At 42.9% G+C, this 115,343-nt stretch carries 104 protein-coding genes, 3 tRNA genes and 1 pseudogene (2 of these 108 only partly in view); 58 read left to right on the plus strand and 50 right to left on the minus strand.

The features are described 5' to 3' along the window. The 3 genes from LEP1GSC052_RS16510 to LEP1GSC052_RS16525 form a co-directional block, all read right to left on the minus strand. Positions 1-619, minus strand: the 5' portion of a protein-coding gene (locus LEP1GSC052_RS16510; protein WP_010573150.1) for a ParA family protein. Its footprint begins 143 nt before the window's first position; only the first 619 of its 762 coding nucleotides appear in the window; it begins with the start codon at positions 617-619; its stop codon lies beyond the left edge, outside the window. Continuing rightward, complete coding sequence (locus tag LEP1GSC052_RS16515) at positions 597-1,361, minus strand: RsmG family class I SAM-dependent methyltransferase (RefSeq protein ID WP_010573149.1); 765 nt, start codon at positions 1,359-1,361, stop codon at positions 597-599. The genes LEP1GSC052_RS16510 and LEP1GSC052_RS16515 overlap by 23 nt, the downstream gene beginning before the upstream one ends. 408 nt (positions 1,362-1,769) lie before the next feature. After that, positions 1,770-3,224, minus strand: a complete 1,455-nt coding sequence (locus tag LEP1GSC052_RS16525) for a M20/M25/M40 family metallo-hydrolase (RefSeq protein ID WP_010573147.1) — start codon at positions 3,222-3,224, stop codon at positions 1,770-1,772. A 153-nt stretch (positions 3,225-3,377) separates the two neighbouring features. Between LEP1GSC052_RS16525 and LEP1GSC052_RS16530 the strand changes: the two genes are divergently transcribed. Continuing rightward, positions 3,378-4,106, plus strand: coding sequence for a hypothetical protein (locus tag LEP1GSC052_RS16530; protein WP_010573146.1), 729 nt, complete (start codon positions 3,378-3,380; stop codon positions 4,104-4,106). 1,038 nt (positions 4,107-5,144) lie between these two features. On the opposite strand, the gene mnmG is transcribed toward LEP1GSC052_RS16530, so the two are convergent. After that, positions 5,145-7,052 carry a tRNA uridine-5-carboxymethylaminomethyl(34) synthesis enzyme MnmG gene (gene mnmG / locus LEP1GSC052_RS16550; RefSeq protein ID WP_010573142.1) on the minus strand — a complete coding sequence of 636 codons (1,908 nt, stop codon included), beginning with the start codon at positions 7,050-7,052 and terminating at the stop codon, positions 5,145-5,147. Positions 7,053-7,195: 143 nt separating this feature from the next. On the opposite strand from mnmG, the gene LEP1GSC052_RS16555 reads away from it, so the two are divergent. From LEP1GSC052_RS16555 to lenA, 10 genes and pseudogenes are all read left to right on the plus strand, one after another. Continuing rightward, positions 7,196-8,119: a branched-chain amino acid transaminase gene (locus tag LEP1GSC052_RS16555; protein WP_010573141.1), complete on the plus strand. Its 924-nt coding sequence runs from the start codon at positions 7,196-7,198 to the stop codon at positions 8,117-8,119. Positions 8,120-8,124: 5 nt separating this feature from the next. Then, positions 8,125-9,063 (plus strand): hypothetical protein, encoded by a 939-nt coding sequence (locus LEP1GSC052_RS16560; protein ID WP_010573140.1) that lies wholly within the window; start codon positions 8,125-8,127, stop codon positions 9,061-9,063. Positions 9,064-9,369: 306 nt separating this feature from the next. Next, positions 9,370-10,713 (plus strand): chromosomal replication initiator protein DnaA, encoded by a 1,344-nt coding sequence (dnaA, locus tag LEP1GSC052_RS16565; protein ID WP_205872852.1) that lies wholly within the window; start codon positions 9,370-9,372, stop codon positions 10,711-10,713. A 310-nt stretch (positions 10,714-11,023) separates the two neighbouring features. After that, positions 11,024-12,145 (plus strand): DNA polymerase III subunit beta, encoded by a 1,122-nt coding sequence (gene dnaN, locus LEP1GSC052_RS16570; RefSeq protein WP_010573138.1) that lies wholly within the window; start codon positions 11,024-11,026, stop codon positions 12,143-12,145. After that, on the plus strand, positions 12,145-13,242 hold the full coding sequence (gene recF / locus LEP1GSC052_RS16575) for a DNA replication/repair protein RecF (protein ID WP_020986778.1): 1,098 nt from the start codon (positions 12,145-12,147) through the stop codon (positions 13,240-13,242). The genes dnaN and recF overlap by 1 nt, the downstream gene beginning before the upstream one ends. After that, entirely contained in the window at positions 13,239-13,703 is a 465-nt protein-coding gene (locus LEP1GSC052_RS16580) for a DciA family protein (protein ID WP_020985819.1), read from the plus strand. The genes recF and LEP1GSC052_RS16580 overlap by 4 nt, the downstream gene beginning before the upstream one ends. A 65-nt stretch (positions 13,704-13,768) precedes the next feature. Continuing rightward, on the plus strand, positions 13,769-15,694 hold the full coding sequence (gyrB, locus tag LEP1GSC052_RS16585) for a DNA topoisomerase (ATP-hydrolyzing) subunit B (protein ID WP_020986389.1): 1,926 nt from the start codon (positions 13,769-13,771) through the stop codon (positions 15,692-15,694). Positions 15,695-15,712: 18 nt separating this feature from the next. Beyond that, positions 15,713-18,217, plus strand: coding sequence for a DNA gyrase subunit A (gene gyrA / locus LEP1GSC052_RS16590; RefSeq protein WP_010573136.1), 2,505 nt, complete (start codon positions 15,713-15,715; stop codon positions 18,215-18,217). A 3-nt stretch (positions 18,218-18,220) separates the two neighbouring features. Continuing rightward, complete coding sequence (dusB, locus tag LEP1GSC052_RS16595) at positions 18,221-19,177, plus strand: tRNA dihydrouridine synthase DusB (protein ID WP_010573135.1); 957 nt, start codon at positions 18,221-18,223, stop codon at positions 19,175-19,177. A 117-nt stretch (positions 19,178-19,294) separates the two neighbouring features. Then, a pseudogene (lenA, locus tag LEP1GSC052_RS16600) lies at positions 19,295-19,986 on the plus strand (lipoprotein LenA). A gap of 92 nt (positions 19,987-20,078) precedes the next feature. On the opposite strand, the gene LEP1GSC052_RS16605 reads toward lenA, so the two are convergent. Next, positions 20,079-20,642, minus strand: coding sequence for a lipoprotein LipL21 (locus tag LEP1GSC052_RS16605; protein ID WP_010573134.1), 564 nt, complete (start codon positions 20,640-20,642; stop codon positions 20,079-20,081). 138 nt (positions 20,643-20,780) lie between these two features. Here LEP1GSC052_RS16605 and LEP1GSC052_RS16610 point away from each other — a divergent pair, with 138 nt between their 5' ends. Then, the gene (locus tag LEP1GSC052_RS16610) at positions 20,781-22,337 is read left to right on the plus strand and encodes an LIC10012 family protein (RefSeq protein ID WP_020986119.1); all 1,557 of its coding nucleotides are present in this window, start codon (positions 20,781-20,783) and stop codon (positions 22,335-22,337) included. Positions 22,338-22,357: 20 nt separating this feature from the next. Next, entirely contained in the window at positions 22,358-23,269 is a 912-nt protein-coding gene (locus tag LEP1GSC052_RS16615; protein WP_010573132.1) for an AAA-type ATPase lid domain-containing protein, read from the plus strand. Here the strand turns inward: LEP1GSC052_RS16615 and holA are convergent. Next, entirely contained in the window at positions 23,211-24,299 is a 1,089-nt protein-coding gene (holA, locus tag LEP1GSC052_RS16620; protein ID WP_010573131.1) for a DNA polymerase III subunit delta, read from the minus strand. The genes LEP1GSC052_RS16615 and holA overlap by 59 nt on opposite strands. An 86-nt stretch (positions 24,300-24,385) precedes the next feature. On the opposite strand from holA, the gene LEP1GSC052_RS16625 reads away from it, so the two are divergent. Then, positions 24,386-24,601: a hypothetical protein gene (locus LEP1GSC052_RS16625; RefSeq protein ID WP_010573130.1), complete on the plus strand. Its 216-nt coding sequence runs from the start codon at positions 24,386-24,388 to the stop codon at positions 24,599-24,601. Here LEP1GSC052_RS16625 and LEP1GSC052_RS16630 read toward each other — a convergent pair. Further along, entirely contained in the window at positions 24,592-25,155 is a 564-nt protein-coding gene (locus tag LEP1GSC052_RS16630; RefSeq protein ID WP_020986073.1) for a nucleoside triphosphate pyrophosphatase, read from the minus strand. The genes LEP1GSC052_RS16625 and LEP1GSC052_RS16630 overlap by 10 nt on opposite strands. A gap of 60 nt (positions 25,156-25,215) precedes the next feature. Between LEP1GSC052_RS16630 and LEP1GSC052_RS16635 the strand changes: the two genes are divergently transcribed. From LEP1GSC052_RS16635 to LEP1GSC052_RS16660, 5 genes are all read left to right on the plus strand, one after another. Continuing rightward, positions 25,216-26,121 carry a hypothetical protein gene (locus LEP1GSC052_RS16635; RefSeq protein WP_020986799.1) on the plus strand — a complete coding sequence of 302 codons (906 nt, stop codon included), beginning with the start codon at positions 25,216-25,218 and terminating at the stop codon, positions 26,119-26,121. A gap of 14 nt (positions 26,122-26,135) precedes the next feature. Beyond that, positions 26,136-26,624 carry a hypothetical protein gene (locus tag LEP1GSC052_RS16640; protein ID WP_020986484.1) on the plus strand — a complete coding sequence of 163 codons (489 nt, stop codon included), beginning with the start codon at positions 26,136-26,138 and terminating at the stop codon, positions 26,622-26,624. 4 nt (positions 26,625-26,628) lie between these two features. After that, on the plus strand, positions 26,629-27,372 hold the full coding sequence (locus LEP1GSC052_RS16645; protein ID WP_010573126.1) for an SDR family NAD(P)-dependent oxidoreductase: 744 nt from the start codon (positions 26,629-26,631) through the stop codon (positions 27,370-27,372). Positions 27,373-27,390: 18 nt separating this feature from the next. Beyond that, entirely contained in the window at positions 27,391-27,999 is a 609-nt protein-coding gene (locus LEP1GSC052_RS16650; protein WP_010573125.1) for an L-threonylcarbamoyladenylate synthase, read from the plus strand. Positions 28,000-28,140: 141 nt separating this feature from the next. Then, positions 28,141-29,820: an FG-GAP and VCBS repeat-containing protein gene (locus tag LEP1GSC052_RS16660; protein ID WP_010573124.1), complete on the plus strand. Its 1,680-nt coding sequence runs from the start codon at positions 28,141-28,143 to the stop codon at positions 29,818-29,820. Here LEP1GSC052_RS16660 and LEP1GSC052_RS16665 read toward each other — a convergent pair whose 3' ends face one another. Next, positions 29,821-30,177: an arsenate reductase family protein gene (locus tag LEP1GSC052_RS16665; RefSeq protein ID WP_020985870.1), complete on the minus strand. Its 357-nt coding sequence runs from the start codon at positions 30,175-30,177 to the stop codon at positions 29,821-29,823. A 178-nt stretch (positions 30,178-30,355) separates the two neighbouring features. On the opposite strand from LEP1GSC052_RS16665, the gene fliG reads away from it, so the two are divergent. The 6 genes from fliG to LEP1GSC052_RS16695 all read left to right on the plus strand — a co-directional run bounded on the left by fliG (position 30,356) and on the right by LEP1GSC052_RS16695 (position 36,601). Beyond that, entirely contained in the window at positions 30,356-31,333 is a 978-nt protein-coding gene (fliG, locus tag LEP1GSC052_RS16670; protein WP_010573122.1) for a flagellar motor switch protein FliG, read from the plus strand. Positions 31,334-31,399: 66 nt separating this feature from the next. After that, positions 31,400-33,640 (plus strand): adenylate/guanylate cyclase domain-containing protein, encoded by a 2,241-nt coding sequence (locus tag LEP1GSC052_RS16675; RefSeq protein ID WP_020986320.1) that lies wholly within the window; start codon positions 31,400-31,402, stop codon positions 33,638-33,640. Between the two features lie 50 nt (positions 33,641-33,690). After that, positions 33,691-34,176 carry a hypothetical protein gene (locus LEP1GSC052_RS16680; protein ID WP_341476204.1) on the plus strand — a complete coding sequence of 162 codons (486 nt, stop codon included), beginning with the start codon at positions 33,691-33,693 and terminating at the stop codon, positions 34,174-34,176. Beyond that, positions 34,148-35,362 carry an LIC10025 family lipoprotein gene (locus tag LEP1GSC052_RS16685; protein ID WP_020985733.1) on the plus strand — a complete coding sequence of 405 codons (1,215 nt, stop codon included), beginning with the start codon at positions 34,148-34,150 and terminating at the stop codon, positions 35,360-35,362. Before LEP1GSC052_RS16680 ends, LEP1GSC052_RS16685 begins: the two co-directional genes overlap by 29 nt. Before the next feature lie 170 nt (positions 35,363-35,532). Further along, positions 35,533-36,237, plus strand: coding sequence for a urate hydroxylase PuuD (locus LEP1GSC052_RS16690; RefSeq protein WP_010573119.1), 705 nt, complete (start codon positions 35,533-35,535; stop codon positions 36,235-36,237). 4 nt (positions 36,238-36,241) lie between these two features. Then, the gene (locus LEP1GSC052_RS16695; protein ID WP_010573118.1) at positions 36,242-36,601 is read left to right on the plus strand and encodes a c-type cytochrome; all 360 of its coding nucleotides are present in this window, start codon (positions 36,242-36,244) and stop codon (positions 36,599-36,601) included. Positions 36,602-36,646: 45 nt separating this feature from the next. On the opposite strand, the gene LEP1GSC052_RS16700 is transcribed toward LEP1GSC052_RS16695, so the two are convergent. The 3 genes from LEP1GSC052_RS16700 to LEP1GSC052_RS16710 are packed head-to-tail and all read right to left on the minus strand — an operon-like array spanning position 36,647 to position 40,456. Then, on the minus strand, positions 36,647-37,495 hold the full coding sequence (locus LEP1GSC052_RS16700) for an inositol monophosphatase family protein (protein ID WP_010573117.1): 849 nt from the start codon (positions 37,493-37,495) through the stop codon (positions 36,647-36,649). 20 nt (positions 37,496-37,515) lie between these two features. Then, positions 37,516-38,433 (minus strand): LIC_10030 family protein, encoded by a 918-nt coding sequence (locus LEP1GSC052_RS16705; RefSeq protein WP_010573116.1) that lies wholly within the window; start codon positions 38,431-38,433, stop codon positions 37,516-37,518. 46 nt (positions 38,434-38,479) lie between these two features. Next, positions 38,480-40,456, minus strand: a complete 1,977-nt coding sequence (locus LEP1GSC052_RS16710) for a beta-galactosidase (RefSeq protein WP_010573115.1) — start codon at positions 40,454-40,456, stop codon at positions 38,480-38,482. Positions 40,457-40,649: 193 nt separating this feature from the next. Here LEP1GSC052_RS16710 and LEP1GSC052_RS16715 point away from each other — a divergent pair, with 193 nt between their 5' ends. The 7 genes from LEP1GSC052_RS16715 (at position 40,650) to LEP1GSC052_RS16745 (ending at position 48,811) form a co-directional block, all read left to right on the plus strand. Beyond that, positions 40,650-41,507 carry an Hsp33 family molecular chaperone HslO gene (locus tag LEP1GSC052_RS16715; RefSeq protein WP_010573114.1) on the plus strand — a complete coding sequence of 286 codons (858 nt, stop codon included), beginning with the start codon at positions 40,650-40,652 and terminating at the stop codon, positions 41,505-41,507. A gap of 7 nt (positions 41,508-41,514) precedes the next feature. Further along, positions 41,515-42,084, plus strand: a complete 570-nt coding sequence (tsaE, locus tag LEP1GSC052_RS16720) for a tRNA (adenosine(37)-N6)-threonylcarbamoyltransferase complex ATPase subunit type 1 TsaE (RefSeq protein ID WP_020986730.1) — start codon at positions 41,515-41,517, stop codon at positions 42,082-42,084. Further along, positions 42,081-42,761 (plus strand): tRNA (adenosine(37)-N6)-threonylcarbamoyltransferase complex dimerization subunit type 1 TsaB, encoded by a 681-nt coding sequence (gene tsaB / locus LEP1GSC052_RS16725; RefSeq protein WP_010573113.1) that lies wholly within the window; start codon positions 42,081-42,083, stop codon positions 42,759-42,761. The genes tsaE and tsaB overlap by 4 nt, the downstream gene beginning before the upstream one ends. Before the next feature lie 5 nt (positions 42,762-42,766). Then, positions 42,767-45,034 (plus strand): ribonuclease R family protein, encoded by a 2,268-nt coding sequence (locus LEP1GSC052_RS16730; RefSeq protein ID WP_010573112.1) that lies wholly within the window; start codon positions 42,767-42,769, stop codon positions 45,032-45,034. A gap of 86 nt (positions 45,035-45,120) precedes the next feature. After that, on the plus strand, positions 45,121-45,627 hold the full coding sequence (locus tag LEP1GSC052_RS16735) for a hypothetical protein (protein ID WP_010573111.1): 507 nt from the start codon (positions 45,121-45,123) through the stop codon (positions 45,625-45,627). Position 45,628: 1 nt separating this feature from the next. Next, positions 45,629-47,245, plus strand: a complete 1,617-nt coding sequence (locus LEP1GSC052_RS16740; RefSeq protein ID WP_010573110.1) for a GMC family oxidoreductase N-terminal domain-containing protein — start codon at positions 45,629-45,631, stop codon at positions 47,243-47,245. Between the two features lie 63 nt (positions 47,246-47,308). Beyond that, positions 47,309-48,811: a tetratricopeptide repeat protein gene (locus tag LEP1GSC052_RS16745; protein ID WP_010573109.1), complete on the plus strand. Its 1,503-nt coding sequence runs from the start codon at positions 47,309-47,311 to the stop codon at positions 48,809-48,811. A gap of 8 nt (positions 48,812-48,819) precedes the next feature. On the opposite strand, the gene LEP1GSC052_RS16750 is transcribed toward LEP1GSC052_RS16745, so the two are convergent. The 4 genes from LEP1GSC052_RS16750 to LEP1GSC052_RS16765 are packed head-to-tail and all read right to left on the minus strand — an operon-like array spanning position 48,820 to position 51,490. After that, positions 48,820-49,530, minus strand: coding sequence for a type I 3-dehydroquinate dehydratase (locus LEP1GSC052_RS16750; protein ID WP_010573108.1), 711 nt, complete (start codon positions 49,528-49,530; stop codon positions 48,820-48,822). A gap of 5 nt (positions 49,531-49,535) precedes the next feature. Next, a complete protein-coding gene (locus LEP1GSC052_RS16755) occupies positions 49,536-50,504 on the minus strand; it encodes a KpsF/GutQ family sugar-phosphate isomerase (RefSeq protein ID WP_010573107.1) in 969 nt (322 codons plus the stop codon). Further along, positions 50,488-51,027 (minus strand): UpxY family transcription antiterminator, encoded by a 540-nt coding sequence (locus LEP1GSC052_RS16760; protein WP_010573106.1) that lies wholly within the window; start codon positions 51,025-51,027, stop codon positions 50,488-50,490. Before LEP1GSC052_RS16760 ends, LEP1GSC052_RS16755 begins: the two co-directional genes overlap by 17 nt. Next, complete coding sequence (locus LEP1GSC052_RS16765; RefSeq protein WP_040913659.1) at positions 51,011-51,490, minus strand: LIC_10042 family TonB-like protein; 480 nt, start codon at positions 51,488-51,490, stop codon at positions 51,011-51,013. The genes LEP1GSC052_RS16760 and LEP1GSC052_RS16765 overlap by 17 nt, the downstream gene beginning before the upstream one ends. A gap of 441 nt (positions 51,491-51,931) precedes the next feature. On the opposite strand from LEP1GSC052_RS16765, the gene LEP1GSC052_RS16770 reads away from it, so the two are divergent. The 4 genes from LEP1GSC052_RS16770 (at position 51,932) to LEP1GSC052_RS16785 (ending at position 56,744) form a co-directional block, all read left to right on the plus strand. After that, positions 51,932-53,629, plus strand: a complete 1,698-nt coding sequence (locus tag LEP1GSC052_RS16770; protein WP_010573104.1) for a methyl-accepting chemotaxis protein — start codon at positions 51,932-51,934, stop codon at positions 53,627-53,629. 50 nt (positions 53,630-53,679) lie between these two features. Next, the gene (locus LEP1GSC052_RS16775; protein WP_010573103.1) at positions 53,680-54,558 is read left to right on the plus strand and encodes a M50 family metallopeptidase; all 879 of its coding nucleotides are present in this window, start codon (positions 53,680-53,682) and stop codon (positions 54,556-54,558) included. After that, positions 54,555-55,493, plus strand: coding sequence for a UDP-glucuronic acid decarboxylase family protein (locus LEP1GSC052_RS16780; protein WP_010573102.1), 939 nt, complete (start codon positions 54,555-54,557; stop codon positions 55,491-55,493). The genes LEP1GSC052_RS16775 and LEP1GSC052_RS16780 overlap by 4 nt, the downstream gene beginning before the upstream one ends. Positions 55,494-55,574: 81 nt before the next feature. Then, positions 55,575-56,744 (plus strand): Re/Si-specific NAD(P)(+) transhydrogenase subunit alpha, encoded by a 1,170-nt coding sequence (locus LEP1GSC052_RS16785; protein WP_010573101.1) that lies wholly within the window; start codon positions 55,575-55,577, stop codon positions 56,742-56,744. On the opposite strand, the gene LEP1GSC052_RS16790 is transcribed toward LEP1GSC052_RS16785, so the two are convergent. Genes LEP1GSC052_RS16790 through LEP1GSC052_RS16805 form a run of 4 tightly spaced genes read right to left on the minus strand, consistent with a single transcriptional unit; the run spans position 56,703 to position 61,783 of the window. Next, positions 56,703-57,239: a phosphatase PAP2 family protein gene (locus LEP1GSC052_RS16790; protein ID WP_010573100.1), complete on the minus strand. Its 537-nt coding sequence runs from the start codon at positions 57,237-57,239 to the stop codon at positions 56,703-56,705. The two genes, LEP1GSC052_RS16785 and LEP1GSC052_RS16790, sit on opposite strands and share 42 nt — an antisense overlap. Further along, positions 57,236-58,555: a histidine--tRNA ligase gene (gene hisS / locus LEP1GSC052_RS16795; RefSeq protein WP_040913113.1), complete on the minus strand. Its 1,320-nt coding sequence runs from the start codon at positions 58,553-58,555 to the stop codon at positions 57,236-57,238. Before hisS ends, LEP1GSC052_RS16790 begins: the two co-directional genes overlap by 4 nt. 6 nt (positions 58,556-58,561) lie before the next feature. Next, entirely contained in the window at positions 58,562-59,710 is a 1,149-nt protein-coding gene (locus tag LEP1GSC052_RS16800) for a DUF1577 domain-containing protein (protein ID WP_010573098.1), read from the minus strand. Positions 59,711-59,719: 9 nt separating this feature from the next. Beyond that, entirely contained in the window at positions 59,720-61,783 is a 2,064-nt protein-coding gene (locus LEP1GSC052_RS16805) for an OmpA family protein (RefSeq protein ID WP_010573097.1), read from the minus strand. 94 nt (positions 61,784-61,877) lie between these two features. Here LEP1GSC052_RS16805 and folP point away from each other — a divergent pair, with 94 nt between their 5' ends. Further along, positions 61,878-62,717: a dihydropteroate synthase gene (gene folP, locus LEP1GSC052_RS16810; protein ID WP_010573096.1), complete on the plus strand. Its 840-nt coding sequence runs from the start codon at positions 61,878-61,880 to the stop codon at positions 62,715-62,717. Between the two features lie 12 nt (positions 62,718-62,729). Here the strand turns inward: folP and LEP1GSC052_RS16815 are convergent, their stop codons facing one another. Beyond that, a complete protein-coding gene (locus LEP1GSC052_RS16815) occupies positions 62,730-63,764 on the minus strand; it encodes a tetratricopeptide repeat protein (protein WP_010573095.1) in 1,035 nt (344 codons plus the stop codon). Next, positions 63,757-64,665 carry a tetratricopeptide repeat protein gene (locus tag LEP1GSC052_RS16820; protein ID WP_020985714.1) on the minus strand — a complete coding sequence of 303 codons (909 nt, stop codon included), beginning with the start codon at positions 64,663-64,665 and terminating at the stop codon, positions 63,757-63,759. The genes LEP1GSC052_RS16815 and LEP1GSC052_RS16820 overlap by 8 nt, the downstream gene beginning before the upstream one ends. 106 nt (positions 64,666-64,771) lie before the next feature. Here LEP1GSC052_RS16820 and mpl36 point away from each other — a divergent pair, with 106 nt between their 5' ends. Next, positions 64,772-65,695, plus strand: a complete 924-nt coding sequence (gene mpl36 / locus LEP1GSC052_RS16825) for an RlpA family plasminogen-binding lipoprotein MPL36 (RefSeq protein WP_010573093.1) — start codon at positions 64,772-64,774, stop codon at positions 65,693-65,695. A gap of 60 nt (positions 65,696-65,755) precedes the next feature. Here the strand turns inward: mpl36 and LEP1GSC052_RS16830 are convergent, their stop codons facing one another. Then, positions 65,756-66,013, minus strand: coding sequence for a hypothetical protein (locus tag LEP1GSC052_RS16830; protein WP_010573092.1), 258 nt, complete (start codon positions 66,011-66,013; stop codon positions 65,756-65,758). A 118-nt stretch (positions 66,014-66,131) separates the two neighbouring features. Beyond that, positions 66,132-66,848 (minus strand): serine O-acetyltransferase, encoded by a 717-nt coding sequence (gene cysE, locus LEP1GSC052_RS16835; protein WP_010573091.1) that lies wholly within the window; start codon positions 66,846-66,848, stop codon positions 66,132-66,134. A 131-nt stretch (positions 66,849-66,979) separates the two neighbouring features. On the opposite strand from cysE, the gene LEP1GSC052_RS16840 reads away from it, so the two are divergent. Then, on the plus strand, positions 66,980-67,873 hold the full coding sequence (locus LEP1GSC052_RS16840) for a site-2 protease family protein (RefSeq protein ID WP_040913117.1): 894 nt from the start codon (positions 66,980-66,982) through the stop codon (positions 67,871-67,873). Beyond that, entirely contained in the window at positions 67,837-69,270 is a 1,434-nt protein-coding gene (locus LEP1GSC052_RS16845) for an NHL repeat-containing protein (protein WP_010573089.1), read from the plus strand. The genes LEP1GSC052_RS16840 and LEP1GSC052_RS16845 overlap by 37 nt, the downstream gene beginning before the upstream one ends. Positions 69,271-69,276: 6 nt before the next feature. Here the strand turns inward: LEP1GSC052_RS16845 and LEP1GSC052_RS16850 are convergent, their stop codons facing one another. Then, the gene (locus LEP1GSC052_RS16850; protein WP_020986810.1) at positions 69,277-70,626 is read right to left on the minus strand and encodes an MATE family efflux transporter; all 1,350 of its coding nucleotides are present in this window, start codon (positions 70,624-70,626) and stop codon (positions 69,277-69,279) included. After that, entirely contained in the window at positions 70,627-71,910 is a 1,284-nt protein-coding gene (locus tag LEP1GSC052_RS16855) for a dicarboxylate/amino acid:cation symporter (protein WP_010573088.1), read from the minus strand. 142 nt (positions 71,911-72,052) lie between these two features. On the opposite strand from LEP1GSC052_RS16855, the gene LEP1GSC052_RS16860 reads away from it, so the two are divergent. From LEP1GSC052_RS16860 to LEP1GSC052_RS16870, 3 genes are all read left to right on the plus strand, one after another. Continuing rightward, positions 72,053-75,235 carry a SpoIIE family protein phosphatase gene (locus tag LEP1GSC052_RS16860; RefSeq protein ID WP_010573087.1) on the plus strand — a complete coding sequence of 1,061 codons (3,183 nt, stop codon included), beginning with the start codon at positions 72,053-72,055 and terminating at the stop codon, positions 75,233-75,235. Then, on the plus strand, positions 75,228-76,112 hold the full coding sequence (locus LEP1GSC052_RS16865; protein ID WP_010573086.1) for a gluzincin family metallopeptidase: 885 nt from the start codon (positions 75,228-75,230) through the stop codon (positions 76,110-76,112). The genes LEP1GSC052_RS16860 and LEP1GSC052_RS16865 overlap by 8 nt, the downstream gene beginning before the upstream one ends. Positions 76,113-76,324: 212 nt before the next feature. Next, on the plus strand, positions 76,325-79,522 hold the full coding sequence (locus LEP1GSC052_RS16870; protein ID WP_010573085.1) for a SpoIIE family protein phosphatase: 3,198 nt from the start codon (positions 76,325-76,327) through the stop codon (positions 79,520-79,522). A gap of 106 nt (positions 79,523-79,628) precedes the next feature. Here LEP1GSC052_RS16870 and LEP1GSC052_RS16875 read toward each other — a convergent pair whose 3' ends face one another. The 3 genes from LEP1GSC052_RS16875 to LEP1GSC052_RS16885 all read right to left on the minus strand — a co-directional run bounded on the left by LEP1GSC052_RS16875 (position 79,629) and on the right by LEP1GSC052_RS16885 (position 81,480). Continuing rightward, positions 79,629-80,099 carry a DUF2147 domain-containing protein gene (locus LEP1GSC052_RS16875; protein WP_010573084.1) on the minus strand — a complete coding sequence of 157 codons (471 nt, stop codon included), beginning with the start codon at positions 80,097-80,099 and terminating at the stop codon, positions 79,629-79,631. Between the two features lie 76 nt (positions 80,100-80,175). Beyond that, entirely contained in the window at positions 80,176-80,697 is a 522-nt protein-coding gene (dcd, locus tag LEP1GSC052_RS16880) for a dCTP deaminase (protein ID WP_010573083.1), read from the minus strand. Further along, entirely contained in the window at positions 80,698-81,480 is a 783-nt protein-coding gene (locus tag LEP1GSC052_RS16885; protein WP_010573082.1) for an enoyl-CoA hydratase/isomerase family protein, read from the minus strand. Between the two features lie 98 nt (positions 81,481-81,578). Between LEP1GSC052_RS16885 and LEP1GSC052_RS16890 the strand changes: the two genes are divergently transcribed. Together LEP1GSC052_RS16890 and LEP1GSC052_RS16895 are read left to right on the plus strand one after the other, a co-directional pair. Continuing rightward, positions 81,579-82,307 carry an LIC10067 family putative lipoprotein gene (locus LEP1GSC052_RS16890; RefSeq protein ID WP_420812753.1) on the plus strand — a complete coding sequence of 243 codons (729 nt, stop codon included), beginning with the start codon at positions 81,579-81,581 and terminating at the stop codon, positions 82,305-82,307. Between the two features lie 116 nt (positions 82,308-82,423). Then, positions 82,424-82,633, plus strand: a complete 210-nt coding sequence (locus LEP1GSC052_RS16895; protein ID WP_010573080.1) for a hypothetical protein — start codon at positions 82,424-82,426, stop codon at positions 82,631-82,633. 87 nt (positions 82,634-82,720) lie between these two features. Here LEP1GSC052_RS16895 and LEP1GSC052_RS16900 read toward each other — a convergent pair whose 3' ends face one another. From LEP1GSC052_RS16900 to LEP1GSC052_RS16910, 3 genes are all read right to left on the minus strand, one after another. Continuing rightward, positions 82,721-83,089 carry a VOC family protein gene (locus LEP1GSC052_RS16900; RefSeq protein WP_010573079.1) on the minus strand — a complete coding sequence of 123 codons (369 nt, stop codon included), beginning with the start codon at positions 83,087-83,089 and terminating at the stop codon, positions 82,721-82,723. Between the two features lie 110 nt (positions 83,090-83,199). Beyond that, complete coding sequence (locus tag LEP1GSC052_RS16905) at positions 83,200-84,288, minus strand: hypothetical protein (protein ID WP_010573078.1); 1,089 nt, start codon at positions 84,286-84,288, stop codon at positions 83,200-83,202. Next, positions 84,285-85,925, minus strand: coding sequence for an FAD-dependent oxidoreductase (locus LEP1GSC052_RS16910; RefSeq protein WP_010573077.1), 1,641 nt, complete (start codon positions 85,923-85,925; stop codon positions 84,285-84,287). Before LEP1GSC052_RS16910 ends, LEP1GSC052_RS16905 begins: the two co-directional genes overlap by 4 nt. A gap of 94 nt (positions 85,926-86,019) precedes the next feature. Between LEP1GSC052_RS16910 and LEP1GSC052_RS16915 the strand changes: the two genes are divergently transcribed. Beyond that, positions 86,020-86,769 carry an HAD family hydrolase gene (locus LEP1GSC052_RS16915; protein ID WP_040913120.1) on the plus strand — a complete coding sequence of 250 codons (750 nt, stop codon included), beginning with the start codon at positions 86,020-86,022 and terminating at the stop codon, positions 86,767-86,769. Here the strand turns inward: LEP1GSC052_RS16915 and LEP1GSC052_RS16920 are convergent. Then, the gene (locus tag LEP1GSC052_RS16920; protein ID WP_040913121.1) at positions 86,758-87,609 is read right to left on the minus strand and encodes a class I SAM-dependent methyltransferase; all 852 of its coding nucleotides are present in this window, start codon (positions 87,607-87,609) and stop codon (positions 86,758-86,760) included. The genes LEP1GSC052_RS16915 and LEP1GSC052_RS16920 overlap by 12 nt on opposite strands. Before the next feature lie 147 nt (positions 87,610-87,756). Here LEP1GSC052_RS16920 and dapF point away from each other — a divergent pair, with 147 nt between their 5' ends. Beyond that, positions 87,757-88,602 (plus strand): diaminopimelate epimerase, encoded by an 846-nt coding sequence (dapF, locus tag LEP1GSC052_RS16925; RefSeq protein ID WP_040913661.1) that lies wholly within the window; start codon positions 87,757-87,759, stop codon positions 88,600-88,602. Positions 88,603-88,645: 43 nt separating this feature from the next. On the opposite strand, the gene LEP1GSC052_RS16930 is transcribed toward dapF, so the two are convergent. Beyond that, positions 88,646-89,350, minus strand: coding sequence for a lysophospholipid acyltransferase family protein (locus LEP1GSC052_RS16930; protein ID WP_010573073.1), 705 nt, complete (start codon positions 89,348-89,350; stop codon positions 88,646-88,648). A gap of 39 nt (positions 89,351-89,389) precedes the next feature. Beyond that, positions 89,390-89,680 carry a hypothetical protein gene (locus tag LEP1GSC052_RS16935; protein ID WP_010573072.1) on the minus strand — a complete coding sequence of 97 codons (291 nt, stop codon included), beginning with the start codon at positions 89,678-89,680 and terminating at the stop codon, positions 89,390-89,392. 539 nt (positions 89,681-90,219) lie between these two features. Here LEP1GSC052_RS16935 and LEP1GSC052_RS16940 point away from each other — a divergent pair. Continuing rightward, positions 90,220-90,567 (plus strand): slr1659 superfamily regulator, encoded by a 348-nt coding sequence (locus LEP1GSC052_RS16940; RefSeq protein ID WP_040913663.1) that lies wholly within the window; start codon positions 90,220-90,222, stop codon positions 90,565-90,567. On the opposite strand, the gene LEP1GSC052_RS16945 is transcribed toward LEP1GSC052_RS16940, so the two are convergent. The 7 genes from LEP1GSC052_RS16945 to LEP1GSC052_RS16975 all read right to left on the minus strand — a co-directional run bounded on the left by LEP1GSC052_RS16945 (position 90,548) and on the right by LEP1GSC052_RS16975 (position 93,323). Next, on the minus strand, positions 90,548-91,147 hold the full coding sequence (locus tag LEP1GSC052_RS16945; protein ID WP_010573069.1) for a slr1658 superfamily regulator: 600 nt from the start codon (positions 91,145-91,147) through the stop codon (positions 90,548-90,550). The two genes, LEP1GSC052_RS16940 and LEP1GSC052_RS16945, sit on opposite strands and share 20 nt — an antisense overlap. A gap of 111 nt (positions 91,148-91,258) precedes the next feature. Next, positions 91,259-91,759, minus strand: coding sequence for a WbuC family cupin fold metalloprotein (locus LEP1GSC052_RS16950; RefSeq protein ID WP_208855702.1), 501 nt, complete (start codon positions 91,757-91,759; stop codon positions 91,259-91,261). 448 nt (positions 91,760-92,207) lie between these two features. Beyond that, positions 92,208-92,284: transfer RNA gene (locus tag LEP1GSC052_RS16955), tRNA-Arg, on the minus strand. A gap of 3 nt (positions 92,285-92,287) precedes the next feature. Beyond that, positions 92,288-92,698, minus strand: a complete 411-nt coding sequence (locus LEP1GSC052_RS16960; protein WP_010573066.1) for a hypothetical protein — start codon at positions 92,696-92,698, stop codon at positions 92,288-92,290. Further along, a complete protein-coding gene (locus LEP1GSC052_RS16965) occupies positions 92,652-93,098 on the minus strand; it encodes a hypothetical protein (RefSeq protein ID WP_010573065.1) in 447 nt (148 codons plus the stop codon). Before LEP1GSC052_RS16965 ends, LEP1GSC052_RS16960 begins: the two co-directional genes overlap by 47 nt. A gap of 42 nt (positions 93,099-93,140) precedes the next feature. Continuing rightward, positions 93,141-93,227 (minus strand) — tRNA-Ser (locus tag LEP1GSC052_RS16970). Positions 93,228-93,239: 12 nt separating this feature from the next. After that, positions 93,240-93,323, minus strand: a tRNA-Ser gene (locus LEP1GSC052_RS16975). Positions 93,324-93,424: 101 nt separating this feature from the next. Between LEP1GSC052_RS16975 and LEP1GSC052_RS16980 the strand changes: the two genes are divergently transcribed. Continuing rightward, on the plus strand, positions 93,425-94,678 hold the full coding sequence (locus tag LEP1GSC052_RS16980; RefSeq protein ID WP_010573064.1) for a class I SAM-dependent RNA methyltransferase: 1,254 nt from the start codon (positions 93,425-93,427) through the stop codon (positions 94,676-94,678). Positions 94,679-94,785: 107 nt separating this feature from the next. Beyond that, complete coding sequence (locus LEP1GSC052_RS16985; protein ID WP_020985742.1) at positions 94,786-95,385, plus strand: hypothetical protein; 600 nt, start codon at positions 94,786-94,788, stop codon at positions 95,383-95,385. Between the two features lie 91 nt (positions 95,386-95,476). On the opposite strand, the gene LEP1GSC052_RS16990 is transcribed toward LEP1GSC052_RS16985, so the two are convergent. The 3 genes from LEP1GSC052_RS16990 to LEP1GSC052_RS17000 form a co-directional block, all read right to left on the minus strand. Then, a complete protein-coding gene (locus LEP1GSC052_RS16990; protein WP_020986336.1) occupies positions 95,477-96,292 on the minus strand; it encodes a helix-turn-helix domain-containing protein in 816 nt (271 codons plus the stop codon). After that, positions 96,289-96,903 carry a hemerythrin domain-containing protein gene (locus tag LEP1GSC052_RS16995; RefSeq protein WP_010573061.1) on the minus strand — a complete coding sequence of 205 codons (615 nt, stop codon included), beginning with the start codon at positions 96,901-96,903 and terminating at the stop codon, positions 96,289-96,291. Before LEP1GSC052_RS16995 ends, LEP1GSC052_RS16990 begins: the two co-directional genes overlap by 4 nt. A gap of 126 nt (positions 96,904-97,029) precedes the next feature. Continuing rightward, on the minus strand, positions 97,030-98,328 hold the full coding sequence (locus tag LEP1GSC052_RS17000) for a hypothetical protein (protein WP_010573060.1): 1,299 nt from the start codon (positions 98,326-98,328) through the stop codon (positions 97,030-97,032). Between the two features lie 420 nt (positions 98,329-98,748). Between LEP1GSC052_RS17000 and LEP1GSC052_RS17005 the strand changes: the two genes are divergently transcribed. From LEP1GSC052_RS17005 to LEP1GSC052_RS17025, 5 genes are all read left to right on the plus strand, one after another. Then, positions 98,749-100,020 carry a hypothetical protein gene (locus LEP1GSC052_RS17005; protein ID WP_010573059.1) on the plus strand — a complete coding sequence of 424 codons (1,272 nt, stop codon included), beginning with the start codon at positions 98,749-98,751 and terminating at the stop codon, positions 100,018-100,020. A gap of 93 nt (positions 100,021-100,113) precedes the next feature. Then, entirely contained in the window at positions 100,114-100,794 is a 681-nt protein-coding gene (locus LEP1GSC052_RS17010) for a hypothetical protein (protein WP_010573058.1), read from the plus strand. A gap of 122 nt (positions 100,795-100,916) precedes the next feature. Beyond that, positions 100,917-102,401, plus strand: coding sequence for a HEAT repeat domain-containing protein (locus LEP1GSC052_RS17015; RefSeq protein ID WP_040913669.1), 1,485 nt, complete (start codon positions 100,917-100,919; stop codon positions 102,399-102,401). Positions 102,402-102,409: 8 nt separating this feature from the next. Continuing rightward, positions 102,410-103,453: an LIC_10091 family lipoprotein gene (locus LEP1GSC052_RS17020; protein WP_010573056.1), complete on the plus strand. Its 1,044-nt coding sequence runs from the start codon at positions 102,410-102,412 to the stop codon at positions 103,451-103,453. Then, a complete protein-coding gene (locus LEP1GSC052_RS17025; protein WP_010573055.1) occupies positions 103,450-104,313 on the plus strand; it encodes an N-acyl homoserine lactonase family protein in 864 nt (287 codons plus the stop codon). The genes LEP1GSC052_RS17020 and LEP1GSC052_RS17025 overlap by 4 nt, the downstream gene beginning before the upstream one ends. An 81-nt stretch (positions 104,314-104,394) precedes the next feature. Here LEP1GSC052_RS17025 and LEP1GSC052_RS17030 read toward each other — a convergent pair whose 3' ends face one another. The 5 genes from LEP1GSC052_RS17030 to pabB all read right to left on the minus strand — a co-directional run bounded on the left by LEP1GSC052_RS17030 (position 104,395) and on the right by pabB (position 110,072). Continuing rightward, a complete protein-coding gene (locus LEP1GSC052_RS17030; RefSeq protein ID WP_010573054.1) occupies positions 104,395-106,446 on the minus strand; it encodes an AMP-dependent synthetase/ligase in 2,052 nt (683 codons plus the stop codon). Positions 106,447-106,625: 179 nt separating this feature from the next. Continuing rightward, a complete protein-coding gene (locus LEP1GSC052_RS17035) occupies positions 106,626-106,910 on the minus strand; it encodes a hypothetical protein (RefSeq protein WP_010573053.1) in 285 nt (94 codons plus the stop codon). Positions 106,911-106,986: 76 nt separating this feature from the next. Next, complete coding sequence (aat, locus tag LEP1GSC052_RS17040; protein WP_020985542.1) at positions 106,987-107,646, minus strand: leucyl/phenylalanyl-tRNA--protein transferase; 660 nt, start codon at positions 107,644-107,646, stop codon at positions 106,987-106,989. A 33-nt stretch (positions 107,647-107,679) separates the two neighbouring features. Further along, positions 107,680-108,246 (minus strand): RNA 2',3'-cyclic phosphodiesterase, encoded by a 567-nt coding sequence (thpR, locus tag LEP1GSC052_RS17045; RefSeq protein WP_010573051.1) that lies wholly within the window; start codon positions 108,244-108,246, stop codon positions 107,680-107,682. A gap of 35 nt (positions 108,247-108,281) precedes the next feature. After that, the gene (pabB, locus tag LEP1GSC052_RS17050) at positions 108,282-110,072 is read right to left on the minus strand and encodes an aminodeoxychorismate synthase component I (protein ID WP_040913122.1); all 1,791 of its coding nucleotides are present in this window, start codon (positions 110,070-110,072) and stop codon (positions 108,282-108,284) included. Between the two features lie 31 nt (positions 110,073-110,103). On the opposite strand from pabB, the gene LEP1GSC052_RS17055 reads away from it, so the two are divergent. From LEP1GSC052_RS17055 to LEP1GSC052_RS17065, 3 genes are all read left to right on the plus strand, one after another. Next, the gene (locus LEP1GSC052_RS17055) at positions 110,104-112,278 is read left to right on the plus strand and encodes an MASE1 domain-containing protein (protein WP_020986832.1); all 2,175 of its coding nucleotides are present in this window, start codon (positions 110,104-110,106) and stop codon (positions 112,276-112,278) included. A gap of 50 nt (positions 112,279-112,328) precedes the next feature. Then, positions 112,329-112,940, plus strand: coding sequence for a TetR/AcrR family transcriptional regulator (locus LEP1GSC052_RS17060; RefSeq protein ID WP_010573048.1), 612 nt, complete (start codon positions 112,329-112,331; stop codon positions 112,938-112,940). Positions 112,941-113,055: 115 nt separating this feature from the next. Further along, complete coding sequence (locus LEP1GSC052_RS17065; protein ID WP_010573047.1) at positions 113,056-113,973, plus strand: hypothetical protein; 918 nt, start codon at positions 113,056-113,058, stop codon at positions 113,971-113,973. Here the strand turns inward: LEP1GSC052_RS17065 and LEP1GSC052_RS17070 are convergent. Continuing rightward, positions 113,970-115,343, minus strand: partial view of an aminotransferase class I/II-fold pyridoxal phosphate-dependent enzyme gene (locus tag LEP1GSC052_RS17070; RefSeq protein WP_010573046.1) — the 3' portion only. 129 nt of this gene lie beyond the right edge of the window; 1,374 of the gene's 1,503 nt are visible here — the last part of the coding sequence; the start codon falls outside the window, past its right edge — the gene reads right to left on this strand; the stop codon is at positions 113,970-113,972. The genes LEP1GSC052_RS17065 and LEP1GSC052_RS17070 overlap by 4 nt on opposite strands.

Consider the following 115,343-nt stretch of genomic DNA (forward strand, 5'->3'; position numbering starts at 1 on the left):
TATCTTTGAAATAGGACTTAACGTCTTCCGCGACTTGGTTCGCAAGATTGGTTCTCTTATCGAACATCGTCAGAAGAACACCTTCGAGTTCCAAGGATGGATTGAGTTGGTTCTGCACGAGAGAAATGATTTTCATCAACTGGGTAAGACCTTCCAATGCAAAGTATTCCGTTTGAAGCGTGATCATCACGCTGTCGGCCGCACAAAGAGCATTGATGGTTAAGATTCCCAAAGAAGGAGGACAATCGATTAGAATATAATCATACTCGGTTCGAAGTTCCGCTACCGCGTTTTTCAATCTGTATTCTCTTTGATCCTCCGCGAGAAGGTCCGCCTCGGCGCCGCTCAAGTTGATGTTGGAAGGAATGATATGAAGATTGTTTACGTTCGTTCTTTGAATACATTCATTTGCCGAAGATTCACCTAACAGCAACTCATACGAAGTTTTTCCGAGCGTATTGATTTCGATCCCGAGACCGGAACCCGAGTTTCCCTGCGGATCCATATCAATGATCAAAACCTTTTTTCCGATCGAAGCAAGGTTGGCCGCGAGATTGATGGAGGTTGTCGTTTTTCCGACACCGCCCTTTTGATTGCTAATCGATACGATCTTTCCCATTTCCGCCCTTAGTCTCCTTGCTGATATCCTTCCAAGCTCTTGGATAACCATGCCTCGGGCTAGAAACCTTTTTCAAGAATTTAATATGTCGCATGCCTAAAAATTCAAGAGAAGGCAATTCTTCTGAAAATTCTAAACGGAAACCGGAATAAGAAAGAACTTTATCTTCCAGTTTTGCATCTATATCATGTTTTCCTAAAAATGGGACATAAGTCCCTCCAACTTTTATCAAGTTACAAACCGCTTCCGCGCTATATGGATAAGGGATAAACCCACGTGATACGACATAATTTAGAGATAACTTTGATTCTTCCGTTCGAATGAATTGAAATTTCACATCTGAAATTCGATTGGAACGAACGAATTCTTCCGTATGAGAAAGTTTTCTTTTTTGAGAATCGATTAATACGACAACCGGAGGATCTTTCAAACAACGAAAGAAAAAGCCCGGAATTCCCGGTCCGGTTCCTGCGTCTCCGAGTTGAATGCCCTTCCATGAACCGACTTTTTTGGTGATTCGATATACGTGGTAGATCGATTCCAAAACGTGACGGTCTAAAATTTCTTCCGAATCTCTTTTCGAAAAGAATCCACCGGCTTCGTTTTTGTCTCTGAGGAACAACGCGAATTTGCAAACCAGTTCCCAATCAAAGAAATAAATTATTTCATCGGATTCCTTCGGAAATCGTTCTTTCAATCTTTCCGTAATTGATTCGATCGAGAATTGTTCGGGATCTTGCATGTTGCTAAGGTAGAATTTTGTTTCATTTTGTCTTCACAGTTTCGAGTTCTTGGCTTTGGTTCCTTGAGATTTCGGAAATTTGTGGGAACTCATACTTGAGTTCAGGAATCGATTGAGGTTCGAGTGCCTTTACTGAACTCGAGGTGACGTAATCTGTAGGAACTCCTAAAAATCTTTTGTTAAACGATCGAACTTTGAAATGTAGGAACTCCCACCGGACACCGAAAACTGACTTGCGTTTCTTTTGCATGAATCTGTCGGTGCTGTACGTTGCGCGGCGGAAGAAGAAAAGATTTAGAAAGAAATAAGAAACAAATTTTAGAAAAGAATCAAAAACCGAAAACGAACTCATATCAAAATCGAAAAAAGTTCAGAGTGAAAATTCTCACCCTGAACTTTAAAAACAAATCAATCGGTAGCGTTGTTAAATTCGATCACGGCCTTGTGAAGAATTTCAATCCCCATCTTTAAGTGTTCGATTGTGGTGCTTTCATTTTTACCGTGAATCCCATCGATCTCTTCCGAGCTCATCAACGCCGGAATCAATCCGTAACACTTAAACCCCGCCACTCTTAAATAAGAAGAATCGGTCGTGCCCGGCGATAAGAACGGAGTAATCACCGCGCCCGGAACCACATGCTGAACGACTCCCGATAAGATTTTAAAATACTTCGAATCCACCGGTGACGTAGTTCCAGGTTCGAGATGTCTCGCGGTTACCTTAACTCGAAACTTCTCGCCAAGCTTCTTTACTTTTTCATAAATTTCATTCTCGTTGTATCCGGGAAGAATTCTTATATCAACACTTCCGTTGGCTTTCGAAGTGATCACATTAATACCAGCATAGTGCGTATCAACGCCCGTGATGCTTACCGAGTTGCTGGTCATCGCTCTTAGATGTTTGTTGGATCGGATCACTCCGTTTAAAATCGTTCCGAGTAAAGGATTACGAGAACGTTTCAACACGAATGAATTCGGAAAAGGACTTACTTCGCCCATCTGATAAAAGAAAGAAGCGGTTTCATCTTTTATGATCACGACTTCGTTCATCTTTTTGAGATCGGTTATAAAATCGATGAGGTTGAGAGCGGCGTATTGAATCGGAGGAGTACTACCATGACCGGAAATATCTTCGGCTTCCAAGTCCAACCACACGGCTCCTTTTTCCGCGTGTTGAATGTTGAAGATTTTACTTCCTTTAACGACAACGTCCTTTGTTCCGACGCCGCCTTCGTTGTGAACGAATTCATATCCGTTGAAAATATCTCTGTGTTTTGCGATTAAGAATCTCATTCCGAATTCGGAACGACTTTCTTCATCGGAGACTGCGAGATACATAAGATTCTTTTTAAGCTTCATTCCGGAATCATGAATCAGAAAGAACGCATAGAGTTGCATGATACCGAGTCCTTTCACGTCGACCGCGCCGCGTCCATAGATACGATCACCTTTTCTTACACCGGAGAAGGGGGGTTCGATCCACTCGCTTGCATCCGCTTCGACAACGTCGATGTGATTGGTAAGAATTAAACCGCCTTGAGAATCTTCTCCTTTGATCTCCGCCATGATACTTGCTCGATCCGGTTTTCCGGGAACGTCGAAGATCGTCGTTTTGATTCCGCGTTTATCGAAAAGACTCTTTAAAAATAACGCCGCTTGCTTTTCATTTCCACGAACGGTTTTAATTCTTAGATATGTTTGTAAATCCTTCGATGCTTCTTCGGCGAGTTTCCCATAATCTCGCTCTTCGAATTTCGATTGTGGCGTTAAGGATCGAATCCCTTTTTCTGTTATAAAAATCGTATATAGTAAAAACAAAACGAAGGCTCCTAAAAAGCCTAACGCGATCTTCTTCCAATTCATTTGTAATTCTCCTCGGTGCTGGAGAAAATAACGCGTCCCGCTTTCCTTTCAAGGCATTTACATCGGAGATTTCTTTTGTTTTTCATTCGTGTTTTTGATTTGCCGTTAACCTTTTGGATTGTTTTCCGATGATTGTAGGGTAGAGGTTATATTATGTTTCGAGTTTTGTTTCTCTTCTTACTCTTTCCCGGTCTTATTCTCGGCGTTACTCCCGGTAAATGGTCTCATATCGATAAGTATGTTTTCGGAAACAACACCAACGGTCCCGTAAAAGAAATCGTTAAGAACGCAAGCGGCCAAGTCGTTTATTCGGCGGCTTACGAATATGATTCTTCCGGTAAACTCATCAAAGAAACTTATCTGAATGCGGACGGGAATGCGGACGGTTCCACAGTTTTTCAATACAAGGATGGGAAGGTTGTTCGTGAAGAACTCTTTGATAAGGATAACGTTCTTCTCGAAACAAAAACCTTTCGTTACAATCCGAAAGGTCAGATCGATCTCGTTGAAGTTTTCGATCGCGAGAATAAACTCCTTTTAAAGTCGAACATCACTTCTTGGGACAAGGACTTCGTAAAATCGGGACAAACCAATTGGCCGGATTCGAAAGAAGTGGAAACCTTTACCTTGATTCAAGACGATAAAAACCCGAGAGCTTTGATTCAAAATATTTATAACGAAGAAAAGAAACAGATTGCTTCCACGAAGTTTGAGTATGACGAGAAGGGGAAGTTACTGACTCGGATCAATGTTCAAGGCGAACAAGAAAGAAAGAATCAACTCAGTTATGGCGCGAACAGTCAGCTCCAAAGCTTTACGTTTCACGTGAAACAAAACAACAAATGGGAACTCCAAAAGACACACGAGTTGATCTACAAATAATCTTAGAAATGAAAGCCGTCTTGTTTGAAGAGACGGCGCGTCTTCCAACTCCGCTTCAAACTTTAGTCCGACTTAGATTTCGCATCTCTAACGTTTCTACTTTTTTCTTTATCCTGCTCGTCTTCTAGTTTCCCTTTTCCGCTTTCGATCTTTCGTTTTCTTATGAAATGCTTTTTCATACTCTTTATCCGCTTTTTGAAACTTCGTAAGTGAACAAAGGAAAGTTGAAAGACAAAGGCCCATCGGAACATCGCTTTTCGGAAAAAATTCAGAACAATTGTCGCAGATTGTTTCAATCTTGAATCGATCGGTTGTATTTCAAAGCGAGAACTTTGAATACAGTTCCGTTGAAGTCGAACCTTAAGAATGGATTTTCAAAACCGAGTTTAAATTGAAAATAACTCTGATTAGAACTCAGCGTTGAATCAAAAGTCGCGATCAACTTGCTCACGAACATACGGTTCAAGACGAACAAAGATTCTTTGCTTCCATAATCACAAAAGTTTTTAAGCGACGCTCGATTCTTTTTAAACTTGGACGTTTCCAATTGCGAATGCCGGACCGACGTAAGATGTCTTCGGCAAATCTTCAAAGGATTTTCTTTCGTTAACGATCTGCCCAAGGAGAATCTATTAAAGTGTTTTCGAAGCTTTCTTTGCTCTTACATTGAATGCGAGTAACGAAGTTCGCGGCGAAGATTCGGATCAACTGGTAGTGGGTGCTCAATGATAATCAGAGATTTAAATCGAGGCACGAGTAAAAATAGAAGATCGGAATTTAAAAACTAAGGATGAGCATCAAATACCGAATACTTCTTCAAGGCGATTCGCTTCGAAAAACTTCCGATCTTAAAAACAAATCTCATTTTGAAAAATAAAAAGCCCGGAAGTTCCGGGCCTTTTAAAAACGTTTCATGTGAAACGCGGAGAAAACTTAGCTTTTTTGTAGGAGTTCCGACCGCAACTAACCGCAACCTTTAGTAAAAATCTCCAACTCGAGTGGGAGTTCCTACAACTCACTTTCAAAAAACAAAAAAGATCAGGACGCTTCCGCCTCTTGTTTTCTTTTTCCTTTGATATGATAAAGCAAAAGGTCGATGTCACTCGGATCCACTCCCGAGATTTGTCCCGCCTTCTCCAAAGTCATCGGTCTATGATTCTTTAACTTTTGAATCGCTTCTTTTTTTAATCCCGCAATCGTTTCGTAGTCAATGTCTTCCGGAATCGCAAGATCCAAATACTTACTTTTCCATTGAATCGTTTCTAGTTCTCTCTTGATGTAACCCTCATACTTGATTTCCATCTCGAGAATATTCTTCTCCGACTCGGACCAAAAGCTTACTTCGGGAATCATAAACTCCACATCGGAGATTTTGATCTCGGGACGTTTCAAAAAAGAATCCAACTTCATACCGAACTTGTAGTTCGTGATTCCTTTTTCATCCAAGAGCTTTTGAAATTCATCCGAAGGTTTCAACGGAATCTGATAAACTTTCTCGCGGACTCCATTGATTCTTTCGTATTTATCTTTCATTCGATCGTAACTTTCTTGATCCACAAGGCCGAGATCATAACCGTATTTCATCAGTCGATGATCCGCGTTGTCTTGTCTGAGAAGAAGTCTATGTTCCGCGCGAGAAGTAAACATTCTATACGGATCTTCCACTCCTTTGTGAACCAAGTCGTCGATCAAAACTCCGATATAAGATTCGCTTCTCTTGAACAACAACGGATCTAAATTCTTCAGAGAATGTAGAACGCTATAAGCGGCGACAAGACCTTGCGCCGCCGCCTCTTCATAGCCGGTCGTCCCGTTGATTTGTCCCGCGTGATACAGTCCTTTGATCTTTTTCGTTTCCAATGTCGGCTTCAACTCTGTGGGATCGACATAGTCATACTCGATTGCATAACCGGGGCGAACGATCTCCGCATTCTCAAGTCCTTTCAAAGAACGAACCAACTTCCATTGAACTTCTTCGGGAAGACTTGTCGAAACTCCGTTGAGATAGATCTCGGTTGTTTCATAACCTTCGGGTTCGAGAAAGACTTGGTGTCTTTCACGATCCGCAAAACGAACAACCTTATCTTCGATCGAAGGACAATAACGAGGACCTGTGCTTTGAATCTGTCCCGAATACATCGGAGATAAACTTAGATTTTCATGAATGAGTTTATGAGTTTCAGCGTTTGTGTAAGTGATGTAACAAGGAATTTGTCTGCGAGTGATCTTCTCCGTTGAAAAAGAAAAGGGAGAAGGATTCTCATCTCCGTCTTGAATCGCAAGCACACTTAAGTCGACCGAGTTCTTATGAATGCGCGGCGGAGTTCCCGTCTTCAATCTTCCCAACTTCAAATTGTATTTTGCCAAAGACTTGGAAAGACCTTTGACCGTTGGTTCGCACATTCTTCCGTTTTCATTTTGATACGTTCCGATATGAACGAGAGAAGATAAGAATGTTCCCGTAGTTAAGATGACGTGATTCGTATAAATTTCAAAACCGCGGCCGGTCTTTATGCCGATCATTTGATCGTTTTCGATGAGCAACTCTTCAACGGTGTCTTGTCGCATCGAAAGATTCTTTTCCGCTTCCAGAGTATGTTTTACTTTGAGTTGATATTCTTTCTTCTCGGCTTGCGCACGCGGAGCCCAAACGCTCGGACCTTTGGAAGTGTTGAGCATCTTGAATTGAATCCCGGTATTATCAATGACCTTACCCATGATACCGCCGAGTGCATCGACTTCTCGTACCATATGTCCCTTGGCGATCCCGCCGATCGCGGGATTACAAGACATCTGGCCGATCGTATCCAAGTTCATCGTGATCAAAAGAGTTTTCGCTCCACCCTTTGAAGCGATGTAAGCGGCTTCCGAACCCGCATGGCCTGCGCCGACTACGACACAATCAAAACGATTCGGGAAAAAAGATTGGTTCTTGGATTCGATCATCGAGATTCAACTTCCTGAAAATTAATTACAAATTTGAGAATGAGATGTTTCGCAAGGTTCGAGTCATACGATTGCAAGATGAATCGACAGCAGACCCGACATATTGATTCATGGAATTATATCACTTATCAGGTTCCTGTTCTATGGCAGAATCCATCAAGAAACTATCCTATTTTGAAGGAAAAATCCTTCCTGAATCCGAAGCAAAGATCAGTATTCAAACTCACGCACTTCAATACGGAACCACCGTCTTCGGTGGACTCCGCGGTTACTACGATAAAGACTCCGATAACATCTATCTCTTCCGAATCTTAGACCATTATCAAAGACTGATAAACTCGACTCGGATCATGCAGTTGAAGTTGGATAAGACAAAAGAAGAATTGAGAGACATAACCCTCGACTTAATTCGTCAATGCGGTTATAAAGAGAATATCTATCTTCGTCCTTTCGTTTATACATCGGCGCTACAACTTTCACCGCGCTTTCACGACGTTCCAACGGAACTCGCAATTTATATTCTTCAGTTGAACGACTACTTGGATACGAAGCGCGGATTGAAGACGATGGTTTCCAGTTGGAGAAGATTCGACGACGCGGTCATCCCGACCTTGTCCAAAGTTTCCGGCGGTTACGTGAACTCGGCTCTTGCAAAATCCGAAGCGCTTCAAAACGGATTCGATGAAGCGATCTTCTTAGACGCGAGAGGATTTGTAAGCGAAGGTTCGGCGGAGAATATATTCTTAGTTCGCGACGGAAAGATCATAACGCCGGGAATCAATTCTTCCCTGTTGGAAGGAATCACAAGAAGAAGCGTTCTTCAAATCGCAAGAGACAACGGAATCGAAGTGATCGAAAGAGATATTTCGAGAAGCGAACTCTATATCGCGGACGAGGTTTTCTTTTCGGGAACCGGAGTTCAAATCGCATGGGTTTCCGAGATCGATCATAGAAAAGTCGGCAACTCGGAGATGGGACCGATCACGAAAAAGATTCAAAGCCTCTTCTTCAACTTGGTGATAAACAAAGAAGAAAAATACAGACACTGGTTGACTCCGGTTTATTAAAAAGAATGAGTTCCACCGCGTTTCAACTCGACGATATCTTAGGACAAGAAGTAGCTCTTACTTTTTTAAAAAGATACGTGTTGAAACCGGAAACGATTCCTCCGCTTTTGATTCTTCACGGACCGGACGGAACAGGAAAAGAATCCGCATCGGAACGTTTTATTAAGAATGTATTATGCTTCGAAGGAACCTCTTGCGGAGTCTGCGCTTCCTGCAAAGCGTTCATGCACAACGCTCATCCGGATTACATTCGCTTTCCGGAAGAAAGCGGTAAGATCATTCCGATCGGAAGCGAAGACAATCCCGAAGAGTTTACGATTCGATGGTTGATTCGTTCCCGCTTAAACTATCGTCCTCATCTTTCCCGATTTCGTTTTATCGTTTTTCCGGACGCGTCTTTGATCGGTAACGAAGCCGAAACCGCCTTATTAAAATCTTTGGAAGAGGCTCCTCCGTTTTCAAGATTCATCTTTATCGTAAACAACTTGGATAAACTCAAAGAGACGATCGTCAGTAGAGCGATTTGTGTTCCTTTTCAATTCTTGAATCAGAACGATCTCAAAAAAATCAACTCAACTCTTGGAGTTACCACTCTTCCGTTTCAAGGCGGAAGTCTGACTTCTTCCGAATGTCCGCAGGAAGTAATCGATCTCGTTCAGGAAAAAATCAAGGATCGACTCGAAACACAACTCGATCTTTTAAAACTTGAGTCCTGGATTCTTTCTTACAAGGACGAACATCCCGAGTGGAAAGAGAATTTTTCTTACAAAGAATTCTTAGAACTTGTTAGTCTCGTGTTGATCTACGAATATACAAGAACCGGTTACGAAAATAACCTACAAAAGATAGAAGCGATCTTCCAATTTAAGGCCGAACTTCACAAAAGAATCATCGGAATCGATACCATCGCTCTTTCCAGATTGTTTTTCCGTCTTTCTCTTTGAGATATATTCCAAAAATCGAATATAGTTTCCGACAAAAACACACTAACAAACGTTAGTCGAAATGCAAAAATGGTCCGATTTCCGCTATTGCGACATAATTAATTATCCCAAACATAAACATCTTCTTTTTTTGGCGGAGAATTCGGATTCCGGAATTTTCATTTGAGTACAAGAGTTCTTCTAAAAATACTGTATTCTCATTCATAGGTCGTCGGAACTCCGAAGACAAAGTGAAAAATCGTATCATTCAATCGAATTGGAAAATTTTTTTCAGTTCGAACCCGTAAAAGCCTCTTTGTGTAAGAGATTTTTGTTTTATTATTTTTGGAGGAAGTGTTGAACCTAGTTTGGAATAAAATTTTGGAGGAAGTGTCTAAAAAAATATCTCCTCAATACTATGAACGGTTCATCGACACTCTGAAATTGGAGACTCTTAACTCCGAAAAATGTACGATCATCGCTCCATCGGCGACGATTAAAACGCACGTTGAAAGAAAATATCAAAGTATCATCGAAAACGCGATCTTAGAAGCCTGCGGCGATAAGATTCCCGTAGAAATTTTAATCGAATCTAAGGCGGCTTCTCCGCTTCAATCCATTCTTGAAAAGTCTTTCGATCAAAAAGATTTTCAATTCAATCCGGATTACACGTTTGAAACTTTTATCGTAGGCGATTGCAATCGTCTCGCATTCACCGCCGCCAAAGAATGTGTACGCAAACCCGCCGAAATCAATCCTTTGTATTTGTTCGGAAATGTCGGAGTCGGAAAGACCCACTTACTACACGCGATCGGTTCCGAACTTGTTAAGAAGGATCCTTGGAAAACGGTTTGTTACGTCGACATCTCTTCCTTTATGAATGAGTTTCGTTTCGCTCTTCAATCCCGAGAACTCATCGAAAGTTTTAAGATGAAGTATCAATCTTACAACTGTCTTCTTGTCGACGATATCCAACTTCTTTCCACAAACGCGGAAAAAACTCAGGACGAATTCTTCGCTTTATTCAATTTTCTTTTTGAAAGAAAAAGACAAATCGTAATCGCCTCGGATCGTCCGAGTTCCGAGCTTGCGATTCATGAAAGATTAAAATCCAGATTCGTAACCGGAGTTCAAGCGGACATCCAATATCCGGATCGCGAAATTCGAAAAGGAATCGTAAGTCATCATTCTAAGATTATGGATCTCGGTTTGAGCGAGGACATTCTCGATTTTTTAGCGGATCAAATCGAAGAAGATACGAGACTTCTGCTCGGAGCTTTGAACGACATTTATCTTTATAAAAAATCGTATTCTTTACTTTTCTTAAATCTGGAGAAGGTTAAGGAAATCGTAAAGAACCGTCTTTACAGAAAAAAGAACGTCGAGTTCTCGCACGATCGAATCATAGAATCCGTCGCGAAAGAATTTAATTTAAACGCGGCCGAGATCATGGGAAAGAGCAGAAAAAAAGAACTGATCGTTCCTCGTCATATTTGTTTTTACTTATTGCATAACGTTTTCAAAGTCAATAAGTCTCAAGTGGGAAGACTTTTTCAAACTCAACACACGACCGTGATTCACGGAGTTCGAAAGGCCGAGGAATTTCTTTCCAAGAACAAGGAAATGCGTTTCTTAGTGGAGCGAATCAGCTCCAAATATAAACTTCAGTAAGATTGAATTCTTTTTACAGATAAGATTCAGTTTTATTTACTGTAGATAAAGTGTTCATAAACTATCAAAGAATCGTTTGAAAAAATCAATAAACCTGTAAATAAGACATAATGCAAAATTACTGTCGCTTCGAGATCAAAAATTGACCAGGAATTATGTCGGAAAAGAAAATTCTCTTTTCAAAAAAAATGAGACATATTTCCGTATTCTATAGGAATAGAAATTTATGTACATATTTACAGGTACTACTCCTACTACTGTACAAGAATAAGAGATCTATTTAATTAAGAAAGAATCTAGGAGAGACAAGTTGAAAATCAAAGTCAATACATCGGAATTCTTAAAAGCAATTCATGCAGTGGAAGGTGTAATCTCCGCAAGAGAAATCAAATCCGTATTATCAAATCTTAAAATAGAAGCGGAAGGTAAGGAAGTTTTTCTTTCCGCAACCGATCTTGAAATTTCCATCAAAACTTCCGTGCCCGCGGATGTGATTCAACCCGGAAGCATTTCGTTACCCGCAAAACAACTTTCCAGTTTTTTCAAAACGATTCACTTCGAAGAGACGACTTTATCTTTGGAAGAATCAGACGGAGAATCTTCCATCGCTTATATCACCGACGCTTCCGGTAAGAACGATTACAAATCCAAGATCAGCGGAATGGACGCGGAAGAAATCAAAACGATTTCCAAAGTGAATTCTTCCCAAGTGTCTTCTTTTCCGAGCACTTTGATAAACGACATGATTCGTAAAACTTCTTACGCGATCGCTCACGAAGATCAGAGATTTATTTTCAACGGTCTTTATATGATTCCCGACGGAAACAAATTGATCTTTGTAGGAACGGACGGAAGAAGACTTTGTAAAATCGAAAGAAGTCTTCCTTCTCCTTTGCAATTTAAGGATTCCATCATCGTTCCCGCAAAAGCGATTCGCGAAATTTCTAAAATGATCGCGACTTCGGAAACCGGCAACATCGGTTTGATCGACAGTCAGATTTACGCTTCTGCGAATAACATAGAATTGTTATGTAAGTTGATCGAAGGAAATTTTCCTAATTACGAACAAGTGATTCCTAAAAGCACTAAATTCTCCACAAGCATTTCCAAAGAAGAATTTCAAGTTTCTCTCAGACAGGTTATGACCGCGGCGGAAGAACCGTCGAGACAAGTAAGACTTACGTTCAGCAAAAACAATCTGAATTTATTCGCACAAACTCTCGGAGCTTCGGAAGCGAGCATCAACAAACCGATCGAATATTCAGGAGACGAAATTACGATCGCGTTCAAGGGAGAATATCTCATGGATATTTTCAGATCCATCGATGACAACGAAGTAAAGATAGAATTTTCGGATTCCAGTTCTCCGGTTATATTTAAAGATCCTTCCGATCCGGAATTTATTTCCGTTATTATGCCGATGAAGCTCTGATGTTTTTAAAACAACTTACGATTCAGAACTTTAGAAGCCACGAAGAACTGAGCCTGGATTTCGATTCCAGGCTTATTTTTTTTGTAGGGGATAACGGAGAAGGTAAAACGAATCTTCTCGAAGCGATTTGTATGTTGTCTTGGTTGAAAAGTTTTCGAGAATCGGAAGACGCTAATCTGATCCGATGGGGTTCGGCGAATTATTTCCTAAGAGGAAGAATCAAGGAAAATCAAAAAGAATCCGTTTTGGAAATCGGCTTTATCGCAAAACCGACCGTGAAACGGAAATTGAAGTTCAATCAGGAAGAAGTAAAAAAAAGAACCGATCTGATCGGAAAGTTTATTACGGTTCTTTTGACTCCGATGGATTTAAAAATCATAGAAGGCGGTCCAGCGGAAAGAAGAAAGTTCGTGGACGCTTTTATCTCCTCCTTCGATCCGAATTACCTCGATTCTTTATTGGAATATAATAAAATTCTAAAACACAGAAACGCTCTTTTAAAATCGGGCAATCCGGATTCTTCCCATCTTTCCGTTTGGGACAAACGACTGATTGAAAAAGGGGTTTTGATTCTTCAAAAAAGAAAAGAAATCGTCGAAGAACTGAATTCTTTTTATCAAACCAATTTGGATAAACTCAGCGGCGGCAGAGACGGTCTCGAACTGATCTACAAACCGAACGTTCCCGATGAAAACGAATTCATGGATAAACTTACACGCAACTTAGGAAGGGATTTGAGACTCGGTTATACCTCGGTAGGAATTCATAGGGACGATTTGTTCATCGGTGCCGAAAATCGGGACATTACGGAATTCGGTTCTCAAGGTCAAAAAAGAAGTACGGTGATCGCCTTAAAAGCCGCGACTTTCAATTATTATAAGAATGTTTTGAATACCACGCCGGTTTTGTTAATCGACGACGTGATCCGTGAGTTGGACGTAAAACGCAGAGAATATTTCGTGGATCTTGTGATCAACGCGGGTCAGGCATTTTTTACCACAACCGACTTGGAAGGAATTCAGGATTATGTCGGTAAACTCGAGGATCAAAAACAAATCTTTTTAATCCGACAAGGAACCGTCCAATCCGTAGTATGAACGACGATTTGATTTCATCGAAAAAAATCGAAACTGCGGAGTTTCGTTCCGTTTTAAATCAAATGGGGATTACGGAAGAAAGTCTTCAAGAAAAAATTTCACTTCATACTTTGAGAAACCGTTGGAAAGAAATTGTAGGACCGGTGTTTGCAGGACATTCCGAAGTCAATTCGATTCAATTCGGTAAGTTGAGAATCGTCGTTTCCCACAACGCTTATAAACAAGAATTGCTTTTTTTACAAAATCGAATCTTAAGAGAGTCCGCTCGATTCTTGGGAAGAGGAACCGTTCGTTCCATTGAAATTTCCATCGGTAAACTAACTGCTTCTTATGCGCCGGCATCGCCCGAGACCAAGGAAAAAAAAGGCTTAGAAGGCAAAGAAGATTTAATCGCTATTCTTGAAAAAGAAACGGATCCCGAAGTTAAAAAACGTTACCTCGAGATTCTTCAATATCTTTAATCATTCGATGAATTTCCTTGCCTCCCTATGGTTTTCAGGAAAACTATTCCTGAGGTCCGAAAAAAATGAGCCAAGAAGAAGCAAGCTACAGCGCCGGTCAGATCAAGATTTTAGAGGGTCTGGAAGCTGTTAGAAAACGTCCGGGTATGTATATCGGAACTCAGGACGAGACCGGACTTCACAAAATGGTCTACGAAGTCGTGGACAACTCTGTCGACGAAGCGATGGCGGGCCATTGCACCGAAATTAAAATCAGCATTCTTCCGGATAACATCATCGAAGTAAGGGACAACGGCCGCGGGATTCCGGTCGACATTCATCCCGACAAAAAAATTTCCACGATTGAAGTCGTTATGACCATTCTCCACGCGGGTGGTAAGTTTGAAAACGACGCGTATAAGGTTTCGGGCGGTCTTCACGGGGTAGGGGTTTCGGTCGTAAACGCGCTTTCCGAATATCTCGAAGTGGAAGTTCATCAAAAAGGAAAATGTTATACTCAAAAATACGAGAAAGGTATTCCCGTTTCTCCAGTGGAACTTAAGGGAGAATCTTCGGAAAGAGGAACCACGGTTCGTTTTAAACCGGACGCTTCGATTTTTACCACGGTCGATTTTCAGTTCGACGTTCTTTCCGCGCGTTTCAGAGAATTAGCATTTTTGAATAAAGGTCTTATTCTCATCGTCGAAGATCGCAGACGCGGAAGCGAAGGGGAGAATCTACTTCGAAACGAATTTCAGTTTTCGGGCGGGATCGTTTCGTTCGTCGAGCATATCAACGAGAACAAACATCCGATGCACAAGGTGATTCACTTTGAGCGAAACAAAGACGATGTTTTGGCCGAAATTTCGATTCAATATTCCGAAACATATACGGAAAGCATATTCTGTTTTACGAATAATATCAACAACAACCTCGGTGGAACGCACTTGGAAGGTTTTCGCGCGGCGCTTACAAGAACGTTAAACGACTTTCTGAAAAAAGATACGGTTCTTGCAAAAAAACATCCGACCGGTCTTTCCGGAGAAGATGTTAAGGAAGGTTTGACCGCGGTCATTTCCATCAAAATTCCACAACCTCAGTTCAATTCTCAGACGAAAGAGAAATTGGTGAACGCGGAGATCAAAGGGATTATGCAAACCTTAACCTCCGAAGGTTTGAACTTGTTCTTCGAGGAAAATCCGAACATCACCAAAAAGATATTAGAAAAATGTATTCTTTCCGCAAAGGCGAGAGAAGCCGCTCGTAAGGCGCGCGATCTTACCCGAAGAAAAACGGTTTTGGAAGGCGGCGGTCTTCCCGGTAAACTTGCGGATTGTTCCGAAAAAGATCCCGCTCTTTCCGAACTTTATCTGGTAGAGGGTGATTCCGCGGGCGGTTCCGCGAAACAAGGAAGAGATCGAAACACTCAGGCCATTCTTCCTTTGAAAGGAAAAATTCTGAACGTGGAAAAAGCGAGATTGGATAAGATTCTTTCCAGCGAAGAAATTCGAGTTTTAGTTTCCGCGCTCGGAACCGGAATCGGCGAAGACGAATTCAACATCGATAAGATTCGTTATCATAAAATTATGATTATGACGGACGCGGATATCGACGGTTCTCACATTCGTACGTTGCTCCTTACATTCTTCTTTCGTTATATGCGTCCCGTGATTGAAAGAGGTTTTCTCTACGTCGCACAACCTCCTTTGTATCTGATCAAACACGGAAAGAATTCCACTTATGTTTACTCGGATAAGGAAAAGGAAGAATTACTAAAGACCGTAGGAACGGAAAAAGTAGTCATTCAACGATACAAGGGTCTTGGTGAAATGAACCCGGAACAACTCTGGGAAACCACGATGGATCCTTCGAACCGAGTCGTTTTAAAAGTTAAACTGGATGATTTCGTGGAAGCGGAAGAAACGTTTAACATTCTTATGGGCGACGAAGTTCAACCGAGAAAACAGTTCATTGAAGTGAACGCGGCTAAGGTAGCCAACCTGGATCTTTGATCCGAAGGGAATTCAGAAATGAGTCAAGAGATGGAAAACGAAACAAAAGTCCTTAGCTATAATATCTCGGGAAAACCGGATATTGCCGAAGCCCTAAAAAACGGTGTTCGAGTTATTCCCGTAGAAATTGAAGATCAGATGAAGGAAGCGTATTTAGGTTACGCGATGTCGGTGATCGTCGGTCGTGCCCTTCCTGATGTTAGAGACGGTTTAAAACCCGTTCACAGAAGAATTCTCCACGCGATGAACGAACGCGCTTGGAGAAGCGATCGCCCTTACGTTAAGTGCGCTAAGATCGTGGGGGAAGTGATCGGTAACTATCACCCTCACGGCGACGCTTCCGTTTACGAAGCTCTCGTAAGAATGGTGCAGGACTTTTCCCTTCGCGTTCCATTGATCGACGGACAAGGAAATTTCGGTTCCATCGACGGTGATAACCCGGCCGCGTATCGATACACGGAAGCGAGATTGGAAAAGGTCGCGGAAGAATTGTTACGCGACATCGAAAAGGAAACGGTCAGCTTTTCACCTAACTACGATGATACGAAACAACAACCCGACGTTCTTCCCGCTAATTTTCCGAACTTACTCGTAAACGGTTCTTCCGGGATCGCGGTGGGAATGGCGACAAACATTCCTCCGCATAACCTAAAGGAAACGATCGAGGCCGTGATCGCGGTCATTAAAAATCCTGAGATCACAATTCCCGAACTTTTAAAAATCGTTCCCGGCCCGGACTTCCCGACTTCGGGAATTATCATAGGCGGAGAAGGTTTAATCTCCGCTTATACGACCGGAAAAGGATCGATTCGAATTCGGTCCAAGGTCGACATCGAAGAAAAGAAAAACGGAAGAGAAGTGATCGTCGTTACGGAAATTCCGTATCAGGTGAATAAAAAAGTTCTTCTGGAAAAGATCGGAGATCTCGTTAACGAAAAACAAATCGAAGGAATTTCCGAAATTCTCGATCTCTCGGATCGAAAAGGAATTCGAGTTGAAATTCATATTAAAAAAGACGCAAACGCTCAGGTCATTCTAAACCAGCTTTATAAGATGACTCAGCTTCAGGTGAGTTACGGAATCACGATGCTCGCGATTCTCGATAACAAACCTAAGATTTTTAATATTAAAGAAATCTTAACCGCTTACGCCGCGCACCGAAGAGAAGTAATCGTAAGAAGAACTCAGTTCGATCTTGATAAGGCCGAAAAACGCGCGCATATCTTGGAAGGATTGAAGATCGCTCTTGAGAATATCGAAGAAGTGATCAAGGTCATCCGAGCTTCTAAAAATCCGCCGGAAGCGAAACAACAATTGATGATTCGATTCAGTCTTTCCGAAGTTCAATCGGACGCGATCTTGGAAATGAGATTGCAAAGACTTACTTCTCTCGAAGTTCAAAAGATCATCGACGAATTGGAAGAAGTAAGAGCTTTGATCGTGGACTTAAAGGATATTCTCGCGAAACCTTCCCGCGTGAACGAAATCGTCTGCACCGAACTTCAGGAAGTCGGCGATAAATACGGAAACAAAAGAAAAACCGAAATCTCCATCGAAAGTATAGAAAGTTCCTCGTTTAACGCGGAAGACTTAATCGCCGACGAGGAGATCGTAATTCAAATCACGTACGATCAGTTTATCAAACGTCTGCCGATCGACACTTTCAAAAGACAGAAACGCGGCGGAAAAGGAATTCAAGGTCTTTCTCAAAAACGCGACGACGTCATCAAGATCATGAAAGCCGCGATGACTCACGATAGCATCATGTTCTTTTCGAATATCGGAAAGGTTTATGTGATGAAGGCTTACGAGTTACCGATCGCTTCCAAAGAAGCTCGAGGAAAATCCCTCAAGGCGATCATCAATCTTAGAGAAGACGAATACATCTCTTCGGTTTTTGCATTCCGAGAAGAGGACATGGATAAAGATCTTCTTTTGGTAACGAGACGCGGTTTTATTAAACGAATTCAATTGAAGGAATTCGGAAACGTAAAAAAATCCGGAATCATCGCCATCGGTCTTAGAGAAGGCGACGATCTTATCAAAGTGGAAGCGATCAACGATAAGGACGAAGTCATCATCTTTTCCAGAAAAGGATTGGCGCTTCGTATCGAAGGAAATATTATCCGCGCTCAAGGAAGAACCGCAAGCGGCGTGACCGGAATGAGACTTGCCGAAGACGACGCGATCGTAGGTTTGAGTAAATTCAAAGAAGGCGAAGATATCTTCGTCGTTTCCGAAGAAGGTTACGGAAAACGTCTTGGCTTTGAAGAGTTTGCCGCAAAAGGAAGAGGCGGTAAAGGAATGGCGTATCTAAAGGTTACGGAAAAGAACGGATTCTCCGTTGGAACCGGCTCCGTAGGAAGCGAAGACGAAATCATTCTGATCACGCAACAGGGAATGACGATTCGTATCAATGCATTCGATATTTCTAAACTAGGAAGAACTGCGGTCGGAGTTCGTATCGTAGATCTAAAAGACAACGATAAGGTTCAGGACTTTACGGTTCTCGGCGAGAGCTGATCCATGATTCAAATCGGAAATGTTACGATCCCGGGGAGAATTTCTCTTTCTCCGATGGCGGGCATTTCCGATTCTCCCACTCGTAGAATTTGTAGAAAATTCGGAGCGGCCTTTTCTTATACGGAGTTCGTCAACACGGACGAACTCGTTCATCGCGCGCCAAAAGCTCTGAAGATGTTCCGCTTTCATCCGGAAGAACGCCCCATCACCTTTCAGATTTTCGGGAATCGATTGGAGATCATCGCCGAAGCCGCAGAAATCATTCAGGAATTAAAACCGGATATCATCGATTTGAATATGGGTTGTTCCACTCGTAAGGTTTCTTTGCGCGGAGCCGGCGCCGGACTTCTTCGTAGACCCGTGTTAGCCGGAAAGATTATCGAAGCGATGAAAAAACGAGTCAACGTTCCGGTCACTGCAAAGATTCGCATCGGATGGGATTCCACATCTCGCAATTATCTAGAAGTTTCGAAAATTTTGGAAGAATCGGGAGCCGATGCGCTTACCGTTCATGGTCGAACGAAAGAAATGGCTTACACCGGTTTGGCGGACTGGAACGCGATCGGCGAAATCAAAGCGCAAAGAAAAATTCCGATTTTCGGAAACGGAGACATCAAAAGTTTTCAAGAAGCGAATTCTAAAATTCAAGAATACGGTCTGGACGGTGTTTTGATCGGCCGAAGTGCGATTGGAAATCCTTGGATTTTTTCCGAAATCAAAAAGGAAGAATTATCCTGGTCCGATGTTTCTGAAGTAATACTCCAACATCTTCGTTGGATGATCGAGGACTTCGGGGAAGAATTCGGTCTTTTACTTTTCAGAAAGCATCTCGTGAAATATCTAAACGGTCTTGAATTCGATCCGGCTTGGAAATCCAAGTTACTCGAAATCAAAGAATGGAATCGATTTGAAGATCTTCTTTTGTCCGATCAAAGACGGAATGTTTTAGCCGTTCTCTAAACCCTCTCCATTATTTCTTGACTAAATCTTCCGTGCGCTTAAAAACTTCGACAAACGAACGGAGAACTCACGTAGGAAAGTATAAAGTTATTCTTAATTCTTTCCTTAGCTATTCTGATGATGGTCGGATGTAAAAAGTAAGAAAAAAGCCGGAAGCGCAAATCTTAGGAACTAGATTCGCAAACTTCGACCAATGGATTTATAAAGTCCCGGGTTCCGAAAAAAAAGAAGATCAAGTCAGTCTCGTGTACGGGATGGAAGAAGTAACTGGTTTGGAAACCGTAGACGCGGAAGTGACCACGAAAAAAGGAACTTCGACCGTTACTTTCATTAAGGTCAAAACCGTAGAAAACAAAGAAGGTTATGCGCCCGTAAAAAACTTTTCGGAAAACGTTTACTTTGTTTTGAACGATTCGGATGACGCATTCGTAAAACCTACGATTACCGCGAATACAAAGGGAAAGTTAAAAAGAGGAATGTATTGTTTAGAACAGGAAGTGATCGGAGAATTCTCCAAAGTCACTTGTTACGATTCGATTTTAACGGAAGATAAATTGAATAACTATTACGACGTTTGGATCAAAACGGTTTCCGCTTCCTTAAGCAAGGACGCTCTTTTGGGAGAAACCGTAAAACTTTTGAAAAAATCCAGCCAAGAACTTGCGAAGTATAATTCCGCTTCCGATGAAGAGAAAAATAAAATTCTTCAAGTGGCTACCGAATCTTTGAAAAAGGCCGCTTCAAAACAGGATGAATTTGCCGCAGATGTAAACACTCTCGCCGGAAAATTCGGAATCGTTCTTCAGTAAAAATTAAGAGATTCTTTTATCCGAATAAAAATAAAAAACCCCGCTGAAAAAGCGGGGTTTGCAAAACAGAAAGCTTTTTATAAGTTAAAAGCTTATTGTTTGTTGGAAACCTCTTGAGCTTTCGCTACGAGAGCATCCTTTCCACCAGGAAATTTAGCGTAAATAACACACTGACATTCTTCCCAGTTGTCTTTAGAAACATCTTTTGGATCGGAACCGGAACCGGTTGCTTTACACTCGTAAACCCCAACTCCTTTTACAACACCTTGAGATTGAGAAACGATTACGGATGCAGTTGCTTCACCGTCGGATACTCCGGAAGCCGCTTCTACAGTCTCACCAACCATTTTCTTCACAACATCGGACGCGCCTTGAAGTCTGGATGCTTCACGGCAGGTAGATTGCATCATAGCCTGGCTTTTTTTAGCTACAGCTTTTGCGGAAGCTCTGGAAGAAAACTTAATGTAGTACCAGTCTTTTGGACTAGTGTCTCTTGGTGTTTTTCCGTCGTTTCTTTGTTCAGGTGCGCCACCCCATCCTTCGAATGTCCATCCACCGTCACCTACAGTCGTTGCGTCTTTTTGTCCTGTGTCAGTGCTGGAGCAAGCCGCAAAAATCATTGTTGCTACAGATAGAGCGATAAGTCTATTGATCATTATTTTCTCCTTGATCTACTAAATGAAAAAAACTAATACTTTACTGAGTTTATGCAACTCATTTTTTAATGGGTTGCTTTGAATCCTAGATTTCCTCATATTAAAAGTAAAACCGATTTGCGTCGCACTAGGTTGTTCATGTTAAGAAATTTATTTTTTTTCCTCTGTTTGATGGCTCATCCAGTATCTTCCACGAGTATAATTTTCCTTCCGGGTAAGGTGGAAGGAAATCTTCCCGCTACTTTGGAAAGAATCGATGACAGATCGCAAGAAATTTCCAAATTTGGGGCTTTTTACGCCAACCTACTGTTAAGAGCAAAAGTAGATACCACGGAAAGAATTCGAGATAAAGAAATTTTTTATAAATTCAAAAGTTCCCGTTACGGAAAAGAAGACTTCGCAAGAATTTGCTCCGAGTTATCCGTAGATTTTTTAGTCCGCGATGAAATTGGTTTTCAAAACAACATTTCTTTGGATCGTGCTGTTTATAATTGTACGCAGAGACAATTGGACGAACTGCATCTTTCCGAAAAATCGGACCTTTTCTTTTTGATGCGATCTATGACGGAACGTTCGTTTCCTTGGATTCCTTCTAAACGAAAACAAAACACCACTGCAGTATCCAAAAAAACTGCAAGAGAATTGATCTTCGTAATCGATCTTTCTCCTTCTTTTCAAAGAGAAAGGGAAGAATGGGTTCAATTCGTAAAAAACGCTTCTTGGGATTCTATGACTGGGATTCGAATCGTTACGTTTTCCGAGGGAAAAGTTTCCGTTCTTCCCAAAGCAGGTTCTTTGGCGGAATTGAGAACGCAAATCGGAAGTTTAAAATCCTTCGGTAAATCCAATTTGGACGATTTATCCGAAGCATTGATCAGCACGAAAAGAACTTTGATGCAGTCCGGTGCGCGTTCTCAAAGTCTTCAAGACATAATCATTCTTACCAACGCAAAAGGAAAAATCCCGAATCCGACTTTGGCTTCCGCGGTTCAAGATTTTCAATCCTCCGGATATAAAATCCAAATGTTTACGGCTCCGTATTTTTCCTCGGCTCAAACTCAGTTTTATAAGGGAATTCTTCCCAAAGGAAATCTCTCTGAAATAACTTATTTCAGAAGAGTCAGCACGGCAAAGGATTCGAAAACTCTGTTGTTCCGAGGCAGACAGATTTATTTTACATATTCGGACGTTTCACCAAGTCAAATCCCGGTGGAATCCTCGCTCAATAAGGTTTCTTATTCGGGAAAATACTCGGAATCCGAATCGATCAATCCGCTCAATTTCACGGAAATTTATTCGGAACTGACGGGAGATAAGATTCTCACCTCGGATTCTTTACAGGATAATCTTTCTTTTTTGCTTTCCCAAATTCTTTTTAAGGATGAATTTAAGGCGGAAGGCGGGACGGAAGTTTTGATAAAATCCGGTGAAAAAGCGTTTTGGATTTCTTTACCGATCGGCGTCAAAACCCCGCAGGTCGACGAACAGATCGCCTATCAAACGACTTATGTTCCATCGGGAGGTTCCGTGGACGGTGTTTCGAACGTTGCAAATCTCACGGAATCGTATAAGGTTTCGCCTTCTCAGATTTTGGAATGTACTCCGATTCAGGTAAGAAATTATTTTCAAAATACGAATAAAAGTTCCTTTGATTGTATCGTCCGAGGTAAAGTTCTCCAGGTCAAAGGATTATAATCTTCGCAAAGGGATCCCATTTGAATGCCGAAGAACATATTTTCATAAGCAACGCCTCCAACTCGGTTAAGATTTTAAATCGATTGAAGTCGTTGTCTCAGAACAATCTGCCCGTTTTCGTTACGGGAGGACCGGGCACGGGAAAAACCTTCGTTATCAATCTCATCGCAAGTTTATCGGGGGAGAATCCTCGCGTTCTCGTTTTGGATTCGGATCATATCGAAAACGAAAAAACCTTGGAGTCCATTCTTTCCAAAGGTGAGAATACGTACTTCGTCTTTAAGGATTTTTCGAATTTCCCGAAGGAGATCCAAGCGTTTCTGCTGAAAAAAATCAGGGAAAACCAAAACGAATCAAATTCCGCGGCGTCGTCGCGTTTCATTTTTCTTTCCGGCAAAGAATGGAAACAAAAGCTCGAAGCCGGACAAATCTTAGAATCTCTTTATTTCGAAATCTCTAATTTTCGTTTGGATCTTCCCGATCTTCGGGAAAGAAAGGAAGACATTCCTCTTTTGATTAAACACTTTTTGGAAATACTTTCCGAAAAACACAAACGCAAAGAAATCCGATTGAGCGAAAAACTATATCAGCTTTTGCTAAATTACGATTTTCCCGGAAACGTAAGACAACTGAAGAATCTTTTGGAAAGTATGGTTTCTTTGTTTGCGGTTCGGATGCTCGACGTAAAACATTTGCCCCCGCAGATGTTCGAAACCTCGTATGTTTATTCGGAGTTTATAGAAGTCAAAACCGGAATTCCCTTAAAGGATTACGAACGGGAAATCATCAAAAAAAATCTGATCTTAGTGAACGGAAACCGCGAAAAGGCCGCGAAGATCCTCGGAATCTCCGAAAGAACGATTTACAGAAAGATTATAGAATTCGGTCTTTCCGGCGAAGCTGAAGGAAAAAATCCTCCATCCGGCGGTTGAAATAAAATTCCGATTCTTCCTTTTCCGAACCCGTTTTGATTCGGATGTTCATCTCTATTATAAAATCGTAAAGTTCTCCGATGATCTTATCGGAAAAAAAAGTGGATTCCTTTCTGAGTCGATTGCGCACGAAATTCTTTCTTGCGGGGCTGTAGGATTGGATGTCGAGATATTCGTAGAGTTCTTCGTCCGAAAGGGTCGCTTCGTATTTTCTCGAAATGATTTTGTATTTGCGGAGCTGATCGATTCTTTCCTTGAGAATGGTGAAAAACAAAAGCAAAGAATCCCTTCCGCTCTGAAACTTTCTAAATTCCTTAAAAAAACGGATTCGATCCGATTCCATAAAAAAATCGACCAAACCGGAAGAATTGAATTCTCCGCTGAACAAGAGAACGTCTTCTACGTCTTGTTTGCTGAAAGATTTTTTGACGAGATACAGTTTGAGTTTGGAAAGAGATTGAAGATATGCGCCCATCGAAGGAGGAATCTTATGAAGAAACTCGTCCATCGCGTCTTCGTCGAGTTGAACTCCGATTTCCTTACAAGCCTGTAAAAGACCGCCTCGGGTTTCGTTCGGATAAAAGTTTTTGGTTTTGATCAGATTGGCTTTTCCGCCGAAGATAGAAAGAACCTTGTTTGGAACTTCCCAATGATTGTAATGAACGAGAAGTTGAATCGAATCGGGAAAATTCGAAAATTGTTTTTGTAAGGATTCGTTGTTCTTTCCTTTTCCGCTCGAGATCGGTTTGAAAAATTCAAGACCGGATTTGATGATGAACAACTTTCGATTCGAGAACATATCCAAGTTGAACGCTTCGGATTGAAACCGTTCAAAGTCGCCCGGTTCCGAAACGAAGATTACGATTTCGAAAGGTTCTCCCGTTTTTCGAATCGCTTCCTTGTATTTTTCCGCGAGAATTTCGAACTCGTACGATTCTTTGGCCGCGACAAAAACGATCTGCGGTAATTCTTTCGCAAAGTCGGAAAGGAATTCTATGGAATTTTTATATTCTTTGGTTTTGGCGGCCATGATTGTTCGATCGAAAACGGTTTGAACCGGTTAAAAAACCGGAAGAATCGTTTAAGCTAAAGAATCGATTCTCCGAAGATTAGAATATGAATATCAGCTCCGGAGTCCAGAGGATTTCTTACCCAAACGAGGCTTTGACGTACGTAAGTCCGGCTCGTATGGGCGGAAAAATCCAGGCCGTGGAACCGATTCGTCGCGAAGATTTTAACCCCGATCGTAGCTTGGGCGGAAAAAGTCTTTCTTCTCCTCCGAAAGAATCGACGCCGACCACACGCGGAAGTCTGATCGATTTCTACGCGTGATTTCCTTTTAAATATTTTTTCCAAAGTCCGTGGTATTGAAAAAACATTCTCAATGGAAACCCGAGAATGTTCGTATAAGAACCGTCATACGATAACACCGGTCCTTCCTCGTCTTGAACTCCGTAACTTCCCGCTTTGTCAAAGGGAGAATATTTTTCAACGTATTGCCGAATTTGATCGCGGTTCCATTCCTGAAAACGAACTCGGGAAGAATCGAACGCAAACTGTTCGAGTCCTTGATCGTATATTCCTAATCCGGAATACACGATATGCGTTTTGCCGGATAATCTTCCCAACATTTCCATCGCTTCGGGAAAGTTTTCGGGTTTCTGGAGAATGGAATTTTCATAAACCACGATCGTATCGCAGGAAATCAGAAATTCTTCCTCGGATCTTGTGCCTAACTTGGCCAAGGTGATTCTTTTTAAATATTCAAGAGGACTTTCTCCGTGAAGGGAACTTTCGTCCACGTCCTCGGGCTCCACTCTAAAATCCAGATCCAGGGATTCTAAGATGTGCTTTCTCCGCGGAGATCTGGATCTGAGGACGATCATAGATCCACAGTTTGAGAAAAGCCTTGCTTTGCACCCGTTTTCCTGCCGATATTGGTAGGGATGAAAGAGAATCAGCGAACCTTGCGGAACAAAATCGAATTCGGAATTTTTGTCCTTTTTCTGATCGGAGACGTTTCGATTTTTTCTCAAACGGCTCCGAACGAATCCAAGGATTCGAAAGAAAAACAAAAGATTCAATCCGACCGGGAATTGATCGAAACCGGGAAGTTGGAATCGATTCGTAAAAAAGCCTATCTCGGGTTGAAAGGAATTCGCGTTTCGCTTTTAAACTTCGGTAAAAAACAGGATCTCGATAAACTCGCAAACGACTACGGACAAGCCGAAACTCTTTATCTCAAAGCGGAGTACGGAAACGCCACGACCGCGTTCGAAAATATTTTCAAAACGATCGTTCCCTTGGAAGAAACGATTCGCAAGGACTACGAGAATCGATCCGTTCAGCTCGGGCAGGAATTGGCGCCTCAGATCGTCTCGATCCGTTTGGACGAAAAAAATAAAAACCGTTCCATTCTTCCCGTATTAGAAAAATATTATACTCGTTTCGGTGAAACTTCCAAAACCGCGACCAAGGATTTGGAAAAAGGAGAACGAACATCCGCGCTTTATTATCAAAGACAATCCTTGCTCGCGTTGTATCAAGCGAAGATATTGCTGGGAAAGAGCGAGGATTCTTCGCTTTCTCTTTCCGATAAAATTTCCAAAAATAAAATCCTCGAAACCGATTATCTCAAACCGGAAGAATTGATTTATTGGGACGACGCCGAAGGAAGATTGAATTCTGAAGCGGAAGAAGAAAGAAAAAAGGATCGGGCAAAAACCTTAAAGTCCTACGAATGGAGATTGGGAATTTCCTCCGGTAAACTACAGAAAGAAAACGAACCGAAAGGACAGGAGCCGACTTCCGGTCCTTCCAATTCTCCGAGTTCGAATAAAACAAAACCGTAATATTGAATAAACGTATGATTCTTTTTCGTAACAGCAAACTTTGGATTTTGTTTTTGATTCTTTTCGTTTTCTCTTCTTGTAGAAGGGGAAGTTTCGATCGAGTCAAAGAATCCAGTTTTCAATATCTCTGCAAAGAATATCTTCTATTCTGCGACAAGATCGTCGCTAAAATCGATATGTTCGATTGCGATCCTTTGCACAATACGTATGAAAGCGACGGCGCGCATTATATCAATCGGGAAGTTCTCGTCGACGATCTGACCGTTGAAAAAGAGGAAAAGAGAACGGAAATCTTCGATCCGTACTCGGAAAAAAAACCTAAAAAAGAAAAAACAAAGGACACAAGTTCGGACTTCGGAAAAAACATTCGAATCGATTCCCGCAAACTGATTCGAACCTTCGATACGGAGCGCGGAAAAAAACCGGCCATAGGCAACGGCGGAGAATCCATCGGAGAGATCCGTCCTTGTTATCCGGTGAAACCACAATACAATCAGGAGTAATACATTGAGCGATTTATTTAACGTAAAAGGTAAAACCGTTTTGGTTACGGGTTCCACGCGCGGAATCGGAAGACATTTTGCGGAAGGTTTTAAAAACGCAGGTGCGATCGTTTACGGAACGGGCTCTTCCGAAGAATCGATCAAAAAATTCGAGGGCTCGAGAATCAAAGGTTTTGCCGCGGACATTCGTCAGCCGGACGTGATGGCTCCGATCATAGAATCCATCGTCAAAGAACACGGAAAATTGGATGTGCTCGTGAACAACGCAGGAATCGCTTCGAATAAACCGGCCGCATTTTTAAAAGAAGACGAAATCGAATCCATCATCCAGACGAATTTTACCGGTGTGTTTCGGGCTTGTGCGGCTTACTATAAGATTCATAAAAAGAAGGGCGGGAATATTATCAATATTGCATCTATTCTCGGGATGAGAGGAACCAAATTTGCATCGGTTTATTCGGGAACCAAAGGCGCGGTGATCAACATGACTCGAGCGCTCGCTGTGGAATGGATCGGCTCCGGTTATCGAGTGAACGCGATTTGTCCTGGCTTTATCGATACCGATATGACCGAAATGATTAAAGAAAAACCCGATGTTATGGAACAGATGCTAAACGCGATTCCTATGGGAAGATTGGGAAAACCGGAGGATTTAGTCGGTGCGGCGATTTTTTTTGCAAGCGACGCTTCCGCCTATGTCACCGGGCAAACGATCGTAGTCGACGGAGGAATCACCGCGGGACTCTAAAAAAGAGTCTAATCAATAATGATTCTTTCCTTACACCCGATGAATCCGGAAAAAAGAAAACTCCAACAGATTTCCGAAAAACTGTTGGAGGGGAAAGTCTATATATTTCCGACCGATACGGTTTACGCTTTGGTGGCGGATTCTCAATCGAAACCGGGTGTGGAAAAATTATACGAACTGAAGAATATTCCGAGGAACCAACCGCTTTCCTTGCTTTGTCCGAGTATCTCTGTCGCCTCCAATTACATCGAACATCTTCCGAACGACGCGTTTCGGTTGATGAAAAAAATAACACCCGGTCCTTTTACTTTCATTACGCGCGCGAACAAACATCTTCCCCGCGTTTCCTTTTCCAACCAAAAAGAAAAACAAATCGGAATCCGAATTCCCGACGCGGTTTACTTGCAGGAATTGATGAAGATTCATCCGAATCCTTTGACGTCGACCTCGGTTTTTGCAAATGACGAATTTATCATCGAAGTGGAATCCCTGGAAGAAATTTACGGAAAACGAGTAGAAGGTATCGTAGACGGCGGAATCGTAGAAGTCGAACTTTCCACGATTCTCGACGTTACCGAAGACAAGATGATCGTTGTCCGAGAAGGCAAAGGCGCCGAACTTTTATAAGTTCGATTCTCCAAAAAATATTAGGAAATTTATTTCAATCCGAAACTCTGCCTGAAAAAGAGTACTGAAATTAAGAACTGTTTCGTCTCTTTTTAATACGACATCGGTATTTAATTCCGTTTTCCAGGGGCGCGTTTTAGTATGAATCGTTTTCTTATTCTTCTTTGCGCTCTTCCATTTCTCAGTCATTGCGCCATTAAATCTATGGAGAACGCCTGCGATCTCTCCGGTTCTCTTTTTTACAAATCCGAGATCGTGAACTTTATTTTTACCGGCGGGCAAGCGAGCGTTTGCGGGCTCAGTTCCAGTTTACCGAAGGCGACCATTCTCAACATAAAAGACAAGGGACGTTTGAACTCGGGATTCTTAATCGGAGAAATGGATTCTTCCGTGGAAGGGGTTCAAGTGGCTTTGGACGACGGTCCGTTTTTGGATGCACAAAGTTCGGGAATCCAGTGGAAGTTTCAACTTCCCGCCGCCGGAGTTCCGTCGACCATTCCTTCTACGGGAGTTTGGAAAGAATGGAGTTTGCACACGATTTCGATTCGTACGAAATTGAGAGGTTCCTTCTCGTTTCCCTTAACGATCAAAATTCAAAAGGGTTTGAATAAAGATATAAACGGCGATGGTTATCCGGACGCGTTGATCGGTTCACAAGCCTCAAGTCGAGTAAGAGCCTACCTTTCTCTCGGAAAATCGAAAGCCTTGAATTCAGCTCCGGTTACACTGATAACCGGTGCGGGTGGTTTCGGTTATTCCGTTAAATTGGGAGACGTCGACGGAGACGGATATGCGGATGCGTTGGTCGGAAGTGCGACCAACACGTTTGCGGTTTATCTTGCAGATTCGAGTACGGGCGGACTTTTTACAACTGCGATCAGTTCGTTCTCCATCGGTACCGGCGGACTTTTGAATGTGGAAATGGGCGACATGAACGGCGACGGTTTTTCAGACGTTCTGATCGGCGCGACTTACGATTTAGGAAACGTAGGTCGTCTTTATTTATACAAGTCAAACGGAGTCGTTTCACAAGGTATCACTTTCAGTCAGCAGATTAGCAACCCCGGACTTGCGGGAAGTACGCAATTTTTCGGTTATGCGGTTGCGATGGGAGATGTGAACGGAGACGGTTTATCGGATGTCATTTCCGGCTCGGTCGGTTCGAGTCAGCTCGGAGCTACGTTCGTTTTTCTTGCACAAAGCGGAGGAACGTACGCCGCTTATTCACAAACGATTCCCGGTACTGTTTCCAACCAATGGTACGCAAATGCCGCGACTACGGTCGATATAAACCAGGACGGATTAGCGGACGCCGCGATCGGAGCTTATCAAGAAGCGGGCACGGGCCGAGTGTATTCTTATTTGTCCAATGGAAGTACTTTGATCGGCGCGATCAACAGTCCCGTTGTAGGATTGAGCGGATCGACGACCGGAACGACGGTAGCGGCCGGAGATTTGAACGGAGACGGTCTATCGGATCTTTTTGCGGGAGGTTACGCGTACACAGCGACTTATCCGAATCAAGGCGTCGTATTAACGTTCTTATCCGACGGTAACCCGAACGGTTTTCTAAATTCTTATCTCAATCTTTTGACTGAACCCGTCAGCATGGGCGAAATGGGAATGGGGCTCGCATCGGCCGACATCAACGGAGACGGCTTCAGCGACGTTTTGATCGGCGCCTCCAATTCCGTGGGCGGATCGAATTTGGGAACCGTTTATCTTTATATCTCCGATGGAGCGGGAGGTTACATCACCGCTCCGCAGATTTTCAACGATCCCGATGTGAACGGAGCTTTCGGAATTTCAGTCGACCTTTGATTATCGAATCTGTTTCTTCCATTCTTCTTCTTTAAAACCCACAAAACCGAAACCGTCTCCGAGAACGAAGGGACGTTTTACGAGATTTCCGTTTTTGGAAAGAAGTTCCAATTGTTCGTCGAGCGACATGGAACCGAGTTTGTCTTTAAGACCCAATTCTTTGTAATCGCCGCCGGAAGTGTTGAAGAGTTTTTTCGATTCGTTTCCGACATATTTGAGCATCGTTTTGAGTTCGGTTTTTTTAGGAGGAGTTTCGCGGATCGGAAGAACTTCCAATTCCACTTTTTTTCCGGAAAGGAATTTGAGCGCGTTCCTGCACGTAGAACAGTTTTTGTATTCGTAAACTTTTAGTTTCAAGATGATTCTCCCATTCCGAAACTCTTCGATTCCCTCGAACGGTCAAGTTTTCCGAAAATTCTTTTGAGAAAGGGAGAATCCGTTCTTTCCGTCCTACAAAATTCTTCCTTTTGGTTAAAAATCTTTTCGTTGAAATGCCTCGTTTTAACCGATAGGATTCTTACAGGTAGTCTCGGACGTGCTGAATAAAAAAACAAACCTAACCGGAAGACAGAAGGCGGCGATTTTTCTCATCGCCGTCGGAAGCGAAGTTTCTTCCGAAATTTTCAAGCACCTCCGGGAAGACGAGATCGAACAGATCACGTTCGAAATCGCGCGTCTTGATAAGATCACGCCCGAGGACAAAGAAAAAGTCTTAGTAGAATTCAACGAGCTGATGATGGCTCAGGAATTCATCTCCAACGGTGGTATCGACTTCGCGCGAGGACTTTTGGAGAAGGCCCTCGGAAATCAAAAGGCGATCGACATCATCAATCGACTTACTTCTTCTTTGCAAGTAAGACCGTTCGACTTTATTCGAAGAACGGATCCGCAGCACTTATTAAACTTTATCCAGAACGAACACCCTCAGACGATCGCTTTGATTCTTTCCAATTTACCGCATACGATTCAGGCGGAAGTCGCGAAACGAATCGCAACGATGGACCGGGTCAGTCCGGACGTACTTCGAGAAGTGGAACGGGTTCTTGAAAGAAAACTTTCCACTTTGGCGTCAGAAGATTATACTTCTGCCGGTGGTATCGATTCCGTGGTCGAGATTTTGAACTTGGTCGACCGGGGAACGGAAAAGACGATCATCGAAGCCTTGGAAGAAGAGGACCCCGAACTTGCGGAAGAAATCAAAAAGCGAATGTTCGTCTTCGAAGATATCGTCCTTTTGGACGACCGAGCGATTCAGAAAGTTATGCGCGAAGTGGATAACTCCGACCTCGCGAAAGCACTCAAGTCCGTCGATACCGAAGTTCAGGAAAAAATCTTTAAAAACATGTCGAAACGCGCGGCGAACCTTCTCCGAGAGGATATGGATTTTATGGGTCCGATCCGGATTAAGGACGTGGAAGACGCACAGCAGAAAATCGTTAACATCATTCGTAAACTCGAAGACGCCGGTGAAATCGTCGTTGCCCGCGCCGGTGAAGACGAACTCGTTATGTGATCTAAATTTCCGTTTTTGGAAAGAAATTTCTTTCGTTTTGAATCCTCCTCAATGGAATCTGTCGGCATGATCCGGGTCTTTAAACTTATTACGATCTCCTTTACCTTTTTGTCCCTTTTGTCTTGCGGATACGATTCGAATCTGGAGATCCTGGATCTTACGAACGCCGATTGGCAAGCGACCTTAGGCAATCACGTAAAAACTAAATTAGAAAAATCGAATTCTTCCGGTTCGTCCCAAATCAAAAAGAAGAACAAGGAAAAAGAATCGAACGAACCCGAGAATTGGAAAACGATTTCCAATTTCCCGGTCGGCTTCAATGCACTTTTTGAAATACCGGAACAATCTGGTTATCACGACGTAACGGTAAAGGCGGAGTTTTCCGTTTTTCCGGATTCGGCGTTCTTGCGTTTGCCGACCGCGATTTATCTTCCGGACGTCGGTGAGAATTGGCAACTTTACTTAAACGGAACTTTAATCCGCAACGAAAGATTTCCGCAAAATCCCGAAAGCACGGATTTAACTCCAGGGATTAGAAGATCCTTAAAATCAGTAACGCTACCGATTCCTTCCGGTGTTTTAAAGGAAGGAAAGAATACGATCTTTCTGTATATAATCGGAGAAGCGAATCTTACGCCGTACGTACAAAACGACCATTTCGGATTTTATCACGCGAGCGGTTATAGAATTTCCTCGTTTCAACAAATCTACGAATCCACATCCGAATACTTCGAGGTCTTTTTATACGGAATCTATTTCATATTCGGAATTTATCATATACTTTTCTACGTAACCCGAAGACAGGATCTGTATTATCTTTACTTCGGGATTTTTTCGTTCGTTTCTTCGGTTTATTTCTTTTTTTCGTCGAATCTGATTTTTCAGAAATTCGTGAATCAGAATTCCGAAATCGATAGTACGATCTTTTTCAGAGTGGAATACGCTTCGTTGATGTTGATTCTTCCTTCGTTCTTCTATTTTTTGAAGGAATATTTTTATCCAAAGGAAATGCTGAAAATCGTTCCGGCAGTTTTGGTAACCTTTTTAGTGGGTTTGTCTTTTCTCGTTCTTGTTTCTCCGTTCTCCTGGACTCACGTAGCGTTAAAGCTCTGCCAACTAACGATGATTTTCTTTTTGTTCTACATTCTGTTTTTTTCGATTCAAACGGTACGGAAAAGAAAAGCGGATTCGCATAAGATGTTGGCGGGTATCGCGGGTTGTATCGTATTTGCGGTTTGGGATTTACTCGATTCCATCTTTAAGATCATTGGACTTCATTATCCATTTTTCAAGATCGCCTACTCGTTGTTTATCGTTACGATCATCAGCATTCTCGTTTCCAGATACATTCAACTTTACAAGGACGCGCAACTCCTCAACAAGGAACTTTCCAATCAGAAGGACGCATTCTATCGATTCGTTCCCGCGGACTTCATTCGGATTTTGGATAAGGAATCTCCGGTTTCGATTTCGATCGGAGACAACAAAGAAAAGTCGATGACGGTTTTATTTTCCGATATCCGGAATTTTACGAGCATATCGGAAGCGATTCAACCGAGTCAAACGATCGCATTCTTAAATTCTTATCTTTCCGAAATGGAAGACCTCGTATATAGAACCGCTGGATTCGTGGACAAGTATGTGGGAGATGCTGTGCTCGCACTTTTTGCGGATTACAACGAAAGAGTGGAAAAGGAGAATTTCAATTCCGCTGACAACGCGGTCGAGTCGGCGATTCGAATGGTAAGCGCGGTTCAATCGGGAAGAATGCAGGAAAATTTTTCGATTCCTTCCCCTTGGAATAATTTGGAAATCGGAATCGGGATCAACACCGGTTCCTTGATTTTGGGAACGGTCGGAAGCGAAAGGAGAATCGACACGACCGTAATCGGAGACGCGGTCAATCTCGCCTCGAGGCTTCAATCCTTAACTTCGCTTTATCAAAGTAGAATATTAATTTCTCATCATACGTATCTTCAACTTCATCGAATGAGTGAAATCGGAATGAGAATGATCGACACGGTTTTCGTAAAGGGAAGAAATCAACCCGTGGACATTTACGAAGTGTTCGAATCCGATCCCGAGGATATAAAAGAATTCAAAATCAAAACCTCGGATCTTTTGGCGGAAGGAATTTCCGAATATAAATCGGGTAAGTTCGAAGACGCGTCCAAAATTTTTAAACAACTCTATCGCGAAGAATCCAGGGACAATCTTTCCAAGATTTATTTAAAACGATGCAAACTCTACGCGTCCAAACCGCCCGAAGATAACTGGGACGGAATTTTTCGTTTTCAAAACAAGTGATTGGACTATTAAAAAATCTCCATCAACGTTTTGCGGAAACGTTTTTAAAAATCGCTTTAATAATTTCGTTTTTAATCGGAAATGCTTCGATTTTTGCTACGGATCTTCCCGAGTTTCAACTCAAAGATCAAAGAGGAAAAATTCTCAGCTCAAAAACTCTAAAAGGAAAAACCGTTTTTCTTTTGGGATGTTCTTATCGGGACGTCGTTCTTTGCAGAAAACACGGACGCAAGATTTATTGGAGAATGCAGAATCTCATCGACGAGTCTAAAGATTTTGTGGAGTTTATCGCCTTTTTAGATCTCAGAAACGCGCCGGGAGAAGTCCAATCCTATATCGATGAAAATCGATCTAAAAATTACGAATCGATTTTTTTAGATACAAAAGGCGTTTTATCTACCGGAATTCGGTCGAATTTTTCTTGGTTAAGAATTTTTTCTGGGAACAAGAAATTACTTTTTGAATCTTATTATACGGAAGTGGACGATCGGACTGTAGACACTCTTTATGAAATCGTACGAAAACAAAGGAAATAAAAGCCGCGTTCTATTTTGCGTTTCGATTTGTTTTTTCCTTTTTCACTGCGTACAAAAAAAACCGCAACAAGCGGCCTATTGGAAAGAATATCTTTCCTATCAAAAAAACATAACCAACGAATATCCCGTCGGCGGCGTTCGAAACGCGTTATTCGGAAATCTTACCTCCGCCGACGAATCTCTTTTACAAGAGAAAGACGGGATTCTTTCGATCAATTTTTATCTTCAGAAAACGAATCACGGATTTCGAAACGTTCTTACCACCGAGAAAATTCCGGACAACGTTCCCTATCAAATTCATGCGGATTATTTTCCTTCGTTGTATAAGGATCAAAAAACGTATCGAATGAAACGGAAAACGATTTCGATTCTTCCCTATTACAGTTATCTCGATTTTTTTCAACACGTGGATCGACTTCAGAATTTTTTACGTTCGAGTTCGACCGATTCGAACAAGTTCGCTTCGGTCTCGAGCGCACATCGTTATCTATGTACCGTATCTCATTGCGATTCGGGGAGAATGGAAAATTCTTCCTGGCTTTTATACGAACTCGACGACTCGACGGAAGCGGCCTTTCCGCAGTTTTATAAACGGTTTCATAAACTCTTAAATCAAGTCGCGTATCGAATCACCGTTTTTAAGTCCGGAGAATTCTTAAACGGAATCGAACTTTATAACGATGGAACCAAGACGTATTTGAAGATGCCCCATGTTCCCGCGGGATATTGGAGCAAGCCGGAAACTTTACATGTTCGTGTTTCCGCCTTCGTCCAGGTTTACGGACTCAAAATTGATATTAGAAGTTTAGGATATAGATTGAGGTTTCATTCTTCCAAAAACTACGAAAAAGTTACGGGAGAATTTTCCAAACTTCCGGAAAAGAAAATCAGCGGACGTTTTCTTCAGATCTTTCCACCCGGAATGGTCAACTGGTTTATACCGGGCGACATGGACGAATATTTCGATCAGCTCTTTCTTCTTCTTGTGGAAGGAAGCGACGGGAACGGAGGAAACATATTCGAATCCGAGTCCTTCCGAAACGGGGACAAGATGAAGGTGATTCTAAAATCTCAAGCTGAAATTTTTAGAAATCGTTTTGCACCTTTCCGTTCTTCGAATGAAAAAGACGACGATCCTTCCTTCTGGGACTTTCTTCAGAAAATTCTAATGGAAGACCTTACTTAAAGTGCACTTGAAGTTTGTCCTCAAGAAGTGTATTTTATTTTCTCTTAAAAATTAGAATCTTTCTAAAGTGCTTGACTGAGAGTATAATTTCCAGGATTTATTTTTAGTTCTGGCGCTCGATATTTCTGGAGCGCACAAAATTATAATTCAATCGATGAATTGGAGGTATTATGGAAGGAATCGCTCTTTTTACAAGCCAAGGCTTGTATTTTATCTTTAAGTGGATCCATTTCCTCGCGGGAGTAGCTTGGATCGGACTTCTTTGGTACATTAACTTCGTACAAGGTTCTTTCTTCGCTGAAACCGACGCTGATACAAAGAAAAAAGCGACTCAGCAATTGGTTCCAAGAGTTCTTTGGTGGTTCCGTTGGGGCGCGATGTTTACATTCTTGAGCGGTTGGGCGATGATCGTCTACGCGATCGTAAACGGAACGACTCTCTCAACCGGTCAATGGCTCGCGGTGATTCTCGGCGGCGGCTTACTCGGATCTTTGATGTGGTTCAACGTATGGTTCGTGATTTGGCCCGCTCAAAAAGTTGTGATCGCGGCCGCTAAAGGCGAAACCGCGGAGAACCCCGCTCCCCGCGCCGCAAGAGGTCTTCTTGCTTCCAGAACGAACACGCTTCTTTCGATTCCTATGTTGTTCTTGATGGGGGCAGCAAGAAATCTTCCGATTTCTTTCGACGTAACAAGTGCGGAAGCACATACGTTCTTAGGCGTAATTCTTGCGATCATCGTTTTGGTTGAAACCAACGCGTTAACCGCAACACCTGAAAGCGCGACTTTCAAACCGATCAAAACCGTGAAAGGTGTGATTACATCCGGGTTTGTTCTTTCATTGATTATCTACATTCTTCTCGAGGTTCTGCTTTAAGTCGATGAGGATCATTGAAAATCGAGGCGGGTTCTCCCGCCTCTTACTCGTTTGTTTTTCCTTAATTCTCTGTTTTGCAAACTGCAAAGAAGAAGAGAATCTTTCACCCGAACAAAAGCTGATTTCCCAAGGAAAGGGTTTGTATGTTACGAACTGTTCCGCGTGTCATAACCAAAATCCCGCCGTTGACGGGGCGGTTGGTCCTGCGGTAAAGGGTTCTAACTTCGAGTTATTGAAGGCGAGAATCGTAAGCGGCACATATCCTCCGGGTTATACGCCGAAACGCACAAGCCAGATTATGACCAGACTTCCTTTGAACGATGATCAGATTCGCGGTATCGAAGCGTTTTTGAACGCTCCCTGATTCAAAAAAAGAATATTAGAAGTATTTAACGTATTTCTAATATTCTTAATTTCTTCCGATCGAATCCCGAACGTTTCTCATAATGTCTACGATCTGAGAATGAACTTTTCCGTTCGATACGACCACTTCCGAGTTTCCGGAAAGAAAACGTTTTCCGTTAAAGTCAGTTACTTTTCCGCCCGCTTCGGTGAGAATTACGGAACTCGCCGCGGTGTCCCAGAGTTTCACGCCCTTCTCCCAAATTCCGTCGAGTAAACCTTCCGCCACCCAACAAGTATCGAGAACGAAAGAGCCGGTTCTTCTCATAGATCGGCCGCAACTGATAAACGCGGTGATGTCGGAGATGACTTCGTTTAATATTTCTTTTCTGTTCGTTGGAAAACTCGGAACGAGCATCGCGCGTGCGAGAGATTCCGTGTTGGAAACATCGATTCTCAGTCCGTTTTTAAAAGCGCCTTGAGAAAGAATGGCGGAATATTTCGTGTTTAAACCTGGAACGAAAACGACTCCGGCTACCGGCGATTCCCTGTGTTCAAGTCCGATCGCGACGCAATAAAGTGGAATTCCTCGAACGAAGTTCATGGAACCGTCGATCGGATCCAAAACCCAACGAAAAGAATTATTTCCTTCGTGTCTATAGTTGTCTTCGGAAAGAATGGAATCGGATGGAAAATTTTGTCTGAGATATTCGACGATGAACTTTCCCATCATCTCGTCGGCCTTATGAATTTGATCCTTCTCTTCGGCTTCGGTGGAAAAGGCGAAAGATTTCAAATCTTTCTGAAGTTTCAAAGCGGACTCGATAAAAATACCGGAGACGGATTGAACGGATTTGATCCTGCGTTTGACTTCCTCTAAAGGAAAATCAATGGGAGGGGCAAGTGGTTGGTCCATGGGCTTCTCTTCAAAAAAGATTACTTTCGTTTTAGGATTTTCCAGAGCATATTACCGGAGGGAGTTACGTCCCTTTCCGTTCCGAAAGAACGAAGCCAGTCGTGCAAAGGTTCCTGTTTTATCGAATCTATAGTCATGCTTTCCGGCGACAATAAAAGATCAATCAAATGCCGGAAGCTCTCGAATTGCTCGAAAATTCTTTCTTGAGAACTTTCCAAAAATCGAGAGCTGATCGTATGAAGTTCCACGTCGATCGGTTCGAAAACCTTGCCCGGCTTCCAGATCTCTTTGTCTATGTTCAGCAAAGAATGAATCGTGGAGATCTGTTTGGAGTAATCCACGTCGTCGAAAAGCTCCGAGTATGTGTGTTGGATTTTGTTAAACGAAGGAACGGTGTCCACGTCGACCATGAATTCTGTCTCTTTATACTTTCGAGTCACGAAGTCTACTACGACTCCGTTCTTCTCTTCGAAGGATTCCAAGGGAAGAATTCTCGCCGAAAAATAAATTCTTTTCGTTCGAACCGAAGCGGTTTTTCCCTGCATCGGTTGTTTGACGATCATTGGAGTCGGCGCACCGCCCAGATACGAAAGAATAAAACTTACGACAAAAACGAATTTCTTTTCCTCGTCGTGTTCGCCGTTTTTGGAAGGAAGTTCCTTCACTAAAAAAAGTTGGTTGGAATTCTTTTTGGGTTTTGCGATGGGAAGAACGTGACATCCGCCGATCAACTCGGGAATCAATTGTTCCGCTTGTAGTAAAAATTCTTTGGCGGCTGAAAAGTCCACTCCGTAAACCGAAGTCGAAGGAAGAATAAAACTGTCTTCGAACTGAAGAAACGGAGTATGAAGATTGTCCACGAAAATATCGTGAGAACGGTTTTGTCCCGATGCGGATAAAAGAATCCGATTCAATTCTTCGATTTGATTCAATTCCAAGGGGTTGTTACCGTTTCATTTTGTTAAGCGACATGAAGACGCAGAGTCATTTTTTCTTGGGGAGAATTCTCACTTCGTACGGATCCAGCATTTTAAGGCCAGCTAAAGTTTTTTTACCGGAATGATTGATAAAAATTTCATAGTTTTGTTTCCGCCCAGTTCTATAAATTTTTTCCACATTCGGTCCGTAAAAAGTGAAAGGGATCTTTGCTTCCTTTAGAATACGACGATAAAGAAGTACGAAACTCAATGGTTCTAAGGAAGCCCCGACGTAAATTACTCTTCCTTTCTTATAAGTATTTGCGGTGATCACGGGAGCACCTTTGTAGAATTTCTTACCGTCGGTATAACGAGCCCAGACTTCGGCCGTTGTGGGTTCTAAAATTTCGCAAATCTTGGAACAGGTCCCCGGAAAAAAACGAAATCGAAATTTCACCTTTTGATTTCCTACGGCTTCGAATTTACGGACTTTGACTCCGGCCATTTCGGCGAACGGACCCGGAATCTGAGAATCATACATCCAACCGTTCAAATCTTTGGCGCCGGTTCTAAAACCCAGTATCAAGGTTCCTCCTTCTCTTACGAATTCTTCCAAACGTTCGAACACGGAGTCCGTAACCATCGTATACATAGGGAGTATTATAATTTTATAATCTTTGAAATCTATTTTGGAAGCGGGACGGAAATGAGTGTTTACGTTTAAGACGTTCATACCCGAAAACCAAGTCGCCATTTCTATATCGTAACCGAGTTGCGACCAAGGTACGGGTGAGAATTTTAATCCGGTGGAAATCGGTTGGTGTTTCCAGTTCCTTGCATTTTCTATGTCGTGAACGACCGCGACCGAAGCGGGAAACAATTCTTCCGTAAAGTCATCCGCATACTCGCTGATTTCCTGAATTCCTTTTTGAAGTTCGAAGTAACGATCGGTTTTTTCCTTATCATGATCCAAAATTCCGTAACAAAGTTGTTCCTGACCGAATCGTGCGGTTCTATATCTGAAAAAATAAATCGCGTTCGATCCGTGTGCGATGGAATGTTTCGTCCAAAGTTTTGTTTGTCCCGGAGCCGGAAGATAACCGAGTAAGTCGTGTCCTTGAAAACCGGAAATTTGTTCCATCACGGTAAAGGGAAGATTCTTCAATCCGCGATTGTATTGTTGCATCGCAGAGATGAACGGATGGGGAAACGGCTCTTCTTGTTCTCCCCAGGTCGGATAATTATCCCAAGAAACGTAATCTAGATAAGTCGCAAGTTCGGCCATGTCGATGATCGGTAAAAACGGAGAAGGATACAGATTGGTGGTCAAAGGCCTTCCCACCGAAAATTTTCTTAGGATCTGCGCCTGCAACTTTACGAAATCGATGATCGTATCCGAATGAAAACGATAAAAGTCCTGAATCAAAGAAGGATGAAAGTTACTCGCGACGTGACGACCCGGAACCGGAATCTGATCAAAGGAATCGTAGAGCATTCCCCAAAAAACGTTTCCGTATGTATCGTTTAAGTTTTGGATCGTTTTGTATTTATTCTTCAACCAAACACGAAAGGCCTTCAACGAAGTTGAGGAATGATCGATGTCCGATCCTTCGTGACCGATTTCGTTATCGATCTGCCAGCCGATCACGGAAGGGTGATTTCCGAAATGTTTGGCCATTGCGGTCACGATCTTAACGACCGCCTTTCTATAATTGGGAGAAGAGAAACAGGCCTGTCTTCTCGTGCCGATCGTTCTTTGAATCCCGTCTCGTTCCTGAATTATGTCCGGAAATTTTTTAGAAAGCCAAGGAGGAAACGTCGCGGTCGGAGTTCCGAGAATCGCGGTCATTCCGTGTTTACGAACCAAGTCGAGAATATGATCGAAGAAAGAAAAATCATACTTACCTTCCTTCGGTTCCATCATCGCCCATGCGAACTCGGCAAGGCGTACGGAGCTTAAACCCATTTCCTTCATGATTCGGAAGTCTTCTTCCCAATCTTTTTTTGTCCATTGTTCCGGGTAGTAATCGGCTCCGAATATCATTCCATTCTCCCTTTCGTTTCGGAATGAGATTTCATCGAAGGCTCAATCTGAAAAGAAAGAAAACCGTAATTCCAGACTGTCTAAAAGAAAAAATACTGTATTTTCCGAGAAAGTCTGAGAGGATACGAATGACGTAAATCGTTACGCGTTTACGCAGTCTGGTACTTCTCATTTCTCGCCATAAAAGGATTCCATGCACAATCAGGACTCATTGATATACGGAATTTTACCGGATGTTCACTTCCGATATTCCGCCGCCGAAATTTCATATTCGGTGACGGCCGCTTCCAACTTGCACAACTTGGATGATCCGAACACGGAACTCCTCGCAAGGACGATGATCGGTGCATTCTTTTTAGCGGATCAAGTGAAGGAAGATACGAAGGTCAGTTTACAGATTCAATTCAACGAAGATTCTCCCACACATTCCGTGCTTGCGTACAGCGATCGCAAAGGGAGAATGAAAGCGGTTCTTCGCGAAAGACCCGAAGAGGACGTCGAACCCGGAAAGGTTATGGAAGATTACTCCGGCGTACTGAAAGTGTTCCGTTGGAAGGACGGGGTTTGTATTTATCAATCCGTTGTGCCGTATTTGAATAAAAGTTTTGAGGAGAATTTTCAGAATTATCTGAACACATCCGAACAGATCACTTGTTTCGTGACTTTGTATATCCGAAAGAACGGATTTCACTGGGACGTGCGGGGAATTCTTTTACAATCCTTACCCGAAGCAAAAGAAGAACACATTCAAAAAGTTGCAAGTCTTTCGGAACAGATCGACTCGAACGTGGAAGAATTTTTAGGAAAAGACGTATACAATTGTTTGAATAAAATCGGCGAATCGACTCGCTCCGCGGTTCAGATTCTCGAAGAAGGTCAACCGGAGTTTCGTTGCGATTGTTCCGAGGGTAAGATCCGCGAATTGATTCAGACTTTGGGAAAAGAAGAGGCCATGCAGATCGTAGACGAGATCGGAATGATCGAAGTCACTTGCGAATTTTGCACTTCCGTTTATCGTTTTGAAAGAGAAAAGGTAAGCGAATTATTTTGAGGAAGAATTGGAAATAGAGTTTCAGAATCTAAAACTGGAAGAATTAGACAGACCCGCCGAATTTCTTGCGTCTTTGATCGTCTCCTCTTTGGAGCAAAATCTTCATCCCATTTTTTTATTTACGGGTTTGATGGGAGCCGGTAAGACAACGTTTACTTCAAGACTGGTAAAAAAAATCTCGCCGAACGCGAACGTCAATTCTCCCACTTATACCCTGATCAACGAATATCCGATCCCTTTGAATCCGACTCGAACCTCCAACGGAATTTTCTCCTCTTCGAATCAAAAATCGAATTCGGAAGAACTCAAATTCTATCACTTCGATCTTCATCGTTTGAAATCGCAGGGCGAACTGGAAGATCTGGGCTTCGAGGAAATTTGGGGAAAGGCCGGCGTTTCCATCATAGAATGGTGGCAGATCGCGAAGGAAGATTTGGAAATTCTTCCCTTAAAAATAGAAGCCGAGTTTAAAACCGTTTCCGAGGAAAAAAGAAATATCACATTCAAAAGTTCCGATATAGAAAATTTCCCGGCGTTAAAAAATATTTGGAAAGAATCGAAAGGAAATTCGGTATGAAGAAGATTCTATTCTTCGATGCGACGAATCAGTGGATTATCGTCGAGTCGTTTTCTCTAAACGAAAGCGGCGAACTCGAACCCGCGGCTTCGTATTCCGGAATTCATCCGAGGGAATCCTCGAAACTTCTCATCCAAGAATTGAGAAACGTTCTTCAAAGATCGGATTGGAAATCGCCGGATCTGATCGTTTGCGCGCTCGGCCCGGGTTCTTTTACCGGTCTTAGAATCGCTGTCGCGACGGCCAGAAATCTTTCCCAGCTTTGGAGAATTCCCGCGATCGGTTTCGACAGCTTGAACGTTTATACGTCGTTTTATTACGAAGAAGTCGGAGATCCCGTGATCGTCGGAATCGAGGCGAAACAGAAAAAAATTTATTTCGCAATGGAAGACACGCGCGGATTTTTCGGATCCATCGACATAAAACCGGACGAGCTCCTGGAGAAAATTCCGGAAGATCGTTTACAAGCGTTCTTAACCTCGCAAAAGTATTCGGATAATCCGGAATTTTTTTCCGGAAATTTAATATCGGAAAATCTTCCTTCCGCCTCGGCGATTCTCAATCGGAACATAGATACGATTCGAGAAGCGTTGGAACATCCGGATCGATTTCCTTTTTGGAAATTGGCTCCGAATTATATACGCGGAACATACGTCGACGATAAGTCAACGGTTTAGCAATTATGAATATAAAGAAAAAACAAACAAAACAAAAGAGGACTTCAAAACCTCAAACATCAAAGAAAACCTTTCAAAAATCAGATCGAAACAGAAACGATAGAAACTCGGGCAGATCCGAAGGATTTCGCGAAAACGAAATCGGAAAAAAAATCCTGAAGTATCTTCAATCCAGAGCCGGTTCCGTGATTCAATTCAAGGATCTCAGCGCTAAGATTCTCAGAGAGGAGAATCAGAATTCTTACGGTAAAAAAAGGGAGAAGTGGCAGTTTCAAGAAAAGGAAAGGGAAATTTCCGATACATTGAGGATTCTGGAAACCGAAGGTTTGATCGAATTAGAAAAAAAGAATATAATCGTCAACCCGAGTCAAAAACTGCAAGGAACGATTTCCATCAGCAAACGCGGAGACGGTTTCGTAAAGCTGTCCTCCGGAATGGAAGTTTTCGTTCCCGGTCAGTACGCGCAATCCGCGATTCAAGGCGATCTTGTGGAAGTTCAACCGTACGGAATCGGTAAAAAAGGAAGACTTGAAGGAGAAGTCACCGAGATTCTCAGACGCGGCCGCGATCTGTATCGTATGATCGTCACGGAGAAAGATCCGAAATTTATTTTCGGAAAACTTCTGGATATCGACGGCGAGGAGAAAGAAGGTTATCTGCTTCGTAAAACCATTCTTACCGATCTACAAGACGAAATAAAATCGGGCGACGTTCTGATCGTAAAACTCAAAGAAGAAACCGAACACGAAAGAAACTTATACGAGGTTCAATTCCTTCGATTTGAATCGGATACCAAAGAGGATTTGGATCTGATGAGAATGTTGATGAAATACAATTACAGCATTCTTTATCCCGAGAATATAACGCTCGATCTTCCCGAAGAAGTGGAAGAAAGCAACGTGGACGATTGGGGAGCGCGAGTCGATCTCCGAAATTTAAAGTGTATCACGATCGACGGAGAATATTCGAAAGACTTCGACGACGCGATCAGCTTCGTGGAAGAAAAAAACCGAATTCGTTTTTATGTTCATATCGCCGATGTTTCGCATTACGTTCGCCCGGGTACGGATTTGGACGAAGAGGCATATAACCGCGCGACTTCGGTTTATTTGGGAAGCCGAGTCGTTCCGATGCTACCACCCGAGTTATCCGAGAATCTTTGTTCCCTTGTTGCCGGTAAAAACCGTCTCGCGTTTACTGTGGAAATGGAAGCGGATTGGAAAGGTAAAATCACACACGCAAAGTATTATAAAAGCGTAATCAAGGTTGCGGAACGGTACACTTACAATCGCGCCGAATCCGAAATTCTTTCCGGAGATCCTAAAAATTGGATTTTTAGAATGAACGAATTCGCCAAGGCGTTGCGTGCGAAACGTGTCGAAAACGGAAGGGTCGATCTGAACTTAAAGGAAAATAAGGTCGTCACCGATTCGGAACACAACGTGGTCGAAATCGCCGTTCAGGATCGTTTGCAGGCGCATATTCTGATTGAAGAGTTTATGCTTTCGGCAAACATTAAAGTTGCTGAATATATTCGAAAGAAAAAGCACCCTACCCTTTATCGAGTTCACGAACCGATGAACGAAGAAAAACTCGAATCTCTCAACGCGTTTTTACAACTCAACGGAATCAAAACCTTACTCAAGGATTCGAGCTACGAAGCGATCCGAGTCGTTCTGAAAGAACTGGAAGGAAAACCCGCGGAAAGATTGTTCAACATGTTTTTGTTGAGAACCTTTATGCAGGCGTATTATTCCGGCGAACATCTCGGACACTGGGGATTGGGTTTCGAGGATTATTGTCATTTCACTTCTCCGATTCGAAGATATCCGGATTTGGTTTGTCATCGGGTTTTGCAGAATATTCTTTTGAGCAAAAAACCGGTTTATACTCCGGAAGAAATGGTTACCTCCGGTCTTCATTGTTCGCATCAGGAACGAAAAGCAACGGATGCGGAACGAGATTATTATAAACTCAAAGCTTGTCGTTATCTGGAAAAAACCGGAATCAAAGAATTCTCCGCAACGATTACGGGTTGTAAGCCGTTCTTGATCTTTGTGGATTTGGAAAATCCGATGGTGGACGCGTGTTTACTTTCTTCCGAGTTTACGGACGAAGGCGAGATTCGTTTGGAAACGGACTTTTCATTCTATTCTAAGAAGTATTCCAAGATTTATACTTTAGGAGATAAGATCGAAGTAGAACTCGATCGAATCGATTACGAAGAGATCAAGATCTTTGTGAAAATGAAAAAATTCCAGAAGAAAGTATAGACAAAGAAATTCATTTCCTATATTCCTGCAGAACAGTTGTTATATATAAAACCGAAGTCGTTTTAAACGGCAAGCGGGAGGTGAACTTGGATTTGTTTCTGCAGGAGCCGATTCCTCGGAGTCGTTTTCTTAAACTAGGTTTAAAATTCTTGGCCGTGACCGCGTTTGTCCTTCCGGGGATCAACGCGTGTTCCAGCGGTTCCATTCCTCGATTGAGAGGTTTGAAAGAAGATCATTATCTTTCTTTCAAATCCTTAGGAGAAGTTTTTCTCAAAGACAATCCTCTTCCCGATTTCGATTTGGGAGTTGCCGTCGACGATTATATCTACGGTCATCCGACTCCTATCGATACGGAGGATGTTCTTCTTTTATTGGGAATGATTCCTTCCTCCACTCTTGCGGCGCTCGCTCTCGATTTTTCTTTCAAGCCTATGACTTCGTTAACGGTGGAAGAAAGAGAAAAACGTTTATTGTCTTGGAAGACTTCTTCCCTCGGTTTGAAAAGGGGAGCATATTCGATCATGAGACAGATCGCATTCTTCCTTGTTTCAAAAGACAAAAGAATTCAAAAATTAGCGGGATACGAGGGATAAGATGGGCGGAATTCCAGCGGCAAATGATAAGATCATCACACCGAAAAAGCATAAGGAAATTATAGAAAGAGAAAACATCCAAAACGGAACTTGGGAATTGAAGGCCGACGCGGTCGTAATCGGTTCCGGTGCGGGCGGCGCGGTTGCGGCCGCGACTCTTGCAAAACAAGGATGGAACGTCGTTTTGATCGAGGAAGGTTCTTATTTTACTCCGGCTCAATTTACCGGGGAAGAATTTATGTCCTCGGCAAGATTGTATCGAGATGCGGGGTTCATCATATCGGAAGAACAAACCTTGAGTATTCTTCAGGGAAGAACGATCGGCGGCTCCACCACGGTCAACTGGCAAACTTCCTTATATCCGCCCGATTACGTTACGGCCGAATGGGATCAACGATTCGGTTTGAAAGGATATTCCAGACAAGATATGGATCCGTTCGTATCTTCCGTTCACGAGAGATTGGGGGTTCATCCGGTTCCTCAGAATCTGATCAACGCGAATAACAACACTTTGATGAAAGGCGGAAAGGCCTTGGGGCTTCATCCCGAAGTTCTCAATAACAACAATAGAGGTTGTATCGGTTTGGGAAGATGCGGCCTCGGTTGTCCGATCAACGCGAAACAGTCGATGTTTTTGACTTATATCCCGGACGCAATCGAAGCCGGTGCGACCGTGATCGCCAACATGAAAGCCCAAGTCATACACGACGGAACTACGAAAGTTGTGGTCGCGGATTTTACGCCCGATCCGTATGAAAAAGCTCCCGATGTAGTCATCAAGAAGTTAAAGATTTCCGCAAAGGTCGTCGTTGTAAGCGCCGGTGCGATCGAAGGTCCGGCCCTTTTGCAAAGATCCGGTTTGGGCAACGATTGGGTGGGAAGAAATTTAAAAGTCCATCCTACGAGTACTATCTTCGCCGTTTTTGACGAGAAGATCAACATGTTCTCCGGTCCTCCGCAATCGGCTGTGATCAAAGACGGCCACAATCAAAACAACACGGGTTATGGATTCTGGCTCGAAGTCGCTCCGTTCCGTCCTACGTTAGCCGCTTCTTTGATTCCTTTTTATGGAAAAAGACAATTCGAACAAATCGAAAGATATTCGAACATGAGCGCGGGAATCGTTTTGGTTCGCGACGGCGCCGACGGGGAAGCCAACGCCTCCGTTAAGTGGTCTTTGGGAAGAAGAAAGGTTTATTTCGAACTCACGCAAGGCGACGGAAAGAATATGCTTCGCGGTTTAAAAATGTTGGCCGAGGTGCAAGCGGCGGCAGGCGCGAAAGAATTGATCTTTCCGTTTCCCGATATGGAAGCTCCCGTTGCCGTGGATCGTAATACGAAGTTTGATTGGATTCTCGAAAAGAAATTCAACCCGGGAAGTTTACTCGTGGGTTCCGCGCATCCGCATGGATCGATTCAGGCCGCGGATTCTCCCGAAAAAGGAGCCGTGGACCCGAGTTTGGAATTGTATGGACACAAAAATATTTTTGTGATCGATGCTTCCGTATATCCGACGGGTCTTTCGGTCAATCCTCAGATTACAACGATGAGTTTGGCTCTTCGTGCGTCGGAAGCGCTTGCGTCAAAAAAACAGGAAAAATTAGGAAATTTATTATAAACCAGTCCGGAGAGGGGTTGCAAATTCACTTTTAAAAAAGACTTCCTCTCCGAAACTGGTCCTATGCGCTTCAGGATTCTTCTTTTTTCGGTTCTTTTGTATTCTTCCACAACTTCGTTGTATGCGGATTTGAAGGAAGGTAAGAAGGCTTATGCGAGAAAGGACTTTTCCAAAGCCATGGATGAGTTCCAGAAGTTCAACGACGCCAATCCTTCTTCGGGTGAAGCGTGGATGTATATGGGTTACATCTACGAATACAGAAGGGATTATCCGAAATCCATTCAAAGTTTCAAAAAAGCGGTCGGACTGAACTTACCGAAAAAGGACTTAGTCAACTGCTATCAAAAGATCATTCTCTATTTCAATTATCAAAGGGATTATCACGAGGTCATCGCGTATTCCAATCGTCTTTTGAGAATCGATCCGGATCTTTCTCATATTCAAAAAATCAGATCCACAGCCGAGGAAAGACTTTCTTCCGGTCATGTGGTTCATCATAAACCGAAAAAACAAGTCGAAGAACCCGAAAGTTCCGGGCCCGATTCCGAAGAAGATTATCTGAAAATTCTCAAGAAAGATCCCGCAGACGAATCGGCTCGTTGGAATCTTTCCCTGATCTACGCGAATCGCAAAGAGTTTCAAAAAGCGGAAACACTTTTGGAAGGACTTGTTAAGGATTTTCCCGAAAAACAGGATTATCTTTATAAGTACGGGGTGATTCTAATCCGAATCGAAAAATATTCCGAAGCGTTACAAATCTTGGATAAACTCGAGGACAAAATCGGAACCAATAGTCCGAAAATGTTATATTATGCAAATCTAAACCAAGCGGTTGCGTATCACAAGATGAAACGTTACGAAGAAGCCGCGAAGTATTATAGAAAATCGTACGCCGCAAACACGACGGTTCAACCTTTGATCGGATTGACCAAACTCAAATACGAAGTAAAGGATTGCGAGAACGCGATCAAAACCGCGGAGAAAGCTCTTGAGTTCGGGGAAAAAACGCACGAGATCCGGATGTATTTGGCGCTTTGTAAGATTCAGAACAAGGAAGAAACCGAAGGTTATACGATCTTAAAGGAAATCGCATCCAAGCTTGAAAGGGAGAATCCCGATTTCAAAAATCTACCCGACGTTTACAACGACGGAATTTTGAAACTCGCCCGTTATTACACCAATCACGGAGAATACGAAAAAGCGCTCCGTTATTTTCATTCGGTTCAATCCTCCGAAGAAGAAGAAAGAGAATATCGTTTTTATCTCGGTAAGGCTTATTACTACACGGGAAAGATCGATCAGGCGATTCTTCTTTTGGAAAAAGTGGGCGGTTCTTCGGGAGCGTATTATCTATTAGCAAAATGTTATGCGAATAAGGATGATCTCGAAAAAACGATGGAATACATTCGCAAAGCCGCGAATATGAAACCCGCGATCTGGGCCGCGGCGGCCGAGGAAAAAGAGTTCGATCGTTTTAAGGAAAAATCCTCGTTTAAATCCTTCTTAGAATCCAAGGGTTCCGATAAGGAAAAACACCAAGATTCTCAAGCCTTGGATAAAACCTAAGTTAAGAATCAATCCAAGTTTCTAAGTTTAAGCAAAGAATTGATATCGACTTGTCCCGGCGCTTTCGGTTCCGTCCAACAACAATAAGTAAAAATGGAACCGAAGGAATCCGGAAACACTCTCGAAATCACACCCATCTGGCCCATACAAATTCCGGTTAAAAATACATTCAATTTTTTGAATTCGTTTGCGATCTTTCGAAACGAAGAGAGAAACTCGGTAAGTTCGGAAATCGAATTCGGATAAACTGCGAATTTATAAACCAAGGGAAGAATTCCTTCGTATTTTTTCGTTCCCGCCAGGTAAGAATCTTTTCGAATCCAATCCTTGATTTCCGAGTCCGCCAGGATTCCGTCGAATTTATGAACGGATCGGATTAAGCCGAAACCTTTATCGGCTTGAGAATCGAAAATGCCGTTCGGACGATTCAGTTCCAGATCGAGATAATGATTTCTCGGATCAAGTTGCGCTACGATCGAGTTAAAATCGAATTCGTTTTCTTTTGCGGATGCGGTTTGATCCGTGTCGCCCGCTTGTCTATAAGTGAAAATACATTTTGCATCGAGCGCTTTGATCTTATCGGGAAGTTTTTGCGTAAGGCTTTCCGGAGAAAAAAGATCCAAACGGATTTCGATCCAATCGCAGTTCGGATGTTCTTTGAGAGAAAAAAATTCATTCTCACTTACGGTAAGAACGATTTTAAATTCTCGAGCGCTCATAAATCTCAAAGACCTTTTTGTAAAAGATCGTGAATGGAAACGATTCCGATCAAACGTTTAGAATCGTCAACGATCGGAGCGACCGAAATCGGATTCGGTCTGGATTCCATTTGTTTTAAAACGTCGTATGCGTTGGAGCCGGACTGAAACGCGGTCGGATTCGGATTCATCAACTGTTCCGCAATGATGGAAGAATCGAGTTTGCCCTCTTTCAATTTTTTGCGAATGTCAAAATCCGTAATGATTCCTAAAAGTTTGCCGGAAGAATCCGTAACCCCGGTGGCACCTTGTCTTTTAACGGTGATTTCCGTGAGTATGTCTTCCAACTTCGTGTTCGGAGAAACTTTAGCGAGGTCCTTGTCCTTTCGCATCACGTCGTCGATCTTCAAACTCAGACGTTTTCCGAGTCTTCCCGCGGGATGATAAAGAGCAAAGTCCTCTTTTTTAAAATCCTTTAACTCCATCAAACACATAGCGATCGCGTCACCTAAGATCAACGCGATTGTAGTACTCGAAGTAGGAGCGAGTTCGAGAGGACATGCTTCCTTTAAAACGGGAGTGATTAATACGACATCGGATTCTTTGGCAAGTTTGGAATCAACGTTAGCCGTCATCGAAATCAATTTCGCTCCGATGTTTTTGATCGTGGGAATCAGGTTGAGCAATTCTTCGCTTTCTCCCGATTTCCCGATCGCGATTACGACGTCCTCGCCGGAAATGATTCCGGCGTCGCCGTGTGCCGCGTCCGCAGGATGTAAAAAAACGGAAGGGGTTCCCGTGGAAGATAAGGTCGAAGAGATTTTTTTACCGACATCGCCGGATTTACCAACTCCGGTTACGATCAGTTTTCCTTTGGAATGGAGAATTAATTCGATCGCGTTTTTGATCGAAGGATCCAAATTCTTTCTGAAATGAAGAATGGATTCTATCTCCGTATCGATCGCCTTTTCTATCTTTTCAAAAATTGGATCCAATGTTTTCCTCCAGTTTTAACGTTTTTACATCGAGCGTCACTGAAGTCATCAAATTCATTCCGGGAAATTTTACGATGATCTGTTCTTCATTTTTTCTTTGAACGATTTCGGCCTTAAACCCCGCAAACGGTCCTTCTTGGATGAGAACCTTTTTGCCCGGAAGAAGTTTTTCCTGAATCTCGACTTGAATTCGATCCGGATACGTCTCTAAAAAACTTTTCACTAAACTTAAATCTTCGTCCGGGATGACGTACGGTTTTCCAGCGTAGAAAACGAAATGATGCGCGCCGGGTAATTGAAGAATTCTTATCTTATCCTTAAAGAAGGAAATTTTTACGAAAATATAAGAAGGATACATCGGTTCTTCGACGACCTTCCAACGATCGGACCATTTTTTCTTTTTGGAAATCAAGGGGAGAAAACATTCGATTCTTCTTTCTTGAAACAATCGTTTGAGCTTTTTCTCCGCTCGCGGATTGGTATAAAGAGCATACCATTCGTTTTCTTCAGAATTCTCTTTCATCTACTTTAAAGGAAACCGGAATGATCAGGTTCGTTCCTTCTTTCAAATCGAACTTCCAAGTCTTCAAGGCCCTATGAAATTCGACTTCAAAGATCGAATATCGGCAAGGTTGAATTGTCCTTAGAATTTCTCCCTTTCCACCAGATTTTATTCCCACTTCCCAAGAACAATCCGATTCCAGTCTTTGATCCAAAGCCCCTTGTGGAAAGTGGATTTCATTCTTAAATTTTTGTATTTCCCTTTCGACCGTCCCTTCGGCGTTCGCGTTTTCGGAAGCGGTTGTCGAGGAATTCTCACCGGAACCGTCCGGGGCAAAATTTAAGATTACGTTCGGAATGTTTCCCTTTTTAAGAAAAATCTTCAGATCTTTGATTTGCGAAAAGTCAAAGAAGGGAATAGAAACAAATAGAAATATTAGAATATGCAGAAAACCGGAAATGAGAAAGGAAAGCCGAACGCTCACGAGTCCATCCTTTTGAATTCCGATCAGAGTGCAATTCGATCCCCGCAAAAATTAAAATAAAGTTTTCGAGTTTTCCACGAGACCATAAGAGTTTTATAGTTTGACGCACGGAATCAAACGTATTATTCCTCAAGGCGCAGATTCGGATCGGAAGCGTTTTGTTCGACGAGATTGTCGCTCGATACAAACCAATCTCGTTTTTATGTCTTACTTCTTTCGAGACGCGAAATCGTTTTAAAAATCACTCAATCGCATCACATTTTTATAATATAGATTCCGATTCCTTTCGGATTGAAATAACCATTCCGATCTACTTATAAGACGAGATCATAAAGACAACGGGCTATATTAGCTTTTTATGGAACGTCTTTTCGGTCGTTTTCCAAAATTTTTCTTTTAACTATCGAGGCTTATTTTCGGATGTAATTGAAGAGGTTTCCCATGAGAAAAAATCTCCCCGTTACAAATAAAGAATTGGAGATTCCTTTCAACGCGGTTTTAATTTCCCGAACCGATACAAAGGGAAGAATTTCCTACGTGAGTCAGGACTTTGCTGAGATCAGCGGTTTTCCCGAAAAGGAGATGCTAGGCGAGCCACACAATCTCATTCGTCATCCGGACGTTCCCTCCGAAGTTTATCGAGAAATGTGGGAGACGATTCAAAACGGAAATCCTTGGAACGGAGTGGTAAAGAACCGCGCGAAATCGGGCGATCATTATTGGGTCGACGCGACCATTACTCCGGTAATGAGTGAAGGAGCGGTTGCGGGTTATATGTCGGTTCGTAAAAAAGCGACCCGCAAACAAATCGAAAAGGCCGAGGTTCTTTTTCGAGAATTGAGAAACACCGAATCCTTCTTTTGGAAACTCAAAGCCGCCGTTCGCGCCTTTTTTAAAAAACTCGGACTTTCCGGAAAAATCATCACATATGCTCTGCTCGTTTTTGTTCCTTTGTTGTTCGCGAATTACGAATGGATTCAAAACGGTTTGATCTTCTTACCCGTTCTCGGAGTGGTTTGCGGAACGTTGGGCATTCTTCTTTTGATGCGAACGATTTTGAATTATCGAAAAGAAATCCGGGAAATCATTTCGATTCAGAAAGAAATCGTATCCGGAAATTTTTTAACGGAAATTCCTGCGAGGAGAGGAAACTCCGAAATCACGGAGATTCATTCGAGTCTTCGAGTGCTTGTGATCAGCGTTTGGGGTTTACTCGTTCAAATCAAAGAGAACTTTGAAAAGAATAAACAACTCTATCAATATCTTTCCGAATCCACGGAACAATTTCAATCCAGAACGCACACACAAGCGGCTTCGGTCGAAGAAACCGCGTCCGCTTCTCAAGAATTATCGTCCACGTTGGACGAAATCGTAAAGTCGATTCATCTTCAGTCTTCGGGACTTACCGCGATCAACGACGGAATCGGAAAAGTAAACGAATCGATTCAGAACGTTTCCAAATCGATGGACAACCTGTCGCATCAGACTTCTTCCGTAAAACAAAAGGCCTCTCAGAGCGAAGAAACTTTCGGAAGAGCGATTCTTGCGATGGATGAAATCAAAGAATATTCGAACGGAATTTCAAAGATCATCGGCATCATCACTTCCATTTCCGAAAAGACGAACTTGTTGGCGTTAAACGCATCGATCGAATCCGCAAGAGCGGGAGAAGCAGGAAAAGGATTCAGCGTAGTCGCTGAGGAAATTTCAAAACTCGCGGACCAAACTCGAAATTCCATCAAGGATATCGTAACTCTGATCAGCAACACGACGAAAGCGGTCGACTTCGGCGCCGAAAAATTTCAAGAGTCGTTGTCCATCGTCAAAGAACTAACCGATTATATCGGCGAAGTAAATTCTTCCGCGACGATCGTAACCGCTTCCTTGTCCGCACAAGCGGAGAAGTTAAGCGAGATCCGAAAAAACACGGATCAAGTCAATCGACTCGGAGAAACGGTGAACGAATCTTCCGGATTTCAAAAAACCGCTTCCGATGAAATTTCACATTCGATGCAAAGTATCGCGGACAGTTCGGAATCGATCGCAAGAACCTCGGAAGAAATCAAACACTTCGTGGACGAATCGGTTTTAAAAGCGGCGAAATTGCAGGAAATTTTAAGACATTTTAGAACTTCCTAAGAAAAGGTAAATTCTCTCGGAAATAAAGAAATCTGCCGATAACTAGATCGATGGAGAATCGATTTCTCAGGCTGACGATTTTTATTTCCATAGCGATCACGCTTTTTTCCTTTTGGGATCATCATCTCGTCAGTTATCTAAAAGACTTTATCGTATTCATCCATGAGATCGGTCACGCGATCGCCGCGTTGTTGACGGGCGGCTCCGTTCACGCGATCGAACTTCACGGAAACGAATCGGGAGAAACGATCGCGATTCCGAATTCCGGAACCGGTTCTTTTATCTTCGTGGTTTCGGCGGGATATTTGGGTTCTTGTCTGATCGGAGGATTCTTACTCAATCGCGGATTTTCGGGGAGAATGGTGAGGCCGACTTTGATTTCTTTCGGCGCCGTTCTTTTACTGATGACGATCTCCTATTCTAAACCGGGAAACCTCGCGCAATACACGGGAATTCTTTGGGGGTTGGGTTTTGTTTTACTCGGCCTATTCAATCTAAAATTGAATCGTCTCATTCTCGTTTTTATCGGAACGAGCATCACTCTTTATAGTTTATACGACCTTTTGGATTTTACGGGGAACATCGCATACACGGACGCGGGAATTATGGCGACGTGGATTACGGGAGCCAATCCTTCACAAGGAGTTCCGAAATCGGTGATCGTTCTGGGATATTTGATTGCCCTCCTCTGGTCCTTTTTTAGCTTATCCATCATATTCGTATCGGTTAAAAAGGTTTTCCAATCGGGCGTTGCTGAACAGGAATTCCCGCAAGACGAAGATCCATTCCACTTTCCCGAGAACGGAAATATGGAAACCCCGTTCCCCGGAGAAGTAACCCCCGAAGTTATGGAATGGTTTTTCAGCAAGGGACTCGATTTAAACGGAAAACCCTTACCCGCAGAATTTTTGGAAAAAGAAGAATCATGAGCAAACAAAGAATATTGATCACCGGTGGCGCCGGATTTATCGGCTCTCATTTGTGTGAAAGGCTTTTGAAAGAAGGCAACGAAGTTATCTGTTTGGATAATCTTCATACGGGAAGAAAAAAGAACATCCAAGAACTTTTCAAAAATCCTAAGTTCGAATTCATCAGACACGATATCACGGATCCGATCAAACTCGAAGTTGATCAAATCTACAACATGGCTTGTCCCGCAAGCCCGGTTCATTATCAATCCAATGCGATCAAAACGGTAAAGACCAACGTCCTCGGAATGATGAATATGCTCGGTCTTGCCAAACGGGTAAAGGCGAGAATTTTACAAGCCTCCACAAGCGAAGTTTACGGAAACCCGCTGGAACATCCTCAAAAGGAAACGTATTGGGGAAACGTAAATCCGATCGGAATTAGAAGTTGTTACGATGAAGGCAAACGAGTCGCGGAAACTCTTTGTTTCGATTATCAGAGAAATCATAAAGTAGATATTCGAGTGATTCGAATTTTCAACACATACGGCCCGAGAATGTTGCCGGACGACGGAAGAGTGGTCAGCAATTTTATCGTGCAAGCTCTCAAAAAAGAAGACATAACATTGTATGGAGAAGGAGATCAAACTCGTTCCTTTTGTTTCGTGGACGATCTGGTCGATGGCATCATACGAATGATGAACACCGAAGATTTCAGCGGACCCGTCAACTTAGGCAACGACGGAGAATTTACGGTTCGTGAATTGGCCGAGTTGGTTTTAAAAGAAACCGGTTCTTCATCAAAAATCATTCATAAGCCGTTGCCTCAGGATGATCCAGCTCGTAGAAAGCCGGACTTAACTCTTGCCAAACAACGTCTTGGATTCGAACCGAAGGTTCCTCTTGTAGAAGGAATTCGGAAAACCATCGAATACTTTAAAAATAACTTGGATTAAATTTACGCGAAGAAATTCTGGACGTACTTTACCGAAACGCGTCCGGAAACACGCTATTTATCTATTTACCGGGAATAAATTATGAATATTGGAATTTTAAAAGAAGCTAAAGAAGAAACAAGAGTATCCGTAACTCCAGACATCGTAGATGCATTGAAGAAAATCGGAGCAACCGTCCTTGTGGAAAAAGGCGCCGGAGAACAATCCTTCTATCACGACGAAGATTATAAAAAAGCCGGAGCAAGTCTGGTTTCTCGTCAAGACGTTCTCAGCAAATCCAATATCATCGTAAGCATTCATCTTGCGGATCCTGCGACATTGGCGAAGATCAAATCGGGAACGATTTATCTCGGGATGTTCCAACCGGCTATGAACGCGCAAACCATCCAAAAGCTCGCCGCTAAAAAAGTGGAGGTTTTAAGTTTGGACGCGATCGCGAGAATCACAAGAGCGCAGTCTATGGACGTTCTATCTTCTCAAGCGACCGTTGCCGGATACAAAGCGGTTCTTCTCGCGGCTTCTCACTTAGCGAGATTCTTTCCTATGCTTACGACCGCGGCCGGAACGATTACTCCCGCTTCTGTTCTTATCATCGGAGCCGGTGTTGCCGGTTTACAAGCGATCGCTTCCAGCAGAAGATTGGGCGCGGTAGTGGACGTATTCGATACAAGACCCGAAGTGAAAGAGCAGGTTCAATCTCTCGGTGCTAAGTTCGTGGAAGTGGAAGGCGCTTCGCATTCCGCGGCTGCGGGCGGTTACGCGGTTGAACAAACCGAGGAATACAAAAAACGCCAACAAGAAGCGATCGATAAATACGCGCAAAGAGCGGACGTTATCATCACGACCGCTTTGATTCCGGGTAGAAAAGCTCCGTTATTGATTACTAAAAAGATCGTGGATAACATGAAATCCGGTTCGGTCGTAGTGGATCTCGCGTCCTCTATGGGCGGAAACTGCGAATATACAAAACACGGACAAAACGTGATTACTCCGAAAGGAGTCACCGTGATCGGTCATAAAAATCTCGCGGGTTCGATTCCTGCGGACGCATCCAAAATGTTCAGCAAAAACGTTTTGAATTTTCTCAAACTGTTGATTAAGGACAAGAAGATCAATTTGGATCTGAGTGACGAAATTCTTTCTTCCACTTCGATCACTCACGAAGGAGAAGTTCGTCATAAACTTACGTTGGATGCTTTGGGAAATAAATCAGGAACAGCAAAACCTAATAAGAGCGCTTCCAAGAAATAAGCCAGTAAAACCGAAGATCGTTCCGATGATCCAACCGCCGATCACGTCGCTTACAAAGTGATGTAGAGAAAGCAACCTTCCTACTCCGGCTAAGAAACTAATTAGAATCAAGGCCGGAGAGAATTTAAACAAAAGCACAAGAATCAAAACCGCAGTCATCGAATTGGCCGCGTGCGCAGACGGAAACGAATGTTTCATGTCCGGATTCGAATCCACTTTTCCCGCAACGGTTATCAAAGGTCTTTTTCGAGCGATCAGCTTCTTTAAAAAAAGAACGAACCGATCGTTCGCATAAGTCACCGAACCCGTAAATAAAAGAACCCAATACCAAGCGAAAGGAAGATCGTTTTTGAAATACAAAAGCGGAAGAAGAATCACGAGAAAAACTTCGCCGCGATTGATTTTGGAAAGAATATGACTCAGCCTAGGATTGTGGAGTTTTGTCCGAATCCAAGTGGAGAATGAAAAATCGATCTGGTCTACGATTTGTATCAAAGTTGAAAATCTTTTTTAAGAATATCGGAAAGGCCTTTTCTCGGAAGGCTTTTCTGTTCACCGGAAACGAGGTCCTTGATTTGAACCGTTTCCGTGCGGATTTCCGATTCTCCAAGAAACAATACGTAGCGATAACCTTTTTTTTCCGCGGTCTGAATTTGTTTTCCGATTTTCGCGGAATCTAACATCGTTTCGGTGAGAATTCCATTCTCACGAAGTTCCTTCGAAAGTTTGAAAGTTTCAACGAAGAGAGAATCGTCCATGATCGGAAGAAACAAAGTCGTTTCGCGGCTTAAATTCGGAATGAGTTTATGACCTTCCAAAAAGTTTTTGAGAGTCACGTCGCCTAATCCGAAACCGATTCCAGAAAGTTGTTCTTTGGAAAAAAGTCCGATCAGGTTATCGTATCGGCCGCCGCCGTACAAAGATCTTCTGTTTTCGGGGTTGGTATCGAACACTTCGAAGATACAACCGGTATAATAATCGAATCCGCGGATGATCGAAGGATCGAATACGAGTTGTTTGTCGACCCCGAGTTCTCCGAGTTCTTTGAATAAATTTTGAATGAAAGAAACCGAATCGGGATCGATTCCGGGAATCGAAGAAACCGTTTCCAAATTGGAAGAAAGATATTTTTCGATCAGCGCAAACTGCTCATCGAAATTATCGAGAAGCGGTTTGATTTCCGCTTCGAAAGCTTCGGGAGAAATTTTGGATTTTTTATCCAGAAGTTTGGAAACTCCGTGAACCTGATCCTCATTGAGTTTTAAGGAACCCTTTAAAAAACTATCGAGAAGTTTTCTATGAGAAACCTTGATCTGATAACTTCCAGAAGGAGCTCCGAATTTTTTTAGAATCGAATCCGCGATCAAAAGAATTTCGAGTTCGGCCCGATGTGTGTCGACTCCGAAAAGATCTACGTTTAATTGCCAGTGTTCTCGGAGTCTGCCCTTACCGGGTTGTTCGTAACGCCATAAATTCGGAATCGAAAACCAGCGAACCGGGCGGGGAAGATTGCGAAGATTTCCCGCGACCATTCTCGCGAGTGTGGGGGTCATTTCGGGACGAATCGCAACTCGTCTTTCTCCCTTGTCTATAAAATCGTATAATTGGCGCTCTACGATCTCTTCGCCGCTTTTCGCTTTGTAAAGATCGAAAGATTCTAAGATAGGTCCGTCGTATTCCTCGTAACCGAAAGACAAAACTGTCTCGCGCATTACGGAAAACATCCAATTCCGGAGTCGCATTTCCTCCGGATAAAAGTCTCTAGTTCCCTTATAAGGGGCTGTGGTTAAAAAGTTTTTCTGATTTTCCAAGGCAAATTACTGAGTCTTAATGAAGTTCATATTTTTCTTCAATAGAGTCATATTTGCCTTAGCATCGTTGGAGCCAACTATTTCTGCGCCCACGTGATAGATTTCTCCGACTTGGGAAATATGTCGGATATGAAATGCGAATCGCAGAGGGGCTTGCATCTTAAAGGTAATGTCCGCGGTAAAAACGGGTTTATGTAAGAAGGATTCGATCAACTCGGATTCGGTTACTTCGAGAAGGATTCCGCCTTCCGAGATATTGAGAACGTTCTGACGAATGTCCAAAGACTTCGTATTGGAATCTCCCATTCTCGAATTGAAGATTTCTTCCATCTCTTTGTAGAGTGGAATCACTTTGTCGGAAACGGGCCCGTCGCTGGATTCGATCACACCCATGGCAAAGATTTGATCCTCGACTCCGTTCTTAAACAAGATCGGATAGATAAGCAAGGATCGGGTTTTGCTTCCTTTGAAAAAACGGATTCTTTCTTCGAGGATCAATTCTTCCTGAAGGGTTTCCTTGATCGGAATCAAATCCAAATCCCCGAACTCTCCATCCGCGCTCGAATCCAAAAGCGAAGTATCTTCGATATAAATCGGTTTTTTGAACTTCTTCACCAATTCTTCTTCGGGAGAAAGTTCTTTAGAAGAACTGAATACGAGTCTGGAAGAAGGATAAATCTGTTTCACCTTGCGGTTCAAATCGTTGAGAATGATTTGCCCCGAGGTCCCGAGTACTTTATTGATTTCTAATTCTTTTCTCGGAATCAGGAATTTATGCGAGATGACTTTTCCGATCAAACCCTCGATACGAGGTGACATTCTTTGCGTTTTTGCGATTTTTGCGAATACGGGTTTGCATACGATCTGAGTGTCGTTTTTTTCGATCACTTCGAAACCGATTTCTATATGTTTGGAAAGAGTTCTGTAAAGAACGAGTTCGTCGTTTACGTTCGTCAAAGTAGAGTCGATCGGAAAAACGAATGTTCCGTCCTCTCTGATTTCCATAGGTTTTAGTTCCTGATGAAAAGGGGACTCCTTAACGAGTAAACCTTGAAAGTGAATGTATTCCTTGAGAATATATTTTATCTTATTGAGGTCTTGGATCGTTTCCCAAGACCTCGGAGCTTGCAGATATTTTTGATATTGTACTGTCATGAAAACTCCTTAGAGCTTTCTAAAGCCGACTCTTCTGTTTTTTGACCTTCCGGTTTCTGTCTCATTTTCTGCTTCCGGTTGTGAATACCAATAAGCTCTCACCTTCATCCGTTTTTCGGAAATCCCCTTAGAAAGAAGATATTCGTAAACGTTACGAGCTCTTTTGGCGCTCAATCTTGTATTGTATTCCTTGGAGGCTACGTTATCCGTGTGTCCCCCAATTTCAATTTTATCGGACGCATTTTTAACAAGATAGTCTACAAGAGGAGCTAGTAACTTTTTGTTATCGTCCGTGATTTTTGTTTTATTAAATTCGAAGTAAACGTGTAGATTATAGATCGGATCTACGTCCTTCTCCGCTTTAAGAAAAATTGTCACGGTCCCATTTTTGGAAATATTTTTTTGAATAACGTTTACGCTCTCGGAAATATATTTCGGAGCGGTGGCAAACAACTCGAAATCGCTCTCCGGTAATTTATTGACCAGAAACGATTTTTTGTCCGCTTCCTGAATCAAGGATTCTCCTTTGCGGTTAATCGGTGTAAAAAGTGTAACTTTTGCTTCGGAAATAATTTGTTTCGTTGTGGCATCCGCTACAACCACTTTCATCGGCGCCGACGTAGGAGTTTGGTTATCGACGGGCGCTTCTACTTTGGATTCTTCCGTTTTTCCTTCTCCGGTTTTTATAGGGAGAAGAACATAAGTCCGATATACTTTTCTATTCTTACCGATGTTTCCGCGGAGATCCAAAATATCTTCTTGGGGATGGAAACCCGGAGAACTGATTTCGACTTTATAAACCCTTCCGGTTTGAAGTGTGGTCGCAAAATTGGAAGGTTTTCCCTTTGTGAGATCACCGCCGATTCTTTTGGAAGTGATTACGTTTGCGGGTTTATTGCCGTCGTAAATTTTCAGAGTGGAATCCAAACCGATCATCGTTTTTTCGGAGCCGTCCAAAACGAGACCTTTGAAATTCAGAGTGTACGAATTACGGAGCGATTCCGGAACTTGAAAACGATAAATGTCGAATTGACCTTCTCCGCCGCTTCGATTGGAGGAAGTATAAGCCCAGATCCCGTCCCGATCGAAACTGATTCCCTCGTTATCGTGGCCTTCCCACTTATCCGTGTTAAACGGTTTTGGGAGCAGGAGTAAAGAAGATTGGTCGACTTTGGGAACGGAGATTTCGTTCGATTTGGTCGGAGCGGGTTCTTCCGTTTCCTCCTCGTCTTCGAGCATATTATCGAGAGCCGATTTATATCTTAAGAATATTCTAAAAATCTTAAACTTCTTTCGTTCGTCTTCCCGATTGGAACTGAAATAAAGCTGTTCTCCGTCTTGATGGATAAACGGAAGAATTTCGCTTTCGGAAGAATTGAGAGGAGAACCTAAATTCTTAGGTTGAGACCAAGTCCCGTTCTTCGCGTTTCGAACGGAAATCCAAAGATCGAAATCTCCGTAACCTCCGGGACGATCGGATGAGAAGATCAAAAAATTTCCGTCCGGCGATATCGCGGGCATCTTCTCGTTGAAGTTGGAATTGATTTCGTTCAGATGTTCCGGTTCGCTCCATCTTCCCGTTTTTTTATCCTTGATCGTTCTGTAAATATTCAAACCTTCGAAACCCGCGCGGTTGATCGCAGGGTTGATCGTGGACGTGAAATAAATTTCGGAAGGTGCGTTGTTCGAATCGAATAAGATCGAAGCGCCTCCTTCGAACGCGTTCGAGTTAAACAGATTCGGTTTGCGCATTCCTTGAACGGAAGGTCGCTTTAATTCTTCCCGAATGTTTTGATTCATGTTTACGGGTTTGGTCCATTCCGCAGGACTTTCCTTATCCAAGAACCGAACGTTCTCCGAGATCCAAATATCCATCCCGCCTTCTCCGCCGGGACGATTGGATTGAAAGACGATGTAACGGCCGTCCGGGCTGATGATCGGATTGTATTCGTCGTTCTGCGTGTTGAGAGGTTGCCCGAATTGTTTTTCGGGTAGATCCGGCAAAGGTTGTGCAAAAACGGGCGAAAGAACGCAAAGAAACAAAAAGAAAATCGATTTCGAAAAAGGACGCATGAATCACTCCAAAAAGAATGTAGAAGAGTTGCCGTTTTTAGTTTAATTCCAGGATCTCTCTTAAAGTATCGGCCTTGTATCGGAGTTTTTATAGATGGAAACTAAGCTGGATTCGAATTCTTCGGCGCAATCTCCCACGATCTTTGGCGTTTTGAACATCACGGAAGATTCGTTTTCGGACGGAGGAAAATATCTCACGCATTCGGCGTCTTCTCAAAAGGCGGATTCTCTCGTAAGCGAAGGCGCGGACGTAGTCGATTTAGGCGCTCAGTCTTCCAATATCCAAGCGGGTTTGGTCGGACCCGAAATCGAATGGGTGAGAATGAAGAATCTGATTCCCGATCTGATCGCAAAAGGAATTCGCGTTTCCGTCGATTCTTTTCAACCCGAGGTGATCGCGAATTCATTGGCGGCCGGTGCGGAGTTTATCAATCATATTCGCGGTTTTGTGGACGAGGCATCGATCCGCGAAATTTCAAAATTCTCGGGAACAAATCGAAAGTTTATTTTGATGTATTCTCACAATCACGCGAATCGCCCCGAAGTTCAATCTCATCTCACAAGGGAGAATGTACTTTCCGAAATCGTAAAATTCTTTCGGGAAAGAACAAAGGCTTTGTTGAGCGCGGGAATTTCCCGCGAGCAGTTGATCTTCGATCCGGGAATGGGTTTTTTTCTAAGCCCCGATTTTCAAGTGAGCTTTGAGGTTTTAAGAAAAATCAAAACTCTTAAGGAAGAATTTTCCCCGATGATGGTTTCGGTGACTAAAAAATCGTTCTTAGGAAACGCGCTCGGAGGTTTGGACGTTTCCGAGCGTGAGATCGCGACGGTGATCGCGGAGTTGTATCTTTCCATTCGAAAAGTGGAATATATCCGAACGCACGAACCGAAAAATCTAAAACAAGCTTTGAAAATCTGGGATTTGTTGCGTTAGACGAAATTCTATCTAACGCCCGACTTTGATGTCTTCGATCGTCTTTTTTCCGGAAGAATTCAAAGTCGGCAAAATGTCCTCTTCTCGAATCTGCAATCCTTTGGCCTGCATTCTTTTGATATAAGGGAGAATCGGATGTAAATCTGAGTTTGGATTTACGGAAAGAAGAATTCTTTTCCAAAGTTCGATAAACGGAAGAGTTTCCTTTTCGGATTCGGGCGCTTTTCGGATCCAGTCCAGGGCTTCGGAGTAATTGCGTTTTTCGTAATATGCTTTCGCGATGTAATAGTTCAAATCGGGGATCTTGTCGTCCGTAGAATGGAGATTGATCGAGAACATCAAAAGATCGTCCCATTTTTCCAGATCGTGAGCCAATAGAACCATGGACGCGCGCGCGTTTTTATGATAGGGATTGATCTGAAGGATTTTTTCCAGATAGAAATACGCTCTTTCGTAATCCTGTTTTTCCAAAAAATAGGTGCTCAATTCTTCCCAAGAAACGACTTCCATTCCGGGAATTTTGGACTGAACGTCGAGCAAGAGAACGGTTTCTTCTCTTCGGTTTTGAGAAGTAAGAAGTTTTCGAACTTGTTGGACTTGTTCCTTTTTTGCGTTTTTGAGATACGAAGCGATTTCCTCTTTTGCGGTTTCGTATTCGTCGATTAGATAATGCATTCGGATCAGATTTGAAAAACAGATCGGATTTGAATCGGAAAGTTTCATACATTCTTTCCAAGACGTTTCAGCGTCGTCCAAAAAGGAATTTTTTGCGAATAAAACGCCGAGATTGTTTTTATCTTCCGCGCTATTTCCTTTTCCTCGTAAGCCCCTTACTTTCCAGATCGAGGTTATCTTTTCGAGTTCGGCTTCGGAGAATTCGGTAGAATTAAGATAGATGAAGGAAACGTCGTTTTCTAAAACTTCGGCTTCTCGTATCGGATAAATGCAGACGTTTACGGTAGACGCGATGAATAAAACGATTAAAGATCGAATCCAAAAAGTTTTGAGGTTTATAGTAGTGAGCGAATGATTTCGCCCTTTATCCATCGCTCGATTCTTGCGCACCGGATTCTTCCAATTGTTTCTGGGCGTAAAGCATATACTTCAAAGCCCGTTCTTTATCACCATGGAATAAATACATGAGTGAAAGATCAAGTGCATCCTGCGGATTCGGAGGAGCGAAGTCTTCCGGATTTTCCTTGTTCATTTCGAATTTGGAACGGAATTCATCCAATTTGTTTTTGGTGAGTTTTTCCAACGAGTCGAAGAAGGCCGCTTCTTCCGGATTTTTTTTGGATTCTTCAACCGCGTCCGCAAAACGGGTAAATCCTTTCGATTGAGAAGTCGCTTGTTTTAGAATTTCAAACGATTGTTTAAAGTTGCCGAGTCGAGTATGGACCTCCGAAAGAAGCACCTGCATTCTCGAGTCGCCGGGATAAAGTTTGTTCACCTTGTTTGCGGTTTCGAGACATTCTTTCCAACGTTCTTTTTCGAAATGTAAAGTCGCGAGAGCGGTGAGGGCCATTCGATTTTCAGGATCGAGTCGAATCGCGTTTGTGAGATAGAGTTCCGTTTTGTCGTCTTTCTCCAGTTGGCGATAGCAGTACGCGAGGAGAATATGCGATTTCAAAAATCGTTTTTCGAGTTCGAGGGATTTTTTGAGAGATCGAACGGCGGTTTCGACTTCTCCCGTTCTATAAAGTTCTACGCCGATATTGTAATAGAGTTCCGGGGTTTTTCCGATCCCGAGGGCCTTTTGATAAACTTCGATCGCCTTTCTTGAATTTCCAAGTTTGGAATAGAGCGCTCCGAGATTCAGATAGGATTTTTGATACTTCGGTTGGGATTGAATCAGACTTTCGTAAAGTTGGATCGCTTCCGGGTGTTTGCCTTCTTTTTCCAAGGCCAAAGCCTGATTGAATATCTTGCTGATGTCTGTCCCGGTCATAGAACAACTATCGGAATGATTTCGAACTTGGGCGATCGAAAAAGTTGTAATGATTTTTTTCGATTCTACCGATTTGATAAAGGAATCACTAGGACCCGAGGGAAACATGAAACAAATAGCAATCTTAGTTGCCCTGATTATTTTTACGTCTTGCGCTTCCGTTGAATCGAAACGAAGCATCAGCGCATCCGGAGATCCGTCCGAGATCTTTTTTGAAAAAGAGATCGCTCCAATGGATCGAGAATCCGGATCGAACACCACTTCCCAAAAACCGGGACGCAGATCGTTCGAAGAAGAATTGAACGTTGAAAAATACGCAAAGGCTCAACCGCCGGAAAAAACGAACAGCTCCAACGGAGATTTCGACGAAATCGGAATGTCTTCCTGGTACGGAGCGAAGTTTCACGGAAAACCGACCGCAAGCGGCGAGAAGTTCGATAAAACGAAATTAACCGCGGCGCACCCGACTCTTCCTTTGGGTTCCATCATTCGAGTTCAGAATCTTGAAAATCAAAAAGAAGTTTTGGTTCGCGTAAACGATCGAGGACCTTTCGTAAAGGATAGAATCATAGATCTTTCCGAAAAAGCCGCCGATACGCTGGAATTCAAAGACAGCGGTATCGCTAAAGTAGGAATCAAAGTCGTTAAACGCGGCGGGGCCGCCGGAGAAGAATCCGAAGATCTCGAAAACAACGACGATGAAGACGCGCTTCTCGGAGACGAAAACGGAAAGCCTGAAAAACTGACTCCGCAAAAATCCGATTATCCGAACAAACCCGTTGCCGGTGGAAAGTATATCAAAGGCGCTCCCAAAGGTTATACGGTTCAAGTCGGAGTATTCCGCGATCAAACAAGAGCGGAAGCGTATAAATCCAGCATCGGTCAAGAATACGGAGAAAAAACTTTCGTGTTTACCAGAGACGGTTTGTTCGTAATTCAGTTGGGAGATTTCGGCAGCAGAACTGGAGCCGAGTCTTTGAAATCAAAATTGAAAACGGACGGGATTGACTGCTTTATTCCAAAAAAGTAATCGATTGAATTAGAGAGAAAGTTCCCTCGTAGCAAAGCCCCGGAAACGGGGCTTTTGTTTTTAGCGGTGCGCTCTGCAACTATCCTGTTTCATTCTTCCCCTGCAAATTTCCTTGGCGACTTCCACGACCGCAAAACCGCAGGTATTCAAACTCGTGTCCACACATCCGGGAATCGCTAAGAGAAGAATCGGGAAACATTTATCGAATTCTTCGATGTCCTTGGCGCAAACTTGTTCGTTGGAAACAAGAATATTACAGTTCCAAAATCCGAAACTGAAAACCGATGCGATGAGAAAGGCGAGAATTCTCTTTTTCATCCCGTTGATGAGATATTCTCAATTTGAAAAATCAATTCGGAAAAAAAGGACGATTCCGGTTCAGAAAGAAATTTCCTAACTCGGAACTCGAATGATGGAACCCTTACGATTTCTTATTTTAGATTCCGCCGCCGTGGATAAACTCGTCCAGAATTTCTTCCAGATTGTCTTTTTCCTTTCTCGAAACGTTTTTGTGAAATCCGTCCTTGTTCATTGAATCCACTTCCTTTTGGAGAGAATCGATTCTTTCGAGGAGAAGTGAAAAAACCTTCGCGACCGGATCCGGAATTTCGTTGTGATCCAGCATGTGTTCGCCTTCTTCTCCGATCGGCATTTTGGAACGGACGACTTTTGCCGGAATTCCGACCACGGTCGTATCGTGGGGAACGTCTCTCATTACGACGGAACCTGCGCCGACTCGGACGTTCTTTCCGATTGTGATGTTTCCCAAAATTTTAGCGCCGGCGCCGACGACCACATTCTCCAGCAAAGACGGATGACGTTTCCCCGATTCTTTTCCGGTTCCGCCGAGCGTAACTCCCTGATAAATCAAACATCCTTTTGCAACGGTTGCCGTTTCACCGATCACGACTCCGTGACCGTGATCGATCATGATCCCGTTTGCGATCTGCGCTCCCGGGTGAATGTCGATTCCAGTGACGAATCTGGAAAAAGTATTGATCATCCTCGGGATTAAGGGAAGTTTCATCCGATAGAGAAAATGGGCCAATTTATGAAACCAGAGCGCGTGTAGACCCGGATAACAAAGTATGATTTCCAAATAGGACTTTGCGGCGGGATCATACTTCTTGATGAATTTAATGTTCTCGAACAAATTTTATTCTCCGGTCTTCGTCAAACTGTGTAAGTAAAAGGCTAAAAATTCACGATACGATGTAAAGAGGATTCTTTCCGATAAGAATAGAATAGCGATTGAAACAGTCCAGATTTTCAACACATATAATCTTGTTTATCCTTACCTTTTTGACTCTCACGTTTCAGAGCGAATTCTTAGAAATTCCCTTCTTGTCGATGCAGTATTTAAAAGAACTATTTTTTCTTAGACTGCCTTATTCCCTTTCCTTGATCGTAATTCTTTTGGCTCACGAGATGGGACATTTTTTAGCGGCCCGATATTACGGCGTTAAGGCGACTTGGCCTTATTTTATTCCGATTCCGTTCGCTCCGATCGGAACTATGGGTGCGGTGATAAAAATTCTCGAGCCGATCCGAAATAAAAAACAACTCTTCGACATCGGGATCTGGGGTCCGTTGATGAGTTTGATTCTTTCCGTTCCTTGTTATGTTTTAGGAATCTATTGGTCTTCTTTGGTTCCGATGGAAAGCGTTCAAGGAAATCCGGGAGTCATTTCTTTCGGAGAATCCATTTTTACGATCACGGTCAATCAATGGATCTTGGGACCTTTTGATCCCCGCGTTCAGGATGTATGGATTCATCCTTTGGCGCAAGCGGGTTGGGTCGGTCTTCTTGTAACCGCGATCAATCTTCTTCCGTTCGGGCAACTTGACGGAGGTCACGTAATTTATTCCATTTTTGGTGAAAAATATAGAAATTGGATTTATTATCTTTTTATAGGCTTTTTACTTTTATGTCTTTGGAATTTTTCCTGGTTACTGTGGGGTTTCCTAATTTATTTCATCATAAAAGTAGAACACCCTTTTGTCCCTGACCCGGTGGTTCCCTTGGATCGAGTTCGAAAAATCGGCGGCCTTTTGATTTTATTCGCGCTGCTATTTATCTTCGTACCTTCTCCCATCCAAATCGGAACTGATATACACAGACCCGGTCTTGCAGAGGAGCTATGGATTTCACTCAAGTCAGTTTTTTCAGGTATTTAGTTGCGTTCGTTTTCGTTTTTTCGACCCCGATTTTTTCTCAAGATCAGGAAATCAAACTCACCGAAAACGCGTACGGTTTTACATACGACGGAACGAATTTTTGGTACATCGATTCCACACATCGATCCTTGTATCGAGTCGATCCGAGCGGAAGACAAGAATCGTTTTCATTGAACATTCCTTTTCTAACCGGAATCAATTTCGATCCGCGCGAGGGAAGAATTTTTGTCGGTGCGAGAAAACTTATTTTAAAGGTGGAACCGAACACCGGCGGGGTCACCGAAAGAATTCCCGTGCCGATCGAGAAAATCGGAGGAATCGCAAGTCAGGATTCTTTGTTGTATATTCTCGATCAAGAGAACGGGAAAATTTCCATTCTCGATAAGGCTACAGGCAAATTGATCGGAGGATTTTTGACCGACCGCGCACAACCGAGGGATTTGGTTTTCGCACGGGATTCGATTTGGGTTTCCGATTCTTCCGACGGAAATATTTATCGCTACAATCCGAACAACGGATCGATTACGGGATCGATTAAAACACCTTCGAAGGAAATTCGTGGAATGGTTTTTTTAGGAAGTAGAATCTTCGTCGTCGATCGAACCGGAAAAGAAGTTCGAAAGGTTTCCTTCGTCGAAACGGATCGTTTTATCGCTTCCGGAGAAACCACACATATCATGAAAGTTCGAATCACGTTTTCCTTAAACGAACTTTCCGTCGCAGGCGGTTCGCTCGGCGTCTTTCAACCTCCGACTACGGAACATCAAAGAATTCGAAATTTAAAAATGACCGACGCAGGATTTAAACAGGACTTTATCGGAAACGGAAGAGCGTTCGTTAAGGTTCTCGGCGTCGACGACGTGAAGGGAAAACAAACATTAGAATATTCTTTTGAAGCTCGAACTCAAAACATCCGTTACTACGTGACCGACGACTTTTTGGAAAAGAAGGAAAGCATCGGAGACGATCTCAAACCTTTTCTCAAAGGACCGCCTTTGGGAGTTCAAAAAAATTCCTATTATGTGGATAAGATATTCGATGCGCGATTGTTCCGAAACAGTATGCCCGCTTTGAAAAAAAGTCTGTTGGATTCGGGAGTTCCCGTTCGTTCGCAATACACGGCGACGATCAGCGGACCGAATTCGGTTTCGTTTAAGGATACGATGGACGTTTATGTTCCCGGTTTCGGATGGGCTCCCGTTCAGAACGTAAAACCCGCATCGGATGAATCTTCCCGCGTTTTTAAAAAAGGAGAAGAAAGCATCGATCTTTTCCGCGCTGAAAATTGGGACGAAATTCAATCTCCGGTTTTTTATAAGAGTAGAAACTCCGAAGAATGGAAGAATATTCCCGCCGAAATTCAAGTCGTTTTGGAAGAAGGCGTAACAAGCCGTTGATAAAATTTACGGGTTCGTCTTCGCTTGCGGTTCGATCGGCGTTTGTAACGGAGAATTAAGAAAGAATTTTCTCGCTTGAATCGATAAGGTCAAGGTTCTTCCGAACATAAGAAGAGCCAACGAAAGCCAAAGGAGATGATTGTCCTTTTGTATTTTTCCGAGATAGGCCATCGGAAAAAAGAAAAGCGATGTGCTGACTAACATCGAGTTGCGGAGAATTCTCCCTTTTGTAAGTCCGATAAAAAATCCGTCCAGAATAAACGCAACGGCTCCGATTTCCAAAACGGGAAACAGCCAAATCTTATATTCGTTTAACAAAAACAAAACGGTCTCGCTTTTGGTGATCATTCCGAACGTAAGACTCGGAAATAAATACGTGAACGCGAGAAATACCGAAGTGAAAATCAAACTCACCGAAACCGCGAGTGAAAGAAGTTCTTTCAAAAGTTTCCAATTCCTTTCTCCGTAAATGTTTCCGGCCAAACTTTCCGTGGCAAAAGCCGCTCCGTCGACCAAATACGCGCTTACAAGAATCAGCTGAAGAAGAATCGAATTGGCCGCTAAGATTTCCGTACCGGCTTCCGAACTGAAATTTCGAAACAAGCTAAACGTAAGAATCAAAAACAAGGTTCTTAGAAAAATATCCCGATTCAAATGAAGGAGAGAAGAAAATCCGCCGAGCGAAAATAGATGTTTATCGCGAAGGAATGATAACTTTAAATCCGGTATCAATTTCCATTCTCTGAAGAATAAAAAAACGAAAACCGCTAACATCCCGAATTGACTGATGCTCGTTGCCAAACCGGCTCCGTACGCGTCCCAACCCAAATCGAGAATGAACCAAATATCGAGCGCAACGTTGATTCCGTTTCCTGCGATGGTCGCAATCAAAACATAGGAACTTCTTTCCCGTCCTAAAAACCAACCGGTAAAAACGTAATTGCAAAGAACCGCGATGGAACCTGGAATTCTCGCGTCAAAATAAGAAAGTCCCGCCGCTTTGACGTTCGAATCGCCTTGAAGGATTTGAAATCCGAATTCTCGAATCCAAGGAGAAAAAAGAAGAATCAACGTTCCGAAAAAAAAAGCCAATCCCAAGGATCGGGCCAAAATCATAAGGGATTCTTTTTCGTCTTTTTCCCCGGAAGCCTGAGCGGTCAATCCGGTCGTTCCCATTCTTAAAAAGCCGAACATCCAAAAGATAAAATCGAACAGAATTCCGGATAACGCGGCTCCGGCCATAAAAATGGGTGTATCAAGATTTCCTAATATAGCCGTGTCGGCCAAGCCCGTCAGAGGAACCGTGATGTTCGCGAGAATGTTGTAAAAAGTAAGTCTATAAAATCGGGATCTCAATCAACTCATCCTGTCCATTACGCAGGACGCGGTTATATCTCCGGTCACGTTGATCGTGGTTCTACACATATCCAGAAAACGATCTACGCCTAAGATAATTCCGATTCCCTCGGTTGGAATTCCGAGTCCGGCGAGGATCGTCGCCAAAATCACGATTCCGATTCCAGGAGTACTCGGCGTTCCGATCGAAGCGCCGACCGTTGCAAAAAGAAGAAAGATCAACTGAGTCGGAGCCAAATCGATTCCGTAATACTGCGCTAAAAAAATCGTGGCAACGGCTTGGTAAAGAGCGGTTCCATCCATGTTCACGGTCGCGCCGACGGGGATGATAAATTCCGCGATATTCTTTTTAACCTTTAGATTTTCCGTAGCCGTTTTGATCGAAACGGGCATCACCGCCGCCGAACTCGAAGTGGAAAAAGCGAGGAGTTGTAAACCGGCGATTTTCTTGAAGAAGTCGATCGGATTCCTTCTCGCTAAAAAAATAAGAATGATCGAATACAGAACGAGCACCGAAATCAATCCGAGCAAAACGGTGCTCATATAAACTCCCAAAGTAAGAAGAAGTTCCGCTCCAATCGAAGATATCGCCTTTGCCATTAAACCGAAGACCGCAAACGGGGTCAGAGCCATCGCCCAGTTTACGATTTTCATACTGATTTGAAAAACGGAATTCAAGAGTTCCAAAATCGGTTTGGAAAGATCTTTTGACACGGAAAGAATCGCGATTCCGATCAGAATGGAAAACACGATCACGTTTAACATCTCCCCTTGAGTGATGGAAAGAAACGGATTCTTTGGGAAGAATGACATAAACAATTCCGGATATTTATCCAAGGTCGGAATCGAAGTCGGAGCGGGGATTTTGGAATTCAAAGCATTCTTAATTTGAATCGTGGACTTTCCGGGCTCCAACCAAAGCGCCCAAGCGATTCCGATCGCGACTGCAATGAAGGTCGTTAAAACAAAATAAATTAAGGTTCTAATTCCGAGTTTTTTGACATTCTCTAAGTTTTCTGCGGAGCAAATTCCGAGAATAATAGAAGAGAAGATCAGAGGCACCATAATCATCTGTAAAAGGGCGATGAAGATAAGTCCGGGTATAACAAGCCAGGAAGTAATCAGTTGAGCGACATTGCGCTCCACTAAAGACAGATCGGAACCGAGTAAAATTCCGGCAAAAATTCCGGCATTCATTCCGATTAAGATTTTTAACCAGAGTTTCTCTTTTAAATGGTTTAAAATCTTCGCGCTGAGGGAATTTAGTTTCTCAAAGACCGGCATAATGGAAAACTCTTTTGATTCCTTATTTTTTCTATTGCTTTTTAGTTTTGGTATGAATTATTGAAACCGTTTTCGAGATTTTTTGATGATGCCGTGCTTTTTTCGAACAAAATAAAGAATTAGAAAGACGGACCTGGAGATTATGGGATTAGATTTTCTGAGATCAGATTTGATTCTGTTCAACTATTATTCCTTTGGAAGTCTTTTAGTAACGATTACTGCCTTCTTCCTCGCCGCTTTCTTTATCAGCCTAAAACGAAAGACGGTCGCCACCTATCATCTCGGAATCGCTTTTTTAGTATTCGGTCTTTTTGAAATCGGATATTTTATGGCCGCATTTTACTATCATCCCATCGCGGCTTATCACAGATGGATGACCGGATGTTTGATTCTTCCGGCGGTTACTCATTTTACCCAATTTTTTATCCGTTATCCGGGCAACGTAAATAAGAAGATCGGTTTTTGGGTGATGATCTTCGAGCACGTTCTCGGGCTTATCGTAGCTTGTTTTTTTATCTATCTCACTTTTATTTCGGAAAAGATTTATCACTTCACGGCGCATCACTGGGACTTCAACGCGTTGATCGCGAGTAAATATCTCGCGTTCATCATCGCGTTTTACTGTATCATTGCGTTTATCGTGGTGCCCGCTTGGAGAATCATCACCGATAAGGAGAAAAAGAGATTTGCGATCTTTCTTTTTTCCATCGGGTTTATGATCGCGGCTTTTTATCCGAACATTTCCAACGTGTTGAGTCGAGACGGTTATATGGAGAGATCCACATACATGACCTCGAACGTCATCTTCTTTATCGCGGCGTTTTCGGTCGTGGTGATCGCCTTCATCAACAACAGTACCGAAAGAACGACCTTCATGGTTAAGATCGTCGGTATCACTTTGTTTACGATCTGTTTGATCATGCAGGCGCTCGTATTCATTTCGAATCAGGATAAGGAATCCGAATACGATAGTTTACACCTCGTAAACAGCGAACGCGTTTTGGAAAGCGGTCAAAAGAATAACGAAGTTCAATACACGCTTCGTTACGACGAAAAAACTGGAGAATTGATCACCACAGATTACGATTCGAAATACGGCTTGGATCTTACGCTCGTAAAAGTGGATTTGCAGAACACTTTGATCTACGAGGAAATCGCGGCTCTCAAAGAAGATAACTTCCGTGAAAATCTGAAACTCATTCTCGACGGATCTCCGGAATACTTTGCCGGTTACAAGGACGCGATCTATAAGTTCGTTAAGGAGAATTCTTCCCTAAACTCCAAAGAGTTGAAGAAAGCTCTTTTGAAACATGCAGAAAAGCTAAATAAGGACGCTTTCGTTAATACGAACAAACTTCAAGGGATCAGCCCCGATTCCTTTTGCGAAGAAGGTAAATCCTATCTTGAAAAGAACAAGGATTTGGAATCTTTTAAGAACGGGATTCTCAAGAATCTGGACGGATGTTCTTGGAAAGGAAAAAGCGTTTCCGGAAAGGAACTCAAAGCCGAGTTTTTGAAATACTTCAGTTACTTTAAACCGGCGGAAACACGCCACTACCGTAGAAGTATGGACGGACTCGGGCATCACGTCGCTTTTATGAAATACATTCCTGCGAAGAAGCAGGTCGTCGAGCTTGGATTCTCCTATAAAAAATACCGCGAGTTTATGCACCCGACTTCGGTGAAACAAACGATCATTCTTTTCGCGGTGATCTTCGTCGTTCTCGTCTTATTTCCATTATTCTTCAAAAGCAGTCTCGTCGATCCTTTGAACAATCTCTTATCCGGGGTGGAAAAGGTAAACAAAGGGGATCTGGACGTTCAAGTTCCCGTAAAAGTACGGGACGAGATCGGATTTTTGGCGGATTCGTTCAACTCGATGGTTTCTTCAATCAAACAAGCTCGAAGAGAACTTCAAGATTACGCGGAGAATTTGGAAGAAAAGGTAAAAGAAAGAACCCAAGAGGTTCAGGAAAAAATGGAAGAAGTCCAAAGGCTGAAAGTTCAGCAGGACGGGGATTACTTCCTCACTTCTCTTCTGGCAAAGCCTCTTTTTTACAACGCCAACAAATCGAAGTTGGTTCATACTGAATTTACTCTAAAGCAGAAAAAACAATTCGAGTTCCGCGGAAAACATTCGGATCTCGGCGGCGATATCTGCGTTACCGGAAATCTTCGTTTAGGAACTCCCGATAGTTATAAACGTTATACGATGGCGATGAACGGCGACGCGATGGGAAAATCCATGCAGGGCGCCGGTGGCGCGTTGGTGATGGGGGTCGTGATGAATTCCATCATGGCTCGTTCCGCGGCGAACAATCGAATTTTGGAAAAAACTCCCGCCGAATGGTTGAGCGAAGTTTATCAGGAGATTCATTCGGTTTTTAAATCGTTTAACGGAAGTATGGTGATTTCCGCCGTGATCTTTTTGATCGAAGAAGAAACCGGAAAATGTTTTTACTTCAACGCGGAACATCCTTTCAGCGTTTTGTATCGCGACGGAAAAGCCAGCTTTTTGGAAGAAGGTCTTCAACTCAGAAAACTCGGTTTGGATTCGGAATTCGATTTTCAAGTTAAGACTTTCGAACTCAAAAAAGGCGACGTTTTGATTCTCGGATCGGACGGCCGCGACGATATCGACTTAACTCCGGAAGAAACCGTGAGAACCATCAACGAGGATGAGAATCTATTCTTAAGAAACGTCGAAAAAGGAAAAGGTGTTCTCGAAGACATCGAATCCGAAATCCGTAAATACGGAGAATTGACGGACGACCTTTCCTTACTTAAGATCGAATTCCAAACGGAAAAGAAAAAAGACGAACTCGACGAGATGTTTACCGGCGGAGATAGAATCGAAGTCGCATTAAATCCGGACGTGATCTACGAGGACGCGAAACAACTCTATAAAACCGGCAAGGTCGATCAGGCCCTCGAACTTCTTAAGACGGGTTATACGCACGACACCGCAAATCAAAAGATCAATAAACTTTTAGGACTTTTGAGTTTTAAAGGAAAAGATTATACGACAGCGATCGAAGTTTTGAACAACTATCTCAAAACCGATCCGGGGCTGCACGAATACTGGTTCTATCTTTCCATCGCGAATAAAAAAGTCGGTAAATACGAACAAGCTCTTCAAGCGAGTTTGAAACTGAGAGACATTCAACCCGAGAATTTATCGAACCTCGTCAATCTTTCGGATATCTATCGTTTGACCGATCAATTCGATTTAGCTGAAGAAGTAGCTCGTAAACTCATGCATCTCGATCCAGGTAATCAGAACGGGGAAAGACTTTTAAAACTCATCGAAAGAGATCGTGCGTAAGTTTTTAGTCGGATTTCTTTTTTTATTAACCGTCGGCCTTTATTCTGATAAGAGCGCTTGGGTTCGAAGGATTCCTTTGAATCGGGGCGAACTCGTATTAGAAATCCGTAATTCTTCACAGGACAAAGAATGGAACGAATTCGCGTATCGAAAGACGGCGGATTTGTTTAGAGCGCTCGAATCCTATTCGGGAATTTCTTTTCACGAAGCGAGCGCGTCCGTTTTCGAAGGACAAAGGGCGTCCGAAAAGTATAAGGTCCTTTTGGTCGTTCAAGACCAGATTCTTTTAAACGGAACTCGAGTCGGCGGTTACAATAACATCTCGGGCGATCTCGGGCCCGCTCGGGGAATTTTTATGGAACCGGACCTTTCTCCTGCGGGATATCCTGCGCTCTTGTTTCACGAGCTCGGTCATTTTTATTTTTCGGACCTACCTTGGCTGAGCGAAGGATTGGTTTCATTCTTACCTTTGGTTCTTTATAAAGAGAAGAAAATCCAACTCACAAAAGAAGAACTCGTTTCCATAGCGGAAGAATGGAGTACGGAAGAAGGTCTTCAAGGCGGTAAAGATTTTCCCTTGGATCCGGACTTTCGGGAAAAATATCCTTCGGCGACGCCGACCTTTTACAATAAGGCTTTGAAGATCCAATACATTCTTTATAAGGAATTGGGTCCGAACGGATACAGGGACTTTGTCAAAAAATTAGTGTTTGAAAACTCTCCCAAAACGACGAGCCAAGTGATTCTAACGTTGAAATCGATTCGAGATAAGAATTGGTCCAGTTTATTACGAGGTTGGGTGACGCCGGGACCTTATGAAGTTTATACCTGGAAGACCTTTCAAAAAGAATCGATTCTCAAAACCTTCGCTCAATGAAATTAAAAGCGAACGCTTGTTCTACATAAATTTATTTCCGAGGGCTCCACTGCGGGCGGAAACCCGAGAGCGATTCGTTAAATCGACACAATTCCTTTTTTATCATTGAAAAGAAGATTCCCACCAATAGAGTAACGTTTGTTCGGAAAAAAATAGAAATGCGATTCTTCACGAATTGCTGAAAGATTTTTAAAAGTAAGGTTTGTAAGACTATGGGCGAAACAGGATCGATCTGGGACAATATACTTCTCAATTATTATTCGTTCGGAAGTTTGTTATCTTTTTTAACTTCCATGCTCATTTCCGGTGTTTTTCTTTTTATCGATAAAAAAGTATCGAGCACGAAACATCTCGCATTAGGCGCCTTCCTGTTGGGGATATTCCAATTCGGTTATGTATTTGCGGCGGTTCTGTATCATCCTTTTGCGGCTTATCATCGCTGGATCACTGCCGGATTGATTCTTCCCGCGATTCTTCATATCGGACAATTCGTAGCGCGATATCCCGAAAACGATTTTCCGCGATTCAATCGGATTACTACGATCGTTCTTTGGATCGTGGCCGTGCTCGCCGTGGGTTACTTTTGTTTTTCCACTTGGAACGCTTCCGTTAAATATCACTTCACCGCGCATCATTGGGACTTCAACGCGGAGAACGTAAGTAGAACGATTGCGATCATAATTTTCAGTTACGTGTTCATCAACTTTGTCGCGATTCCTATCTGGAGAATCGTGCACCTTCACGGCAAAACACGCTGGATCATTTTCGGATTTATGATGTCCTTTTTGATCGGCGGAACCGTTCCCGTGGTCGCCAATCTTTTGAGCCGAGACGGTTATATCGAAAGATCGATTTATCTGACTTCGATCGTTCTTTTGTTTATGGCCGCGTTCTTTATCATTCTGATCTTATATTTGAATTTCTCGGTCGAAAAAACTTCCTTCATGCTTAAGATCGTAGGAATCACTTTCGTTACGGTTTTGATCATCATGCAAGCGTTGGTGTACATCTCCAACCAAGACAAAGAATCCGAGTACGACACGCTCAGTCAAATTCACATGGAAAGAGCTTTGGAGGGCGGGAGCGTAGAGGATGGAATATCCTATGTAATCAAGTGGAATAAATCCAAGAACACTTTCGATCAGGAAAGATACGATTCTAAGATTCATCCCAATCAAGAACAGCTAGAAATCGATTTTAAGAACACGCTTTTATACGAGGAAATATTCAATCTTCAGGAAGAAGGTTTTAGAGAATCCCTTGTAAAACTTGTGGAAGCCTCGCATGAGAATTTCGGAGGTTATCGATATTCCATCGTAAACTTTCTAAAAGAAAATCCGGATCTAGAAGGTAAGGCTCTTAAAGCGGCGCTGAACAAGGAATTGTCCAGACTGGGTCTTTATGTATTCGTCGCTTCTAACAAACTCGATAATATTTTTGCCGAGGATTTTTGCGCAAAGGGAAAAAGTTATTTGGACGGAGCCAAAGAAGTGAAGATGTTTCGGATCTCTTTAGAATATCGTTGGAATTTCTGCAAGTGGGACGGCAAAACCGTAACACCCGCGCAGTTAAAGGAAGAAGTTCTGAATTATTTCCGCCCCTTTGTTCCTTCTTTAACGAGATACTATCGTAAAAAAGACGTGGGCGATCACAGTCTTCACTACATCGGATTTATCAAATACGATCGCGAGAGGGATAACGTAAGCGAAGTGGGTTTCTCTTACAGAGCGTATCGCGAGTTTATGCACCCTACGGCGCTGAAACAAATCATCGTACTCGGCGTCGTGATCGTGGTTATCATTCTTTTATTTCCTTTGTTCTTTAGAGGAAGTCTCGTTTCTCCTTTGAACGATTTGTTAAGCGGTGTGGAAAAGGTGAACGACGGGAGCTTGGACGTGCAGGTTCCGATCCGGGTCAAAGATGAAATCGGATTCTTGGCCGATTCGTTCAACAACATGGTTTCCTCGATCCGAGACGCGAGAAAAGAACTTCAGGATTATGCGGAACACCTCGCTACAAAGGTCAAGTTGAGAACGGAAGAATTGTCCGAAAAGATCGAAGAGTTTCAGCGTCTTAAAATTCAACAGGACGGGGATTATTTTCTAACTTCTCTTTTGGCCAAACCGTTGAACTACAACGCAAGTAAGTCGAATCGGATTTCCACTCAATTCTTACTCAGACAAAAGAAGCAGTTCGAGTTTAAGGGGAAGAAGGCCGATCTCGGCGGCGATATCTGCGTTACCGGAAATCTTCGTTTGGGAACTCCCTCCGATTTCAAACGTTACGTTTTTGCGATGAACGGCGACGCGATGGGCAAGTCCATGCAAGGCGCGGGCGGTTCTCTTGTGATGGGCGTCGTGATCAATTCGATTCTCGCGCGTTCCGCCGCCGACAATCGAATCTTGGATATTTCTCCGGAACAATGGCTTACCGAAACATACGAAGAAATAAACGCGGTTTTCAAATCGTTTAACGGGAGTATGGTGATCTCCGCTTCTTGTTTTTTGATCGAAGAAGAATCGGGTAAAGCCTTTTACTTCAACGCGGAACATCCGTTTACGGTGTTGTATCGGGACGGAAGAGCGACATTTTTGGATTCTTCCTTAACGCTTCGTAAAATCGGATTGGAGTCCGAATATCCGTTTCAGGTTTTTACGACCATGATGCGGGAAGGCGACGTGCTCATCATCGGTTCGGACGGTAAGGACGATCTGGATTTGACGCCCGAAAAAGATACAAGATCGATCAACGAGGACGAAACCTTATTCTTAAAAACGGTGGAAGCCGGCCAAGGAAACATAGAACAAATCGAACATTTGATCTATAAGAACGGAGAGATTACGGACGATCTTTCTCTTTTAAGAATCGAATACGGAGTCGAACAAACGAATGCGGTTCCAAGTTCCTTTGACGTGGACAAGTCCGGCGTTTTTTCCTTCAACGAAGAAGCGCAGGATTGGAGCGTATCCTATTCTCATGCGAGACAGTTGTATAAGGACGGGAACGTAAAGGAAGCGATCGACGAACTCGCGGATCTTTATTCTAAAACGCCGGAAGATTCCAAGGTGATTAAGTTACTCGGTCTTTTGAGTTTTAAGGATAAGGATTATGTGAAGGCCGTAGAAATTTTAGGAAAGTATCTCGAAGTTGATCCGGAACTCAGCGAGTATTGGTATTATCTTTCCGTTGCGAATAAAAAACTCGGAAGATTTCCGGAAGCGATTTCCGCCTCCGAAAAAGCGATCGTAAAACAACCGGAAAACGCGAACAACCTTGTGAACCTTTCGGATTTATACAGACTTCAGCACGAATACGAAAGAGCGAAAGAGTTCGCGATCAAAGCCTTGGATTTGGATCCGCAGAACGAAAACGCGAAGAAGATTCTTAAGAAATTGGAGAATCAGGTTTAAACAAAAAAAATCTCTCCGATCGAAACCGACGGAGAGATTTTCTGTTTTTAATTTTGCAACAATGGATCTTTTATCATCCTATTGATGGAAATCGAAATGCTTTAGATTATTTTACTCGAGTCCAAGTGGATTCTTTTCCGATCATCATAAAGCCGACTTTGTATCCGCCTTTCAGATCGAGAGTATCGGCATTTCTTAAAGTAAGTCTTCCGTCGTACGTTTTACCGCCTTTCGGATCGTAAACTCTTCCACCGGTCCAAATTTGTTCGCCTTCGTAAGAGAAATTGGTAAGGAATACCAATCCCATAATCGGACGAGTACGAAGACTTTCATCTTTATTATTTACGTCTACTTTTTGAGTCCCCGGAGTTCCTTCCGTGCTTCCCGCAGGATAAACAGGCTCTTTTAACCAGATGATTTTTCCGCAAATCTTTGTACCGCATTTGTGCACGTCGACCTGTGCGTCTTTTTCTTTGTTCCACCATTTTCCAAGAATTGCATCATCTTCACCTGCAAATGCCGGTGCAGAAATAAATGCGAACGCAAGAAAAATTGCGATCATTCTAAACTTCTTCATTCCATTCTCCAAAAAGTGTTTTGCGGTCAAAATTCTCGAAAGAATACGAAGAAAGTCAACAAAAAAGAAAAAGATTCTACTTCTCGAAATCTTTATATAACATCGAAGGTTGGATTCCCTGATTCGCCTGGTATTTTCCGGATGTATATTCCGTTATTTGTCCTTCGAGCGTGTGATAAAAAATCTGACAAACTTCGACGCCCGGATATACGATCAGAGGTTGAATCACGGAAATTTCCAAAGTCCAGAATCCTTTAAACCCGACGTCGCCGAATCCCGCAGTTACGTGAACGAGCATTCCCAATCTTCCGATCGAAGATCTTCCTTCGAGCATCGGAACCAAGTTATGCGTTTCGGTGAACTCCAAGGTTCTCCCTAAATACAAAACTCCGGGTTTTAGAAGAAGTCCGCTTTCCGGTATAATCAACTTCTCCGCGGGGTTCGGTTTTTTCATATCCAGAGGAAGTTCGGTATAAACCAAAAGTTCTTCGTGTAATCTTAAGTTGTAAGAATTCGGGTTGAGTTGTTTTTCAGAATAGGGAGTGATTACGATGTCTTTATCGATTCGTTTTTGAATTTCTTTTCCTGTAAGAATCATTTATCTTCCTTTAAAAATCGGCTTTCGTTTTTCTTGAAACGCTTTCAAAGCTTCCAACCGATCTTCCGTTTTTAAGGTTTCGTTATAGTATTTACTCTCAGTTTTGAGAGCCGTGAGTATATCCTGACCATAACCTTCCGCGATTGCTTTCTTTGCAAGCTGAAGAGCGATAGGCGCCGAGTGCGACGCGATTTCTTCGGCCAACATTTTCGCTGCGGGTAAGGAAGAATCGTGCCAGATGGAATTTGCGAGTCCGTAACTCAATGCGGTTTCTGCGTCGATGGTCTTTCCAGTAAAAATCATTTCTTTCGCTTTCGGAACTCCGATTCTTCGAGGAAGCCTTTGTGTTCCTCCTCCACCGGGAATAATTCCCAAGCGTGTTTCCGTAAGTCCGATTCTTACGTCGTTTTTAAGGAGAATAAAATCGCAACAAAGCGCGAGTTCCAATCCGCCTCCGAACGCGTCTCCGTCCAAAGCAGCCACGGTTGGATATGGAAAATTCTCCAGTTCCAAAAAACAGTTTTTGAGATCGTCCAAAAAGCGTTTCACTTCCGTCGGAGACATGGTCGTTCTTTCTTTGAGATCCGCGCCTGCGCAAAAAGAAGGTCCGATTCCTCCGAGAACCAAAGCGCGAACGGAGGTTTCTTTTTTCGCCTTTACGATCGATTCGTGAAGCGTGGAAAGAAGTTCTTTACTGATTGCGTTTCTTTTTTCGGGTCTGTTTAAAAGTAAAACCGCGATTTGCTGTTCGGTGGAATAAAGGACTGTGGAGGATTCGTTCATTTCAATGCACCATTTTTCAGGCAGAATAATTCTTGCCGAAACCTTTTTGTTCCGATAAACTAGATGCCCGTTGTAAATTTTTCAAGCCAAGTAAGGTTATGCTACATAAATCGAATCCAATTTTTTTGACATTCTTACTTTTATCCATTTTCTTTCAGTGTAAGGAAAGCAGTTCGAATAACGATTTATTTACGGGACTCGGTTTGGGCAGTCCCGTAGTGACATCGATCGATCCTCCCGCCGGTTCTCCCCCGCAAACAAACGGAGTCTCTTATACCGGAACCCAGATTACGATCAAGGGAAGAAATTTTACTCCGAACACAACGGATACCGTCGTAAAATTCAACGATCTCGTTGCGACGGTTTTTTCGGTGACTACGACCGAAATCATTACCACGGTACCGGCCGGGGCAAACGCGGGTTTTTTGACCGTGTCCAAGGCGGACGGATTTTGCGATACGGTTTACGGAACCGACGGCTACAACTGTTCCGCGAGAAGGTTTTACGTAGATTGTTATAAGGCTTACAACAATATCTACGGCGATGAAACCGCGATCAATTACCCGGATTCGCAAACGGTTAAATTTACGGAGGATTATTCCACGAAGGCGTTTCGTTCCAATCTGAGGGAGACCGGAGGTACCATTCTAACTTTTGAATGTGATAACCTGATCGCCGTTACGTATTTCTCCACGAAATGTGTCGCGGCAAACCAAGGAACCGTAGCGGCTCCGGTTTACAATCCTACGATCAACTTTACCGATAACTACGCGGTTCAGTATTTTATCACCACGGCCAAGGGAAGTTGTAAGATCGGCTTTCAATGAGAGTCGATTTTATTTTAGGGCCAAGGTTATAGAATGGCGGTCGATAAGGAAAATTCTCCCCAAAAAATGTTTGGATTTTTTTCCAAATCTGTTAGAGTTCGATTAGGAGTTGTATCATGAAGGTAGTTTCCTCCGTTCAGCTAGGGCTTCCGGAAAAAGGAGTCAAGGATACAAGAAAAATCCCTAAAGAAGAAGGGATGGTTCGCGTCGAGCCTTATGAAAATAAACAGGCTAACGTTTCAGACAGAAAAGCCTTTGCGGTTGAAGCCGGTCAAAATGGGGATTTCTACAAGGTTAAGGGTACGTTCATCGATAAGGTTGGCTGAATCGGGAGAAAACGGTTCGGAACTTTAGAGAATAAAAAAGCCTCTCAAAGAGAGGCTTTTTTGTGTACGGAGGTTTTTCGAGTGGAATCAGTCTTTGTAGCTGATCTCTAAAACGTTTCCTGCGGGATCTAAGAAATGTAAGAACTCTCCGCCGCTGTTTGTCTCGGGTCCGCGAACGATGGAGATTTTGTTTTCTTCCAATTCCGCGATCGCTTCGGTAAAATCGTCCACATCGAGAACGAAACTAAGAACGGGAATTTTGCTTTCCCCTAAAGAGTTTTTGAAACCGGAAATTTTCTGAAGTTTGATGTTGATCGAGTCGAGTCCCATTACGACATACTCGCCTGATTTTTCGTCCACGGATTCAAAATCGAATATATCAGAATAAAACTTCGCAGAGGCTTCCGGGTTCTCCGCAGGTATTAAGAAATAGTCGATTCCTTCAACGATAATCATGGATCAATTCCTGTTTAACTTTTTCGTCATTATGGAAGGAAAACCTGGATTGTCTATTTAAAAACGAAAACCGTTTTCGAATGTGATAGAAATTCAAATTAGCGCGTTTTTTAGGTTCTTTCAGGAATTTTAAAAAAGGCAAAGAGCCTTGGATTGGGTTTTCCGATCTTCCAGAGATACGCATCCAAAATGTAATGAGTGAACTGAGGAAGAAACAGCAGAGAAACCAAAAGCGCCGAAACGAATTCGGGAAGTTCGAAAGAATAAAAACTGGAATTCATAAACAGGGAAGAATGGTCTTTCCAGATAAAACTGTCCCAAATCCATTCTTCAACGAAAGCGAATACGAATAAAATGCCTAAAAAGAACACAAGTATCTTCGGCCAAGAGCCAGATCGAAACGTTTCCATTTTGATTTCCGAAACGTTTTGAATCGTGTAATAAAAAAGTAAAAAGATATAAGGAACTCCGTGGTTGATTACGTTCGTGACCGTAAACGAAAAATCGGAGTTGAAGAAGACGATTCCGAAATACCAAACGATCCAAGTGTTGATTACGAGCAGAATTTTTCCTAAAGGCAAAGAGCGGTATTTCGCGTAATAATATAAGTGAGCGAGAATATAAAGACAAAGCCATATCTTTTGAAACCAGAGCAAACCGTTCGCCAATGTCGGAACGGGATACGTCAAAAAATCTCCGTCCATAAACCAGGAGAATTCCCGTTTTTGATCCGTTAGGTGCCAATATAAAATCGGAATTCCACCCATCAGATAGATCGTGATCTTATCGATCGTAAACGGAATCTGCGGCGCGGTCGTTTTTTTTCGATACAGAGCTAAGAAGCCGAACTGTTGCCGGATAAAGTGAAAGACGGCAATGTAACTCATCACTCTCCAAAACCAAATCGATCCGAACGAATACAAAAAGACGGAAGATAAAAAACAAACGATGGGCGTCGTAATCAAAAGAGTTTTTTTCTCCCTCCATTCTTCCGCGTTAAAATAAGAACGGAATAGGGTTGAATAAACGTGCGCGACGTCGATTAACAAAACCGTGCAGAACCAAGTCCAAGGATTGATTTCGGAGGGTAGAATATTCCATTCTTTGAATATAAAAAGCGATCCTACGGATAAGATTCCGGGAAGAATGATAAACGTCAGATCCAAGGAAGGTTTAAAGATCCATCCTTCCGATTTCATATTTTTTGTTCTCCGAGAATTTTGTTGGCCGCGTTGTGACCGCGCACCAACGCTTCTTCAAAGATCGAAATTCCGCTGAGATCGGAATGTGCAAAGTGAAGATTGGGAAGCGAAAGAGAAAGTTTTTCTCTTTGTCCTCCCCAGATCAAATTGGGAACGGGACGAATCATCGCGTGCGCATAAGTCATCACATCCAAGGATTGTACCCTTTTTTCGATATCCGGATGCGCTTTTTTCAGATCGGATAAAATCGATTCTTTCCAATCGGACCAAGAAGTTCGCATCATCCTTTTGCGAACGTTCACCGTATCTTTTTCCCCGAAGGCTCGGTAATAGGTGAGAACGGATTCTTCCCTGCTCGCGCGCAAGTCCTGATGTGTGGAAACGATATAACCGAGCGAAGGACTTTGATAAATCACGTTATCCCAACACGGAGGCATTCCTTTTCCGGCGGGAACCTTATCCACGGAAAGGATCGCCGTTATCCACGGAGAATAAACCAATCCGTTTATGATTTCTGACTTTTCATCGAGAACGTATTTTCGCGTAAAGGACGGCAGCGCGTAAACGATGGAATCGCAAAGAATGATTTTTTGTTCTTTGAGTTTTGCGTCATAGATTTTCACTTCGAACCGCGCGTGTTTCGAATCGGATCGTTTTACTTTTTCAACGAGTGTTTCGGTTCTGATTTTCGATCGAATCGGCGCTCTCAACTTTTCGATTAAAAAACCGTTTCCTTCCGGCCAAGTAAGAAGAGTGAGGTCTTCTCCGTTTTCATCTACGGGACGGGAACAAAAATAATGCAATCCGATCCAAGCGGAGATCGTATCCATCGATCCGCCGAAATCGTCCCGGACGGAATAATCCAAAAACCAGAATAGTTCCTTGGTTTGAAATCCCTGTTCTTTGATATATTCAAAAAAAGTAATTTTATCAAGTTTTAATATTTCGGAATCTTTCGAAGAGAGATCGATCGGAATCGAGAAAGCTTTTCTGCCGTCTCTTCCGATTTTGGATCTCCAACTTCGGATTAATTTTTTAAAGTTTTCCTCTTCGTTTGCGGAAGGAGATTCCGGAGTTCCGGTCGGGTATAAACCTTCGTTCCAACGTCCTTGATAAAAAATCCTCTCCTCGGGATCGAAACAAAGATACTTTTCGTTGTAGATCGGTTTTCCGTTTCGATCCTTTCCTACGATGATTCGATTCTCTTCCAGAAACTTACGAACGAGAATCGCTTCTTCTCCGGGCTGAGGCAAGTAGTGCGCGCCTAAAGGATAAGAACCGATCGAATTTTTGCCCGATCTCGAATTGCCGCCGGAATCGTTTTCGAGTTCTATGATTTCGAATTCTTCAAAACCCGATTTATGAAGATAATAACCCGCGCTCAATCCGGAAACTCCGGCGCCGAGAATCAATGTGTTTACCTTTTCGGAAACGGGAAGTTGAACGTTTGCGCCCGGATCGGATTCTAAGTTTTTTCGAATTCTATGACCGAGCTCGTGATTGGGTCCGAGAATTTTTCCGGAAATTTTTTGCCTAAATTTTAAAAACCAAATTCCGCCGGCAAGCGCGGAGAAACAAAGTCCCATGATTGCAAGAAAGGATCTGCGAGAAATTGATTCTTGGTTTTCGTTCATGCTTGTTGGGAAGATTTAAGGGAATTCAAAATCATGCAAGGAAAAATGGAGTAAAAGAATTGCGTTTGCGATCGGAAAGATTCTTTTGCAAGGAATGGCTCTTTTTTTGGACTTCGACAACACTTTCTTGGATTCTATCGTAATTTATGAAACAACGATCGAACGGCTTTTTAAAAATGCGAAAGAATACGGATTTTCATCCGGTAAAGAATTTTCGCAATTCTACGAAGCCGCAAGAAAAGAAGCGAAGTCCGAGTTGCGGGATTCTCCATCGAATCGACTTCGTTTGATCTATTTCAAAAAAATCTGTTTGGCGAAATGGAACACGTTGAATCCGAAATGGATTTTAAAACTGGAAAATGATTACTTTAAATATTTCCAAGAAGGAATCCGACTTCGTAAAAAGAAAAACGAAACGGAATATAAGGAAGTTTTTTCGATTCTGAAAACGATTTCGGAAAAACAGAAACTTCTTTTTTGTACGAACGAGAATTTGAGAACACAGTTGATAAAACTGAATCTTCTTTTTCCGAAAACGTTTCCGTATGCGATCTTAAGTTCTGAGGAAGTCGGAAAGGAAAAACCTTCCGAAGAATTTTTGAACGCCGCGAACAAACTCGTAAACGGGGAAAAAGTTTTGTCGATGATCGGCGATTCCTTAAAGGACGACGTGGAAGGTTTTCTTCGCTACGGAATCCCCGCGGTTCACGTAACTTCCGTCTTTTCCAAAAAGCCCAAGGCGGCGGAAGAAAAGAAAATCGTTCTGGAAATCCAATCTGTTAGGAAAGAAAATTCTTACCTGGAAACGGACGATCTTAGAACCGCTTTGAAACTATTTCTTTAAAACGGCGAATAACGTGTTATTCAAATTCAAGTTTTTGAATGTGAATAACCAAAGAAATTTTGTCGCATAATAATAAACTTTTTTAAATAGAGAACCGAGTCCTCCACCCCCGCTTCCGGAAACTGATGCGATCGGTTTGAGAATCGTAAACTTACAATCCTTAAAGCCGGTTTGTTTCGCGAGCAGCTTCATCGTTTTTTCGGTGTAGTCGTTGATATGATCCTTAGCTTCGAGATAATGACCGTCGGGTTTCATCCCTTTTAATGCGACTTTCAAATTCGCCTTGAAAAGTTGGATCGGGAAGTTCGGAGTTTGTAAAAAAAGAATTCCCCCCGGTTTTAAAAGAGAATGCAAATATTCTAATAAACTATGCGGCTTCGGAATATGTTCGATCACGTCCCAAAGAGTGATGATGTCCAAAGATTCTTTTGCGATTCCTGAGTTTTGAACGATTCCGGGAAAAACGTTTTTCAATCCGTTTTTGTCCCTGGCAAACTTCACCGCTTTTTCGGAAATTTCGTAACCGATCGCTTCCCAGCCTGGTTTTTGATCTCCGATTCGTTTTACAAAAAAGCCGAGCCCGCAACCCACGTCTAAAATTTTTCCCGAAGGAGCGGTTAAGAATTCTTGAATGAAGTCCTGATAGATTTCCCGGTGCGCGTTGTCCCACCATCCGAGATCGTAAGAAGAATCGTCGTCCCAATATCCTTCGTAGTGTTCTTCTTGTTCGTAAGTCGAAAAAACGTGACCACAAGAAGCGCAACGGACGATGTCGATTCCATTCTCCACAAAAACTGTGGAATTTTGTGTGCTTGAGCAAAGATAACAGGTTCGGTTCAAAAAAGCCCCCAGGCAAAGCGCCGGATTTTCAATGTCTCCGGGCGAAGCGGGAAAAGCCAGAAAAAAGTACGCGGCTTTTTCTCGTTTTTGAATTTCCCCGAAACCAGTCTAAGAAAATATAGAATTCAATTCATATCAGGAGTTCCCGTGGCCGCGCTTAAATTTACAAAAATGGAAGGAATCGGTAACGATTACGTTTATATCGATTCGACCAAGACGGACATTCGTCTAACGCCGGAACAGATTCAAAAAATATCCGATCGTAATTTCGGAATCGGAAGCGACGGCGTTATCTTTATCCGCAATTCTAATCAAGGCGATTTTATGATGGATATGTACAACTCGGACGGAAGTTCCTCCGAGATGTGCGGGAACGGAATCCGTTGTGTCGCTAAATATATCTACGATCACGGTTTAACGAATTCTAAAAATCCGAAGATCGAAACCGGCGCGGGCATTTTGGAAGTGGATTTGAAGATCGGTTCCGGCAATAAGGTCGATCTCGTAAGCGTCGATATGGGAAAACCGATTTTGATTCCTTCGAAAGTTCCGGTGATTTGGAAAAACGAAGATACGATCATCGATCAAGTTCTCGAAGTCGCGGGTAAGAATTTAAAGTTCACCGCGGTCAGCATGGGAAATCCGCACTGCGTGATTTTTGTCGATGATAGCGATCAATTTCCCGTAAGAGAAATCGGACCTTTGATCGAACATCATTCTATCTTTCCGAAACGAGTGAACGTTGAATTCGTTACCGTTCGTGGAAAAGATCATCTCTATCAAAGAACCTGGGAAAGAGGAGCGGGTGAAACTCTTGCTTGCGGAACAGGAGCTTGTGCCGTGATGGTTGCGGGAAATCTGACGGGAAGGTCCGGAAAGGACATTCAGATCGATCTGCGCGGAGGAACTCTCAGAATTCAATGGCAGGAATCCGGAAACGTTCTGATGACCGGTCCGGCTCGGGAGATTTTTTCGGGAGAGATCGAGGTATAAATCTAAAATCGTAGTTTAGAATTTTCTAAACTACGAATATTCTTCAGGCGACTTCGGTTTTTTGAAGATTCTCCATTCTCGCTCGAACCTCGTCCGAAAGTTTCTTGAGGTTGTCTTCGAGTTTTCCTTCTAAATACGGTCTGTGATCGATCTTCGGTCCGTAAAGAACGCGGACTTTTTTATAAATCGATCTGCGTTTGATGTCGCAGACTTCCTTAGGCATTCCCATAAAAGAACGAACCAAAGAAGGAATCGGAATATCGGAATAACTTTCTTCGATCGGAACGATCACCGAAGGGAGAATATCGACTTTGTTTCGAATCGAAAACGCGGCAAACCCTTCGTGAAATTTAACCATCGGAGCGGCGAAATCGTTTTTGACCATGTAATCGTGGCCTTCGGGAAAAATTCCGAGAACTCCTTCCCTCTTAAAAACCTGTTGCACCATCTTGATGCTTGCCATGGAAATTTTTCCGTCGATCGCCATCGGAATTCCTCCGGCTAACTTGGCTAAGTCTTTGAAAATTGGAATTCGAAACGTGTAATCCGCCGCGATCCAGGAAATATATCTTGGGAAAGTATAGGAAAGAATAAACGGATCCATATCGGATCTATGATTGCTGACAAGGATTAGCTTACCTTCCTGGGTGATGTGTTCCGTTCCATAAGCGTTGATGTTAACGGCAAAACCCAAGAAAGGAGCCACAAACTGTTTCAGTCTGAGATATGTTTGAGCTTCCTTTTCCATCATTTACTCCCTCAAGTCGTTGCGATGAGGGCGGCTATTTTACTCCCCCGTAAAAATAGACCACCATTTCTTTTTTTCTTCCGGAGAATTTGCGTTTCTCGAATCGGAAGAAGAATCCGAATCGTACGATCTTTCTCTACCAAGATCTTGAGGACGAACGGGATCTCTTCTTTTTCTGGCGTTCTGCGGAACGGAACGTCTTAATTCTTCCAATTCTCTTTGAGCGGAAGCGCTGGACTTGATATAATTTCTTATATCGGCCCACTCGGGATCTTGTTCGTTCCCGTAAACTGCATAATTCATAAGATCAATCGAATCAAACTCAGGCATAGAGCTTCTTTCCAGGTTTATTTATATAAATGGGTAAAATTCCCACAATCTCGTATAGTCTTCTCAGGGACGCGATGTTGCAAGAGTTTTCATATCGTAGGTTCTAAAAAATGCGTTTTCACACCGAGAATCTTCGTTGAGAGGAAAAATAATCGGAGAATAATTTAGAACTAAGTTTTTCTTTTTTGTCGATGGCTTCTGAAGATCGCCACTCTCGATTCCGAAAGTAATACTAATGGAGAAGATAGAGGTTGGTTCCGTAAAACGACATAATCAAAAAAACGGGGAAGTGAAACAAAATGAAAGTGTAAAAAAGAACGAAAGAGGCAGAATTATAGAATTCCCAAAATCCAGAATTTGGAATGCGGAAAAAATCAGAAAGCTTTGCGAAAAGCTGTTCTTTCAGTAACGAATCTCTGGTACAAGAACGGAAAGATTTGTCTTTTTTTTTAAAATATAAGAAATGCCTTCCTAATTTTTAAAGAGTTAGGATATGATCTTGTTAAAAGGGAAAACGGCCCTTCGGTGTAATGGAAAGAATGGAAATCTCAAAAGAAGATTATTCCGTCGAAACGGAAAAGAATCGAGGAAAAATTAGAATCTCCGGAACTCTGCGTCTTTTGAACGTGGAAGAATACGACCCGATCATCTCTCTGATAGAAAACATGCTCGACGATTCCGGAAGAGGCAAAGCAGTCATTGATATAAAGAATTTGGATTTTTTAAACAGCGCGGGCATCGCGAGTCTTTCCAGATTCGTAGCCGCTTACGATAAAAAGAACATCAACAACGTGGAGATCAAAGGGAACAAGGATCGTTATTGGCAGATCAAGTTTTTGGAAAATCTGAAAAAGCTCAGGGCGGAAATTAAGACAAGTCTCGAATAGGTTTCGCCTTTAAGGCTTTGAGTTTGGTTCTTTCTACTTCGTTCAAATCCAGATACGCTCTTACGATCACTTCGTAGGTTCCGTAAGAAATTTCGTTGATCAAAAATCCCAAGCGAACCGGAAAATCTTTGGAAAGAAGAAGTAAACCGATTCCGGAATTCGGTTCTCCTCCGTCGTCTTTTAATTTTTGAATATAGATTTCGTCGGAGTTGCGGTTAACGAGAGCCGCGATCGAATTCTCCAATTTATTCTTGGAAACTTCGTCCGTTGAATTCTTAATTTCGATCTTTAGAATTTCGGAATAGTATTTCAGATCTAAAAGAATTTCTCCCTTTCTGTCCTTGGAAAATTTTGCGGCGTTTTCTATCAGTTCGTTTAACACGATAGAGATCGTGTTCGCGGAATCCGGATCCGACTTTTCCTGAAACGAACAATAGTTGGAAACGTAATCCGCCGTAAGAGAACAACGTTTCCATTGTACGCGAAGATCCATCGGTCTAAGTTTTAACGAGAATTCGCTTTCTGACGGAAGAGAATCAGGTATCAGGTTGTAATGACCGTATTTGACAGGATAACTCATAACGTTTTTCGGAATCTTTTTAATCCGACGATCGGGATTTCCAAAATAGAAACCTTCAATTTTGGATAGGAAAGTAAAAAAAACGACTTCGGAATAAAAAACCGATCCGGTTTAAAAAAGTTTTCGGAGCGTTTCCAAGTATTCGTTTCGGTTCGAATCCGCTTCGGCGGGAGCCCAAGAAGCGAAATCCTTGTCCGTTGTCGGTTCGTAAGGTCCCGATTTTCCTTCGAAACAAATCGCATTTTCGGAAAGACATATAAGAGTATGGTATACTCCGGGTGCGATGTCGATCCCGTATACTGGGCCTTCGGAGCTGAGTCGATGCGTTTCCTGCACGGTTCCGTCTTCGTGAAAAAGAATAAAACCTAAACTTCCTTTCAGAACGAGAAAGGTTTCCGGTTTTGGAGGAGATTTGTGCCTGTGCGCTTGGATGTACGTGTCTTTGGTAAGAACGTTTAAAAATCTTTGGTATACTTCTGTGAGTTCGTGAAAGTTGTGATTGGCCCTTTTGCGGGGCGAGGCATTGGCTTTTTCCAATACCTCGGAAAAAAGAGAATCTGTGAGTAATTGTTTATGCGGTCTGGAGTTCGAGTCTGGATTCACAGTACTCAATAAGATACGACTTACAAGCCGTGCAAGTATTTCCTGCGTTTACTCTTTCCATTATTTCCTGATAACCGACACCTTCGGATTTAGCGGTTTCTACGATCGTTTCGAAGGCTACTTGTGCGCAGTGGCATTTATCCATTTGAATCCAACTCTTCTCTATCAGCGTTCCAATACAATGGAAATGAGACTCAGTCTTAGTGTCAAATCGTACATCGGCTTTCTAAAGAATTTTTGGAAAAAAAATCGAGGATTTTCGGATCGAAGCGGTCGCGCTAGTAAGCGACATAATTCAAACTGAAGCGAAAATCTTTTTGGAAAAGGGTCGGAACTACGTCCTCACTGAGAAACTTGAAGAACTCAAAGAAGCTCGAACGTTTCCATTCTCCATTGAAACGAAATACGTTACGCTTGCTTTGAAAGGTAAAAGATAAATTGGAAAGTAAGAAGAAAGTGGTGCGCCCAGAAGGAGTCGAACCTCCGACCTTCTGATCCGTAGTCAGACGCTCTATCCAGCTGAGCTATGGGCGCGGGTTAATGGATATAAGATTCCAAACGAGAAAGATGCTCTTCCGGAATCCTGAGAGCAATCTTTTTTGCACTAGTGTAATTGTATAGCAGTAAACCGGAGATTCCTAGATAAATCAAAATTCCCGCGAGATGAACGATATGACCGAGCCAAGGTCCCGCAAGCGGAATCCAAGAAACGAGAACGCTTCCCAAAAGAAATCCTAAGAAGTAGAGAAAGTTAATAAACGAAAGTCCGGAATATTTTCGAACCGTCTGATTTTCCCAATAGAAAGTAAAACCGATCAACCAAGTTCCGAAAAGAGGTAAGGAAACGAGATAGACTAAGAATCTTTCCGATCTAAGAAAACGATTCGTGGTTTCGGGAAGGTTACGGAGAACCGGTTCGTATTTTTTTAAATATTCTTTGAATTTCATTTTCCATCTCCGGGAAAAAAGGCAGTGTGAATTCTTTTTCCTGATACGCATTCCAAGCGCCGAGCGCGCTATAACCTAAGAATGCGATCCAAGAAACATAGCTGATAAAATCGGTAACGATCGGATTGACTCGAATTAAAGATAAGATCCAGCTGATAACGGGAAATTCTCTGAGAAACCAAACAACGGAATAGATCGCAATAAATCCGACGTTGAGTTTCAAGGATTGAACAATATGAAAGGCCGCGAACTTTTGAGCTTTGCGGAAAACCCAAACGAACAACCAACCGAAAAAAGGAACGTAGGAAATAGCGGCGATCAAACCGGGAAGTTCTTCGCTTTTGAGAATTCTCAACGTTTCCTGAATAAATTCCTGGGTTTTGAACCGCTCAGAGGACATAGGATGAGAATTCCGATGATAGAGTAAAATGAAAGCAAAATCCGGAGACGCAGGGATTCGAACCCTGGGTACAGTTACCCGTACGACAGTTTAGCAAACTGCTCCTTTCGGCCACTCAGGCACGTCTCCAAAGGTTGTCAGCGGAGAAGGTAGGATTCGAACCCACGGTGGGATTACCACGACGGTTTTCAAGACCGCTGCTTTAGACCACTCAGCCACTTCTCCTGACGGAATTACTTTACCGTGAGAAAACCCCCCTGTGTCAAGGTGAATTGTTCTTTGCGCTTCCGGTTCTCGGTATTTCCTGGAAGCAGTGATGGAAAGAGATGAAAGCCGATTCTGAGGGACATAAAAATCATTCCGTAAAACCAACTCGCAAAAAATTTACGGAGAAGATTCGGCTCAAACCCCGTTCTTGGGTGAACCTCGGTTATTCGATCGCGAACTCGGAAGAAGGAACATTCTTTCTTAAAAATGCGATTCCCGGCGAATCGGTTCAGACCGTTCCGCTCAAACAATCGGGTTCCTTATTTTGGGGAGTCGCTTCCGAAATCGAAGCCGTTTCGCAGGAAAGAATTTCTTCCGATTGCGGCGCGTTTCCAAGATGCGGCGGCTGTTCCTATCGTCACGTAACGTACAAAAAGGAATTGGAAATCAAAAAGTTTCTTCTTCAAGAAACTCTCGAACGATCTCTTTCAAAAAATCATATTCAAATTCCTGAAATCGAAATTCTTTCCGGAAAACCGAACGGATATAGAAACACCGCTCAGATTCAATTGGGGTTTGTCGGGTCCAAACGAATCGCGGGTTTTTACGAAGAATTCTCGCATTCGATCGTAAACTTTCCGGAAGAGGGATGTAAGAATCTTCCCGACGAAATGAATTCGGCGTTCTTCGAGTTTTTGAAAAAGGAAAAAAACGGATCGGCTCCGATTTCAAAATCGAAAACTCTTTCGTTCCGATTGGAAAAGAATCGGGTCGTTCCGTATAAAAAAGAATCCGTGGAATTTCGAGAAACCGTTTCGATTCCCGACCCGAAGGAAATCGTCTGGCAAATTCCCGCGGGCGGATTCTCGCAGATCAATCGATTCCTGATCGCGCCTTGGCTCGAAAAGATATTCGACTTGGTTCCGAATCATCAAAATCGAATATTAGAATTGTATTGTGGATCCGGATTGATTTCGATCGCTCTTCAATCCAAAACAAAGAATTGGATCGGTTACGAACTTTCATCCGATTCCGTTAAACAGGCAAGGAAGAACGTTTCACAAAACGGAATTTCGTCTTTCGATTTCAAAACCTTAAACTTGGAAACGGACTCGATCGATTCGGCGGAGGCTCTTGATTCTTCCTTTTGGATCATGAATCCGCCGCGCGCCGGATTATCGAAGAAGGTTTCCCAAATTCTTTGCGACCGCAAACCGGACGGATTTTTATATTCCAGTTGCAATCATACCACTCTTGCGCGGGATCTTTCAGCGGTTCTGGACGCCGGTTATAAAATTTCCAATATTACCCTTGTTGATTTTTTTCCGCGCACGAAACATTTCGAAGTGATCGTAAAAGCCGAAAGAAATTGACAAACTCAAAATTAAGAATTTTCCGTACGAAAATTTATTGATAAACCTCGCGGAGCCGGAATTATCTCTTTTGACCAAAATTAAATAAGGGTCGTGTAGGAGATATTATGCGTTCGAATCGAATTTTCCGCCTTTTATGGGCGCTCGTGATTGCCGCTGTGTTCGGCTTTTTTGGACCGGCTTCCGTTTCCGCGGATAGCGCTTGTCAGGGACTTTCCGCGTCTTCTTGTAAATCCAACGATGATTGTACTTGGGTAAGCGGTTATACGAGACAAGACGGAGTTTCCGTAGACGCGTATTGCAGGGCGAAACCGGGCAAAGGCGATAGCGACGGAGATCGTAAACCCGTTAAAAAGAAAGATAAGGACGAGGATGACGACGATTCTTCCGCGACAAAGGAAAAGAAATCCAAAAAGAAAAAAGACAAAGACGACGGCGATGACGACGATAAAAAGTCCAAACGCAAAAAAAAGGATAAGGACGAAGACGACTCGGATAAAGACGACGATTCTAAAAAATCCAAGAAGAAGAAAAAAGATAAAGAAGACGACGGTGACGACGTAAAAAAAGAGAAGAAGTCCAAGAAGAAAGATAAGGACGACGATAAAGACGAAAAGAAAAAGTCTAAGAAGAAAAAAGACAAAGACGATGATGACGATAAGTCCGAGAAGAAATCAAAAAAGAAGAAGAAAAAGGACAAGGACTGAGATTAGAATTCTCAGCTCGATTTCTTTTCGAAAGCCGGACTTGCTCCGGCTTTTTCATTTCTAAAGGATTAGTTTTAAAGAATATTAAGATTTAAGAATATATTTGATTCCAAAATCGATCCGATCGGTCTTTTGCTTGAAACCATCGCTTCGGACTTTGTCCGGTTCTTTTTTTAAATTCCCGAATAAAATGAGCTTGGTCGTAATAACCGGAACGATACGCCAAGTCGGTCAAGTTCGAGGATTCGTTTTTTAAAAGAAGGGCGTTTCGAAATCGAATCAAACAGGCGTAGTCTTTCGGAGAAAGTCCGAGGAATTCTTTATAATCTTTTTCTAATTTACTTTGGCTGATTCCGAGACTTGCCGCGAGGGAAGAGATGGAAGTTTCTCCCGATTGTAAACGGATTCTTTCGATCGATTCGGCGATGTATTTCGGTTCCGATTTTTTCGATTTCCATTCCGATTGAAATTTTTTCCAGGCCCAGCCGGATTCCAAACCTTCTTCGTGCTCCCGGATGCAATCTTCTTGCAATCGGCGCACCGCATTCTCGGGAAAAATAGAATCGAGAGAAAGGCTTTCGTTTACGATTTCGTTTAACGGAATGTCCACTTGTTTCGCGAGAATCCAAGGAGGAATTCGGATTAAAAAAGAAACCGTATTCTTTGTCGCTTTAAAAGTTTTCGAACCGGTCATCATTCCGGTGATCCCGGCGACATTCAACTTCTGAAAAGAATTTTCCTTTTCCAGATGAATCCGACCTTGGACTTGAATTCCGAGCACACAATACTCGTCCGGGATTACGGAATAACTGGATTCTTCCTTTTGAGTAATCCAGTCGTGTCGGATCGTATTCAAGTCCATAGCGGGAAGTCGTTTGAACGTATCCCTTGAGAGAAGAAAGATCAATTCTTTCCCGCGTTTTGGAAGAGAATTTTTTGGGTCATGGACACGAATCGTTTTCTTTCTTCCGATGGCAAGGTAGGGGCCACGTAACGAACCCAAAGCCGCAGATCTTCGGTGGCCAAGGAAGTCATGATTTCTTTGCGATGATTTTCCAGTTCCGCGTCGCTGAATTCTTTCCAAAGGTTGGATTGAGTTTCCGTTTCTTCCTCTTCCATATGAACGAGATAACGCGTTTGAAAACGAATTAGATTTTTATAAAGTTCTTTTTTGATTTCGTTTCTGGTTGCGATGTCGGAAAGCTCCACTCGATCCAGATGTTTTCGAATTTCCCGAATCTCCTTTTCCAAAAGCGCGTGGGTTTGAATATCCTTTGCGGAATAGGAAGGATCGATTTTACCCAAATATTTTAAACTTACGCTTTCTTCGTCGCGCGCGTGAATTTCTAAAAGTCTTAGAACTTCAGCGCTGAGGGTTTTGAGTCGATTCCATTCTTCCGAATTTTGAAATTCGGTTTTTCCGGTTTCCAATATCCAGATGGAAAGCGCGTTTCTAAGTCCTCTATGAGGAAAATCATATACTTCGATTCTTGCAGATGGTTGTGTGATTGAATTCATGAGGAAAGCCTAACATTTCCTCGAAATCAAAAATTGTATAAATTCGGAATTTGAAACAAAAAATCCGACGGGTTCATAAACCGGGATTCGACCCGAAACAAACGAAAGTCGTACGGATCGAAATCTTTAGATTCGAATCGAATATCCTACGTTAAAAAAATAAATTCCTCTTACGATATGTTGACTTTGATAGTGCTGAATCAATTCTCTTGAAACGTATTCGTTCGGAGAATAATTCGTGATCGCGTTGATTACTGCGTGATTCATATATCCGTTTACTTTGGATGGATCGGTCGTTTTGCCGTCGGTTTCATTGGAATCTTGATAAACTCCCGAGCTCGGCGTCGAAAATTGATTGTCTACCAAGGCGGGAGTTGCGCGATACATCCAATTGACCGCGATAAAAAAATCGGTATAATTGAGTTGAATTCTCGGACTAACGTCGCTGATTCCTTTTTTGCGATCCACGTTATCGTTTACGTCCTGATAACCCGTAACCAAACTCGGAGTTAATTGAATGAGTTGTCCCTTGAAAAACTCGTGACTCATCGAAAGACGCACGTTATGCGTTCCTTGAAAAATTCCGTTACTTTCGGACAACATCTTATTGTTGATGGTGATCTGCGGATTTAGATATTCAAGGAAAGGAGGTTTCCAAGCGATCTGAAAATAACCTCTCATCAAAAACGTAGGATCGTCCACGTTGATAAATAAGAATCCGACCGAAAAAGCGCCCATTCGAGTCAGATGTTCGTAAGCAGCGCTTGTAAATAGATAATCGTTTAAACCGTTTTTTTCCTTACGAAGTTTCGTTTGATTGGGATCGAATCTGAGCTCGTTGGTTTGCAGGAATTGATTGATCAACCCCGATTGATCCGCGCCGCCCGGAGTATTTTGAAAAAGGCCGTCCGCGTCCGTGTTCGTACGATCCACAAGGGGATTCATCATCGTAAAACCGATTCTGATTTGAGGAGGAAGTCCTATTAAATTTACGGAAGTCGTAAGATAATAAGCCTCGTAATAATCCTTATACTTCGCATTATTTCTGCGCGCCTGTCGTTCTCCGAAAAGACTGGAGCCTTGGAACGCTCCGTCATTGGAAAGAAACTGAGTGAATTGAAAAGAATGTTCGGGTAAAGGAGCTTTTTCCTCGGGAACCTTGGGAGAGGGAAGACTTTCATCCGAAGAAATTTCCGGCGCCTCTTCGATCGGATCGGGCGAAACTTTCTTAACCTTTTCTTTACGAATTCTTAATATGATTCCGTCTTCGTTTTCGAATTGAATCTCCGTTCCGCTCTCTTTGATGATTTTTACTTTCTTAAAAGTTTTTCCTCCGATGGTTTCGATCTGAACGGAAAACAAGGTCGCAAATGGAATTAAAAATAGGATGTGGGTGATGAACAATCGATAGAAAGAATGTTTCATTCTTTCAAGAAAAAATGACGAGCTTACTTTTCCAAATTAAATACGCTTACTTAGGAGATAGTTTTTCACGTTATATTTTGCAAAATTCTTATTTTTAAAGAACAAAGCGGGTAAGAAGAACAGTCTAAGCGGAAATCGTTCTTCCTTCCATTCGAATTTCCTAAAAACTTTTATATCAAACATTCAAAAATATTTTTTCGACAAACTTCTGTCATAGTGGTTTTATATCGAACGTTACGGCAAACTGCAAAAAAATTTTCCGCGTTAGGAGATATATCACAATTCCTGTTGACTGACTGTTCGCTACATACTTAGGATTACATTGGGTAAAAAACCCGGGCCAACAGAAGAACGAGAGATGGGGTCCATTTATGGACGAGTCGTTCTCCAGGCCTATATGAAAATGGAGAATAGTGAAAGATGAAAAAAGCTAATTGGATTGCGACTCTTCTGTTTGTGCTCGGATTTGGAGCCGGAACTTTATCCGCTCAATCTCAGGCCCAGCTTTTCGCGAAGCCTGGAGTTATCGGTGATTCTTTGAGTCACGGTTTCTTTGGGGCAACGGTCGAGAAAAAAACTCAGGATTGGGCTTATCCCGTTCTGGTCAGCAAACAAGCCGGATCTTCCGTATCGTATAACGTTCTTACCGGACCTTATATCAACTTGGAAGACGTTCTGAAAGGGGATTGTGGGGTTTTCTGCATCGCTGGTTCCATCATCGGAGGAAACGGTTCCACCGTAAGCCTTCCGACTCACGCGGGAATCACGGGCGCCGAATACACTTCCGTTTTAAGAACTTCCGGAAAATGCGAAGATGTTACCGCAACTAAGTGGGATAAAGAATGGTATTGGGCGACATGGTATTGGTATACTTATCGTTGGGTACAAGTTCAGGATTGTAAAGAACCTGATAAGTTTCATAAATTCGGTCTCCGGGATTCCGGAACTCAGATCGAGATTATGGAAAAAGTCAGACCGAGCTTTCTTTTCGGAACCGTAGCGGCGAACCATGTTCTTTGTACCGCGCTTTCCACCACTACAGCTTGTTTGGACGAGGCTCGTTATAAGAGAGACATTCGTGAAGTAATGAGACGATTGGCGGCGATTGGAAGCTTAAAAGGTGGGGTCCTGTTTACGATTCCAAACGTAACCGCGATCGCATTCTTGGAACCTTATAAAGATCCTCAAGGAAGAGCGAATTACACAGGATTAAAAGCATTCTTCCGTAATTCCGTATCCGACCCGAATCAAGTTTTAGATGCGAGTGAAGTCGCAACCATCACCAACTTCTTAGCTATGTTGAACAACGAAGTTAAGGCTCAAGGTGCGGCGATGGGATTTGCTGTCGCGGATTTGAAAGTTGTCTTTGATGATATCAAGGAGAACGGACGTATCGTAAAAAGCCCTTCCGGTTGGAGCCCAGGTTATGCCCGTGCAAACTGGCCTTTGCCTAACCAACCAGGAGTTTTCGGTCTGGACGGAGTACACCCGAATATGTTCGGACATTCGGTTTTCGCTAACGAGTTGATCAAAGTCATTAACGCACGTTATGGCCTGAACATCGCTCAAGTCAGCGAATACACCGCATGGTACTACGACAGCTTGAATAGAAATCCGGTGGACTTGAAGAAATTCCTGACCGAAAACATTTTCGGACAGTTCATTTCTTGGGTAATCGGAATTTTTGTTTAAGAGAATTCTTCTTCATTAAAGGAAGAAGAAAGTGGAATAAAAACGTCGCCTTTATACGGGGCGGCGTTTTTTTATTTTAGAACATAGGCTTTTATGGAATTCAAAAAGAAACTCGTCTTTGCGACCGTTCTACTTGCACTTTTACTAATATTATTTCTGGTTTTCTGGCCGGACGATCTTAAGAAACAAACGCTTTCGATCGGGGAAGAAAGCGACGTCGTATTAAAAACTAAATATTATTCCGAAATGGATCCGTATTTCCCGGACGCGCCTCATCCTTTCAACGAGGATCCGGAACTCGAGGATCAGGCCAAAAAACTCTGGCCCGAAGCGTTTAAACCGAGAAAAACTCCCGAAGAAAAAGAACAGATTCGAAAGGAATGGACCGACTTCGTCGCAAGATATCCGAAGAATCTTTACATCCCGGCGGAATTCCGACCCGCGCTTTCCGAAAGCGAGGAAAAGGAAGCGAGGGAAAGATTGGACGCGGTTACGAGTATGGAATCGAGAAACGCGATTTCCCGTTCTTTGGGAAAATACGCCGAACCCGGAAACGAACCGAAGGCTCCCACGGAATCCAGCGTAAATCCGAAGGAACAACGCGCTTATATCGGTTATAAGATCGACGAGTTGGAATCGAGAATTCAATTAATTGAATATACGATTCAACAGGGAAAACTCAATCCGGAGCAAATCGGAACCGCCAATCAAGATCTTCTCGTTTGGAAAAAGGAACTTACCGATTTGAGACAGGTACAAAGTCAGATTCCGTGATCTTGATTCTCCGATTCAAACCGGGATCGAAATTACATTCAGGAGATATTATGAGATCGTTTTTATTTTTGATTTTCGTTTTGTCGATTTTGGGAAACTGCGGCGGACCGCCGCGCCCGGATATGTTGCCTGTCGCCGATGAAAAAAAAGAAATTCCTTTGGAACAACTCCAAGAAGAATTGAATTCTCAAAATCCGCAAATCAGAGCGCAGGCAATTTTAGAACTTTCTAATAGAGATCATAAACCTTCCCTGAACCGAATCCGAGACCTTCTCAAAAACGATACGAATCCTGCGGTGAAAGGAACTGCGGCGATCGCGCTCGGAACTTGGAAAGATAAAACCTCAACGTCCGAAATCGAAAAATTATTCGACGTCAAGTCCGGGGTCACGGCCGACATCGTGTTGGAAGCGCTCGCACGAATGGAAGATCCCAATGCCGCGAAGGTCATTCTTCCCTTTTTACAATCTCAGGATTCGACTTTGAGATTGATCGCCGTGGATACTCTGGTTCGGATCGGAGCATATTCTTCCGGAGAATCGATCCTAAACTTGGCGCGTCAAAACAAAGATCCCGAACTTGCAAAGACGTACGCAATGGCATTAGGAAAATTGAAAGTACGTTCTGCCGAATCGTTTCTGATCGAACTTGCAAAAACGACCGAACCTCCTCCTACGTTAGCCGCTTCTTATCTTGCCTTGGGAAGGATTTCCAGCAAAAACGCGGTTCCCGTTTTGGTCCAAGGACTTGCGGGAGATTTCGATAAGGGAAGCGAGAATTGTATGATCGCTCTCATCGAGATCAAAAGTGCGTCCGCGATTTCTTCCGTGATTCCCGTTTTAAAAAACAAAAACCCAGAAATCCGTTATCGTGCGGTAAACGTCCTTTCCGAAATTCCTTCCTCCGAAACTGGACCTAAGGTTTTGAAAATTTTAGAGGAAAAAGATCCGGACTCGGTCGCGCCCGCGGCTTTGGTTTTGGGAAGAATTCATTTCAATCCGGCGCGCGTTCCCATCGAAAAAAGTTTAGAAAATTCTAATATACCGAACCGGGAAAATATAGCTCGATCCTTGGGTTATCTCGGCGATAAAAAGAGTATTCCGATTTTATTGAACGTTCTAAAGGAGTCCGACGGAGAAGGAAGATACGGGGCCGCTTGGTCGCTCGGAATTCTCCAAGCGTCCGAAGCCTTGGACGATTTGATCGCCGCGTCCAAATCCAGAGATCCGAAACTTTCTTCCTTGGCCGTGGAATCGCTCGGACTTCTACGATCTCCGAAAGCGCTTTCTACGCTTGTGGAAATCGCCGAAAACAATCCGAACTCGGCTTCGGTCGTCGTTCCTGCAATCGCTTCGATTCCCGGCGAAGAATCTCGTAAGGTTCTGGAGAATTTCGCCCAAAAAGAAAACGTTTCCTTACAACAAGTTGCGATATCGGAACTCGGTAAAAGAAAAGATAAGGCGAGCGTTCCTCTTTTGATTCGGATTTTGGAAGGCAACCGGGCCGAAAGTTCCAAACTTTTAATGGCTTCTCTCGCATCGATCACAGGAAAGAACTTTTACTCTAGGAACGAATGGTTGAACTGGTATAAACTCAACTCGAAGTAACCAGGTTTATGTTTCATTCTAAAAAGATCCCGTTCTTGTTAACGGGATGTATCATTCTTACCTTATCTTGTAAAACTCCTCCTCCTAAAGATCCGTGGATCGTACCTCCGATCGAAGAGGATAAAAAACTTTTTCTCGCTCCTTTGGTCGTGGATGAGTTTGATTCGAAGGATTTGGGCGGAAGACATTATCCCGCTTCGAACGAACTTAGAATCGATCTTTTCAAACCTTATATCGAAAATCTGGAAGGCGGTTATTTAGGCGCCGGCACCGATCAAAACTTTACGTTTATCGCTTGGGCAAAAAGTAAATACGCTTGGTTGATGGATTTCGATTATACGATCTGTATAATCAACCGGATTCATCTTTTGTTTTTTAAACTCGCACCCGATCCGGATTCTTATCGAGAACTTTGGTCCAGAAAAAACAAACAATCCTCTTTTGAACTGATCAAAAAAGAATGGGAAAAAGATCCCGAATGGCCTTTGATCCGCGAGGCTTGGGAAGTCGCACATCGCGGTAAGTCAGATATTCCGCAACGATGGAACGAACTCGATCGTACTTCTCAGAGATTCGGTCTTAAGACGTTCATTCATTCCAAAGAAGAATACGAGTATGTCCGCAATATGGTTCTTCAAGGGAGAATTCAAATTCTCAAAGGCGATATCAACGCCGAAAAAAGTATGAGATCCGTGGGTGAAAGAGCCGCGAGATTGAACGTTCCCATTCGAGTCGTATATCTTTCCAACATCGAAGATTATTTTTCTTATACGCCGGGATTCAGAGACAACCTTCTCAGTTTGCCCACGGACGAAAAAGGAATCGTACTCAGAACGATGCAAAACGGAACCAAGGAAGAATACGGATCGCCGGACGGCGAAAAAATTCCGGTCGATTATCCTTTGCATTACAACGTTCAATCTCTGGAGAATCTTCAGGATTGGATGTTGTTGTCCGGTCACCTTCATAAGGGAATTCTAATGCAGTTTAGAACCCCGATTCAAAAAGGATTTTCGATGATCAAAAGCGAGCCCGTAGAAGCGTTAAAATGAAATTCGCGGGATGGAGATTCTTCCTTTGTTTTTGTTTGGTCTTCGGTTGTGTTTCCGAAAGTCGAACCGAAAGAGAGGGGCGTTCGAATTCGACCGTTTCCAAAAATTGTAAATCGAATCTCGGGCTTTATGTTTTCGAATACGGGAAAAGTTTATATCCCGATCGTTTCTTGAACGTGGAAGAAGATAAGGGAAGTCGCGAGATCGTTTATCTTTTTTATTTAATCCGGATTCCTGGAAAGAATATCCTGATCGATTCGGGTTTTTTCAACGATTCTTACAAAAAGAAATTCGGCTTTGTGAGTTTTGAAAGTCCGGATAAACTTTTAAAAAAATGCGGAATGGACCCGAAGGAAATCACCGATATCGTCCTTACGCATTTTCACTTCGATCATGCGGGAGGAATTTTTCTTTTTCCTTCGGCGAACATTCATATTCAAAATCACGATTACGATCTTTTAAAAAAACAAATCTACTTTCCGAATCAATCCTCGTATTTGAACAAATTGGGTAAAACCGATCGGCTTCATTCTTTTGACGGAACGTTTTCTCTTTCGCCCGGTTTGCAAATATTATTCACGGGCGGACATACGCCGGGATCTCAGGCTTTGGAATGGGTCGCTTCCGATCGGAAACAATTCTTAATTACGGGCGACGAATGTTACTTTATCGAAGAATGTAATAACGGAATCGGTCTTCCCAAAGAAGCGGCGTTCTCGTTAAAACGAAATCGCGATTTTATCGATTACGTTCGGGTTTTAAACGGGAAAGGAACCAAAATTCTCACCTTACACGATCCTTCGATTATGACGCAAGGCGAGGAACTTGTTCCCGGAGTGAGAATATTAGATTCTTTTTAAGTAGTGTCGGTTGTGCGTGCATAAAAAAGGCCCGAGTAAAAACCCGAGCCTTTTCTTTTAAATACGAAAAGAATCTTAAGCTCAGTCCTTATCGTAGACTTTCTTAATTTCCTTGCTGTATTTTTCGGTGATCACGTGACGTTTCATCTTTAGAAGGTTGGTCAACTCGTCGCCTACTTCGAAAGGTTTTTTCGTAAGAATCACGTGTTGAACCTGCTCGAAGGATTTGAATCCGGTCTTCGTGCTGTTGTAGCTACGAACTTCTTTTTTATAGAAGTCGATGACTTTCGGATTCTTAATCAATTCTTCCACTTTAGAAGGATCGATTCCGTTCTCCTTACACCAAGCCGCCAACTGATCCACATCGGGAACGATGATCGCGCCGAGGACTTTTTGATCCTGACCGATAACCATGGATTGTTTGATGTACGGGGATTCGTCCATTTTGTTCTCGATCGGAACCGGTTCCACGTTTTCTCCGCCTAACAATACAACGGTGTCTTTCGCTCTTCCGGTTAAGGTGAGGGTTTTCTTAAAGTTGATGAACCCGATATCTCCTGTGTTCATCCAACCGTCCACGATGGTCTTTTTCGTAACTTCCGGATTTTTGTAATACCCTTTCATCACTTGAGGACCTTTTACGAAGACAACGCCTTTTTGTCCCAGTTTACCCGCGAGAACTTCGTACTTATCGTTGATGTGAGTCAGTACGTGACCGTTATCGTCTTTGATCATCAGTTCGGATTTAGGAACTAAAAATCCTACGGAACCGATGATCGGTTTTACGAAAGGTCTTACCGAGATCACGGGGCTGGTTTCGGTCATTCCGTATCCTTCCAAAACGAGCATTCCGATATCGTTGAAGAAGTTATCCACGTGCGATTGAAGCGCGCCTCCGCCCGACATGGATCCTTTTAATCTTCCGCCCGTTGCCGCGCGGATCTTGGAAAGAACGATCGCGTCTAACGTCTTTGCGTTGAAGATCAATCCCAAACCCGCGATCGTAAAGAATAGCGCGTTCGGTAAATGAACTCCGTAAGCGGGAAGAGCCAAATAAGCGAGAATCGCCATCGCACTCACCGTAAAAGGACCGGTTAACAGAAGAACGATCAGAGACTTTGTTCCGATTGCAAGCGACTTGAGAATGTTTCGATTCTCGTAATCCACTTCCAAACCGTTCAAAAATCTTCGAGAAGCGTTGTAATGTTTCGAGAAGAAGTAAGCGAGTTTAAACAATCCTCTGCGAAGCGGAGGGGTTTGTTTCGGATCGTTTACTTTATTGTAAATTCCTGTGTAAACACTTTCCCAAACGCGAGGCGCGGAAGCCATAAACGAAGGTTTCGCTTTCGCCAAATCGTTTTTGAGATCGGACACTTTGGTATAATACGTTTGAATTCCGCTCGAGATGGCGCCGTATTCGTTTACTCGTTCGAATATATGCCAAATCGGTAATATGGAAAGCATACTATCTGTAGGTTTGATGTCCGTTAAAAGCATAGGAACGACATGAATCATCTGGTGAATCATGTTGGAATGCATGAGCATAACGCCCTTCGGCATTCCCGTAGTTCCGGAAGTGTAAATCAGAGTGAAAAGATCTTCGGGCTTGATGTCCTCGATTCTTTTTTCCGCTTTTTTACCTCCCTTTGCTCTAAGGGCTTTTCCTTCCTCGATCAGATCGTAAATCTTATGGATGTTCTTTCCCTTTGCGGTGGAAGCCTTGTCCATAACGATGATCGTTTCGACTTTCGGAAGTTTTGATTTAACCTTATTGTACTTTTCCAGCATCTTATCGTTTTCGATGAAAACGATCTTTGCTTCCGAGTGATGAAGGATGTATTCTAATTCGGACTCGGTCACGTCCGTTCCCCGAGGCACGTTAGCCGCACCGGAAAACTGAACTGCGTAGTCCGTAATCATCCACTCGAGTCTGTTGTCAGCCAACACTCCGACGTGTTCTCTTGCTTTCAATCCCATGTCGATGAGAGCTTCGGCAAGGGCGATTCCCATGTCGTATAGCTGTTTATAAGAAGTAGGGTGGAACTCTTTATCTTCTCCCTTGCTCCAGAATACAGGTCGATCTCCAAATTTCTCGGTGGATTGTATTAACATATCCGCGAGGTTTTTATACATTTCCAATTCCTCTTTAGTGAGTTTTACCGGAATGATTTCCGATAGGGTAAAGGCTGAATAAAGCTAAGAGAAAAATTGAGAGAGTCAATCAAATTTTAGAAAGGAGATTGGGAGGGTGCGGTGCAAAAAGGAGAGAAGAAAGTCCGTCTATCTCGAGGGAGATAGACGGAAGGAAGATATTATTGCTCTTCTCCGGCTGGAGCAGAAGATTCGGAAGCAGGAGCTTCTTCTTTCTTGGATTCTGCTTTTTCCTTCTTAGACTTTTTCTTAGATTTCTTTGCTTTTTTAGCCTTTTTGTGTTTCTTAGATTTCTTTCCTTTTTTTTCGGACTTAGTTTCTTTCGGGCTTTCAGTTTGTTCAGCAGGAGCTTCCGTAGTAGGTTCGTCCGCTACGAGTCCTGAGAATCCGGTCAAAGCCATTGCGGCGATTAAAAGTTGAACAAGAATTTTCTTAAAAAGGGTCATTTTAAAGTTTCCTATTGAATAGAGTGATTGATTGGAGAAGTGCAACACCCTTAGCAAAAAAGTAAATACGTTTTTTTTAAAGAACGGAACGAGGAGGGTTCCATTTTTTGCCGGAAGCGACGGCGGATTCCAAACGTTTGAGATATTCTTTTTTGGGAATTTGATACGCACCGAGTCCCAGAGTAACAATGTTTAGTTGCTGAGTATCGAACAAAGTGAACCGATCTTTTTTCAAAGCCTCGAACAAATGAAAGAGCCCTATTTTTCCGAAATCGGGAATGAAGGAAAACATGGATTCACCCGCGAAAAAATTTCCGATTGCGACTCCGTAAACTCCGCCTCCGAGTTTTCCATTCTCATCCCAAACTTCCAGAGAATGCGCGTATCCCAGTTTATGAAACTCCGTATAACCTTTGATAAAAAGATCGGTGATCCAAGTTTCTTCTCCGGGACGATAGGCGCAACAGCGCATAACTTGTTCGAAGGCTCGGTTGAAAGTGATCGTATAATGTTTCTGATTGATTTTGCGTTTGAGTCTTTTGGAAATATGCAATTTATTGAGATCGAAAATTCCTCTCGGATCCAGACAATACCAAAGGATAGGATGGTCGGACCAGGGAAAGATTCCGTTCTTATACGCGTATAAAAGTCTTTCGGGAGAAAGATCGCCCCCGACCGCGACGATTTCGCGATCCCAAACGTGCGGGTTTCGAAAAAAATCGGAAAAATCTTTCAAAGCCAATTCCCCATTTCAAAACGTACCGATGTTTTAAGATCCGAGACTCTCATAATTCTTGTAAGACGGTAAAAGTGAAAAAGATTCTTCAATGGAATAGATCGGTCCTTCCGAGAAAGTTTTGGAAGAATAGATATGAAACTCCGAAACCGGAAACGAGGAAGAGACAAAACCGGAGAATTCCTCCAAATACGTCAATACCCGCGTTCCGTTGGAATTTTTAAAGCGACCGATCGTAAGATGCGGATGATAGTCTTGTCGATCCGGTTTTAAACCGATTCTTCGAATCCCCGAATCCAAAATTTTTTGAAGTTGTAAAAGTTCCGGGGAAGAATCAACGTCCGCAAAAAGAATCGAAGGCGATTTTTGTTTTCCGAACGTTCCCACGGATTTTAGATTCAACCGAAATTCGGGAAAGGAAACTTGAGAACAGAACTCGAACAAAACATCCAACTGTTCTTCGGATTGTTCCCCTAAGAACACCAGGGTCACGTGAAAGTTTTCCTTCGGAACCCAGCGGACGTCGGGAAGTCCGAAACAAATCGAAGTTAGTTGTTCTTTCACGTCGTCGGGTACGGCGATACCGAGAAAGGTTCTCATGCTTAAAAGTTTAGAACTCCCTTCGATTTCCGCAACTAGATTCCGAGTTCGTTCGGGGCCGGCTCGAGGACTTTCTTGATTCGTAAAATTCCCCGCAAAGAATTGCAGATAAAAATAGAATCCGATTTTTTCAATTCTTCCAAGGTAAGATTTTTTTCCGAAAATCCATTTCGTTTTAACAGACGGTTTCTAAAAACGCCGGGAAGAACTCCGGAAGAAAGCGGAGGCGTAAAAAAAGAATTTCCTATCTTTACGAAAACGTTGCTGATGCTTCCTTCCGCGATTTCTTTTTTTTCATTTAAGAATAGAACTTCCAGATGGCCTTTTTCCCGAGAACGTTTTCCTTCGACGTCATAAACTTCCCTCAGATTCGTTTTGTGTTTTCTAAACTCAGAGGAGGAATCGATCCCAATGCGGGAAATTTCCAAAGAACCTTCTTTTTGAAAGCTCGCGAGTTCTTGCGTTTCGAAATTGAACTTGCCGAAAGAATCCAAGGCGATCTTAACCCGATACGATTTGGAAATATCGGAACAACTTGCCGCGGCCTTTTTCAGGGAAGAATCCCATTCTTCCGTTGAAAACGGAAATTCGAACGTTCTCGCGGAGGATTCGATTCTTTCTTTGTGTTCTTTCAAAAAATAGAATATATTGTTTTTATAAAGTACGGTTTCGAAAACGGAAAAACTGCGCGGAGCCTCGGTGAAGAATTTCGCTTTTTCCAAAATTTCAAGCCATTCTTTTTCGGGATCGGAATCCCAAGTGATACCCGAACCGATTCCGATGTTTCCTTTTCCGTTCGCGATTTCCAAGGTTCGGATCGCTATCGAAAACACAGCGTTTTGATTCGGTTGAATGACTCCGATCGCACCGGTGTAAATTCCTCTCGGATTTTCCAATTTTTGAATCAATTGCATGGCCCGAAGTTTCGGCGCTCCGGTGATCGATCCGCCTGGAAAAAGTTTTCCGAAAATATCCTTCCATTCCACCGAATCCGCAAGTTCCGACCGGATCGTACTCGTCATCTGAAAGATCGTTTTGTATTTTTCAACGGAGAACAACGCGTCCACTTGAACGCTTCCTTTCTTGCTGATCGTTCCGAGGTCGTTCCGCATCAGATCCGTAATCATCAAATTCTCCGCTTTTTCCTTTTCGGAATGGATCAGAATACGCGCGTTTTCTTCGTCTTCTTGTTCGGATTTGCCTCTCGGATACGTTCCTTTCATCGGTTTTGTGATTAGGGTCTTTCCTTTCTTTTCGAAAAAAAGTTCCGGAGAAAACGAGAGTATGTCCGAGTTGTCGAATCGAATCCAAGATCCGTAGGAAACCGGTTGTCTTTCGGAAAGTATTTTATAAAATGATAATATATTTCCTTCGAAATCGAACGAGATTTTATCCGTATGATTGATCTGATAGATTTCACCTTGAAAAAGTTTTTCTCGGATCGTATTCAAACTTCGAAAGTAACTTTCACGATTCGGCATCGAAGAAATATAAAAGCCGTAGTTTTGTAAAGTTTCGGTTTGAATTTCCGAAAGTTTTTGCGGCTCGGAATAAACCCCAAAATGCAAAAGTGGTAAAACTGTTTCAGTTTTTTTCCAATTCATATCGGAAAAAAAATATCCTGCCTCATACGAAATGAAACCCGCTAAGTAATAACCTCGTTTTAGATAATCGTTTATTCGATTCAGAGAAGTCGGTAATTGATCGGGATCACGAGCTTCGATAACTTCTATCGGATTGTGAAAGATAATCTTTCCGAAAGGATGGAATCCTTCGTCAAAAATCATAAAAGGCTGGCCAGAGAATAGGAGCTCTTCAATTCTCATTTTAGAGCAAACTTAATTGGGATTGATGATTTTGTCTCTTCGTTTCAAAGAAATAATAAGGATATCGGGAATCATTTTTATTTCCGGTTCTATTTATTATATTCTCGCGCAGATCGGAAGAAACACCGCGATCTATCCGGGTTATGCTTCCGCGATTTGGCCCGCATCCGGCGCGGCTCTCGGACTTACTTTGCTTTTCGGAAACTACTCGATCATCGGAGTTTTCGTGGCTTCGTTTTTGGCGAATTCCGGAACGGATCTTTTGTCCGCGATTTGGATAGACACTGGAAAAAACTTATATCTTAGCTTTTTAATCGCGTTCTTCTCCGCGCTTCAGTGTTACATCGGAAAAGTCGTCCTTTCGTATAAGATTCCCGGATGTAAAATTTCGGACAAAACCCAATTCGTATTCCTATTTATTTCCTTGGAAGCGGTCGTTTGTTTGATCAGCTCCACGGGTTCCGTCGCGGGAATGTATCTTCTCGGAGAAATCGAATTCTCCTCCATACGGCAGAGTTGGTTGACTTGGTGGGTCGGTGACGCGCTCGGAATTTATATCGGAGCTCCTTTTATTCTTTTTTGGTTTCGAGGAGTTTATAAAACTCCGAATTGGAAAGAATTTTTAGAATCCACGATCTTGCTTCTTTTGATCGTATTCTTTTCTCTTGCGTCCTTCGATTTGGTAACGCCGATCGTTTCCTTCAGTTATCCTTTGGGTTATATTCTGATTCCGTTGATTCTTTGGGCCGCGTTTCGATTGGGCGAACGGGCCAGTAGTTTGGCGGTGGTTCTTGCTTCGATCATCGCGATTTTAGGAACGGTTTCTGGTTCTCCGCAGTTTTACGCGGAATCGATGAACGCGTCCTACATTCTTCTTCAATTCTTTATCGCCGTGTTGTCGATCACAAGTCTGCTCGTTGCAAGTATGGTCAACGAAAGAAAGGAAGCCGAGAATCAACTTCGAATTTCACACCAGAGTTTGGAGGAAAAGGTAAAGGAAAGAACGCACGAGCTTCTTCGTTCCAACGAAATTCTCCGCGAGGAAATTCAGGAAAAAAACGAAGCAAGGGCCGCTTTGGAAAAAAGCCAAACCCGTTATATGGGTTTGTTCGAACATCTTCCCGTTGCGATCATAGAAGCCGATTATTCCAAACTGAAACAAGTGCTGGATAGTCTTCCGCCCGATCTTCAAGGCGATGCGTTTTCCGAATACGTGGAAACGCATCCCGATTTCGTTCAGCTTTGTTACGATTCGATCCAAGTCATCGGAGTCAACCAGGAGACCGTCAACTTCTTAAGAGTGGAATCTCTGGACGCGGTTTTTAAAAACTGGAAACGTTTCTTCAGTCAGGATAACTTTAAGGTTTTCAGAAGGGTTTTAAGAAAGATCCGGGAAGAATCTTATTTCTACGAAGTCGAAGTTGGTTTTAGAATTCAAGACAACACTCGACTCGATATCAAGATTCGATGGTCCGTTCCGCCCGGATTCGAATCTTCACTTTCCAGCGTGATCGTTACCTTGCTCGATTTCACCGAGATCAAATCCGCGGAAAGAAAATTACAGCTTTCCTTGGAAGAAAAGGAAGTGATGTTGAAGGAAATTCATCACAGGGTAAAGAATAATCTTCAGGTGATTTCTTCTCTTTTGTCGATGCAATCCGATTACGTTCAGGATAAACAAAGCCTTTCCGTTTTTATGGAAAGTCAGAATCGATTGAGAACGATGTCGATGATCCACGAGGAACTGTATCAATCCGAAAACTTGGGTAAGATTCAGTATTCCATTTATATCGAAAAACTTTTGAATCAACTCTTTCAAGTCTACGGTAAATCGAATTCTGTGACATTGACCACCGCTTTGGAATCTTTGGATCTAACGATCAATCGCGCGATCCCGATCGGATTGATCATCAACGAACTAGTTTCCAATTCTTTAAAATACGCTTTTCCCGAGGGAGAATTTTCGACAACAAAACCGGAGTTGAAAATCTCACTTTCCAAACACGATGAAAATTTGGAAATGCAGATCGGAGATAACGGAATCGGAATGCCTTTCGGTTTTGATTTGGAAGATTCCAACTCGCTCGGTTTAAAACTCGTGAATATTCTCGTAAGACAACTCAAAGGAAAAATAGATTTTTCCTCCGATTCCAAGAAAGGAACACGGTTTAAGATTTTGATTCCTCTTTCCGTGGATCTGATCTAAGAATCTTCCGGTTTACAAAAAAACTCCGACTCAAAACATTCTCCCCGAAGATGAAAAAGGAAGAAAAAATCCAGGCGCGCAGAGAGGAAATCTTAGACGCGGCCCTAGACATTTTTTCGGCGAAAGGATATCACGCCGCGGGAATCGCGGATATCGCCGGAAAATTGGACATAGGACATGGGACTTGTTATCGTTATTTTAAGAATAAGTTGGATATCCTACACGCGCTTTTGGATCAAGTGCAGAGCGGACTTGCGGAAGTTATCTCGAGACAAAGTCCCGACAAATCCAATTCTTTGGAAGAATATAGATCGCAAATCGGAGACATCGGCCTTGGGCTTTTTGAACTTTTCGGAAGGGATACTCGGATCGGTCAGGTTTTCTTTTTTGAAACTCAGGGAATCGACGAAACCGTCACCGTAAAAATCCGGAAAATTCACGATCTTTCGGCTCGGGTCACCGAGCTTTATCTCGTCAACGGGGTCAAAAAAGGTTTTTTAAGAAAGAATCTGGACACGGATGTCGCTTCCAAAGCGATCAATTCCATGATGTTCGAGGGAATTCGCCAGTCGATTTCCCATAAATCCAACCAAGAATACGCCGCTCGTTGGATGAAAGCCGTCCCGGACCTGATGTTGGATGGGATGCGAGCCGGTTCGTAACCAACCGAAATCAAAGTTTTCCCGGAAAGAGTAGTAGTTCCTACATTTTTTACTTGAAAAAACTGAATGATATGTCATTCTATATTTAGATTTGAGAAATTAGGAGAATTGAAAAATGGTACAAGTGGATGTCTTCTGGGCCTACGGATTGGGCGCAGGTTTTGCAATGGCGGCTTCTCGTCAGATCAAAAAAATTCAATCTTCTTCGGATTCGGAAAACTCGGCGTCCTTGAAAAACGCCAAAGCGCTAGTTACGACCGAAAAAACTCCCTTTTGGAAAACCACGTATTTTCTGATCAACGTTTTGTTTCTATCGTTGGTTTTCGGGCCCTCGGGTTTGTATCTTGTTTGGCAATTTACGAACTGGGAAACGATGCAGGCACTGGATAAGTCGATGCCGGGATGGCTCGTAACTCTATTCGGTTTTACGAATGTATCTCAGGGAATTCTCGCGTTTTGGGTCGTTTGGAAATTACTCGAAAAGTCCAAAGCTTTTTTAGGATTTTTGCAAGTGATGCTCGGTTACTTCGGAATGTTTTTCATCTTGGTTCATGGTTGGGACGGAGAAGGTTACAAAAGATTTTTTTCCGCAACCAGGGAGGAATATCTCACGAACTGGACTTGGAACACGGCTCTTTCTTGGTTAACTTCGGACGTCGCGATCACGTTGTATGTCATGGGAATCGTTATGATTCCGATTATGATTTTCATCATGTCGTGCTGGCTCGAGGAAGGTCTTGAAATCCAAGGGAATTCTCTCGGACAAGAAACCAAGGAAGGAAAAGGAAGTCCGGTTCAAAGAATTCTATTCTTTTTCGGTTCCGTGTTTATAGGCGCGCTTGGTCTTGCGATCGTTTGCAGTTTGTTGATTCACGCTTTGGGTTGGATCTTCGGCGGCGCTTTGAGTTTGGGAGTTCTTTACGTATTAGGAATTTCTAAATATGGAATCTTGTTCGCTTTCTACAAAGGAATCTTCCACTTAAAAGGAAATTCGATTTCCGCATCGGGAGTTCCTGCGGGAGCGCGCGCTTAAACTTCCAAAGCCTTCTTGTATTCCTGAATCAAAAGATCCGGATTTTCGGTTCCTACCGAGATTCGGATCAGATTCGGGTCCAATCCATTCTCCTTTAAGAACTTTCTTCCTTCTTCCTGTGTTACCAATTCGTAGTGCGCGAGATAAACATAAAGCATGTTGAGAGTGAATTCGGTTCCGAAACTCGGTCCTTTAAGAAGCGCGAGTCGGTCGTAAAATTTTTCCAAAGGAATCGAAAGTTCGATCGATAAAACCCCCGATTGAATCCCGGGAATTCTCGTGATCTTTTCAAAGTTTTGGGAAGAATCGGCCGATCCGGTCCAAAATACGTTTCGGATTCCGGGTTGTTCCGAAAAGAACGCGGCTAATTTTTTTACGTTCTCGCTGATCTTGAGAACTCTTTCTTCGTAGTCTTTGATTTCGTACGCGAGTCTTTCACAATCTCGAAGATACGGTTCTTCGATCCATTCTTTGCCGATCGGAAAAATTTCTCGGAACCAACGCGAACCCTTGTTGAATACGACCGCGCCCATCATAAGATCCCCGTTTCCACAAGCGAACTTGGTCAAACTTTCCACGACCACGTCCACATAGGGAAGAACGTTGATCACCGCCGAACCCGCAACGGAGATATCCGCGATCAAAGGAATTTCGTATCGATCCACGATGGATTTTAGTTTTTCATAATCGGGAACGAGAAGAAGAGGATTGGTCGGACATTCGGTGATGATTCCCGCAACTCGATCCGAGTTTTGTTTTAGAAAATTCTCCAGTTCCTCGAGATCCGTCGCGTTATGGATCACGTAAGAATCTTCCGTATATTTTTCTAATATTCTAATATTGTCTACGTAGAGCCAGCCGAGTCTAATCCAGATTTTTTTTCCTTCTTTTTTCCGGACGCGGTCGAAAGCTTCGAACACGGAATAAACTCCGTTCATACCGGAAACGGAAAGTAGAATTTCCGGATTTAGATTTCCGTAAAAGGAAGAAAGTTGGGAAAGAATTTTCCCGATCGGATTTTCTTTTTCGACTTTCTCGCGGAATATTTCCTGAAGGATTCCCTTCTTTAAAAGAAAATCCTCCGCCATTCTGGAAGACGCAAGACATCCCGTGTGTTGTATAAAGGAAAGAATTTCCTTTTCCAATTCCTTGAGTTCGGGAATCACCAAAGTTACGATTCCTTCGTCTTCTATGATTTCGTATTTTTCGATGGAGAATTTTTGTACGATCGTATCCGCGGCCTTTCGGGACGAAACGACGAACTGAGGCGTGTTTATTTTTTTAACTTCTCGGTTATAATCCAAAATTCTCGCGATGTAAGAATGCGCTACAAATCTAGGATAACCCGACTTCAATCGGGAAAGAGTCTC

This window comes from Leptospira kmetyi serovar Malaysia str. Bejo-Iso9 (assembly GCF_000243735.2).
In the GTDB taxonomy this organism is placed as follows: domain Bacteria; phylum Spirochaetota; class Leptospiria; order Leptospirales; family Leptospiraceae; genus Leptospira; species Leptospira kmetyi.

What these genes read in the sequence shown, in the direction of transcription:
- LEP1GSC052_RS16940 (WP_040913663.1), top strand. Translation starts at nt 90,220, where the DNA reads ATGGAAATCTCAAAAGAAGATTATTCCGTCGAAACGGAAAAGAATCGA.
- LEP1GSC052_RS16915 (WP_040913120.1), top strand. Translation starts at nt 86,020, where the DNA reads ATGGCTCTTTTTTTGGACTTCGACAACACTTTCTTGGATTCTATCGTA.
- LEP1GSC052_RS16775 (WP_010573103.1), top strand. Translation starts at nt 53,680, where the DNA reads ATGGAGAATCGATTTCTCAGGCTGACGATTTTTATTTCCATAGCGATC.
- LEP1GSC052_RS16630 (WP_020986073.1), bottom strand. Translation starts at nt 25,155, where the DNA reads ATGATCGTCCTCAGATCCAGATCTCCGCGGAGAAAGCACATCTTAGAA.
- LEP1GSC052_RS16640 (WP_020986484.1), top strand. Translation starts at nt 26,136, where the DNA reads ATGATTCTTTTTCGTAACAGCAAACTTTGGATTTTGTTTTTGATTCTT.
- LEP1GSC052_RS16885 (WP_010573082.1), bottom strand. Translation starts at nt 81,480, where the DNA reads ATGAACGAATCCTCCACAGTCCTTTATTCCACCGAACAGCAAATCGCG.
- LEP1GSC052_RS16845 (WP_010573089.1), top strand. Translation starts at nt 67,837, where the DNA reads ATGGATTTCACTCAAGTCAGTTTTTTCAGGTATTTAGTTGCGTTCGTT.
- LEP1GSC052_RS16555 (WP_010573141.1), top strand. Translation starts at nt 7,196, where the DNA reads ATGGCAGAATCCATCAAGAAACTATCCTATTTTGAAGGAAAAATCCTT.
- LEP1GSC052_RS16890 (WP_420812753.1), top strand. Translation starts at nt 81,579, where the DNA reads ATGCTACATAAATCGAATCCAATTTTTTTGACATTCTTACTTTTATCC.
- recF (WP_020986778.1), top strand. Translation starts at nt 12,145, where the DNA reads ATGTTTTTAAAACAACTTACGATTCAGAACTTTAGAAGCCACGAAGAA.
- LEP1GSC052_RS16760 (WP_010573106.1), bottom strand. Translation starts at nt 51,027, where the DNA reads ATGAAAGAGAATTCTGAAGAAAACGAATGGTATGCTCTTTATACCAAT.
- LEP1GSC052_RS17025 (WP_010573055.1), top strand. Translation starts at nt 103,450, where the DNA reads ATGAAATTCGCGGGATGGAGATTCTTCCTTTGTTTTTGTTTGGTCTTC.
- mpl36 (WP_010573093.1), top strand. Translation starts at nt 64,772, where the DNA reads ATGAAACAAATAGCAATCTTAGTTGCCCTGATTATTTTTACGTCTTGC.
- LEP1GSC052_RS16730 (WP_010573112.1), top strand. Translation starts at nt 42,767, where the DNA reads ATGAATATAAAGAAAAAACAAACAAAACAAAAGAGGACTTCAAAACCT.
- LEP1GSC052_RS16945 (WP_010573069.1), bottom strand. Translation starts at nt 91,147, where the DNA reads ATGAGTTATCCTGTCAAATACGGTCATTACAACCTGATACCTGATTCT.
- LEP1GSC052_RS16895 (WP_010573080.1), top strand. Translation starts at nt 82,424, where the DNA reads ATGAAGGTAGTTTCCTCCGTTCAGCTAGGGCTTCCGGAAAAAGGAGTC.
- LEP1GSC052_RS16870 (WP_010573085.1), top strand. Translation starts at nt 76,325, where the DNA reads ATGGGCGAAACAGGATCGATCTGGGACAATATACTTCTCAATTATTAT.
- gyrA (WP_010573136.1), top strand. Translation starts at nt 15,713, where the DNA reads ATGAGTCAAGAGATGGAAAACGAAACAAAAGTCCTTAGCTATAATATC.
- LEP1GSC052_RS17005 (WP_010573059.1), top strand. Translation starts at nt 98,749, where the DNA reads ATGAAAAAAGCTAATTGGATTGCGACTCTTCTGTTTGTGCTCGGATTT.
- LEP1GSC052_RS16815 (WP_010573095.1), bottom strand. Translation starts at nt 63,764, where the DNA reads ATGGATAAAGGGCGAAATCATTCGCTCACTACTATAAACCTCAAAACT.
- LEP1GSC052_RS16830 (WP_010573092.1), bottom strand. Translation starts at nt 66,013, where the DNA reads ATGAAAAAGAGAATTCTCGCCTTTCTCATCGCATCGGTTTTCAGTTTC.
- tsaB (WP_010573113.1), top strand. Translation starts at nt 42,081, where the DNA reads ATGAAGAAGATTCTATTCTTCGATGCGACGAATCAGTGGATTATCGTC.
- LEP1GSC052_RS16530 (WP_010573146.1), top strand. Translation starts at nt 3,378, where the DNA reads ATGTTTCGAGTTTTGTTTCTCTTCTTACTCTTTCCCGGTCTTATTCTC.
- LEP1GSC052_RS16875 (WP_010573084.1), bottom strand. Translation starts at nt 80,099, where the DNA reads ATGAAGAAGTTTAGAATGATCGCAATTTTTCTTGCGTTCGCATTTATT.
- LEP1GSC052_RS17065 (WP_010573047.1), top strand. Translation starts at nt 113,056, where the DNA reads ATGGTACAAGTGGATGTCTTCTGGGCCTACGGATTGGGCGCAGGTTTT.
- LEP1GSC052_RS16780 (WP_010573102.1), top strand. Translation starts at nt 54,555, where the DNA reads ATGAGCAAACAAAGAATATTGATCACCGGTGGCGCCGGATTTATCGGC.
- LEP1GSC052_RS16900 (WP_010573079.1), bottom strand. Translation starts at nt 83,089, where the DNA reads ATGATTATCGTTGAAGGAATCGACTATTTCTTAATACCTGCGGAGAAC.
- LEP1GSC052_RS16715 (WP_010573114.1), top strand. Translation starts at nt 40,650, where the DNA reads ATGCACAATCAGGACTCATTGATATACGGAATTTTACCGGATGTTCAC.
- LEP1GSC052_RS16820 (WP_020985714.1), bottom strand. Translation starts at nt 64,665, where the DNA reads ATGACCGGGACAGACATCAGCAAGATATTCAATCAGGCTTTGGCCTTG.
- LEP1GSC052_RS16965 (WP_010573065.1), bottom strand. Translation starts at nt 93,098, where the DNA reads ATGTCCTCTGAGCGGTTCAAAACCCAGGAATTTATTCAGGAAACGTTG.
- LEP1GSC052_RS17020 (WP_010573056.1), top strand. Translation starts at nt 102,410, where the DNA reads ATGTTTCATTCTAAAAAGATCCCGTTCTTGTTAACGGGATGTATCATT.
- LEP1GSC052_RS17030 (WP_010573054.1), bottom strand. Translation starts at nt 106,446, where the DNA reads ATGTATAAAAACCTCGCGGATATGTTAATACAATCCACCGAGAAATTT.
- LEP1GSC052_RS16650 (WP_010573125.1), top strand. Translation starts at nt 27,391, where the DNA reads ATGATTCTTTCCTTACACCCGATGAATCCGGAAAAAAGAAAACTCCAA.
- LEP1GSC052_RS16750 (WP_010573108.1), bottom strand. Translation starts at nt 49,530, where the DNA reads ATGAGCGCTCGAGAATTTAAAATCGTTCTTACCGTAAGTGAGAATGAA.
- LEP1GSC052_RS16960 (WP_010573066.1), bottom strand. Translation starts at nt 92,698, where the DNA reads ATGAAATTCAAAGAATATTTAAAAAAATACGAACCGGTTCTCCGTAAC.
- LEP1GSC052_RS16685 (WP_020985733.1), top strand. Translation starts at nt 34,148, where the DNA reads ATGAAATCGTACGAAAACAAAGGAAATAAAAGCCGCGTTCTATTTTGC.
- LEP1GSC052_RS16525 (WP_010573147.1), bottom strand. Translation starts at nt 3,224, where the DNA reads ATGAATTGGAAGAAGATCGCGTTAGGCTTTTTAGGAGCCTTCGTTTTG.
- LEP1GSC052_RS17000 (WP_010573060.1), bottom strand. Translation starts at nt 98,328, where the DNA reads ATGAAACATTCTTTCTATCGATTGTTCATCACCCACATCCTATTTTTA.
- LEP1GSC052_RS16910 (WP_010573077.1), bottom strand. Translation starts at nt 85,925, where the DNA reads ATGAACGAAAACCAAGAATCAATTTCTCGCAGATCCTTTCTTGCAATC.
- LEP1GSC052_RS16625 (WP_010573130.1), top strand. Translation starts at nt 24,386, where the DNA reads ATGAATATCAGCTCCGGAGTCCAGAGGATTTCTTACCCAAACGAGGCT.
- LEP1GSC052_RS16800 (WP_010573098.1), bottom strand. Translation starts at nt 59,710, where the DNA reads ATGACAGTACAATATCAAAAATATCTGCAAGCTCCGAGGTCTTGGGAA.
- LEP1GSC052_RS16560 (WP_010573140.1), top strand. Translation starts at nt 8,125, where the DNA reads ATGAGTTCCACCGCGTTTCAACTCGACGATATCTTAGGACAAGAAGTA.
- LEP1GSC052_RS17015 (WP_040913669.1), top strand. Translation starts at nt 100,917, where the DNA reads ATGTTGCCTGTCGCCGATGAAAAAAAAGAAATTCCTTTGGAACAACTC.
- dusB (WP_010573135.1), top strand. Translation starts at nt 18,221, where the DNA reads ATGATTCAAATCGGAAATGTTACGATCCCGGGGAGAATTTCTCTTTCT.
- LEP1GSC052_RS16610 (WP_020986119.1), top strand. Translation starts at nt 20,781, where the DNA reads ATGTTAAGAAATTTATTTTTTTTCCTCTGTTTGATGGCTCATCCAGTA.
- LEP1GSC052_RS16515 (WP_010573149.1), bottom strand. Translation starts at nt 1,361, where the DNA reads ATGCAAGATCCCGAACAATTCTCGATCGAATCAATTACGGAAAGATTG.
- LEP1GSC052_RS16700 (WP_010573117.1), bottom strand. Translation starts at nt 37,495, where the DNA reads ATGGACCAACCACTTGCCCCTCCCATTGATTTTCCTTTAGAGGAAGTC.
- LEP1GSC052_RS17010 (WP_010573058.1), top strand. Translation starts at nt 100,114, where the DNA reads ATGGAATTCAAAAAGAAACTCGTCTTTGCGACCGTTCTACTTGCACTT.
- LEP1GSC052_RS16660 (WP_010573124.1), top strand. Translation starts at nt 28,141, where the DNA reads ATGAATCGTTTTCTTATTCTTCTTTGCGCTCTTCCATTTCTCAGTCAT.
- LEP1GSC052_RS16805 (WP_010573097.1), bottom strand. Translation starts at nt 61,783, where the DNA reads ATGCGTCCTTTTTCGAAATCGATTTTCTTTTTGTTTCTTTGCGTTCTT.
- LEP1GSC052_RS16695 (WP_010573118.1), top strand. Translation starts at nt 36,242, where the DNA reads ATGAGGATCATTGAAAATCGAGGCGGGTTCTCCCGCCTCTTACTCGTT.
- thpR (WP_010573051.1), bottom strand. Translation starts at nt 108,246, where the DNA reads ATGAGAACCTTTCTCGGTATCGCCGTACCCGACGACGTGAAAGAACAA.
- LEP1GSC052_RS17035 (WP_010573053.1), bottom strand. Translation starts at nt 106,910, where the DNA reads ATGACCCTTTTTAAGAAAATTCTTGTTCAACTTTTAATCGCCGCAATG.
- mnmG (WP_010573142.1), bottom strand. Translation starts at nt 7,052, where the DNA reads ATGATCGAATCCAAGAACCAATCTTTTTTCCCGAATCGTTTTGATTGT.
- dcd (WP_010573083.1), bottom strand. Translation starts at nt 80,697, where the DNA reads ATGATTCTTACAGGAAAAGAAATTCAAAAACGAATCGATAAAGACATC.
- LEP1GSC052_RS16770 (WP_010573104.1), top strand. Translation starts at nt 51,932, where the DNA reads ATGAGAAAAAATCTCCCCGTTACAAATAAAGAATTGGAGATTCCTTTC.
- LEP1GSC052_RS16930 (WP_010573073.1), bottom strand. Translation starts at nt 89,350, where the DNA reads ATGGAAAAGGAAGCTCAAACATATCTCAGACTGAAACAGTTTGTGGCT.
- LEP1GSC052_RS16635 (WP_020986799.1), top strand. Translation starts at nt 25,216, where the DNA reads ATGAAAGAGAATCAGCGAACCTTGCGGAACAAAATCGAATTCGGAATT.
- LEP1GSC052_RS16980 (WP_010573064.1), top strand. Translation starts at nt 93,425, where the DNA reads ATGAAAGCCGATTCTGAGGGACATAAAAATCATTCCGTAAAACCAACT.
- LEP1GSC052_RS16995 (WP_010573061.1), bottom strand. Translation starts at nt 96,903, where the DNA reads ATGAATTCAATCACACAACCATCTGCAAGAATCGAAGTATATGATTTT.
- LEP1GSC052_RS16690 (WP_010573119.1), top strand. Translation starts at nt 35,533, where the DNA reads ATGGAAGGAATCGCTCTTTTTACAAGCCAAGGCTTGTATTTTATCTTT.
- LEP1GSC052_RS16905 (WP_010573078.1), bottom strand. Translation starts at nt 84,288, where the DNA reads ATGAAATCGGAAGGATGGATCTTTAAACCTTCCTTGGATCTGACGTTT.
- folP (WP_010573096.1), top strand. Translation starts at nt 61,878, where the DNA reads ATGGAAACTAAGCTGGATTCGAATTCTTCGGCGCAATCTCCCACGATC.
- LEP1GSC052_RS16740 (WP_010573110.1), top strand. Translation starts at nt 45,629, where the DNA reads ATGGGCGGAATTCCAGCGGCAAATGATAAGATCATCACACCGAAAAAG.
- LEP1GSC052_RS16860 (WP_010573087.1), top strand. Translation starts at nt 72,053, where the DNA reads ATGGGATTAGATTTTCTGAGATCAGATTTGATTCTGTTCAACTATTAT.
- LEP1GSC052_RS16710 (WP_010573115.1), bottom strand. Translation starts at nt 40,456, where the DNA reads ATGATATTCGGAGCCGATTACTACCCGGAACAATGGACAAAAAAAGAT.
- LEP1GSC052_RS16855 (WP_010573088.1), bottom strand. Translation starts at nt 71,910, where the DNA reads ATGCCGGTCTTTGAGAAACTAAATTCCCTCAGCGCGAAGATTTTAAAC.
- LEP1GSC052_RS16745 (WP_010573109.1), top strand. Translation starts at nt 47,309, where the DNA reads ATGCGCTTCAGGATTCTTCTTTTTTCGGTTCTTTTGTATTCTTCCACA.
- pabB (WP_040913122.1), bottom strand. Translation starts at nt 110,072, where the DNA reads ATGAGAATTGAAGAGCTCCTATTCTCTGGCCAGCCTTTTATGATTTTT.
- LEP1GSC052_RS16985 (WP_020985742.1), top strand. Translation starts at nt 94,786, where the DNA reads ATGCGTTCGAATCGAATTTTCCGCCTTTTATGGGCGCTCGTGATTGCC.
- LEP1GSC052_RS16580 (WP_020985819.1), top strand. Translation starts at nt 13,239, where the DNA reads ATGAACGACGATTTGATTTCATCGAAAAAAATCGAAACTGCGGAGTTT.
- gyrB (WP_020986389.1), top strand. Translation starts at nt 13,769, where the DNA reads ATGAGCCAAGAAGAAGCAAGCTACAGCGCCGGTCAGATCAAGATTTTA.
- LEP1GSC052_RS16605 (WP_010573134.1), bottom strand. Translation starts at nt 20,642, where the DNA reads ATGATCAATAGACTTATCGCTCTATCTGTAGCAACAATGATTTTTGCG.
- holA (WP_010573131.1), bottom strand. Translation starts at nt 24,299, where the DNA reads ATGGCCGCCAAAACCAAAGAATATAAAAATTCCATAGAATTCCTTTCC.
- LEP1GSC052_RS16935 (WP_010573072.1), bottom strand. Translation starts at nt 89,680, where the DNA reads ATGCCTGAGTTTGATTCGATTGATCTTATGAATTATGCAGTTTACGGG.
- LEP1GSC052_RS16785 (WP_010573101.1), top strand. Translation starts at nt 55,575, where the DNA reads ATGAATATTGGAATTTTAAAAGAAGCTAAAGAAGAAACAAGAGTATCC.
- LEP1GSC052_RS17060 (WP_010573048.1), top strand. Translation starts at nt 112,329, where the DNA reads ATGAAAAAGGAAGAAAAAATCCAGGCGCGCAGAGAGGAAATCTTAGAC.
- LEP1GSC052_RS16675 (WP_020986320.1), top strand. Translation starts at nt 31,400, where the DNA reads ATGATCCGGGTCTTTAAACTTATTACGATCTCCTTTACCTTTTTGTCC.